General features: G+C 66.5%; 106 protein-coding genes, 2 tRNA genes and 4 pseudogenes (2 of these 112 only partly in view). 51 read left to right on the top strand and 61 right to left on the bottom strand.

From position 1 onward, the window contains the following. Positions 1-672, top strand: partial view of an alpha/beta fold hydrolase gene (locus QO058_RS13110; protein ID WP_284172469.1) — the 3' portion only. The gene continues 384 nt to the left of window position 1, outside the view; only the last 672 of its 1,056 coding nucleotides appear in the window; its start codon lies off the left edge, out of view; its stop codon occupies positions 670-672. Here the strand turns inward: QO058_RS13110 and hisN are convergent. Continuing rightward, positions 577-1,359, bottom strand: coding sequence for a histidinol-phosphatase (hisN, locus tag QO058_RS13105; RefSeq protein WP_284172468.1), 783 nt, complete (start codon positions 1,357-1,359; stop codon positions 577-579). The genes QO058_RS13110 and hisN overlap by 96 nt on opposite strands. Before the next feature lie 353 nt (positions 1,360-1,712). After that, positions 1,713-2,633, bottom strand: a complete 921-nt coding sequence (locus QO058_RS13100) for an N-formylglutamate amidohydrolase (RefSeq protein ID WP_284172467.1) — start codon at positions 2,631-2,633, stop codon at positions 1,713-1,715. 286 nt (positions 2,634-2,919) lie between these two features. Between QO058_RS13100 and cpdR the strand changes: the two genes are divergently transcribed. Together cpdR and QO058_RS13090 are read left to right on the top strand one after the other, a co-directional pair. Beyond that, a complete protein-coding gene (gene cpdR / locus QO058_RS13095; protein WP_038363805.1) occupies positions 2,920-3,279 on the top strand; it encodes a cell cycle two-component system response regulator CpdR in 360 nt (119 codons plus the stop codon). Between the two features lie 136 nt (positions 3,280-3,415). Further along, a tRNA-Val gene (locus QO058_RS13090) sits at positions 3,416-3,490 on the top strand. Between the two features lie 61 nt (positions 3,491-3,551). Here the strand turns inward: QO058_RS13090 and QO058_RS13085 are convergent. Continuing rightward, positions 3,552-4,442: a LysR family transcriptional regulator gene (locus tag QO058_RS13085; RefSeq protein ID WP_284172465.1), complete on the bottom strand. Its 891-nt coding sequence runs from the start codon at positions 4,440-4,442 to the stop codon at positions 3,552-3,554. Between the two features lie 190 nt (positions 4,443-4,632). On the opposite strand from QO058_RS13085, the gene bla reads away from it, so the two are divergent. Both bla and QO058_RS13075 read left to right on the top strand, forming a co-directional pair. Next, on the top strand, positions 4,633-5,502 hold the full coding sequence (gene bla, locus QO058_RS13080; protein WP_284172464.1) for a class A beta-lactamase: 870 nt from the start codon (positions 4,633-4,635) through the stop codon (positions 5,500-5,502). Between the two features lie 113 nt (positions 5,503-5,615). Next, positions 5,616-5,867 (top strand): hypothetical protein, encoded by a 252-nt coding sequence (locus QO058_RS13075; RefSeq protein ID WP_432212061.1) that lies wholly within the window; start codon positions 5,616-5,618, stop codon positions 5,865-5,867. A 6-nt stretch (positions 5,868-5,873) separates the two neighbouring features. Here the strand turns inward: QO058_RS13075 and maiA are convergent. From maiA to QO058_RS13000, 15 genes and pseudogenes are all read right to left on the bottom strand, one after another. Beyond that, positions 5,874-6,507, bottom strand: a pseudogene (maiA, locus tag QO058_RS13070) (maleylacetoacetate isomerase). Positions 6,508-6,606: 99 nt separating this feature from the next. Continuing rightward, positions 6,607-7,212: an acyloxyacyl hydrolase gene (locus tag QO058_RS13065; protein ID WP_284172462.1), complete on the bottom strand. Its 606-nt coding sequence runs from the start codon at positions 7,210-7,212 to the stop codon at positions 6,607-6,609. 101 nt (positions 7,213-7,313) lie between these two features. After that, the gene (locus QO058_RS13060) at positions 7,314-7,502 is read right to left on the bottom strand and encodes a twin transmembrane helix small protein (RefSeq protein ID WP_284172461.1); all 189 of its coding nucleotides are present in this window, start codon (positions 7,500-7,502) and stop codon (positions 7,314-7,316) included. Positions 7,503-7,581: 79 nt separating this feature from the next. Then, complete coding sequence (locus QO058_RS13055; RefSeq protein WP_284172460.1) at positions 7,582-8,451, bottom strand: ABC transporter permease; 870 nt, start codon at positions 8,449-8,451, stop codon at positions 7,582-7,584. Next, positions 8,448-9,506, bottom strand: a complete 1,059-nt coding sequence (locus QO058_RS13050) for an ABC transporter substrate-binding protein (protein WP_284172459.1) — start codon at positions 9,504-9,506, stop codon at positions 8,448-8,450. The genes QO058_RS13055 and QO058_RS13050 overlap by 4 nt, the downstream gene beginning before the upstream one ends. 76 nt (positions 9,507-9,582) lie before the next feature. After that, on the bottom strand, positions 9,583-10,644 hold the full coding sequence (locus QO058_RS13045; RefSeq protein WP_284172458.1) for an ABC transporter ATP-binding protein: 1,062 nt from the start codon (positions 10,642-10,644) through the stop codon (positions 9,583-9,585). Position 10,645: 1 nt separating this feature from the next. Beyond that, on the bottom strand, positions 10,646-11,461 hold the full coding sequence (locus QO058_RS13040) for an ABC transporter permease (RefSeq protein ID WP_284172457.1): 816 nt from the start codon (positions 11,459-11,461) through the stop codon (positions 10,646-10,648). A gap of 33 nt (positions 11,462-11,494) precedes the next feature. Next, on the bottom strand, positions 11,495-12,730 hold the full coding sequence (locus tag QO058_RS13035) for a metal-dependent hydrolase family protein (protein WP_284172456.1): 1,236 nt from the start codon (positions 12,728-12,730) through the stop codon (positions 11,495-11,497). A gap of 200 nt (positions 12,731-12,930) precedes the next feature. Then, positions 12,931-14,211 carry a glycosyltransferase family protein gene (locus tag QO058_RS13030; RefSeq protein WP_284172455.1) on the bottom strand — a complete coding sequence of 427 codons (1,281 nt, stop codon included), beginning with the start codon at positions 14,209-14,211 and terminating at the stop codon, positions 12,931-12,933. 93 nt (positions 14,212-14,304) lie between these two features. Next, the gene (locus tag QO058_RS13025; protein ID WP_284172454.1) at positions 14,305-15,096 is read right to left on the bottom strand and encodes a polysaccharide deacetylase family protein; all 792 of its coding nucleotides are present in this window, start codon (positions 15,094-15,096) and stop codon (positions 14,305-14,307) included. Further along, complete coding sequence (locus QO058_RS13020; RefSeq protein ID WP_284172453.1) at positions 15,093-16,232, bottom strand: glycosyltransferase family 4 protein; 1,140 nt, start codon at positions 16,230-16,232, stop codon at positions 15,093-15,095. Before QO058_RS13020 ends, QO058_RS13025 begins: the two co-directional genes overlap by 4 nt. A gap of 29 nt (positions 16,233-16,261) precedes the next feature. After that, positions 16,262-17,440, bottom strand: a complete 1,179-nt coding sequence (locus tag QO058_RS13015) for an ABC transporter permease (protein WP_284172452.1) — start codon at positions 17,438-17,440, stop codon at positions 16,262-16,264. Further along, complete coding sequence (locus QO058_RS13010; RefSeq protein WP_284172882.1) at positions 17,437-18,435, bottom strand: ABC transporter permease; 999 nt, start codon at positions 18,433-18,435, stop codon at positions 17,437-17,439. The genes QO058_RS13015 and QO058_RS13010 overlap by 4 nt, the downstream gene beginning before the upstream one ends. Positions 18,436-18,440: 5 nt before the next feature. Beyond that, complete coding sequence (locus QO058_RS13005; protein WP_284172451.1) at positions 18,441-20,354, bottom strand: ABC transporter substrate-binding protein; 1,914 nt, start codon at positions 20,352-20,354, stop codon at positions 18,441-18,443. After that, the gene (locus QO058_RS13000; protein WP_284172450.1) at positions 20,354-22,237 is read right to left on the bottom strand and encodes an ABC transporter ATP-binding protein; all 1,884 of its coding nucleotides are present in this window, start codon (positions 22,235-22,237) and stop codon (positions 20,354-20,356) included. The genes QO058_RS13005 and QO058_RS13000 overlap by 1 nt, the downstream gene beginning before the upstream one ends. A 321-nt stretch (positions 22,238-22,558) precedes the next feature. Here QO058_RS13000 and QO058_RS12995 point away from each other — a divergent pair, with 321 nt between their 5' ends. The 11 genes from QO058_RS12995 (at position 22,559) to QO058_RS12945 (ending at position 35,823) form a co-directional block, all read left to right on the top strand. Beyond that, the gene (locus tag QO058_RS12995; protein WP_284172449.1) at positions 22,559-25,297 is read left to right on the top strand and encodes an ABC transporter transmembrane domain-containing protein; all 2,739 of its coding nucleotides are present in this window, start codon (positions 22,559-22,561) and stop codon (positions 25,295-25,297) included. Next, positions 25,294-25,743, top strand: a complete 450-nt coding sequence (locus QO058_RS12990) for a cyclic nucleotide-binding domain-containing protein (protein WP_284172448.1) — start codon at positions 25,294-25,296, stop codon at positions 25,741-25,743. The genes QO058_RS12995 and QO058_RS12990 overlap by 4 nt, the downstream gene beginning before the upstream one ends. An 85-nt stretch (positions 25,744-25,828) precedes the next feature. Further along, the gene (locus QO058_RS12985) at positions 25,829-27,559 is read left to right on the top strand and encodes an adenylate/guanylate cyclase domain-containing protein (RefSeq protein WP_284172447.1); all 1,731 of its coding nucleotides are present in this window, start codon (positions 25,829-25,831) and stop codon (positions 27,557-27,559) included. A 90-nt stretch (positions 27,560-27,649) separates the two neighbouring features. Beyond that, a complete protein-coding gene (locus tag QO058_RS12980) occupies positions 27,650-28,315 on the top strand; it encodes a class I SAM-dependent methyltransferase (protein WP_284172446.1) in 666 nt (221 codons plus the stop codon). Continuing rightward, complete coding sequence (locus QO058_RS12975; protein WP_284172445.1) at positions 28,312-29,583, top strand: glycosyltransferase family 4 protein; 1,272 nt, start codon at positions 28,312-28,314, stop codon at positions 29,581-29,583. The genes QO058_RS12980 and QO058_RS12975 overlap by 4 nt, the downstream gene beginning before the upstream one ends. After that, the gene (locus QO058_RS12970) at positions 29,580-30,719 is read left to right on the top strand and encodes a glycosyltransferase family protein (RefSeq protein WP_284172443.1); all 1,140 of its coding nucleotides are present in this window, start codon (positions 29,580-29,582) and stop codon (positions 30,717-30,719) included. The genes QO058_RS12975 and QO058_RS12970 overlap by 4 nt, the downstream gene beginning before the upstream one ends. Before the next feature lie 157 nt (positions 30,720-30,876). After that, the gene (gene cobS / locus QO058_RS12965; RefSeq protein ID WP_284172442.1) at positions 30,877-31,866 is read left to right on the top strand and encodes a cobaltochelatase subunit CobS; all 990 of its coding nucleotides are present in this window, start codon (positions 30,877-30,879) and stop codon (positions 31,864-31,866) included. Between the two features lie 67 nt (positions 31,867-31,933). After that, entirely contained in the window at positions 31,934-32,284 is a 351-nt protein-coding gene (locus QO058_RS12960) for a GFA family protein (RefSeq protein ID WP_284172441.1), read from the top strand. A gap of 12 nt (positions 32,285-32,296) precedes the next feature. Beyond that, positions 32,297-32,737 carry a GNAT family N-acetyltransferase gene (locus QO058_RS12955; RefSeq protein WP_284172440.1) on the top strand — a complete coding sequence of 147 codons (441 nt, stop codon included), beginning with the start codon at positions 32,297-32,299 and terminating at the stop codon, positions 32,735-32,737. Continuing rightward, positions 32,734-34,632, top strand: a complete 1,899-nt coding sequence (gene cobT, locus QO058_RS12950) for a cobaltochelatase subunit CobT (protein WP_284172439.1) — start codon at positions 32,734-32,736, stop codon at positions 34,630-34,632. The genes QO058_RS12955 and cobT overlap by 4 nt, the downstream gene beginning before the upstream one ends. 171 nt (positions 34,633-34,803) lie before the next feature. Continuing rightward, a complete protein-coding gene (locus tag QO058_RS12945; protein ID WP_284172438.1) occupies positions 34,804-35,823 on the top strand; it encodes an esterase-like activity of phytase family protein in 1,020 nt (339 codons plus the stop codon). A gap of 53 nt (positions 35,824-35,876) precedes the next feature. On the opposite strand, the gene rpmB is transcribed toward QO058_RS12945, so the two are convergent. After that, positions 35,877-36,164: a 50S ribosomal protein L28 gene (gene rpmB, locus QO058_RS12940; protein ID WP_284172437.1), complete on the bottom strand. Its 288-nt coding sequence runs from the start codon at positions 36,162-36,164 to the stop codon at positions 35,877-35,879. Positions 36,165-36,417: 253 nt separating this feature from the next. Between rpmB and QO058_RS12935 the strand changes: the two genes are divergently transcribed. Continuing rightward, positions 36,418-37,248 carry a DUF3108 domain-containing protein gene (locus QO058_RS12935; RefSeq protein WP_284172436.1) on the top strand — a complete coding sequence of 277 codons (831 nt, stop codon included), beginning with the start codon at positions 36,418-36,420 and terminating at the stop codon, positions 37,246-37,248. Positions 37,249-37,250: 2 nt separating this feature from the next. Here QO058_RS12935 and QO058_RS12930 read toward each other — a convergent pair whose 3' ends face one another. After that, complete coding sequence (locus QO058_RS12930) at positions 37,251-37,922, bottom strand: hypothetical protein (RefSeq protein WP_284172435.1); 672 nt, start codon at positions 37,920-37,922, stop codon at positions 37,251-37,253. After that, the gene (locus QO058_RS12925) at positions 37,919-39,103 is read right to left on the bottom strand and encodes a hypothetical protein (RefSeq protein ID WP_284172434.1); all 1,185 of its coding nucleotides are present in this window, start codon (positions 39,101-39,103) and stop codon (positions 37,919-37,921) included. Before QO058_RS12925 ends, QO058_RS12930 begins: the two co-directional genes overlap by 4 nt. A 190-nt stretch (positions 39,104-39,293) precedes the next feature. Between QO058_RS12925 and QO058_RS12920 the strand changes: the two genes are divergently transcribed. The 5 genes from QO058_RS12920 (at position 39,294) to QO058_RS12900 (ending at position 45,651) form a co-directional block, all read left to right on the top strand. After that, the gene (locus QO058_RS12920; RefSeq protein ID WP_284172433.1) at positions 39,294-40,184 is read left to right on the top strand and encodes an alpha/beta fold hydrolase; all 891 of its coding nucleotides are present in this window, start codon (positions 39,294-39,296) and stop codon (positions 40,182-40,184) included. 309 nt (positions 40,185-40,493) lie between these two features. Next, complete coding sequence (locus tag QO058_RS12915) at positions 40,494-43,829, top strand: helicase-related protein (RefSeq protein WP_284172881.1); 3,336 nt, start codon at positions 40,494-40,496, stop codon at positions 43,827-43,829. 23 nt (positions 43,830-43,852) lie between these two features. Then, entirely contained in the window at positions 43,853-44,164 is a 312-nt protein-coding gene (locus QO058_RS12910; protein ID WP_284172432.1) for an RNA-binding S4 domain-containing protein, read from the top strand. Positions 44,165-44,323: 159 nt separating this feature from the next. Further along, on the top strand, positions 44,324-44,659 hold the full coding sequence (gene fdxA / locus QO058_RS12905; protein WP_284172431.1) for a ferredoxin FdxA: 336 nt from the start codon (positions 44,324-44,326) through the stop codon (positions 44,657-44,659). Between the two features lie 395 nt (positions 44,660-45,054). After that, positions 45,055-45,651, top strand: coding sequence for a CarD family transcriptional regulator (locus QO058_RS12900; protein WP_284172430.1), 597 nt, complete (start codon positions 45,055-45,057; stop codon positions 45,649-45,651). A 62-nt stretch (positions 45,652-45,713) separates the two neighbouring features. On the opposite strand, the gene QO058_RS12895 is transcribed toward QO058_RS12900, so the two are convergent. The 3 genes from QO058_RS12895 to QO058_RS12885 all read right to left on the bottom strand — a co-directional run bounded on the left by QO058_RS12895 (position 45,714) and on the right by QO058_RS12885 (position 48,907). After that, positions 45,714-46,583 carry a dienelactone hydrolase family protein gene (locus QO058_RS12895; protein WP_284172429.1) on the bottom strand — a complete coding sequence of 290 codons (870 nt, stop codon included), beginning with the start codon at positions 46,581-46,583 and terminating at the stop codon, positions 45,714-45,716. A gap of 74 nt (positions 46,584-46,657) precedes the next feature. Next, the gene (locus tag QO058_RS12890; RefSeq protein WP_284172428.1) at positions 46,658-48,133 is read right to left on the bottom strand and encodes a M48 family metalloprotease; all 1,476 of its coding nucleotides are present in this window, start codon (positions 48,131-48,133) and stop codon (positions 46,658-46,660) included. Positions 48,134-48,139: 6 nt separating this feature from the next. Continuing rightward, a complete protein-coding gene (locus tag QO058_RS12885) occupies positions 48,140-48,907 on the bottom strand; it encodes a hypothetical protein (protein WP_284172427.1) in 768 nt (255 codons plus the stop codon). A gap of 94 nt (positions 48,908-49,001) precedes the next feature. Here QO058_RS12885 and QO058_RS12880 point away from each other — a divergent pair. Both QO058_RS12880 and QO058_RS12875 read left to right on the top strand, forming a co-directional pair. Beyond that, positions 49,002-49,078: transfer RNA gene (locus QO058_RS12880), tRNA-Arg, on the top strand. Positions 49,079-49,139: 61 nt separating this feature from the next. Next, positions 49,140-49,679: a GNAT family N-acetyltransferase gene (locus QO058_RS12875; RefSeq protein WP_284172426.1), complete on the top strand. Its 540-nt coding sequence runs from the start codon at positions 49,140-49,142 to the stop codon at positions 49,677-49,679. A 20-nt stretch (positions 49,680-49,699) separates the two neighbouring features. Here QO058_RS12875 and QO058_RS12870 read toward each other — a convergent pair whose 3' ends face one another. Further along, the gene (locus QO058_RS12870; protein WP_284172425.1) at positions 49,700-49,888 is read right to left on the bottom strand and encodes a DUF3008 family protein; all 189 of its coding nucleotides are present in this window, start codon (positions 49,886-49,888) and stop codon (positions 49,700-49,702) included. 213 nt (positions 49,889-50,101) lie between these two features. Between QO058_RS12870 and QO058_RS12865 the strand changes: the two genes are divergently transcribed. Then, the gene (locus tag QO058_RS12865; protein ID WP_284172424.1) at positions 50,102-50,845 is read left to right on the top strand and encodes an aspartate/glutamate racemase family protein; all 744 of its coding nucleotides are present in this window, start codon (positions 50,102-50,104) and stop codon (positions 50,843-50,845) included. Between the two features lie 101 nt (positions 50,846-50,946). Here the strand turns inward: QO058_RS12865 and QO058_RS12860 are convergent, their stop codons facing one another. The 4 genes and pseudogenes from QO058_RS12860 to QO058_RS12845 all read right to left on the bottom strand — a co-directional run bounded on the left by QO058_RS12860 (position 50,947) and on the right by QO058_RS12845 (position 54,583). Then, on the bottom strand, positions 50,947-51,672 hold the full coding sequence (locus tag QO058_RS12860; RefSeq protein ID WP_284172423.1) for a polyamine aminopropyltransferase: 726 nt from the start codon (positions 51,670-51,672) through the stop codon (positions 50,947-50,949). 88 nt (positions 51,673-51,760) lie between these two features. After that, positions 51,761-52,564: a hypothetical protein gene (locus QO058_RS12855; RefSeq protein WP_284172422.1), complete on the bottom strand. Its 804-nt coding sequence runs from the start codon at positions 52,562-52,564 to the stop codon at positions 51,761-51,763. A 264-nt stretch (positions 52,565-52,828) separates the two neighbouring features. Next, positions 52,829-54,064: a metal-dependent hydrolase family protein gene (locus tag QO058_RS12850; protein ID WP_284172421.1), complete on the bottom strand. Its 1,236-nt coding sequence runs from the start codon at positions 54,062-54,064 to the stop codon at positions 52,829-52,831. Positions 54,065-54,103: 39 nt separating this feature from the next. Further along, positions 54,104-54,583: pseudogene (locus QO058_RS12845) on the bottom strand (DUF2938 domain-containing protein). Between the two features lie 183 nt (positions 54,584-54,766). Between QO058_RS12845 and QO058_RS12840 the strand changes: the two are divergent. Beyond that, positions 54,767-55,888, top strand: coding sequence for an ROK family protein (locus QO058_RS12840; protein WP_284172420.1), 1,122 nt, complete (start codon positions 54,767-54,769; stop codon positions 55,886-55,888). A 3-nt stretch (positions 55,889-55,891) separates the two neighbouring features. Here QO058_RS12840 and QO058_RS12835 read toward each other — a convergent pair whose 3' ends face one another. The 8 genes and pseudogenes from QO058_RS12835 to QO058_RS12800 form a co-directional block, all read right to left on the bottom strand. Further along, positions 55,892-56,827 carry an alpha/beta hydrolase gene (locus QO058_RS12835; RefSeq protein ID WP_284172419.1) on the bottom strand — a complete coding sequence of 312 codons (936 nt, stop codon included), beginning with the start codon at positions 56,825-56,827 and terminating at the stop codon, positions 55,892-55,894. A 62-nt stretch (positions 56,828-56,889) separates the two neighbouring features. Then, on the bottom strand, positions 56,890-57,285 hold the full coding sequence (gene soxA / locus QO058_RS12830) for a sulfur oxidation c-type cytochrome SoxA (protein WP_284172418.1): 396 nt from the start codon (positions 57,283-57,285) through the stop codon (positions 56,890-56,892). 65 nt (positions 57,286-57,350) lie between these two features. Further along, a pseudogene (locus tag QO058_RS31090) lies at positions 57,351-57,548 on the bottom strand (sulfur oxidation c-type cytochrome SoxA); the annotation flags it as partial. A 98-nt stretch (positions 57,549-57,646) separates the two neighbouring features. After that, complete coding sequence (gene soxZ, locus QO058_RS12820) at positions 57,647-57,973, bottom strand: thiosulfate oxidation carrier complex protein SoxZ (RefSeq protein WP_284172416.1); 327 nt, start codon at positions 57,971-57,973, stop codon at positions 57,647-57,649. Positions 57,974-57,978: 5 nt separating this feature from the next. After that, a complete protein-coding gene (locus QO058_RS12815) occupies positions 57,979-58,473 on the bottom strand; it encodes a thiosulfate oxidation carrier protein SoxY (protein ID WP_284172415.1) in 495 nt (164 codons plus the stop codon). Further along, positions 58,436-58,882, bottom strand: coding sequence for a sulfur oxidation c-type cytochrome SoxX (gene soxX, locus QO058_RS12810; RefSeq protein ID WP_284172414.1), 447 nt, complete (start codon positions 58,880-58,882; stop codon positions 58,436-58,438). Before soxX ends, QO058_RS12815 begins: the two co-directional genes overlap by 38 nt. Beyond that, complete coding sequence (locus tag QO058_RS12805; protein WP_284172413.1) at positions 58,879-61,071, bottom strand: xanthine dehydrogenase family protein molybdopterin-binding subunit; 2,193 nt, start codon at positions 61,069-61,071, stop codon at positions 58,879-58,881. Before QO058_RS12805 ends, soxX begins: the two co-directional genes overlap by 4 nt. A gap of 78 nt (positions 61,072-61,149) precedes the next feature. Continuing rightward, entirely contained in the window at positions 61,150-61,617 is a 468-nt protein-coding gene (locus QO058_RS12800; protein WP_284172412.1) for a (2Fe-2S)-binding protein, read from the bottom strand. A 443-nt stretch (positions 61,618-62,060) separates the two neighbouring features. Here QO058_RS12800 and QO058_RS12795 point away from each other — a divergent pair, with 443 nt between their 5' ends. Continuing rightward, a complete protein-coding gene (locus QO058_RS12795; RefSeq protein WP_284172411.1) occupies positions 62,061-64,649 on the top strand; it encodes a DUF3772 domain-containing protein in 2,589 nt (862 codons plus the stop codon). A 4-nt stretch (positions 64,650-64,653) separates the two neighbouring features. After that, complete coding sequence (locus QO058_RS12790) at positions 64,654-65,184, top strand: CAP domain-containing protein (protein ID WP_284172410.1); 531 nt, start codon at positions 64,654-64,656, stop codon at positions 65,182-65,184. 19 nt (positions 65,185-65,203) lie between these two features. Here QO058_RS12790 and QO058_RS12785 read toward each other — a convergent pair whose 3' ends face one another. Next, complete coding sequence (locus QO058_RS12785; RefSeq protein ID WP_284172409.1) at positions 65,204-65,953, bottom strand: M15 family metallopeptidase; 750 nt, start codon at positions 65,951-65,953, stop codon at positions 65,204-65,206. Positions 65,954-66,042: 89 nt separating this feature from the next. Between QO058_RS12785 and QO058_RS12780 the strand changes: the two genes are divergently transcribed. After that, complete coding sequence (locus QO058_RS12780) at positions 66,043-66,747, top strand: L,D-transpeptidase family protein (RefSeq protein WP_284172408.1); 705 nt, start codon at positions 66,043-66,045, stop codon at positions 66,745-66,747. 2 nt (positions 66,748-66,749) lie between these two features. Further along, positions 66,750-67,259, top strand: coding sequence for a hypothetical protein (locus tag QO058_RS12775; protein ID WP_284172407.1), 510 nt, complete (start codon positions 66,750-66,752; stop codon positions 67,257-67,259). 9 nt (positions 67,260-67,268) lie between these two features. Here the strand turns inward: QO058_RS12775 and QO058_RS12770 are convergent, their stop codons facing one another. Next, positions 67,269-68,093, bottom strand: a complete 825-nt coding sequence (locus QO058_RS12770) for an OmpA/MotB family protein (RefSeq protein WP_284172406.1) — start codon at positions 68,091-68,093, stop codon at positions 67,269-67,271. A gap of 13 nt (positions 68,094-68,106) precedes the next feature. Beyond that, a complete protein-coding gene (locus QO058_RS12765) occupies positions 68,107-68,877 on the bottom strand; it encodes a motility protein A (protein ID WP_284172405.1) in 771 nt (256 codons plus the stop codon). 136 nt (positions 68,878-69,013) lie between these two features. On the opposite strand from QO058_RS12765, the gene QO058_RS12760 reads away from it, so the two are divergent. Together QO058_RS12760 and QO058_RS12755 are read left to right on the top strand one after the other, a co-directional pair. Beyond that, a complete protein-coding gene (locus QO058_RS12760) occupies positions 69,014-70,825 on the top strand; it encodes a glucan ABC transporter ATP-binding protein/ permease (RefSeq protein WP_284172404.1) in 1,812 nt (603 codons plus the stop codon). Positions 70,826-70,927: 102 nt separating this feature from the next. After that, a complete protein-coding gene (locus QO058_RS12755; protein WP_284172403.1) occupies positions 70,928-71,257 on the top strand; it encodes a DUF1330 domain-containing protein in 330 nt (109 codons plus the stop codon). 3 nt (positions 71,258-71,260) lie between these two features. Here QO058_RS12755 and QO058_RS12750 read toward each other — a convergent pair whose 3' ends face one another. Further along, positions 71,261-71,656 (bottom strand): hypothetical protein, encoded by a 396-nt coding sequence (locus QO058_RS12750; protein ID WP_284172402.1) that lies wholly within the window; start codon positions 71,654-71,656, stop codon positions 71,261-71,263. A gap of 147 nt (positions 71,657-71,803) precedes the next feature. Here QO058_RS12750 and QO058_RS12745 point away from each other — a divergent pair, with 147 nt between their 5' ends. Then, positions 71,804-72,976: a calcium:cation antiporter gene (locus QO058_RS12745; protein WP_284172401.1), complete on the top strand. Its 1,173-nt coding sequence runs from the start codon at positions 71,804-71,806 to the stop codon at positions 72,974-72,976. Positions 72,977-73,100: 124 nt separating this feature from the next. Here the strand turns inward: QO058_RS12745 and QO058_RS12740 are convergent, their stop codons facing one another. Genes QO058_RS12740 through QO058_RS12730 form a run of 3 tightly spaced genes read right to left on the bottom strand, consistent with a single transcriptional unit; the run spans position 73,101 to position 76,156 of the window. Continuing rightward, a complete protein-coding gene (locus tag QO058_RS12740) occupies positions 73,101-74,408 on the bottom strand; it encodes an HlyC/CorC family transporter (RefSeq protein ID WP_284172400.1) in 1,308 nt (435 codons plus the stop codon). 12 nt (positions 74,409-74,420) lie between these two features. Then, on the bottom strand, positions 74,421-75,569 hold the full coding sequence (aroB, locus tag QO058_RS12735; RefSeq protein ID WP_284172399.1) for a 3-dehydroquinate synthase: 1,149 nt from the start codon (positions 75,567-75,569) through the stop codon (positions 74,421-74,423). Next, the gene (locus QO058_RS12730) at positions 75,566-76,156 is read right to left on the bottom strand and encodes a shikimate kinase (RefSeq protein ID WP_284172398.1); all 591 of its coding nucleotides are present in this window, start codon (positions 76,154-76,156) and stop codon (positions 75,566-75,568) included. Before QO058_RS12730 ends, aroB begins: the two co-directional genes overlap by 4 nt. A 123-nt stretch (positions 76,157-76,279) precedes the next feature. On the opposite strand from QO058_RS12730, the gene QO058_RS12725 reads away from it, so the two are divergent. The 3 genes from QO058_RS12725 to QO058_RS12715 are packed head-to-tail and all read left to right on the top strand — an operon-like array spanning position 76,280 to position 79,218. Further along, positions 76,280-78,112, top strand: a complete 1,833-nt coding sequence (locus QO058_RS12725; RefSeq protein WP_284172397.1) for an aminodeoxychorismate synthase component I — start codon at positions 76,280-76,282, stop codon at positions 78,110-78,112. Positions 78,113-78,142: 30 nt separating this feature from the next. Further along, positions 78,143-78,286 carry a histidine kinase gene (locus QO058_RS12720; protein ID WP_284172395.1) on the top strand — a complete coding sequence of 48 codons (144 nt, stop codon included), beginning with the start codon at positions 78,143-78,145 and terminating at the stop codon, positions 78,284-78,286. After that, entirely contained in the window at positions 78,283-79,218 is a 936-nt protein-coding gene (locus tag QO058_RS12715; RefSeq protein WP_284172394.1) for a site-specific tyrosine recombinase XerD, read from the top strand. The genes QO058_RS12720 and QO058_RS12715 overlap by 4 nt, the downstream gene beginning before the upstream one ends. 6 nt (positions 79,219-79,224) lie before the next feature. On the opposite strand, the pseudogene QO058_RS12710 reads toward QO058_RS12715, so the two are convergent. The 4 genes and pseudogenes from QO058_RS12710 to QO058_RS12695 all read right to left on the bottom strand — a co-directional run bounded on the left by QO058_RS12710 (position 79,225) and on the right by QO058_RS12695 (position 82,733). After that, positions 79,225-80,990, bottom strand: a pseudogene (locus QO058_RS12710) (cation:proton antiporter domain-containing protein). Positions 80,991-81,113: 123 nt separating this feature from the next. Next, positions 81,114-81,440 (bottom strand): polyhydroxyalkanoic acid system family protein, encoded by a 327-nt coding sequence (locus QO058_RS12705; RefSeq protein ID WP_284172393.1) that lies wholly within the window; start codon positions 81,438-81,440, stop codon positions 81,114-81,116. Between the two features lie 159 nt (positions 81,441-81,599). After that, the gene (locus QO058_RS12700) at positions 81,600-81,809 is read right to left on the bottom strand and encodes a hypothetical protein (RefSeq protein ID WP_284172392.1); all 210 of its coding nucleotides are present in this window, start codon (positions 81,807-81,809) and stop codon (positions 81,600-81,602) included. A 138-nt stretch (positions 81,810-81,947) separates the two neighbouring features. After that, positions 81,948-82,733, bottom strand: a complete 786-nt coding sequence (locus QO058_RS12695) for an IclR family transcriptional regulator (protein ID WP_284172391.1) — start codon at positions 82,731-82,733, stop codon at positions 81,948-81,950. Positions 82,734-82,887: 154 nt separating this feature from the next. Between QO058_RS12695 and QO058_RS12690 the strand changes: the two genes are divergently transcribed. The 6 genes from QO058_RS12690 to QO058_RS12665 all read left to right on the top strand — a co-directional run bounded on the left by QO058_RS12690 (position 82,888) and on the right by QO058_RS12665 (position 87,956). Further along, entirely contained in the window at positions 82,888-83,547 is a 660-nt protein-coding gene (locus QO058_RS12690) for an amino acid ABC transporter permease (protein ID WP_284172390.1), read from the top strand. Then, a complete protein-coding gene (locus QO058_RS12685) occupies positions 83,544-84,194 on the top strand; it encodes an amino acid ABC transporter permease (protein ID WP_432212042.1) in 651 nt (216 codons plus the stop codon). The genes QO058_RS12690 and QO058_RS12685 overlap by 4 nt, the downstream gene beginning before the upstream one ends. Further along, positions 84,181-84,912 (top strand): amino acid ABC transporter ATP-binding protein, encoded by a 732-nt coding sequence (locus QO058_RS12680; RefSeq protein WP_284172389.1) that lies wholly within the window; start codon positions 84,181-84,183, stop codon positions 84,910-84,912. The genes QO058_RS12685 and QO058_RS12680 overlap by 14 nt, the downstream gene beginning before the upstream one ends. 46 nt (positions 84,913-84,958) lie before the next feature. Then, positions 84,959-85,759 carry a transporter substrate-binding domain-containing protein gene (locus tag QO058_RS12675; RefSeq protein ID WP_284172388.1) on the top strand — a complete coding sequence of 267 codons (801 nt, stop codon included), beginning with the start codon at positions 84,959-84,961 and terminating at the stop codon, positions 85,757-85,759. A 221-nt stretch (positions 85,760-85,980) separates the two neighbouring features. Then, a complete protein-coding gene (locus QO058_RS12670; RefSeq protein WP_284172387.1) occupies positions 85,981-87,021 on the top strand; it encodes a succinylglutamate desuccinylase/aspartoacylase family protein in 1,041 nt (346 codons plus the stop codon). Continuing rightward, positions 87,018-87,956, top strand: a complete 939-nt coding sequence (locus QO058_RS12665; RefSeq protein ID WP_284172385.1) for a threonine ammonia-lyase — start codon at positions 87,018-87,020, stop codon at positions 87,954-87,956. The genes QO058_RS12670 and QO058_RS12665 overlap by 4 nt, the downstream gene beginning before the upstream one ends. Positions 87,957-88,078: 122 nt before the next feature. Here the strand turns inward: QO058_RS12665 and QO058_RS12660 are convergent, their stop codons facing one another. Then, positions 88,079-88,825, bottom strand: a complete 747-nt coding sequence (locus tag QO058_RS12660) for a transporter substrate-binding domain-containing protein (protein WP_284172384.1) — start codon at positions 88,823-88,825, stop codon at positions 88,079-88,081. A 176-nt stretch (positions 88,826-89,001) separates the two neighbouring features. On the opposite strand from QO058_RS12660, the gene QO058_RS12655 reads away from it, so the two are divergent. Then, positions 89,002-89,427: a DUF1236 domain-containing protein gene (locus QO058_RS12655; RefSeq protein WP_284172383.1), complete on the top strand. Its 426-nt coding sequence runs from the start codon at positions 89,002-89,004 to the stop codon at positions 89,425-89,427. A gap of 60 nt (positions 89,428-89,487) precedes the next feature. Here the strand turns inward: QO058_RS12655 and QO058_RS12650 are convergent, their stop codons facing one another. The 9 genes from QO058_RS12650 to QO058_RS12610 form a co-directional block, all read right to left on the bottom strand. Next, complete coding sequence (locus QO058_RS12650) at positions 89,488-90,663, bottom strand: Gfo/Idh/MocA family protein (protein WP_284172382.1); 1,176 nt, start codon at positions 90,661-90,663, stop codon at positions 89,488-89,490. Between the two features lie 141 nt (positions 90,664-90,804). Further along, positions 90,805-91,863 (bottom strand): sugar phosphate isomerase/epimerase family protein, encoded by a 1,059-nt coding sequence (locus QO058_RS12645; protein WP_284172381.1) that lies wholly within the window; start codon positions 91,861-91,863, stop codon positions 90,805-90,807. Between the two features lie 200 nt (positions 91,864-92,063). Further along, positions 92,064-93,116: an ABC transporter substrate-binding protein gene (locus QO058_RS12640; RefSeq protein WP_284172380.1), complete on the bottom strand. Its 1,053-nt coding sequence runs from the start codon at positions 93,114-93,116 to the stop codon at positions 92,064-92,066. Next, positions 93,113-94,303 (bottom strand): NAD(P)/FAD-dependent oxidoreductase, encoded by a 1,191-nt coding sequence (locus QO058_RS12635; protein ID WP_284172378.1) that lies wholly within the window; start codon positions 94,301-94,303, stop codon positions 93,113-93,115. The genes QO058_RS12640 and QO058_RS12635 overlap by 4 nt, the downstream gene beginning before the upstream one ends. Further along, complete coding sequence (locus QO058_RS12630) at positions 94,300-95,700, bottom strand: NAD(P)/FAD-dependent oxidoreductase (protein ID WP_284172377.1); 1,401 nt, start codon at positions 95,698-95,700, stop codon at positions 94,300-94,302. The genes QO058_RS12635 and QO058_RS12630 overlap by 4 nt, the downstream gene beginning before the upstream one ends. Continuing rightward, positions 95,697-95,987: a (2Fe-2S)-binding protein gene (locus QO058_RS12625; protein ID WP_284172376.1), complete on the bottom strand. Its 291-nt coding sequence runs from the start codon at positions 95,985-95,987 to the stop codon at positions 95,697-95,699. The genes QO058_RS12630 and QO058_RS12625 overlap by 4 nt, the downstream gene beginning before the upstream one ends. Position 95,988: 1 nt before the next feature. Further along, positions 95,989-96,783: an ABC transporter permease gene (locus tag QO058_RS12620; protein WP_284172375.1), complete on the bottom strand. Its 795-nt coding sequence runs from the start codon at positions 96,781-96,783 to the stop codon at positions 95,989-95,991. A gap of 5 nt (positions 96,784-96,788) precedes the next feature. After that, entirely contained in the window at positions 96,789-97,646 is an 858-nt protein-coding gene (locus QO058_RS12615; protein WP_284172374.1) for an ABC transporter permease, read from the bottom strand. After that, on the bottom strand, positions 97,643-98,698 hold the full coding sequence (locus QO058_RS12610) for an ABC transporter ATP-binding protein (protein WP_284172373.1): 1,056 nt from the start codon (positions 98,696-98,698) through the stop codon (positions 97,643-97,645). The genes QO058_RS12615 and QO058_RS12610 overlap by 4 nt, the downstream gene beginning before the upstream one ends. Positions 98,699-98,876: 178 nt before the next feature. Between QO058_RS12610 and QO058_RS12605 the strand changes: the two genes are divergently transcribed. The 3 genes from QO058_RS12605 (at position 98,877) to pgi (ending at position 102,374) form a co-directional block, all read left to right on the top strand. Beyond that, positions 98,877-99,686: an IclR family transcriptional regulator gene (locus QO058_RS12605; protein ID WP_284172372.1), complete on the top strand. Its 810-nt coding sequence runs from the start codon at positions 98,877-98,879 to the stop codon at positions 99,684-99,686. After that, positions 99,683-100,636: a carbohydrate kinase family protein gene (locus tag QO058_RS12600; RefSeq protein ID WP_284172371.1), complete on the top strand. Its 954-nt coding sequence runs from the start codon at positions 99,683-99,685 to the stop codon at positions 100,634-100,636. The genes QO058_RS12605 and QO058_RS12600 overlap by 4 nt, the downstream gene beginning before the upstream one ends. Positions 100,637-100,745: 109 nt before the next feature. Next, positions 100,746-102,374: a glucose-6-phosphate isomerase gene (pgi, locus tag QO058_RS12595; protein WP_432212041.1), complete on the top strand. Its 1,629-nt coding sequence runs from the start codon at positions 100,746-100,748 to the stop codon at positions 102,372-102,374. A gap of 119 nt (positions 102,375-102,493) precedes the next feature. On the opposite strand, the gene QO058_RS12590 is transcribed toward pgi, so the two are convergent. The 3 genes from QO058_RS12590 to QO058_RS12580 form a co-directional block, all read right to left on the bottom strand. Further along, on the bottom strand, positions 102,494-103,768 hold the full coding sequence (locus QO058_RS12590) for an NAD(P)/FAD-dependent oxidoreductase (RefSeq protein ID WP_284172369.1): 1,275 nt from the start codon (positions 103,766-103,768) through the stop codon (positions 102,494-102,496). 72 nt (positions 103,769-103,840) lie between these two features. After that, a complete protein-coding gene (locus QO058_RS12585) occupies positions 103,841-104,221 on the bottom strand; it encodes a cupin domain-containing protein (RefSeq protein ID WP_284172368.1) in 381 nt (126 codons plus the stop codon). Next, positions 104,218-105,255: a LacI family DNA-binding transcriptional regulator gene (locus tag QO058_RS12580; RefSeq protein WP_284172367.1), complete on the bottom strand. Its 1,038-nt coding sequence runs from the start codon at positions 105,253-105,255 to the stop codon at positions 104,218-104,220. The genes QO058_RS12585 and QO058_RS12580 overlap by 4 nt, the downstream gene beginning before the upstream one ends. Positions 105,256-105,410: 155 nt before the next feature. On the opposite strand from QO058_RS12580, the gene QO058_RS12575 reads away from it, so the two are divergent. The 5 genes in view from QO058_RS12575 to QO058_RS12555 are tightly spaced (at most 19 nt apart) and all read left to right on the top strand, a layout consistent with a single transcriptional unit that may run on beyond the window. Further along, a complete protein-coding gene (locus tag QO058_RS12575) occupies positions 105,411-106,688 on the top strand; it encodes an ABC transporter substrate-binding protein (protein WP_284172366.1) in 1,278 nt (425 codons plus the stop codon). 5 nt (positions 106,689-106,693) lie between these two features. After that, a complete protein-coding gene (locus QO058_RS12570) occupies positions 106,694-107,722 on the top strand; it encodes a carbohydrate ABC transporter permease (protein WP_432212040.1) in 1,029 nt (342 codons plus the stop codon). Then, positions 107,719-108,771, top strand: a complete 1,053-nt coding sequence (locus tag QO058_RS12565) for a carbohydrate ABC transporter permease (RefSeq protein WP_284172365.1) — start codon at positions 107,719-107,721, stop codon at positions 108,769-108,771. Before QO058_RS12570 ends, QO058_RS12565 begins: the two co-directional genes overlap by 4 nt. Further along, the gene (locus tag QO058_RS12560; RefSeq protein ID WP_284172364.1) at positions 108,771-109,838 is read left to right on the top strand and encodes an ABC transporter ATP-binding protein; all 1,068 of its coding nucleotides are present in this window, start codon (positions 108,771-108,773) and stop codon (positions 109,836-109,838) included. The genes QO058_RS12565 and QO058_RS12560 overlap by 1 nt, the downstream gene beginning before the upstream one ends. 19 nt (positions 109,839-109,857) lie before the next feature. Next, positions 109,858-111,054 carry the 5' portion of a TIM-barrel domain-containing protein gene (locus QO058_RS12555; protein ID WP_284172363.1) on the top strand. It continues 1,080 nt past the right edge of the window, so only the first 1,197 of its 2,277 coding nucleotides appear in the window; it begins with the start codon at positions 109,858-109,860; its stop codon lies off the right edge, out of view.

Genomic DNA, 111,054 nt, shown 5'->3' with positions numbered 1-111,054 from the left:
ATGGGGGCGGCGCTTTGTCTCGATGCGGCGCGCCGGGAGGCGCTGCCGGTCTCGCGCCTGGTCGCGATTGCGCCGATGTTCGGGATCAGCATGATCGAGAATCCGCGCGGCGCCCGCTGGCTGGCACGGGTGCTGTACTGGCTCGGCTTCGGGAAGGCCTTCGTGCCGGGCGGCGGCGATACCGCGATCGGCACAAAGCCGTTCGAAGGCAATCGCTTGAGCTCCGATCCGGTCCGCTATGCTCGCAATGCCGCCTTGTCGGCGGCGGCACGCGAACTCGCCGTCGGCGATCCCAGCGTCGGCTGGATCCATGCCGCCTTCCAGCTGATGGACCGCCTGGCGCAGCCGCGCGCGCCGCTCGAGGTCAAAGTGCCGACGCTGATTGTCGCGGCCGGACGCGATCCCGTCGTGTCGACGCCGGCGATCGAGCGCTTCGCGGCAAGGCTCAAAACCGGCTCCGCTCTGGTGCTGCCGACGGCACGCCACGAGATCCTGATGGAGAACGACGCGATCCGGGCGCAGTTCTGGGCCGCCTTCGACGCCTTCGTGCCGGGCGAGGGTGTGCCCGCGCCCGCCTCAGCCGTTGAGGAGGGCGAGCGCGGCCTGGTGCAGCGTCCTGTTGCCGGCGGCGAGGATGGTGCCGCCCTGGGCGGCGCTGCCGCCGTCCCATGAGGTGACGATGCCGCCGGCGCCCTCGATGATTGGGATCAGCGCGACGATGTCGTAGGGCTTCAGCCCGCTCTCGATGACGAGATCGATATGGCCGGCGGCCAGCATGCAATAGGCGTAGCAGTCGCAGCCATAGCGGGCCATGCGCACGGCGCTCTCGACGCGGCCATAGGCGGCCTTCTGCCCATCCACGAAGAGATTCGGGCTCGTGGTCATTAGCGTCGCCTCGGCAAGGTTCGTCACCTGGCGGGTGTGTAGTTCGCGCGGCCCGTTCGGCCCCTCATAGCGCGCCATGCGGCCGTCGCCGGAGAAGCGCTCGCCGGTGAAGGGCTGGTTCATCATGCCGTAGACCGGCACGCCTCCGCGGGTCAGCCCGATCAGCGTGCCCCAGACCGGGATGCCGGAGATGAAGGCGCGCGTGCCGTCGATCGGGTCGAGCACCCAGACATATTCGGCGTCCGCATTCTCGGCTCCGAACTCCTCGCCGAGAATGCCATGGGCCGGGAATGTGCGCCTGATCAGGTCGCGCATCACGTCCTCGCCGGCGCGATCACCCTCGGTGACGGGATCGAAGACGCCGCCGCCGGACTTGTCCTCGGTCGTATGCCTGGCGCGAAAGAAAGGCAGGATCGCCTGGCCGGACAGCGTCGCCAGCCGGGCGACGAACTCAGCGAAATCGACCGCGCTCATCAAGGGTTTCCTTCGGCTCCGTCGGCCGTCGTCTTCATGCTGCGGGACGAGCGGGATGACAAGCGCTGCTGGCTCAATGCCGATGGAGTGTGGACGGTTCAGCCCGATGCTGTTCCGCAAGATCGTTCGGTGTCGAGCAAAAATGCTGCAGCAATATGCGCGCGACGCATGCCATTGCCACTGCCAGCGCTTGCTTTGTTGCGATGCAAAGAGTTATTGTGCAGTGCGAAGGGGAGATCGCTTCAAACCTTCGTTGCCCTCCTTGGGCGTTTCCTCCCTAGACTTTGGGCCGCCACGCAAGTGCGCGGCCCTCTTTCTTTGGGATTGCAAAACGTTGGCGGCTGGCCGGAGGTTCACTCCGCCGCCTGGCGCCAATCGTCGCTCCAACCACTCCAGCGCGCGAAACATTCGGCCATGGCGGTGCTGATCACCTGCTGCAGGGCGGAGAAGCCGCTGCTCGGCTCGAGCGTCGCCTCGTTCATGTAGAGCGCGCGGCTGACCTCGATCTGTAGCGCATGCACGCCGGAGCCGGGCGCGCCGTAATGCTCGGTGATGAAGCCTCCGGCATAGGGGCGGTTGCGCGTCACCTTGAGGCCGGCGCGAGCGAAGGCTTCCTCCGCCGCGTCGACGACGAAGCTGGAAGCGCTGGTGCCGAAACGATCGCCCAGGATGATGTCGGCCTTGGCGATGCCCTCGCGATCGAGCCCGGTCGAGGGCATGGAATGGGCGTCGACCAGGATGCAGCTGCCGAAGCTGCCTTGCGTCCGATTCACCAGATGGCGCAATCCGGCGTGATAGGGCCGATAGAGCTCTTCGATCCGCGCCAGCGCACTCTCGACCGGGATGCGGCCCGGATAAATCTCATAGGCCTCGCCGACGATGCGCGGGATCGTGCCGAGGCCGCCGGCGACGCGCAGCGAACGGGTATTGGCGAAGCCGGGCAGCCGGCCCTCGAACATGCGCGGATCGAGTTCGTAGGGCTCGCGATTGGCGTCGAGAAAAGCGCGCGGGAACTCGGCGACCAGCAGAGGAGCGCCGAGCGCGACGGCTCCTGAGAAGAGCAGATCGACATAAGCGTCCTCGGAGCGGCGCAGGGCCCTGAGCGGCAGGCGCGCGCCCTCGACGAAGGCCCGCGGATAACGCCGCCCGGCATGGGGCACGTCGACGATGACGGGAACGACCTGCAGCGCCGGCTGGTAGAGCGTGAACGGCCGTTCGATCTCGGCGATCACGTCGTCCGGGCGGGGAAAAGAGAATCCGGCTGGCTGGGTCATGTTCCCGAACTCAAGCACAAAGCCGAAGCCGATTGAAGGGGATGCCCTATCGTCATTCCTGCAGACGGCCTTCACTGGTTGTTTACCGTAATGTCGCCAAATAGAACTGGCTGATCCAACTTGATGTGTGCGAGCGGTGAGTTCGCATGCACTGGGCTGGACCGGTGAAGCCTGGAATGGCAGGGACAGCCACCCGGGTACGAGGGACGACGAAGCGAGCGAATCGACTTCCAGCCAGACGGGGCGGGGTGGGCTCGGCGCAACATCACGGATGAAGCAAGGCGCCATGACGAAGATTCTCCTGGCCGAAGACGATAACGATATGCGCCGCTTCCTGGTGAAGGCGCTGCAGAATGCGGGCTATGACGTCGCCTCGTTCGACAATGGGCTATCGGCCTATAACCGGCTGCGCGAGGAGCCGTTCGAGCTGCTCCTGACCGACATCGTCATGCCGGAGATGGACGGCATCGAGCTGGCGCGCCGCGCCACCGAGCTCGATCCCGACATCAAGGTGATGTTCATCACCGGTTTTGCGGCAGTCGCGCTCAATCCGGATTCGCAGACGCCGAAGGACGCCAAGGTGCTGTCGAAGCCCTTCCATCTGCGCGAGCTGGTCAACGAGGTCGAGAAGCTGCTGGCGGCGTGACGGCTGGGTGTGTCGGCTTCCTGCAAAGAAGCCGACGAAGCGCCTTGCAAGGCGCGCACACGTCCGCTATAGCCCCTCCACCTCGCAGCGACGCCGCCTTCTGGCCGGTGTCGTTCCGGATGCCTTCGGGCAAAACGGGCGCGTAGCTCAGCGGGAGAGCACTACGTTGACATCGTAGGGGTCACAGGTTCGATCCCTGTCGCGCCCACCATTTTCTCCTTGGATTTCAAGGACGGACGGCCGCCCACCGGGCGGCCGTTTTGCTTTGGGGCTCAGCTCGTTCGCGACGCGATCTGCAGGCGGCTTTCCTCCTGCAGCCAGTCGCGGAAGGCGAGCATGGCCGGGGTCAGCGAGCGCGACTGCAGCCAGGTCAGCCAGTAGCTGCCGAGCGCGACCTCGATCGGAAAGGGGCGGACCAGCCTGCCGTCATCGAAGTAGCGCGAGAACAGCAGTGCCGGCACGAGGGCTATGCCTTCGCCGGCGGCGGCGACCTCGGCGAGCGCGATCGAAGTGTCGAAGACGGGGCCTCGTGCCTGCAACGGCTCGATCCCCGCCGCCTCGCTCCACAGCTTCCATTCGTCGGCGCGATAGGAGCGCAGCAGGACCTGCTCCGTACAATCGACGGGCTGGCGCAGGGCGGCAGCCAAGGCGGGAGAACAGACGGGCGTCATCGGCGCGTCGAACAGGCGCAGCGCCGCCGTGCCGTGCCAGGCGCCGCCGCCGAAGCGGAGCGCGTAATCGAGACCTTCGGCAGCGAGATCGACGCGGTTGTTGTTGGTGGTGAGGCGCAGATCGATCTGCGGATGAGCCTGACGGAAGCCGGCAAGGCGCGGCAGCAGCCAGCCGAGCGCGAAAGTGCCGACTGCGCCGACGTTCAGAACCTCGACCGGGCGCCCGGTCTCGAAGCGTTCGAGCAGGCCGGCGATGCGGTCGAAGCTGTCGCGCAGGGTGGGCAAAAGGCTGCGACCCTCGTCCGTCAGCGCGAGCCCGCGCGGCAGGCGGCGGAACAGCTCGATGCCGAGACGCTCCTCGAGGCCCTTTACCTGATGGCTGATCGCGGCCTGGGTGACGCAGAGCTCGATCGCTGCCTTGGTGAAGCTGAGATGGCGGGCCGAGGCTTCGAAGGCACGCAACGCGTTCAGTGGCAGGTGCGGGCGGAGCATGGCGAGAGCCTTAGATAATCTAATGGCTCTGTAGAGATATCATCGTTTGCGATTAGGCAAGCTCGCGGCGAGAACGGTGCCAGACAACGCGCCCGGTATGCCTTCCGTCCCGCGCGATGACTTCGCCAGGACCGCTTCCCCTCCCGCGCGAGCATGCCGCTCGTGCGACGGCTTCCGCATGGAGAAAACGATGATCCGACGCCGAGATTTGCTGGTCGCCTCCCTGATGAGCGCGCCGATGCTGGGCGGCCTGCCCGCGCTGGCGCAAGGGCGCGAGGATGAGGTGCGCGAGGCGCTGTTCGCGCTCGACCGCAAGCATGGGGGGCGCCTCGGCGTCGCGATCCTCGACAGTGGCAATGGCCGCGTCATCGCGCATCGCGGCGAGGAGCGTTTCGCCATGTGCAGCACTTTCAAATTCGTCGCCGCGGCCTTCGTGCTGGCGCGGGTCGACCGAGGCGAGGAAGAACTCGATCGGCGCGTCAGCTATACCAAGGCCGATCTCGTCACCTATTCGCCGGTCACCGAGAAACATGTCGAGAAAGGCCTCACGGTCGCCGAGCTTTGCGACGCGGCCGTCACGCTCAGCGACAACGCTGCCGGCAATCTGCTGCTCGATTCGTTCGGCGGGCCAAAAGGCCTGACCTCTTATATGCGCTCGCTGGGCGATGACAGCTCGCGGCTGGATCGACGCGAGCTGGAGCTGAACGAGGCGACACCCGGCGATCCACGCGACACCACCACGCCGGTCGCGATGGCCCAAATCCTGCGCCAGACGGTGCTGGGCGCGGCACTCTCACCGGCCTCGCGTCATCAGCTCACCGCCTGGCTGGTTGCCAACAAGACCGGCGACAAGCGCCTGCGCGCGGGCGTGCCGAAGGGCTGGCGCGTCGGTGACAGGACCGGCACGGGTAGCAACAACGCCACCAACGATATCGGCGTGATCTGGCCGCCGGGCCGGGCGCCGCGGATCATCACCGCCTACTACGCCGAGTCGCGAGGGACTTTTCCGGAACGCGAAGCCGTGCTGGCCGAGGTCGGGCGACTGGCGACTTCGCTTTGAACTGCGGGAAAACGTCTCGAAACCGTTGGGTGATCCGCAGGCAGATTTGAAGGTGACGTCAAAACGCCGCTTTCATGGCATGATCCTTCGAATGTCTGCACGGCCTGGAGGATCTGACGATGCGTGCAAGATGGCTGATCGCATTGGGGCTCGCAGCTGCGCTCGGCGGCTGCGTCACCGCAGCCGAGCAGCGCGCCTTCGATGAGGAACGCTGCCGGTCCTATGGCTTCCGCAAGGGAGCGGAGGGCTTCGCCAACTGCCTGATGGAGGTCGATCTCGACCGTTCGGCCTCGCGGCGGGGGCGACTGGAGACTTCCGGCTTCTATGGCCCGTATTGGGGACCGTGGCCGTATCGACGCTGGTGAGCGGCGCTATTCGGCGTCGGCCTGACGGTCCGGTGCCGCATCGTGGAAGGCGGCGAGTTCAAGCGCTGCCGCCTCTGCCCTGCAGCAGGCGCGGGAACTGGGTGACATCAACCTTGAAGCGCCTGGCGTTGCCGAGCTGCGGCACTAAGCAGATATCGGCGAGACTGGGTGCGGCGCCGAAGCAGAAGGGGCCGGGATTGTTGGCTGCGAGCTGCTCGCAGGCCGACAGCCCGTCGACATTGGTGGCGGCCGCCCAGGCCAGCGCCGTTTCACCGTCGTGGCCGAGTTCGCGCAGCCGGTTCAGCACCTTGAGGTTCTGGACCGGATGGGTGTCGCAGGCGATCGCCTGGGCAAAGGCCCGTACCTTGGCCCGCGCGGTGGGGTCTTTCGGCAGCAGCGACGGCTCAGGACGGGTTTCCTCGAGCCATTCGATGATGGCGAGCGACTGGGTCAGCACCGTGCCGTCATCGAGCTCCAGCGTCGGGACCAGCCCCTGCGGGTTGAGCTTGAGATAGGCGGGGTCGCGCTGCTCGCCATGGCGCAGATGGTGCGAGACGTGCTCGACTTTGAGGCCTTTGAGATTGAGCGCGATGCGCACGCGCCAGGCGGCCGAACTGCGGAAATAGCCGTGCAGCTTCATGGCGCCGCCTCCTTGTGGGGGCCGGCTCGAAGTGGCCGGTAATCTCTTTTTACGCAATTCCGGACGCAGAACCGCTACGCACTTCTGCTGGAATGGCTTTTAGAAGGTATAGCCGAGGCGGGCGCCGAAATTCGAGGGGCCGCGCGGGCTGCCGGCGTTGGCGACCGGATTGTCGGAGCAGCCCGTCGTGCTGAAATGCTCCAGCGTCGCGATCAGGCTCCAGCGGTCGCTGAGGCGGAAGCCGAGGGCGGCGGCGCTGCGCGCGCCGGTGTTGCAGCCGACATTCAGGCGGTTCTCAGGGATGACGAAGCCGGTCTTGCCGTTGTTGACGGCGGCGCCGAGGCTCGCCTCGACGAAGAGCGATTGCGAGAGATCGAAAGTCCAGGTTGCGCCGGCATAGGCGTATTGCGTGCCGTTGGCATTGAGGCTGGAGCCGAGATGGAAGCGCGGCACGAAGGCGTTGGTGAAGCGGTCGTTCAGCGTGGCGACGCGCGGTGTCAGAATCTCGCCGCCAAAGTTGAGCAGGCCGCTCTCGCGTCCGCCGGGGTTGGCTGCGCCGAGGCCGAAACGTGCCTCCCAGGCCGGGGCGGGAGCCTCCGTCGCCGGGGCGTACCCAAGCGCGCGGCTACCGCCGCGGTCGGCCTGCGCCAGCGCTGGCGCGGACAGGACCGAAAGGGCAACGAACAGCGACGCGACGCGAACCATGGCGGGTGATTTGGGCTTTCGGCGGAGCTTTTAAAGATTAGAAAAGCGCAGAGAGTGGTGGCTGCAATGTGACGACGCCGTCCTTGTGCACCGCAAAACGGTCAGCCGGCGCGCCACCAGAGTACGCCGAGGATCACCAAAATCGCGATGAACTGCAGCACCACGCGCAGCCGCATCAGCTTCTGCGAGGTGTTAGAGCTGCCGCCGCGCAGCATGTTGACCAGCCCGAGCAGCAGCACGACGGCGACGGCGCAGACAGCGATCGGGACGATAGCGGAGGAGACGTTCATCGCCGTGCTTTAATCCTCGCGGTGGCGCTTGACTAGCACGGCCGCGGCGGCGAAGCGCCACAGCCGATTTGTGACTGGGTTAGCGATAGCGCCGCTGTACGATCAGGTTGGCGGCGATGGTGAGGAGCAGCGTCGCCGTCATCAGGATGAAGGAGATGGCGCCGCCGAAGGGCCAGTTGTTCTGCTGGGCGAACTGGCCGTAGACCAGCGGACCCATGGTCTGAAATTTCGGACCGCCGAGCAGGACCGGGGTGGCATAGGCGTTCATCGCCAGGATGAAGGTCAGAATCGTGCCGGCGAGGATGCCGGGCATGGCGAGCGGCCAGAGCACGCGGCGGAACATTGCCGCCGGCCCGGCGCCAAGGCTGAAGGCGGCTTCCTCGACATTGCGGTTGATGCCCTCGATCACGCTCTGCAGCGTCAGCACCATGAAGGGCAGGTTGACCGCGATGATGCCGATGATCACGGCGGTCTCGGTGAACATGATCTCGAGCGGCTGGTCGATCAGGCCGAGGCCCATCAGGGAGGCGTTGAGCGCGCCCTTGCTGCCGAAGGCGGTCATCCAGCCGGCGGCGCGCACGGCATTGCCGACGAAGAGCGGCAGCACCACCAGCATGATCAGGAGATTCTTGAAGCGGCTCTGCGTGCGCGCCAGCACATAGGCGAGCGGGAAGCCCATGATCAGGCAGATGATCGTGCAGATCACGGCGACGCGGACCGTGCGCCAGAGCACGTTGAGATAGAAGCCGTCGGTGAAGAACTTGACGTAGTTCTCGATCGTCAGCCCGTCGACCATGAACTGGCCGGGAATGAACTGGTTGAGCGAATAGCGGAACAGGATCGCGACCGGGCCGATCAGCCCGATCGCGACGAAGATCGTCGCCGGGACGACGAGCATCCCGGCAAGGCTGGTGCGGGCACCCGCGACAGGTTCGGGGGCGATGCTCACCCCTTGAACACCTTGTCCCACCACTCCTTCATCGCCGAATCGTTCTTGGCGAGGAAGGCGTAGTCGAGATCCTTGATGCGCTTCTCCTCCTCGGGCGTGAAGCCGATGCGCTTTTGCAGGTCGGGGGCGACAGCGAGGCCGGAGACCGTGCCGTTATAGCCCATGTCGACGGCGAAAGCTTCCTGCGGCTCCTTGGCGAGCATGGCATTCATATAGGCGTAGGCGTTTTCCTTGTTGGGCGCGTTCTTGGCGATGACAAAGCCGGAGACATAGGCCGGGATGCCCTCGACCGGCGAGACCGCCTCGCAGGGGATGCCGGCGTTCTGCCATTGCACCACGCGCGCCTTCCAGATCGCGCTGATGCCGACCTCTTCGTTCTTCATCGCCTGGGCGAAGGCCTCGTTGGTCGGGTAGACGCGCGCGCCGGCCTTCTTGACCGCGAGCAGGACCTCCTTGGCCTTCTCAATGTCGTTCATGCTGGCGCCATTGGTGGCAGCCATCGAGGCGGCGATCATGATCGCCTGGTACTGGATGTCGATGAAGCCGATCTTGTTGCCCCATTTCGGATCGAGCCAGTCCTTGAAGCCCGTCGGGGCCGGGCTGATCAGCTTGGGATTATAGATGACGACGTTGCCGGAATAGATGTGCCCGATGCCGTACGGGTACTTCATCGTCGGCAGGAGGTTCTTGGCGTTCGGGATCTTGGCGTAGTCGAGCTGCTCCGTCGCGCCGGCCTCGTTCATCTCGAACATGTTGGCGGCCGAGAAGCCCTGGATGTCGACCGTGCCGCGCGGCAGGCGGCGCTCGGCCACCATCTTGGCCCGGCGCGGCGCGTCGCCGGCCTGGTCCTGCACCACTTCCAGGCCCTTGGGCTTGAGCAGCGGATCCTCGATGTTCTTGGTCAGCAGGCGGGCATAGTCGCCGCCCCAAGTGCCGACCACGACCTTGCCGGCCGATTGCGCCTGCGCCCGCCCGCCGAGCGCCGGCATTGCAACCGCGGCGCCGGCGCCAGCAGCCAGGCCTTTCAGGACATCGCGTCTGTCGATCTTTTTCATATTCGTTCCCCTGTTGGACGCCCGTCGAGATTTTGGGGCATGACGTGGTCCGAAAACCGGAATCCACTTTTCGGCGTCATGCCTTGGCCTCACGCGGATAGACGAGCCCGGCGTCTTCGGCCCAGCCTATCGTGATCATGTCGCCTGGCTTCGGCTCAGCCGCGTCCGGACGGTTGGGCACCTGCAGCAGGATGCGGTCCTGCTCGGTCAGCCGGACGTCGATATCGAGCAGCGCTCCGAGATAGGAGACATGCTCGACCCGGGCGGGGAAGCGATTGGCGCAAGCTTCAGCATCCGCGCCGATGGCAAGGCGTTCGGGCCGGAGCGCCAGCGTGGCCGGGCCGGCTGCTGTCGCTTTGCAACTGATGTCGAGGCCGCCGCCGCTGCGGAAGCGCCCGGCCTGCGCCATCGTGCCATCGAGGAAGGCGCTGCGGCCGATGAAGCCGGCGACGAAGCGGTCGGCTGGCTTCTCGTAGAGCTCGCGCTGCGTGCCGATCTGGCGGACCTTGCCCTTCTCCATTACCACCAGCCGGTCGGCCATGGTGAGGGCTTCCTCCTGGTCATGCGTGACCATGATGGTGGTCAGGCCGAGTTTGCGCTGCAGGTCGCGGATCTCGACGCGGACCTCCTGGCGCAATTTGGCGTCTAGATTGGAGAGCGGTTCGTCGAGCAGGAGAACGTCAGGCTCGACGGCGAGCGCGCGGGCGAGCGCGACGCGCTGCTGCTGGCCGCCGGAGAGCTGGCGCGGGTAGCGCTCGTCGAGGCCGGTCAGGCGGACGAGTCGCAACGCTTCGGTCACGCGCGGGCCGCGGTCGGCCGGCGCGATCTTGCGCATCTCCAGCCCGAAGGCGACGTTCTCGGCGACGGTCATATGCGGGAAGAGCGCATAGGACTGGAAGACCAGGCCGCAATTGCGCTTCCAGGGCGGCAGGTTGGTGACGTCACGCTCGCCGATGGTGATCTTGCCCGCCGTCGGCTGGATGAAGCCGGCGACCATGCGCAAGGTCGTGGTCTTGCCGCAGCCGGAGGGGCCGAGCAGGACGAGGAACTCGCCGTCGGTGATGTCGATGCTGCAATCGTCGACGGCGGTGAAGTCGCCATAGACCTTGCGCAGATGCTCGATTGAAAGCTTCGCCATGTCAGACCACCCGGCTCAGCTTGACGTAACGGTCGGTGATGATCATCGCCGCTCCGATCAGGACGATCTGGATGACCGAGGCGGCTGCGACCGTCGGATCGATCTTCCATTCGAGGTATTGCAGGATCGCGATCGGCAAGGTCGTGCGCCCCGGTCCGACCAGGAACAGGCTCATCTCGAGATTGCCGAAGGAGGTGACGAAGCCGAACAGCGAGCCGGCGACGAGGCCGGGCCTGATGCTCGGCAAGGTGACGCGGCGAAAGGTCGTCCAGGGGCCGGCACCGAGGTTCTGCGCCGCTTCCTCGATGGTGCGGTCGAAGCCGGCCAGGCTCGCAGTGACGAGCTTCACCACCCAGGGAATGACCACAAGGCTGTGGGCCGCGACGAGGCCGCCAGCTGAGCCCATCACCGGCAGGCCGGTCGCGATCTCTGTCTCGATCTGGAAGACATAGAGCGAGGTGCCGAGCACGATGCCCGGCATCACCAGCGGCAGCAGCAGCAGCGTGTTGATGGCGGGGCCGAGCGCGATGCGGTGGCGCATCAGGGCAAGGCTCGCGGGCACGCCGAGCACGAGCCCGATCAGGGTCGCCGACACGCCGACCTGCAGGCTGAGCAGGAAGCCGTCGACGAAGGGCTTGTTGTTCGCCGCCGCCTGGAACCACTTGAGTGAATAGCCTTCCGGCGGGAAGGAGGGGATTTCCTGGCGGAAGAAGGCGAGCCAGAAGACGAAGAACAGCGGCAGCAGGATGAAGCCGAGCGAGAGCGTGGCGGCGCCGTTCAGCGCGATGCGTCCCAGGCTCAGTCGCGCGGCGCTCAAATTGCTGCCCTCTTCATCGGCTCGTGCCCGCTCTCAATGCAGCGTATTCTTGTGGAACGCGCCACCCTTCATGATCAGCGGCAGCTTCGCGCCCTGATCCTGGAACAGCTCCAGGCTCTTGAGCGGATCGCCGTCGACCAGGATGATATCCGCATAAGCCCCTGCACGCAGCGTGCCGAGCTTGCCTTCCATGCGCAGCAGCTGGGCGCCGACCGTAGTCGCCGAGCGGATGATCTCGATCGGCGAGAGCACCTCGCGGCGCAGCAGGAACTCGCGCGACTGGTCGACCTGAAGCTGGCCGAGCAGGTCGGAGCCATAGGCGACCGGCACGCCGGCACGCTTGCAGATTTCCAGCGACTTCAGGCCACCATCGATGACGAGATCGTTCTTGGCGAGCATGTCGGCATTCATGCCGAACTCGGCGGCGCGCTCCTTCATCGCGTAGTAAGCGACGAGGTTGGCGGTCAGGAACATGTTGTTCTCGGCCATCAGCTTGGCCGAGGCGTCGTCGATCAGGTTGCCGTGCTCGATGGCGCGCACGCCGCATTGCGCGGCGCGGGTGATCGCTTCCGGCGTATAGGCGTGGGCGCAGACATAGCGGCCGAAGGCCTTGGCCTCGGTGACGGCCGCAGTGACCTCCTCGACCGTGAATTGCATCGAGTCGAGCGGGTCGTAAGGCGAGGCGACACCGCCGGACATCATGATCTTGATGTGGTCGGCGCCGAGCCGCATCTGCTCGCGGGTCGACTTGATGACGGAGGAGACGCCGTCGGAGATGTTCATCGTAAAGGCCATGGCGTTGCAGCAATGGCAGCGTGCGCCGAAATCGGTGCGCCGGCGCGGGTCGCTATGGCCGCCGGTCGGGCCGATCGCGGCGCCAGCGATGAACAGGCGCGGGCCGGCGATGTCGCCCTTCTCGACCGCTTCCTTGATGCCCCAGTCGGCGCCGCCGGTATCGCGCACCGAGGTGAAGCCGCGGTCGATCATGCCCCTCATCAGGCGGGCGGCACGCGCGGTGGCGAGTGTCAGCGGCACGCTTTCCAGCAGGCGGATATAGACCTCGGACAGCATGACGTGGACATGGCTGTCGATCAGCCCGGGCATCAGCGTGCGCCCACCGCAGTCGATCACCGTAGCCTTGTCGCCCTTGATCGGCTTGTCGGAGACTTCGCGAATCAGCTCGCCTTCGACCAGCAATTCGTGGCCCTTGCGCAGCTCGCCATGGCCTGGCTCCAGCATCGCGAAATTGCGGAACAGGACCTGCGTCATGGCGGCGTCTCCCAACGGTACTCCTGATATATTATGAGCTTCGCGAGCCCTGTCCATCGCGTCCTGCGCGTAACCGCGGGATGGGATCGCCTTTCGCGATTGAAGCCTGGCCGCGCTTCTTCGAAACGCGGCCAGGCTTCAACTCCTTATTCATCGCATTTTCTTCACGCGAACCGGTGCCCACTTCGCTCGAAAATGCTCTAGCCGGCCGCCACGTTCTGCGCGAGAGCCCGGCCACGGACGGGCAAAGAGAGGTCGTCGGCGAGCATGCGGTTGATCGCCGGGAGGCCGTCGAGCAGATCAGGCAGGAAAGCCTGCGACGGCGGCAGGCGCTTGGGCAGCGCATGCAGCGCCTTCGCCATCTGCCACGGGTCACGTGTGCTCGCCCCGGTCTGGGTCGGGTCGAGCAGCACGTCGATCAGGCGCAGATTGTCGGCCCGCTCGGCCCGGATCGCCTGCTCCAGGCGCGGCTGGACGCGCGGCACGATCAGCGCAGGTTTGTCGAAGGAGAGGATCTCGCAGAACGTGTTGTAGCCACCCATGGCGACGACGCAGTGGGCCCGGTTCATCAGGAGTTCGAGGCGCGGCTCGAAGCCGATGCTTTCCAGCTTGGGCAGCTTCGCGATGCGCTCGGTGAATTCCTTGCGTTTTTCCCGTGAGAGGAACGGGCCGAAGACGATCAGCGACGGCAATTCGATCGTCGGATCGGTCTCATAGGCGGAGATCACCCAGTCGATCACGCCGGCGCCGTCGCCGCCACCACCTGGTGTCACCAGGATGAACGGGCCCTTGGTGATGCGCGGGTGCCGGTTCGGCGGCATCGGCGAGGGCACGGCGCGCTTGAGATAGCCGGTATAGCGGACCTTGTCGGCGAAGAGCGCCTGGTTCGGCAGGCCGTCGAGCGGCCGGTAAATGCTCTCCAGCCCATAGACCCAGATGTCGTCGTAGACGTTGGCGAGCACGTCGAGCGCGCCGCTCTGGCGCCATTCCTCATGCAGCTTGGCCGGCTCGTCGAGCACGTCGCGCAGGCCGAGCACGATACGGGCGCCGCGGCGGCGCAGGATCTCGAGCGACGGGATGAGCTCACCGCGTAGGCCGATCGGCTCCTTGTCGACGATGACGATGTCCGGGTCGAAGGAGAGCACCGTCTGCTTGATCAGATCGGTGCGCAGGCGGATCGTGTCGGCGAGTTCGAGGTTGAGATGGTGCGGCAGATAGCGGCCGTCGCTCTGCTTCTCGATGCCGGGAATGCGGACATAGTCGACACCGTCGCCAAACTGGAAGCTCGAGATCATCGACGAGCCGGAGACGATGATCACTGATATATGAGGGTAACTCGCGACCAGCGAATTGGCGATCGCCCGGCAGCGGCGGATATGGCCGAGACCGAACGTGTCGTGGCTATAGATCAGGACGCGCGGTGCATGCGGGCTGCATGGCGGGCGCCGCGCCCCGCTATCGTCGATCAGACTGAGGCCCATGCGAGCGTCGCGTCCTCTGCTTGAAGGTCAGATGGCCTTCGGGGGACGCAAGAACGCACCCGAACTAGCCGAAACCATAGCGCTGCCGGCGCGTCAATCCAAGTCCGTTGCCAGGTAGGTTGCCGCGCCGAAGAGAGCATCGGGACCGGAGAATGCGACGGCCGCATGACCGGACAACCGAGTCAGCAGATTCGTGAGGACATCCCACGCCGCATTGCCATGATCGTGATGGTGCAGCAGCAGGCCGAAGGGCTGGTTCGGTTCCGGGCTCATGCGGCGAATGGCGAGCGTTTGGACCATCTCGGCCAGGAGCTCGCCGGGCTGCCGGCCGACGCGACCGCCATGCCAGTCGATCAGGTCGAGATCGGTGTTGACGAGACGGGGCCCGCCGGCTGGTCCCAGCGCGAAATTGCGGAAGCAGGACAGGCCGGCGAAGCCGAGTTGAGGCAGTTCTGCCGCGACGTCCGGATGGATGCGGTTCCATGGCGGCACGAAGACCGATAGGAAGGCGTCACCGAACAACTCCCGCAGACGCTGCCGCCCGCCAATGACCTCGGCAAGAATCTCGGGAAGCGGCCGGTGCAGGCCGAACTCGCTCTTTTTCTCGCCGGCGGGTGCGTGGTTGCGATGCCAGGTCCCGTGCTGGCAGGGGCGCAGCAGCGGCGCGGTCTCCAGCCGCCTTGCCAGGCTCTCCTGTGCCAGCAGCGGGATCGAGGCCAGCAGCACCGGAATCGCGAAGCGCTCGGCGAGAGCCGCGAGCCGGTCGAGCTGCGTGCTAGGCACGGTCGCGTCGTCGTCGCGCAGCCAGAAATCAAGGCGCTTGCCGGCGGCGGCCCAACTGTCGAGCTCGGCGAAGAGGGCAGACCAGGCTGCATCCTCGGTCACAGCACGGTCTCCAGGACCCTGCGGCCGTGCCGTGCGATGGCAGCATCCAGCGCGCCGGCGAGAATGATGCGTGCGCCGTCGCCATTGCGTTCCTGGCGGGCGAACACTTGTGCTGCCGCAGCCATGCGGGCGCGCAAGCCGGGATCGCTGATCAGCCGCGCGATCATGCTGGCCAGCCCGGCCTCGTCACCATGCGGTGCGAGCAGGGCGGTCCGCTCACGCGCGACCACGGCGGGTACGCCGCCGCTGTCGAGCGCAGCGACGGGAAGCCCTGCAGCCTGCGCTTCAAGATAGACCACGCCATAGGCCTCATTCAGGCCGGGCCAGACGAAGAGGTCGTGCGTCGCGAGCTCGGCGAGGATATCGATCCGCTCGCGCCGCCCGAGGAAGCGGATGCGACCGGGCGGAAAGCCGGCAAAGGCGGCCTCGATGGCGGGGCGCTCGGGGCCGTCGCCGATCAGCGTCAGTGTCCAGCGCAGGTCGACGATGCGGGCAAGCGTGCGGGCGAGGAAGAGGTAGCAGGCGGCCTTGTTGCCCTGGCGCATCATCGCGACAGCGATCAAGCGAATTGGCTCGCCGGCGGCACGCGGTGTTGCGACATGCTCCGGAATCTCCTCGACCTCGAGCAAGAAGGGCGGCAGGTCGATCAGGCGCTCCGGCTCAGGGATGAGTCGGCTCAGGCCCTCCCGGTCGCGAGCCGTCATGCAGAGGTGCAGATCGGCGCGCAGGATCGCCTCGCGGGCAAGCGCTGCCGCCTCCGCCCAGGGCCCATCGAAGCGCTTCTGCGCATCACTTGCCTCGGCGACGAGGCAGGGCAGGGCGAAGTGCTCGACCAAGGCTGGGCCAATCAGATCCGGGGCGCGGTAATGGCAGTGATAGGTGAAGAACAGGCCGGGCCGAGCGTCAGGCGCCTGCCACCGCTCCATCAGCGTTGCGATCACACCTTGCGCCGCGTCCTTGTGGGCGACGAGCAGCGCCGGGTCGGGCTCGCGCAAGAAGCTGCGCTCGGCCGGAATGATCTCGACGGCATGGCCAAGCTCTTCCAGCAACGTCACGAGCTGGCGCGCCATCAGCCGGTCGCCCGAGGGGGCGCCGTCGCAATAGCGGTTCAGCGGCGTGTGGAATGCGATCTTCACGACGGGTCTTGCGATAGCGCGAGCAGGCTTCAGCGATACGGGTCGGCCGCATCACGCAGGCCGTCGCCGAGGAAGTTGAAGGCGAGGATGATGACGATCACCGGGACGCAAGGGTAGAGCAGCCAGGGATAGAGCGCGACGACGTTGATGTTCTGCGCTTCGTTCAGCATCACGCCCCAGCTGGTGATCGGGGGCCTGAGGCCGAGGCCGAGGAAGGAGAGCGCGGTCTCGCCCAGGATGGTCTTGGGGATGGTGATCGTCGCGGCGGCGATGAGATGGCTCATGAAGCCGGGCACGAGATGGAGGCCGATGATGCGGGCGGGCTTGGCGCCCATCAGCTGGGCGGCGACGACATAGTCTTCCTCGCGCAGGGCGAGCAGCTTCGAGCGGACCGCGCGAGCGAGCCCGGTCCAGTCCATCAGCCCGAGGATCACGGTGATGCCGAAATAGACCAGCAGCGGGCTCCACGACGGCGGCATGATCGCGCCGAGCGCCAGCCAGAGCGGGATATGTGGCAGCGACTGCACGATCTCGATGATGCGCTGCACGATCAGGTCGACCTTGCCGCCGTAATAGCCGGCGATGCCGCCAATGATGATGCCGAGTACGAAGGAGACACTGACGCCGAGCAGGCCGATGGTCAGCGAGATCCGCCCGCCATAGAGGATGCGCGAGAACATGTCCCGCCCGAGCCGGTCGGTGCCGAGCAGATAGAGCGTGCCGCCCTCGGGCGGGCAGATCAGGTGGAGATTGCCGGGAATGAGGCCCCAGAACTCATAGGAGTCGGCGCGGCAGAAGAAGCGGAGCTTCTGCGGCCTGGTTTCGTCGACGTCGTATTCGCGCTTCAGGTTCTCCATGTTGAGGCGCTGGACATAGGGATAGACGAAGGGGCCGATGAGGCTGCCTTCGTGGAAGAGACGCAGCTCCTGCCGCGGGGCGCGGATGAAGTCGGTGTTGCGCGTCGTGTAGTGATAGGGCGCGAGGAACTCGCAGATCGCGACCGACAGGTACATCAGCAGGATGACGATGCCGGAGATCACCGCGAGCCTGTGCTCGCGGAACTTCCACCACATCAGCTTCCATTGCGGAGCGAGATAGACGCGCTCCTGTTCGGGCGACATCTTCTCGACCGCGTAGGGTTCGAACGGCGCGGTCGACCAGCGATGTGGCAGCGGTTCGGAGACCGGGGAGGGCGAAGGCGTCGTCACTTGGTCGCCGTCCCCTGCAGCCGGATGCGCGGATCGAGGATGGCGAGCGCGATGTCGGAGATCAACACGCCGATCACGGTCAGGAATGACAGGAACATCAGGAACGAGCCGGCGAGATACATATCCTGGCTCTGGAGCGCCCGGATCAGCAACGGGCCGGTGGTCTGGAGCGAGAGCACTATCGCGACGATCTCTGCGCCGGAGACGACGGAGGGCAGGATGTCACCGATATCGGAGATGAAGAAGTTGAGCGCCATACGCAGCGGATATTTGCGCAGTGCCTTGCCGGGCGGCAGGCCCTTGGCTCTGGCGGTGACGTAGTACTGCTTCTGGAGTTCGTCGAGCAGGTTGGCGCGCAGCTTGCGGATCATGCCGGCAGTGCCACCGGCGCCGATGATGATCACTGGAATCCAGAGGTGCTCAAGCACCGATTTGAACTTGGCCCAGCTCATCGGCTGGTTGAGATATTGTGGGTCGACCAGGCCGCCAATCGAGGTGCCGAACCAGATGTTGGCGAAATAGAGGAAGATCAGCGCCAGCAGGAAATGCGGTATGGCGAGGCCGAGCATGCCGATGAAGGTGAGGCCGTAATCACCCCAGCTGTACTGGTGTGTCGCCGAGTAGATGCCGATCGGAAAGGCGACGATCCAGGTGAAGATGATGGTGAAGAAGGAGACGATCATCGTCAGCAGCAGGCGGTCACCGACGATGTCACGGACCGGCAACTGGTACTCGAAGGAATAGCCCATGTCGCCGCGCAGGAGGCCGGTGACCCACCAGAAATAGCGCTCGGCCGGCGGCTTGTCGAAACCGTACTCCTTCTTCAGGAACTCGACGCGGCTCATATCCGCCTTCTCGCCCTGCGCCTGCATCTCGGCGACCATGGTCTCGAAATAGTCGCCCTCGGGGAGGTTGATCACGGTGAAGATCAGGACGCTGGTGACGAACAGCGTCGGGATCATCACCAGGATGCGCTTGAAGATGTACTTCAGCAGCACGGCTACTTCCCCTCGAACCAGAACGTGTCCGGCATGTAGCGGCCGAAGAAGGCGCCCGGCTCAAAGCTGTAGAGGCCATTGTCCGGCACGTTGCGCAGTGCCTTCGCGATCACGACCGGCTGCAGCGTGGCATTGACCACGCCGATCGTGAACAGCTGCTCGGCGTTGATCTTCAGCATCGTCTGCCAGATTTCCCGGCGCTCCTCGTGCGTCGTCGAATGCCGCCAGCCCCGGTAGAGCTCGACCAGCTCCTTCGCCTCCTGAATGGTAGGCGCCTCGCCTTCGCGGCCACCGCTCTCGAAATACTGGCCCCAGCGCGGCCAGTTGAACTGGGCGGGCGAGGTCGGCGCCAGCGCGTCGGGCTCCATCTCGGCCGCGACCAGCGCATTGTCCATGCCGGTCCAGCCGGACATGATCGTCTGGCCAGCGAGGATGCGGCGGCGGAAGACGTCGAGCTGGCTCGAGCGTGGGTGGATCTTGATGCCGATCGCGATGAAGTCCTGCTTGATCAGGTCGAGGATGTCGGTCTCCTCGGTCGAGGCGCCGGCGGTCTCGATGGTGAACTCCAGGCGTCGCCCATCCGGGAACAGGCGGATTTTCTCGCCGTCGCGCTTGGAAAGGCCGATCTCGTCGAGCAGGCGGTTGGCCTCGGCGAGGTCCGGCGTCATGGTGAGCTGCGCCAACGCCGCATCATAGAGCGGGCTCTCGGGCAAAGCGGTGTTGCCACTCTCCTTGGCGAGCCCGAAGTAGATGACGCGGTTGATGTCGCGGCGATTGATCGCGAGCGAGAGCGCGCGGCGATAGCGCACATCGCGGTTGAGGTCGCGCCAGATCGGATCGATCGCATTCAAATTGGGCATCAGCGCGAATGAGGCGCCCTCGGCCCGCTTCCACAGTTTGACCTCGAAATTCATCCGCTTCGAAGCGCCCTTGAGAAAGGTATAGTCCTCGAAGCGCAGATAGCGGGCCTGCAGGTCGGCGTCGCCGGCGGCTGTCTTGGCGGGGATCAGCGCTGAGCTGCCGATCGTCAGCGTGACCTCGTCGACATAGGGGAGCTGCCGACCATTCTCGTCGATCCGGTGAAAATAAGGGTTGCGAACGAAGGTGAACCGCTCGGCCGGAATCGACGTGGTGTTACGCCAGGGGTCGAGTGTCGGCAGGTCGGGATTCTCCGGCCGATACTGGCGTGAGAAGCGCTCGTGCAGCGAGCCCCAGTCCTTGACGCGGGCGGTCTTGATCTTCTGCTCCAGCTCTTCCTTGCTGGCATAGCGTGGGTGGAACTGCTTCAGATAATGCGCCGGCATGGCGATGTAGAGCGGCTGGGCGCCGGCGACCGCCGGCAGGAAGACCGGGTTCGGCTCCGCCCAGGTATAGCGCAGCGTAACCTCGTCGAGGACCTCGAAGCGGCAAGGCTGGCCGGAGATCAGCATCGCCTGCGGCGGCCCTCCAGGCGAGAGGCGCTTGTTGTTGGCGACGTCCTCCCACCAGTAGCGGAAGTCCTCGGCGGTGAGGGGATGCCCATCCGACCAGCGATGGCCGGCACGCAGCCGCAAGGTGAAGACGCGGCCGCGCTCGACCTCGAAACTCTCCAGCACATCCGGCGCGAGCTCAAGCTTGTCGTCGTAGACGACGAGGCGCGTGTAGCCGTAGATCGTCATCATGCGGATGTCGCGCTGGTCGCCCATCAGCATCCGCATGGTGCCGCCATGTCGGCCGGGCGCGCGACCCATGGCTGCCACCTCGATTAATCGCGGCGATTTCGGCAGGCGCTCGGCGAGCGGCGGCAGCTCGCCGGCGGTGACCTTGGCGGCGAGCGCGGGACTGTCGATCAGGGTCCCGACGCCGGCGAAGCCCAGCCGCGGTGCGACCAGGGCGGCACCCGTTCCGATCAGAAAGCTCCTGCGCGCGATCCGCATCAGGCGAGCTCCCTGACATCGGCACCGGGCTTGGCGAGGACGAGATGGCCGGCGCCGAGATCGAGATGGGCGAGCGGCTTGCCATCGGGATCGGGCTTGAAGCCGGCCGGCCAGTGGCGCGTGTCGGAGGCGCCGCCGGGGGCCGCGAGCTTGAAGTCGAGCTTGCGGTCGAGATCGGCGAAAGGCACCGATTTCAGCAGCGCCTTGGTGTAGGGGTGGACCGGCGCGGTGAAGAGGGTGTGGCGCGGCGCGAGCTCGACGATGCGGCCGTTCGCCATCACCGCGATGCGGTCGGCCATGTAGTTCACCACAGCGAGATTGTGCGAGATGAACAGGAAAGTCAGGCCGCGCTCGGCTTGCAAATCCTTGAGCAAATTGAGGATCTGCGCCTGCACTGAGACGTCGAGCGCCGAGACTGGCTCATCGCAGATGATCAGCTCCGGATCGAGCGCGAGCGCCCGCGCGATGCCGATGCGCTGGCGCTGACCGCCGGAGAAGGAGTGCGGGTAGCGCGAGAGGAAGCGCTGATCGAGCCCGACATCGTCCATCAGCGCCTTGACCCGCGCCTTCTGCTCGGCGCCGTCACCGCGCTCGTGGATGACGAGCGGCTCGCGCAGGAGGTTCATCACGGTCATGCGCGGCGACAGCGACGAGACCGGGTCCTGGAAGATCATCTGCAGCTTCGGCCGGAAGCTGCGCAGCGCCTCTCCATCCAGCGAGAGCAGATCGACGCAATCCTTGCCGTCGTCGAAGCGGATCTCGCCTGAATCCGGCGTCAACGCCCGCATGATCAGCTTGCTGAGCGTGGTCTTGCCGCAGCCGCTCTCGCCGACCAGCCCGAGGCATTCGCCACGCTCGATATCGAAGCTGACATCGTCGACGGCGACGACGCTCGAGGTCGTACCCTTGCCGAAGAAGCGGCTGGAATGGGTCGTATAGGTCTTGCGCAGATGGCGCACCGCGAGCAGGGGCGCCCGCTGCTCAACCGCCTGCTGCGCCGGGGCGGGCTTCGGGGTTGCCGGCGGACGCGGGCGAGCCTCGCGCAAGGCGACCAGGCGTTCGCCCTCCTGCATATCGAAATGCGGCGAGGCCTTGAGCAGAGCCTTGAGATAGGGGTGCTGCGGGCGGCGGAAGATGTCCTCGGCCGGACCGCTTTCCATGATCTCGCCGTGGTAGATCACCACGACCTCGTCGGCCATGTTGGCGACGACGCCGAGATCGTGGGTGATCAGCAGGATCGCCATGCCCATCTCGGCCTGGAGATCGCGCATCAGGTCGAGCACCTGAGCCTGGATGGTGACGTCGAGCGCCGTCGTCGGCTCGTCGGCGATCAAGAGCGCGGGCTGGCAGATCAGAGCCATGGCGAGCATGGCGCGCTGGCGCAGGCCGCCGGAGAGCTCGAAGGAATAGAAGCCGTAGGCGCGGACGGGATCCTTGAAGCCGACGCGCTTCAGCATCGTCTCGATCAGGGCACGCGCTTCCGGCTTCGGCATCGGGCGGTGCAGTTGCAGCGCTTCCTCGATCTGGTTGCCGATGGTGTGCACCGGCGAGAGCGAGGACATCGGCTCCTGGAAGATCATGCCGATCCGCCCGCCGCGCAGGTCGCGGATCTCCTTGCCCTCGGCGGGAAGGGTGGCGATGTCGGTGACGCCATCGGGTGTCTGTGGATCGCGAAACAGGATGCTCCCGCCGGTGATGGCGCCGGCACGCGGCAGCAAGCCCATGATCGCCTGCGAGATCACCGATTTTCCCGAGCCGGACTCGCCGACGAGCGCGACCGTCTTGCCGGCGGGAATGCGGAAGCCGACGCCCTTCACGACATCGCGAGCGAAGCCGTGAACGGTGAAGCCCAATCTCAGGTCGTTGATCTCGAGAATGTTCATCTGCGGCTGACGCCGTCGTCCCCTGATGTTCGTCGTGCCGGATGCACGATCTGCACCGTCATCCGGATCGATTTGCCGCCGAAACTTCCCCTTCCGCTGCGGAGCAGCCTTTTTCCCTCCCGACCGTGCCGTCCTTGTCCTGACTTGATGACGATCTCGTAACGTGGCGGCGTTCCCGGCCGGTTCCGCCTGCTTCGACCGAACTTGAAATCGCCGGACTTGTCGAGTCCCGCGGCATGTTGCGCCGCGTCGTGAACTGCCCACATATGGGGGCAAGCCGGCGGAGTTTCCGCTCTCCCGGATGCGGGATGGGAAAGCCCCTTGGAGAGAAGCCTCTTCCGTTACGTCTGGCAGAAGAGCCGCCGGGAGCAGATCATCGTTCTGCTCGTGATCCTCGTCTCGATTCCGTTCAACTGGGCGTCGTTCGACGTCCCCAAGCGCATCGTCAACGACGCGATCCAGGGCGGCGCCTTCAAGGATGGCAAGACGACGGCGACGGTGTTCGACTGGGCGCTGCATCTGCCGGAATTCCTCGGCGGTGGCGGCTTCCAGATCTCCGAAGGCTTCAAGGTCGGCCAGCTCGGCCTGCTGCTGACGCTGAGCTTCTATTTTCTCGTGCTCGTCCTGATCAACGGCGGCTTCAAATACATCGTCAACCTGCAAAAGGGCGTGCTCGGCGAGCGCATGCTCAGGCGCATGCGCTATGACCTGTTCAGCCAGTTGATGCGCTTCCGCCCGGAGGATATCCGCTCGGTCAAGCCGGCCGAAGCCGCAAGCATGATCAAGGACGAGGTCGAGCCGATCGGCAGCTTCGTCGGCGACGCCTTCATCCAACCGGCCTTCCTGCTCAGCCAGGCGCTGACCGCGCTCGCCTTCATCATGATGCAGAGCGTCTGGCTCGGCTCGATCGCGCTGGTCATCGTGCTGATGCAGGCGGTGATCATCCCGATCCTGCGCAAGGAACAGCTCCGCCTCGGCCGCGAGCGCCAGATCGTCTCGCGCCAGCTCGCGGGGCGGATCGGCGAGATCGTCGATGCCGGACCGACCATTCAGGGAAATGGCGCAACCTCCTATATCCAGTCGGATATCGCCGGGCGGCTCGGCACGCTGTTCGACATCCGCTATGCGCTCTACAAGCGCAAATTCGCCGTCAAGTTCCTGAACAATCTGCTGGCGCAGGTCACGCCCTTCTTTTTCTATGCGATCGGCGGCTTCTTCGCCCTGCAGGGTCGGCTCGACATCGGCCAGCTGGTCGCGGTGATCGCGGCCTATCGCGACCTGCCTCCGCCGATCAAGGAGCTGATCGACTGGGAGCAGCAGCGCAACGACGTCACCATCAAATACGAGCAGGTGATCGCGCAGTTCAGCCCGACCGAGGTGGTGACGCTTGAGGAGAAGGGCGAGATCGCACCGCTACCGCCGCGTGGCGAGATCCGGCTCGACAAGGTCGAGATGTCAGACAATCGCGGCCAGCCGCTGCTCGCGCCGCTGAGCCTGACTCTGCGCCGACCGGGACAGGTTGCACTGATCGGGGGCGCCGGTGGTGGCCGCGACACGCTCGGTCGCATCCTCGGCCGGCAGACCATGAGCTATGCCGGCCGCGTCATGATCGACAAGGAGCCGCTCTCTGCGATCAGCGTCGAGCGCGCGAGCCACTTCATCGGCTATGCCGGCCCCGAGGTCGAGATCATCAACGGCTCCCTGCGCGACAACATCCTGCTGCCGCTGAAGCGTAGGCGCCCGGTGGTGAAGCCGGACGAGGTCGTCGATCAGGAGGAGCATCGCCGCTTCATCGAGGCATTGCGCGCGGGGAACACGCCGCTATCCTTCGCCGCGGACTGGAACGACTATGACGGCGCCGGCCTCGACGGAGAGGAGGCGCTCGAGCAGCGTCTCCTGTCGATACTCGACACGCTCGGCTGCGCCGACGAGATCTACGAGCTCGGTCTCGATGCGAAGGTGATCGCCCCGCTGCCGGAGGGCGCGGCTGAACGCATCATCGAGGCGCGCGAGGTGGTGGCGGCCGAACTGACCAAGACCAAACTCAGCGGCCTGATCGAGACCTTCGATCTCGAGCGCTACAACGCCAATGCGACGATCGCGGAGAATCTCGTTTTCGGCGCCATGCGCAATGGCCGCCAGCCGGCCGATTTCCTGCTCGATGACCCATACGCCCGCTCGGTACTGCAAGCCGAGGCGCTCGATGAGCCGCTGGCCGAGATCGGCGGGCGCATCGCCTCGACACTGGTCGAGATCTTCGCCGGCCTGCCGCAGGGCCATGTCCTGTTCGAGCGCTATGCCTTCGGCGGCGAGGTCGATCTGGAGAAGCTCGGCGAACTGGCCGAGGCCTTGCGTCGGCACGACAGGCGCAGCCCGCTCGACCCGACGGTGCAGCGCGAGCTGGTCGCGCTCGCGCTCGGCTATGTCGAGCCAAAGCACCGGCTCAACCTGCTCGACATCGCCCTGCGGCGGCGCGTGCTGCGCGCCCGGCACAGCTTCAAGACCTATCTGCCTGGCGAGAAGGCCGACGAGATCGAATTCTACGATCCGGCGGATGTCATCCATGGCGCCAGCGTGCGCGACAATCTGCTGTTCGGGCGCATCGGCTTCGGCGTTCCCAACGCCGGCCGCAAGGTGGCGGAGATCGCCCGGGCGGCACTGTCGCGCGCCGGGCTCGACTCGGCGGCCTATCGTCTGGGGCTCAATACCGATGTCGGCCTGCGCGGCCGGCTGCTGCCGCTGCGTTTGCGCTTGATGGTGCCGCTGGCCCAGGCGCTGATCAAACAGCCGGACATCCTGGTGCTCGATCTCGATGCCTTCGCCATCACCTGCGCTGATCCTCGCGGCCTGATCCGCCGGATCGGCAGCTATTGCGAAGATAAGACAGTGTTCCTGCTCTTGACCGACCAGGGGTTGGCTGCCGATATCCCTGAGAAGATCGTATTTAACGGAGCTGTGGCCCGGGTGAGTAATAAGGGCGGAGCCGTCGACGAGGCGGACGAACTGCAGGACGAGATGCTGCCCCCCAATAGGGCGGTTCCGATCGAGGCAAGGACATGACACTCGAGAGCGATATCGGCTGCCTGAAATCGATCCCCCTGTTCCGCGGGTTGCCGGGGCCGCGGCTGAAGCTGCTCGCCCTGATGGGCGAACGGCTCTATTTTCCGGCTGGAACGGTGATCACCGAGGAAGGCGCAAAGCCCGAGGAGGTCTACTGCATCCTGGAAGGGGAGGTCGAACTCTCGCACGACTTCTCCGACGGACGGCAGAAGAGCTTTCGGCTCGCGACCGGCAGCATCATCGGCGACGTGCCGCTGCTCTGCAATCAGACCAATGCCGCCCGCGCCGCCGCCAAGACCGACGTGGTCGCGCTGCGGCTGCCGCGGGCGCTGTTCTTCGAGCTGCTCGACAACATTCCGGAATTCTCCGTGGCTCTGTCGCGCGATCTTGCCGGGCGGCTCTATCGCCTGGCGGATTCCGTCCTGCACGGCGAGAAGACACATTGAAGCGCCGGGTGCGCCGATGACAGCGGTTCCGAGCACACCAGCGGGGGGCAGGCCCGTCAGTTCCGGTTTCGACCAGATGTCGTCCTTGAGCCGCGACGTCCGCTTCGCCTCCGGCTGCATTCTGATGGTCTTCGCGACCACGCATTTCCTCAATCACGCGCTCGGCATCTTCGGCGTCGTGACGATGGAGGCGGTGCAGGACTGGCGCTACTGGTTCTGGCACAGCTGGATCGGCACGGTTCTGCTTTACGGAGCGCTCGTCGTCCATCCCGTCTTCGCCCTGCTGCGGGTGGCACAGCGGCGCACCTTTCGCATGCCGGCGCGCGAGGTGATCCAGATCGTGCTCGGCGTCGCGATCCCGATCTTCCTGATCGACCATATCGTCGGCACCCGGGTGCAGGGCTCATTGTTCGGCCAGGACGAGAGCTACCATGCCGTCCTGCGCCGACTCTGGCCTGGTCTTGCTCTGTCACAGAGCCTGCTGCTGCTGCTGGTCTGGACGCATGGCGTGATCGGCCTGCATTTCACCTTCCGGGCGCGTGATGCCTATGTGCGCTGGCGCGATCCATTCCTGCTAGTGGCGATTCTGGTGCCGCTGCTGGCCATCATCGGCTTCTCGGTGGCCGGGCGGGAGGCGCAGATGATGGCGCTGCCGCCGGAACTCTACACAGCCCGTCAGGTCGACGCCTTCAACCTGCATGTGACCTGGGCCAAGCGCGGCTTCTTCGGCCTGATCGGGGCGTTCGCGGGCTTCGTCGTGCTGCGCGAGCTTCGGGCGCGGGCGCTCGGCGCCATCGCGGTACGGTTCGTCGGGCATGGCGTGCGCCGCGTCATTCCCGGCCCGACGCTGCTCGAGATCTTCCGCCGCTTCGGCATTCCGCATGCCGCGCTCTGCGGCGGGCGGGCGCGCTGCGCCACCTGCCGCGTGCTGGTGCTCGACGGTGCCGATGATCTGCCGCCGCCCGGCCCGAACGAGGCGCGGCTCCTGCGCCGGATTTCGGCCGGCGATCATGTCCGACTGGCCTGCCAGATCCGCCCGAAGCGCGACCTCCAGGTCCAGATCCTGCTCGCCGCCAAGCAGCGCGGCGCTGGCCCGTCAGGCACCATCGACCCGGATGACCGCATCGGCAAGAAGGGGCTGACGGTGATGGTCGCCGATCTCAGAGCCTTCACTGCGCTCTCCGAGCGGCAGTTGCCGCATGAGCTGATGAGCCTGCTCAACCGCTTCTATGACGAGATGTCCCAGGCGATCGCGGCGCATGGCGGGCGGATCGAGGCGATCTATGGCGATGGGCTGATGGCCGTGTTCGGGCTGGAGGCAACGCCGGCGCGCGCGGGAGCGGCTGCGATCGCGGCTGCGGGCGACATGGTGCGGGCGGTCGAAGCCCTCAACCGGGAGTACTCGAATTCACTGCCACTGCCCCTGCGCATCGGCATCGGCATCCATGGCGGCCAGGCGATCGTCGGCGCGGTCGAGAACGAGAGCATGGGGCGGCGCGAGATCACGGTTGGCGAGACGGTGATGATCGCCAGCCAGCTCGAGGCGGCGACGCGGCGCCTTTTGTCCGACATCGTCGTCTCTGCCGAAACGGTGAGCGCGACGGGCCGCAGCTATCGCGACACCGTCCCGCACAAGATCGCGGTCAAGGGGCGCGACAAGCCGATGCAGGTCTACGGCTTCGGCAGCACGCCGCCGGGCGAGGCCAGGTCGAACGAGGAGTTGAGCGCCCAACCTAAGCCGGAGAAGGCTGAGGGTGGCACGCCAGCGGCGAAGGGCAAGGCTCCGACCGCCGCCGATGGTGACGGCACCAGCTAGTCGAGGCGCCGGGAGTCGGTGCTGGCAATTGCCGGTGCGCCTGCCTATGGTCCGGCCGCTTCAAATCCGCCGCTACGATCCAGAGCTTCGATGACCGACGAGATTTCCCGCGAGGCGCTGCACGACATCCTGCGCGGGGTCGCGGCGCTGACCGGCGATGCGATCGTCGCCGATCTCGCCCGGCTGGTCGGCAAGGGCGTGCGCGCCGACATCTCGATCGCCTTCAACCCGAAGCAGATCGCCTCGAAGCGTTGGCTGGTCGAGACGTTGGCGCAGGTCATACCGAAGCCAAGCGGGCCGGTTTGGGTGCTTGGCGCCTGGCATGGTGTGCTCGGCGCCATGCTGCTGGCCGATGACCGGCTGACTGTTCCACAGCTGGTCAGCCTCGACATCGATCCCGAGTGCGCGTCGATCGCCGAGATGTTGAACCATCGCCATGTCGCAACCGGCCGCTTTCGGGCTGCGACGGCCGACATGATGAGCCTCGACTTCGATCGGATCGAAGGTGGACGACCGGGGCTGGTGATCAACACCAGCTGCGAGCATCTGCCTGATGTGCCGGGCTGGATCGCCAGCCTTCCCGCGGGGTTGCCGCTGCTGCTGCAATCGAACGACTATTTTCGCGAGCCCGACCACCGCAGCTGCGTGCCCTCGCTCGACGCCTTCAAGGCGCAGGCCGGACTGTCGGAGCTGTGGTTCGCCGGCACGCTGCCGACCAAGAACTACACCCGCTTCATGCTGATCGGCCGCAGATGAGCAGCAAGGAGCCCGCCGGCCCGGCGGTCGCGATCGCGATGAAGGGCTATCCGCGCCTGTCGGAGACCTTCATCGCGCAGGAACTGCTCGGCCTCCAGCAGCTCGGCCTCTCTTTCGCGATCTGGTCGCTGCGCCATCCGACTGATGGCGCGCGGCATCTGATGCATCGCGAGATCACGGCCCCGCTGCACTATCTGCCGGAGTATCTGCACGATGACTGGCCGCGCGTCCTGCGCGGTATCGCACGCGCCTTCGGGCGCCCGAGCATCCTCCGCCTGCTCGGCATCTTCCTGCACGACCTCGCCCGCGACCGCACGCGCAACCGGCTGCGCCGCTTCGGTCAGGCCTGCGTGATGGCTCGTGAGCTGCCGGCGGGAACCCGCCATCTCCATGTCCATTACCTGCACACGCCGGCTTCGGTGATCCGCTATGCGGCGCTGAGCCGGGGCCTGACTTGGTCGTTCTCCGCCCATGCCAAGGACATCTGGACGACACCCGATTGGGAGAAGCGCGAGAAGATCGCGGATGCGCGCTGGGGCGTGACCTGCACCCGCGATGGCCATGCTGAGCTCGAACGCCTCGCCGAGCGATCGGACAAGGTCGCGCTGCTCTATCACGGGCTCGATCTCTCGCGCTTCCCGCCGCCGTCCGAAGCCCGCCCATCGCGCGATGGTTCCGATCCGGTCGATCCGGTGCGGTTCATCACGATCGGGCGGGCGGTGGCGAAGAAGGGATTTGACGACCTGCTCGCGGCGCTTGCGACCTTGCCGGGGAATCTGAACTGGCGACTCGTCCATATCGGCGGCGGCGAGATGCTTGCCGCGTTGAAGGCGCAGGCCGAGAGGCTGGGCCTTGCCGCGCGGATCGAATGGCGTGGTGCGCAGGCTCAGGATGCAGTGATCGCGGCGCTGCGCGAGGCCGATCTCTTCGTGCTGCCGTCGAAGCAGGCGGAGAACGGCGACCGCGACGGCCTGCCCAATGTGGTGATGGAGGCGGCGAGCCAGGCCCTGCCCATCGTCGCGACCGATTTCGCCGGCATCCCGGAGTTCGTGCAGCATGGGCGCGAGGGACTGCTGCTGCGGCCCGGCGATGTCTCGGCCTTGGCCAAGGCGCTGGAGGGGCTAAGCCGCGATCCGCAATGGCGGGCGCAGCTGGGCGTAGCCGCCTTCACGCGACTCAGCGCCGAATTTTCGGCGCAGGCCGGCTTAGAGCGGGTCTATCGCGCGCTGGCGGGTGCAGTCGCAGGCAAGGACGGTGGCGCGCCATGAGCGCGCGCATCCTGATCGCGGTCACGCATCTGCTCGGCATCGGCCATCTGGTGCGAGCACGACAGCTGGCGCGGGCGCTGGCCGGGGCGGGATATGAGGTCACGCTCGCCAGCGGCGGCATGCCGGACGGCAAGGCTGCGGCGGGCTATCGCTTCGTGCAGCTGCCGCCGGTGCGTACCGAAGGAACGGATTTCCGCAACCTGCTCGACGAGCACGGCCACACTGCGACGCCGGAGCGGCTTGCTGCGCGCCGCGAGAAACTTGCAGCTCTGGCGCAGGAGTTATCGCCCGATATCGTCATCACCGAGCACTTTCCCTTCGGCCGACGCCAGCTCGCGGGCGAGTTCCTAGGACTGATCGAGGCGGCGAGGGGGGCCAATCCACGCGCGCTCATCCTGTCGTCGATTCGTGACGTGCTGGTCGCACCGCAACGGCCGGAGCGGCTCGCCGAGGCAGCCGAGCGGGTCTCTACGCTATTCGATGCGGTGCTGGTGCATGGCGACCCGCGCGTTCTGCCGCTAGAGGCGTCGTGGCCGGTGACCTCGGAGATCGCCGGCAAGCTGGTTTATACGGGCTATCTGGCGGAGCCGCCCGCCTTGCCGGTTGGGGCAGCGGGTTCGCCGGGTACGATCCTCGTCTCCGGCGGGGGCTCGGCGGCGGCCTTGCCGCTGTTCGAGATGGCGCTGGCGGCGGCGCAACTCCTGCTGCAGCATCCCTTCCACCTCCTGATTGGTCAGGGCGTCGCCGAGGGCGATTTCGACGGGCTGCGACAATTGGCTCCGTCCAATGCCGCAGTCGAGCGGGCGCGGCCGGATTTTGCGGCACTGCTCGCCACTTGCGCACTTTCCATCAGCCAGGCCGGCTACAACACGGCGCTCGATCTGCTGCAGACCGGGCGTCCGGCGCTGCTCGTCCCTTTCGATGCCGGCAACGAGACTGAGCAGGGACTGCGTGCCACGGCACTGGAGCGCGCCGGCTTGGCGCGTATCGTACGCCTTGCGGAGGGGCCACAGGCCTTGGCCACAGCAATCGAGGCGATGCTGGTGCAGGATTCCCCACCGGCTGCCAGGGTCGATCTCGACGGCGCGGCGGGCACCGTCGCAGCGATCGCAAGACTGCTCGCAAGCCGCCCCTAAGCCGTGCGCGAATGCATGCCGGCGAAGGGTCGGCATGCCTCTTGCGAATTGCCGCTCCGCCGCTTTCGATCTAAGGAAGTTCCACACGCCTCCCTTTCGGTCGGCTCCAGGACACCGGATCTTCTGCCGGCCCCTGTCCTGCGCCCGGAGAAGAACGATGACAACGACGACTGCCTCCGCCCCCGGAATGCCGGACATGAAGTTGTCCGTGCGTCAGGTCTTCGGGATCGACAGCGATCTGGAGGTGCCGGCCTATTCCAAGCCCGAGGCGCACGTACCCGACTTCGATTCGGATTACCGTTTCGATCGCGACACCACGATCGCGATCCTCGCCGGCTTCGCCCATAACCGCCGCGTGATGATCTCGGGCTATCACGGCACCGGCAAGTCGACCCATATCGAGCAGGTCGCGGCCCGGCTGAACTGGCCTTGCGTCCGCGTCAACCTCGACAGCCATGTCTCGCGCCTCGACCTCGTCGGCAAGGACGCGATCGTGCTGAAGGAAGGCAAGCAGATCACCGAGTTCCAGGACGGCATTCTGCCCTGGGCGCTGCAGAACAACATCGCGCTCGTCTTCGACGAGTACGATGCCGGCCGCCCGGACGTGATGTTCGTGATCCAGCGCGTGCTGGAGCAGTCCGGCAAGCTGACGCTGCTCGACCAGAAGCGCGTCATCCGCCCCCACCCCGCCTTCCGGCTCTTCGCCACCGCCAACACGGTCGGCCTCGGCGACACCTCTGGCCTCTATCACGGCACCCAGCAGATCAACCAGGGCCAGATGGACCGCTGGTCGATCGTCACCACGCTGAACTACCTGCCGCATGACAACGAGGTCGCGATCGTGCTCGCCAAGTCGAAGCACTATCAGACCTCGCCGGAAGGCAAGGACATCGTCAACAAGATGGTCCGCGTCGCCGACCTGACCCGCAACGCCTTCATGAACGGCGATCTCTCGACCGTGATGAGCCCGCGGACGGTGATTACATGGGCGGAGAACGCGGCGATCTTCGGCGATATCGGCTTCGCCTTCCGCGTCACCTTCCTCAACAAGTGCGACGAGATGGAGCGCGCGCTGGTGGCGGAGTTCTTCCAGCGCTCCTTCGGCAAGGAGCTGCCGGAGAGCGCGGTCAACGTCGTTCTGAGCTGAAGCACGTTCCGCAAGAGTGGGAACCACTTTTGCGATTGGAACGCGCTCAACGAGCAGGAGGCCGAGCATGGCCCGGTACGAAGGAAGCTGTCACTGCGGGCGGGTCGCCTATGAGGTCGAGGCGGACCTTGCCAAGACGATCACCTGCAACTGCTCCTATTGCCAGCGCCGTGGCTCGGTGCTGGCCTTCGCCCCAGCGACGAACTTCACGCTGACCAAGGGCGAGGATGCGCTGACCGAGTACCGCTTCAACTCCCAGAAGATCCAGCATCTGTTCTGTGAGACCTGCGGCATCGAATCCTTCGCGCGCGCCAATGCGCCGGACGGCACGCCGACCATCGCGATCAACGTGCGTTGCCTTGCCGGCGTCGAGCCGACCGAGCTGGCGTCGATCCAGTATGACGGACGGGCGCGCTGAAGGAGCACGCCGGTGAGCAGCGCCGCCGATAGCAAGCAGGCCACGATCCAGCGTGAGGCGGATTTTGCCGCGGCGCGAGAAATCGTTGTGCGCGGCCTCTCCGCCCATAACGAGGCCAGGGTCGGGCCGCGCAATGCGCAGCCGCTGGCACTCAGCCTGCGCGATGAGGCCGGCACCATGGTTGGCGGCCTCGTCGGCGAGCTCAAATGGCAGTGGCTCTATGTCGATCTGTTCTGGATCGACGAGGGCCATCGCGGCGCCGGCCATGGCGAGGCGCTGCTCGCCATGGCCGAGCAGGCGGCGCGCGACTACGGCGCACGCGGCGTCTATCTCGGCACGATGAGCATTCAGGCGCCGGACTTCTATCCCCGCATGGGCTATCGCGAATGCGGCCGCATGGACGATTATCCGGTCGCCGGCCAGACCTTCCATCACTTCATGAAGGCGCTATGAGCATCTCCAACCGCAAGCCCGGGACCCCGAAGGAAGCGCCGGCCGAGCCGCTGAAGCGCGCGGTTTCCGGCGCGATGAAGGCGATCGCGCGCAAGCCGGAGATGGAGATCGTCTTCGCGGCCGACAAACCTTCGCTGGTCGGCGAGCGCGCCCGCCTGCCGGAGCCGCCGCGCAAGCTCACCGTGAACGATGTCGCGATCCTGCGCGGCCACGCCGATTCGATGGCGCTGCGCCTCGCCTGTCACGATTCCGCGGTCCATCGCCGCGCCGCGCCCGAGGGTGATGCGGCCCGCGCCGTCTTCGACGCGGTCGAGCAGGCCAGGGTCGAGAGCGTCGGCTCGCGCCGGATGAGCGGTGTTTCCAGCAATATCTCGGCGATGCTGGAGGACCGCTATCATCGCGGCGGCCGCTATGAGGAGATCACCGATCGCGCCGATGCGCCGCTCGAGGACGCGCTGGCGTTGATGGTGCGCGAGCGCCTGACCGGCTTGAAGCCGCCCAAGGCTGCCGAGAAGCTCGTCGAGCTCTGGCGCGAGCAGATCGAGGCCAAGGCCGGCGGCGATCTCGACCGGCTGGCCAAGACGATCGAGGACCAGCGCGGTTTCGCCCGCACCGTGCGCGACATGCTGGCCTCGCTCGACATGGCCGAGCAATCGAGCCAAGGCGACGAGTCCGACGAGGACGAAGACGATCAGGACCAGTCCTCCGAGGAACAGCAGCAGGAAGAGGGCGAGGCCGAGCAGCAGAGCCAGGGCGAACGCTCCGAGACCGAGACCAGCGAGGACGCTGCCGAGGAATTGCAGGAGGGCGCTTCCGAGGCTGCCGACGCGCCGGCCGGCGACTGGGACGAGGAAGACGAGAACTCCGAGGCCGAGGAGGCCGGCGAGGCGCCGCGTCCACGCGACGGCAGGGCCAACGACCGGCCTCAGACCGACTACAAGGCCTATACCCAGAAATTCGACGAGATCGTCACGGCCGAGGAGCTCTGCGACGCCGAGGAGCTGACGCGCCTGCGCGCCTATCTCGACAAGCAGCTGGCGCATCTGCAGGGCGTCGTCGCGCGGCTGGCGAACCGGCTGCAGCGCCGCCTGATGGCGCAGCAGAACCGCTCCTGGCAGTTCGACCTGGAGGAGGGCGCGCTCGACCCCTCGCGGCTGCCGCGCATCATCATTGACCCGTTCCAGCCGCTCTCCTTCCGGCAGGAATCGGACACGAATTTCCGCGACACCGTGGTGACGCTGCTGATCGACAATTCCGGCTCGATGCGCGGCCGGCCGATCACGGTGGCGGCAACCTGCGCCGACATCCTGGCGCGCACGCTGGAGCGCTGCGGCGTCAAGGTCGAGCTGCTCGGCTTCACGACGCGCGCCTGGAAGGGCGGGCTGTCGCGCGAGAGTTGGCTGCAATCGGGCAAGCCGGCCAATCCGGGTCGCCTCAACGATCTCCGGCACATCATCTACAAGGCGGCCGATGCCCCGTGGCGTCGGGCGCGCAAGAATCTCGGGCTGATGATGCGCGAGGGGCTGCTCAAGGAGAACATCGACGGCGAAGCGCTCGACTGGGCGCATAAGCGCCTGCTCGGCCGGCCGGAGCAGCGCAAGATCCTGATGGTGATCTCGGATGGCGCGCCGGTCGACGATTCGACGCTCTCGGTCAATGCCGGCAGCTATCTCGAGCGGCATCTGCGCCACATCATCGCCGAGATCGAGACGCGCTCGCCGGTCGAATTGATCGCGATCGGCATCGGCCACGACGTCACCCGCTATTATCGACGGGCGGTCACCATCGTTGACGCCGAAGAGCTCGGTGGCGTGATGACCGAGAAGCTGGCGGAATTGTTCGAGGAGGATGCCGCCGCCGGATCGGGCTCGCGAGGCTCGCGCCGCCTGCAATGAACCTTTTCCAGTGAGCGAGGGAGCCGCGACAGGCTCTCTCCCCCGGAACGGGGGAGAGATGGAGAGGGGGCCGGTTCGCTCGGCCTTTGATCGTTTTCGTTCCGGTCGCCCCCTCCCAACCCTCCCCCGTCCCGGGAGAGGGCTCCCGCGCTTTTCCGACCAAGCCTACGCATGACCCCTCCCCTTGCTACGCGCCGCAGCGTCATCGCCGGCCTCGGCGCGGCGGCTCTCAGCTTGCCTGCGCTGGCGCAGAGCCTTGAGCCGGCGCGCGTCCCGGTCAGCGTCTCCGCACGGCCGATCGCGAGCTTCGAGCCCGGCAATGCCGCGAAGACCCGCTTCGGCCAGCTGATCTTCCGCGGCGGACTGCAGCTTTCGGGCAGTCATCCCCGCTTCGGCGGCTTCTCGGGGCTGTGGCGTTCGCCCGATGGAGCGCGGCTCGTCGCCATCACCGATAACGGCTTCTGGCTGACGGCCAGGCTCGCACGCAGCGCTGGCAAGCTTAGCGGGCTGGAGGAGGCCGAGCTCGCGCCGATCCTCGGCGCGTCCGGCAAGCCACTGCACCGCTCGCGCTATTACGACACCGAATCGCTCGCCGTCCAGGGCGGGACCGCCTTCATCGGCGTCGAGCGCGCCCATGACATCCTGCGCTTCGACTTCGCCCGCCATGGCGTCGAGGCGCGGGCACAGCTCGTGCCGACGCCGCTGACGCTGAAGCGCCTGCCGGGCAATCGCGGGCTGGAGGCGCTCGGCGTGTTGCCGGCCGGCCATGCGCTGGCCGGGGCGCTGATCGCGATCTCGGAGCGCTCCGGCCGCGAGGACGAGCCGACGGCGGGCTTCATCATCGGCGGCCGCCAGCCGGGGACGCTACAGGTGATCCGCCACGACGGCTATGACATCACCGATCTCGCCTTCCTGCCGGGCGGCGACATGCTGCTGCTGGAGCGCTGGTACAAGCCGCTGCGCGGCGTCGGCATGCGCATTCGCCGCATTACTGGCGACGCGATCCGGCCCGGAGCAAGGCTGGATGGGCCGATCGTGATCGAGGCCGATCTCGGCCAGGAGATCGACAATATGGAGGGGATGGCGGTCCATCAGGAAAATGGGCGGACGATCGTCACCCTGATCTCGGACAATAATTTCTCGACCTTCCTGCAGCGCACGGTGCTGCTGGAGTTCGAGCTGGCGCAATAAACGAAAAAAGCGGCCTTGCGGCCGCTTCGTTCAATCCCGAGGGGAAAGCCCGCTCAGTTGGCGGCGAGCTTCTTCTCGATGTCACGCTTCAGGATCAGTGCGCCCGGCGAGAGCTCACCGGCCGGAGCCTTGACGAGGAAGGCGTCGAGGCCGCCGCGGTGATCGACGGTACGCAGCGCGTTCGCCGAGACGCGCAGGCGCACGGAGCGGCCGAGCGCATCCGACTGCAGCGTGACGTTGACCAGGTTCGGCCGGAAGACCGTCTTGGTCTTGCGGTTCGAGTGGCTGACGAGGTGGCCGGTCTGGGTGGCTTTCCCGGTCAGTTCGCAACGGCGGGCCATGATCGTGTTCCCAAAATCTCCGAATGCTCAACGCGAAATGCCGACACGCGACGTGCCGGCAGGCAAGCACCGGAAGTCAAATTGAAGTGGCGGGTCTATAGCCGCCGGCTAGCGGCCCGTCAAGGCGAGAGCGCAGATTGCCGCCGGAAACATCTCGGTAACCATTATCCCGCCAAGCTGGCGCAAAGCCAGTCACGATTCGGACCGAATCCCAGTGCATGCGACGAGCATCAGTCGCGCCCGGAGCCTCCCGATGAAGCTCTCTCCGCCGTTCGCCAGCAGCGCCTGCCTCGCAGCGCTGATGCTCGCCTTGTCGGTGCCGGCTGCGCGGGCAGCCTCGCTCGACGCGATCTATGACGTCACGCTGCTCGGCCTGTCGCTCGGCAAGGCCAATCTGTCCGGTGGTATCGACGGCGCCAGCTATAAGCTCGACGTCAATGCCAAGCTGACCGGGCTCGTCGGCAGCTTCACGGGCGGGCGCGGCTCGGGCGCCGCGACCGGCAATCTCAACGGCAGCAGGCTCTCGCCGGCGACCTTCGCCGTCTCCTCGGCCAATTCCAGCGAAAGCCGCACCGTGCGCATGGCGCTCGACCGCAACGCCGTGCAGGCGCTGGCGATCGAGCCGCCGATCGACGCCAAGCCCGATCGCGTCCCGCTCAAGGACGAGCACCAGCGCAACATCATGGACCCGCTCAGCGCCTTCCTGATGCCGGTCGAGGTCTCGGGCCGTGGCAGTGGCGCGGCCGCCTGCAACCGCACGCTGGCGATCTTCGACGGCGCGGCGCGTTACGACATCAAGCTGAGCTACTCCGGCACCCGTGAGATCAAGATCGATGGCTATAGCGGCCCGGTCTCGGTCTGCCAGGCGCGCTATGTGCCGATTGCCGGCCACCGCTCCTTGCGGCCCTCGACCAAGTTCATGGCCGAGAACAAGGAAATCTCGACCTGGCTCGCGCCCGTCGCCGGCACCAACATGATGCTGCCGGTACGCATCTCGGTGAAGACGATGATCGGCACTGCGGTGATCGAGGCCTCGAGCTTCAAGGTCGATCCGGGCGTCACGGCGACGGCGACGCGGAACTGAGGTCAGGCGCCGGCAGCGAGTTCGAGCGGGAAGGGCGTGGGTTCGTAGATCGCTTCCAGGCCGAAGCGGCGGACGCGATCCTCTTCCCAGCGATGAAGAAGGCGGATGACAGCCTCGCGGTCATCCGCCCGCATCAACGGCACGAGTTCGTCCGCGACATGCTCGAATTGGGGCCGGCGCCACGACATGCGGGACCGATCCCAGTGCTTGATATGCTCGAAACGACGCAAGGCGCGATCGAATCGGCCATAGGCTGCCGCGAAGTGGATCCTATGGATGACCCACTCCATGGCCGCGTTGAACTCGCTCGAACCTTGTCTGAACCGAAGCATGTCCTCGATCGTGTTGACGCTGCGCAGCTTCGGCAGGATTTGCGTCTCGCAGGCCTCGAAAAAGGCAGCGGGCATGCCGGGCTCGGACCACCGGTGCGGCGCGCCGCGCGGCAGGAAGATACGATCGAGAGTGATACCCTGACGATGCGCCGTAGGGCTGAAGAAATGACCTATCGAGCATAGGAATTGTGGGCTGTCGGCCTCGATGCCGCGGTCGATCGAGATCGACCGCAGCACATGCCGGAGCGGCTTGATGACGACGAAGCGTTCGGATTGGGCAAGGTCCGGATTGCGCGCTGCCAATTCGCCCAGCAGCCGATTGATCTGCTTCTTTGTCGTCATCTGCGGGGCCTGACTTCGAGCAGGATGACGCGGCGGACCTTGCTCATGCCGAGATAGGCCGCGGTCGCGAGGATATCGGAGCGGGGGACAGAAAGCCCTCGCCGGCCGGCTTTGAGATCATACACGCAAAGCGTTCCGTCTTCGGGGCGGTACTCGTAGGCATCGGTGCGTACAGAGCGAGGGTAGCCAGCAGCGCGTTCCTCGCTGCTGGTTGGCTCGGCGGCTTCCTTTAAAAACGATCGCTCAGCTCGAAAGTTTATGTCGTTGAGATCGTTAACGAAATTCTTGAAGCGAACGTGAACGTCGGTGCCATAGGTCGCCATGGATGAAAACTGCCTCGGATCACCAGCTGCATCGGCGGCGCGATCCGTTAGTTCCTGGACCTTGCCGAGCATATGGCAAGCATTCTTTGCTTCCTCTGTCGTCAAATTCCCAACGAAGGCGAGGTCCATCTGCCCAGGCTTGCTCGACTGATAGTCGCGCGGCACGAAGCCCATGACGGTTCGCGGGCCGTCGATGTCGTCGCCGGGTGAAAGCCAGCCGAATAGGACGGCACCCGCGACGGCCACACCTGCTGGATTGGGTGGCGCAAACGCCTGCTGAACCGTCGCCTCCCGCTCTGGCCCGCGCTCGGTCCAGGTCGAGCGCGACAGGACTTCGCCATCGGGGCCACCATCGCGGATCGTCTGGGTGCGTTCGGAAGTCTCGAAGGTGGTCTTGCCGCCCTCGGGCAGGGTTATGGTGTGGCGCTCCTCCCAGTTGCTCTGGCGCCCAGGCTCGGCGAACTCGGACTGGATGGTCGAGCCGTCGCGATTGACCACGGCGCGCTCGGCCAGCGAGCCATCGGGGCGGGTGGCGTCCTGATAGAAGGCCCAGCTCTCATCGCCGCTGGTATCGGCGACGACGTCACTGAAACTCAGCGCGGTCGACAGGGCGCTGCCGAGATCGCCCAGCCAGTCGGTTCCCGTCAGCGTCGGATTGCCGCCGCCTCCGCCGCTGGTCCATTGCCCACCACCGGCATCGCCGGCCGGCACGCGCGGCTGGTCAGGATTGTACTTGCGGGCGAGTTCGTGCCGGAGCAGCCGCGTCTGTGCCTTCAGCGAGACGAGCCTGCGGCGCAGAAGTACGATCTCGCGCCAGCGCGCGCTGTCACTGGCTGAATGATGCGGATGGTCCGGCATGACGTGCTCCCTGGTTTGGAGCGCGCTATTCTGAGGCCGCCGGAACCGCCGGGGATAAGATCGCCCGCTATCCCCGATCGCGCTTCAGCCGCCATCCGACCTGCACTGCATGGGGCCTCCGCCATCCGACGAATTGCGGGAGGTCTGGGTGAGGGGATAGCCTTTCCGGCGATTCGCCTCCGGAGCCGCCATGTCCAGCGATTTCGCCTTGCCGCCCGGCCTCAGGCATCGCCAGGTCGTCGTGCGCGACACCGTCTTGCATGTCGCCGAGGTCGGCGACGGGCCGGCGGTGCTGCTGCTGCATGGCTGGCCGGAATTCTGGATGAGCTGGCTGCCGCTGATGAACCGGCTGCATGGCGAATTCCGATTGATCGCGCCTGATCTGCGCGGCTTCGGCGACAGCGGGAAATCACCCACGCCGCGCAGCGATGTCGGCGCCAACGCCCATGCCGACGACATGGCGGCGTTGCTGGAAGCGATCGGTGCCGGCCCGGTCGGCGTCGTCGGCCACGATGTCGGCGCCTATGTCGCGCAAGGGCTGGCGCGGCGCCATCCGCAGCGGGTCGAGAAGCTGCTGTTCTTCAACTGCCCGACGCCGAGCGTCGGCTCGGCCTGGGTCCGCGACGGCCATGTCAACGAGATCTGGTACCAGTCCTTCCAGCAATTGCCGCTGGCGGAGCAGCTGATCGGTTCGAGCCGCGAGGCCTGCGCCCTCTATCTCGGGCATTTCCTGACGCATTGGTGCCATCGCAAGGATGCTTTCGCGCCGGTCTTCGACCTTTGGGTCGAGAACTTCATGAAACCCGGCAATCTGCGTGGGGGATTCGACTGGTACCGCAGCCAGAACGCGGCGCGGATCGCCGCGATCGACGGTCATCCGGCGCCGTCCGTGCCGATCCATCAGCGCACCCGGGTGCATTGGGGCCGGCACGATCCGATCCTGAAATCGGAGTGGACGACCTTCCTGTCGCACTATTTCGACGATGTGGAGGTGACCTTCTGCGAGGACGCTGGCCATTTCGTCCATGTCGAGGCGCCGGACGAGGCAGCGCAGGTCCTGAGCGAGGTCTTCGGGGACTGACCGGACGCCTGCCTGCGGCAATCGTCGTCTTGCCCCTCGTTCTGTCGCCAGAACGCCCTACATGAGCGAAAGCGGCCCTCGCGCGCGCAAGTCGGCGAAGGATGGACAATGAAGGCGATTCAAAATCTTGTGGTTTTTGAATCGCTTGCCGCAATATCTCGCCGTGAACGAAACCTGATTCTGTGGGAGTCAGCGATTCGCCCCCGCTTCGTTCCGGACTCGTTCTGTTCACGGAGCGGGTCGCTTTCAGGCCACCCGACTCGATAGGGCTCGCGGCCGCCCAGACTGCAGGAAAGCTCCAGCGTCTTGATCCAACCTCGTTCCCTTCCGCCTTCGCTCCGCGCCCGCGGTGTCACGGCGGTGCTCGGCCCGACCAATACTGGCAAGACCCATCTCGCCATCGAGCGGATGGTGGCGCATCCGACCGGCATGATTGGCCTGCCCCTGCGCCTGCTGGCGCGCGAGGTCTATCAGCGCGTCGTCGACAAGGTCGGCCCGGAGGCAGTCGCGCTGATCACGGGCGAGGAGAAGATCAAGCCGGAGCGGCCGAGGTTCTGGGTCTGCACGGTCGAGGCGATGCCGCGTGACCTCGCCGTCGATTTCGTCGCGATCGACGAGATCCAGCTCGCAGCCGATCTCGACCGCGGCCACGTCTTCGCCGATCGCCTGCTCAATCATCGCGGCCGCGAGGAGACGATGCTGATCGGGGCCGGCACGATGAGGCCGCTGGTCGAGCAGCTCATCCCCGGCGTCAATGTCGTCTCGCGTCCGCGCTTGTCGAACCTCTCCTTCGCCGGCGACCGCAAGATCACCCGCCTGCCGCGGCGCTCGGCGATCGTCGCCTTCTCGGCCGAGGAGGTGTATGCGATCGCGGAACTGATCCGCCGGCAGAAAGGTGGGGCGGCGGTGGTGCTCGGCGCGCTCTCGCCGCGCACGCGAAATGCCCAGGTCGAGATCTACCAGTCGGGCGATGTCGACTATCTCGTCGCCACCGACGCGATCGGCATGGGGCTCAATCTCGATGTCGACCACATTGCCTTCGCCGGGGACAGCAAGTTCGACGGCCATCACTATCGCAAGCTCAACCCGGCCGAGTTCGGGCAGATCGCCGGCCGCGCCGGACGGCATCTGCGTGACGGCACCTTCGGCACGACCGGGCGCTCGCCCCCCTTCGAGCAGGAGCTGGTCCAGGCGATCGAGGACCACCGCTTCGAATCGGTCCGGCAGATGCAATGGCGCAATTCCGATCTCGATCTGCGTTCGATCGCCGGCCTCATCGACAGCCTCAACATCCAGCCGCAGGAGCCGGGGCTGACTCGCGCCCTGATCGCCGAGGATATGACGACGCTGGAAATCCTGGCACGCGATCAGGACATCGCGCGATTGGCGCAGGGCAAACCGGCCGTGACGCGGCTCTGGGAGGTCTGTGGCCTGCCCGATTACCGTAAGATCGCACCGATGCAGCATGCCGAGCTGGCGACGACATTGTATCTGCGCCTGATGCGCCATGGCCGGCTCGATCCGGACTGGTATGCCGGCCAATTGGCCGCCCTCGACCGCGTCGATGGCGAGATCGACACCCTCTCGGCCCGCATCTCCCAGGTCCGGACCTGGACCTATGTTGCCAACCGGCCGGACTGGTTGCTCTATCCAGAGCATTGGCAGGGGGTGGCGCGTCTTGTAGAGGACAGGCTGTCGGACGCTTTGCACGAACGGCTTGCCAGCCGATTCGTTGATCGGCGTACGAGCGTGTTGATGCGTCGCCTGCGGGAGAATGCAATGTTGGAGGCTGAAGTCACCGCGACTGGCGATGTCCTGGTCGAGGGTCAGCATGTCGGATTGCTGCAGGGCTTCCGTTTCACGGCCGACCCGAAGGCGGGTGGGCCGGAAGCGAAGGCTCTGAATGCTGCGGCGCTGAAAGCGCTGGCTGGCGAGCTGGAGGCACGCGCCTCGCGCGTCGTGTTGGCCGGCGACGATGCTTTCGTGCTCTCGCATGATGGGCTGGTGCGCTGGATCGGCGAGCCCGTGGCGCGCCTGACTGCCGGCGAGAAGGTACTGGAGCCGCGCCTGCGCCTGATGGTCGACGATCACCTGCCGGCACAGGCCCGCGAGCAGATCGAGACCCGGCTGGCCGCCTGGCTGAAGCACCACATCACCAAGCTGCTCGGCCCGCTCCAGATCCTGGAGAATGCCGAGAGCGCCGCCGGCATTGCCCGCGGCATCGCCTATCAGACGGCCGAGGCGCTCGGCGTGCTCGAGCGCGCCAAGGTTGCCGAGGAGATGAAGACGCTCGACCAGGAAGGTCGTGCGGCGCTGCGCCAGCTCGGCATCCGCTTCGGCGCCTTCCATCTTTATGTCCCGGCGTTGCTGAAGCCGGCGCCGCGGGCGCTTGCGGCCCAGCTCTGGGCCCTGAAACATGGTAACCCCGAGGCGGCCGGGCTCGACGACATCTCCCATCTCGCCTCGTCGGGACGGACTTCGTTCCCCGCCAACAAGGACGTGCCCAAGGGGCTCTACCGTGCTGCCGGCTACCGCGTCTGCGGCGAGCGGGCGGTGCGCGTCGATATCCTGGAGCGGCTGGCGGACCTGATCCGGCCCGCGATCGCCTATCGTCCGGGCCTGACGCTTGGCCAGCCCCCGGCGGGCGCTGCCGATCAGGACGGGTTTGTCGCCACCGGGGCGATGACGTCGCTCGTCGGCTGCGCCGGCGAGGATTTCGCCTCGATCCTGCGCTCGCTCGGCTACGTCTCGCAGAAGCGGCCCGGCCCTGCGATCACCGCGGCGCTCGCCGTCGCGCCGCAGCCTGTTGCCGCTGCTGCGCCGGAAGCTGAGGCGCCCGCTGCCGACACCGCCTCGGCGATCGAGCAGGTCGAAGCGTTAAACGAAGCTACCTCGTCCGATAGCGAGGTCGCGACCGAAAGCGCCCACAGTGCGGCGCCGGCGAGCGAAACGCCTGATGTTCCGGTTCCGACCGACGCGGAAGTCGCTGCCGTCCCCGTAATCGAGGAAGAGCCGATCAGCCAGGCTGAGCCGGTGCCTGCCGATGCGATGTCGACGCTGGTGCTGCCGAGCGACGAGCCGGCGACGGAGGCCACGTCGCAAGCCGAAGCCGAGGCAGCGACGGCCGAACCTGCTGCACCTGTCGAAGCGGCTGTACCCGCCGAGCCGGAACTGATCGAGATCTGGCGACCGCATCGCCACCAGGGCGGTCGGCGTCCCGAGCAAGGCCAGCGCGGCCGGCGGCCGGATCGACGTGCCGGCGCCGAGGCTGCTCCTGCCGAAGGCGGCGAGGGTAAGCCGGGTGGTCAGCGCCCGAACCGCAATCGCTGGCGCGAGGGCGGCTGGAACGGGCCGCGCCCGGCTGGCGGTGGCGAAGTCAAGCCCGCAGCGCAGGAGGCAGCCGGTCGCAACGCTTCACAGGGCCGCGACGGACGTCCAGAGCGCGGTCCGCGGCCGGAGTTCAAGCGCGATGGCGGTCGCCCTGGCGGTGGTCCGCGTCGCGACGAGCGCGGCGGCAAAGACCAGCGCTTCCAGCAGCCGGCCCGGCCGCGCCCGGCCGAGCGTCAGCCGGACCCGGACTCGCCCTTCGCCAAGCTCCTGGCCTTGAAGGCCCAGCTCGAGGGCAATGACGGGCGCAAGAGCTGATATCTTAGAGGTACGGGATCTGCTTGCGGGACGATCGGCAACGCCTCGACAAATGGCTCTGGTTCGCGCGCTTCGCGCGGACGCGGCCCTCCGCCGTGCGGCTGGTGGAGGACGGGCATGTGCGGGTTGCAAGTAAGCGGGTCGACAATCCGGCGCTCGGCCTCAAGCTCGGCGACGTGCTGACACTCGCTTTGCCGCATGCGACGCTGGTGGTGCGTGTGATCGCATTTGCTGCCCGGCGTGGCTCCTATGAGCAGGCGCAGACGCTGTACGAGGTGCTGAGCGGCCCCGAGCGCGGCGATGCGCCGCTTGCGCCCGACGAGCCTGCGGGATAGAGCGCGTGACAGATGTGGCGAGCGCTGGCACGCCCGCGAAAAATCTTCTTGAAACGCTGGTTTCGATAGAAGTTCGATCTCGTTTCCGGTCGTGACAGGGCCTTGAAACATTCTCTCGACCGGCTCTAAAAAGCGCCGGCCGATCGGAAGGACAGCGTCATGACCTATGTGGTCACCGAGAACTGCATCAAGTGCAAGTACATGGACTGCGTCGAGGTCTGTCCGGTCGACTGCTTCTATGAAGGCGAGAACTTCCTCGTCATCCATCCGGACGAGTGCATCGACTGCGGCGTCTGCGAGCCGGAATGCCCGGCCGAGGCGATCAAGCCCGACACCGAGCCCGGTCTCGACAGCTGGCTGCAGCTTAATGCGAAGTTTGCGGCGAGCTGGCCCAATATCACGCAGAAAAAGGATTCGCCCGCCGACGCCAAGGAGTTCGACGGCGTACCGGGCAAGCTCGAGCTTTTGTCGCCGGAACCCGGCGAGGGCGACTGAAGCTTACCCTTCGTCACAGGGCGATCGTAGTTAACCATGGCCGGCCGCAACGCGGCCCGGCGGTGTTTGCATTCCGTTTACCTTTGATTCGGCGCGATTTTTGTGGTATCCACACGTCACAGTCGAGTTCGTTCCGCCTGCCCCTGCGAGGTCACACAAACGGGGCACCCCCTGAGACGGCAGCAACGCACCACCGGTCAGAATGCCCGGCGTGTCGCTGTCTTCGTGTCTGGTGGTTCGCAAGAAACAATCGACTGAGGGAGCGTGTTGCGCCGGGGAAAGAAGACCAGAAGGTCGTTCCCGACGTGTCAGGCAGAGAGCCGCCGGCCATCCCGGTCAGCGGCTGAAAGTCGCGTCTCCGCGTCCCGCGGAGAGTTATCAGGAGTCGAAACGGCATGTCCACTGCGAAGAAGGCTGTTGTGCGCCATGGCTTCAAGACGGGCGAGTTCGTCGTCTACCCGTCCCATGGCGTCGGTCAGATCACGGCGATCGATGAGCAGGAAGTCGCGGGCTTCAAGCTCGAGCTTTTCGTCGTCAGCTTCGCCAAGGACAAGATGACTCTTCGCGTGCCCACCGCCAAGGCGGCGAGCGTTGGCCTGCGCAAGCTCGCCGATGCCGAGATCGTCGGCAAGGCGCTGGCGACGCTGACCGGCCGCGCCCGGGTCAAGCGCACCATGTGGTCGCGCCGGGCCCAGGAGTATGAGGCCAAGATCAATTCGGGCGATCTCGTCGCCATCGCCGAGGTCGTGCGCGATCTCTATCGTTCCGAGGCTCAGCCGGAGCAGTCCTATTCCGAGCGCCAACTCTACGAGGCGGCGATCGACCGGATGACCCGTGAGATCGCGGTGGTCGAGGAGATCACCGAGACCGAAGCGCTGAAGAAGATCGAGGGCCAGCTCGCCAAGTCGCCGCGCCGCGCCGGCAAGGGTGAGGCCGCCGAGGCTGCCGAAGCCGAAGAGGGCGAGGAAGATATTCAGGAGGAGGCTGCCTGAGGGCGCCTTTTCCAGAACCAGCTACACAAGCCCGGCGGATCGCTCCGCCGGGCTTTTTTGTTTCAGGCTGCGCCGGTTTCAGCCGCCAGGAAGGCTACCGTCCGCTCCCAGGCGAGCTTGGCCGCAGCGGCGTTGTAGCGCTCGGCGCTGGTGTCGTTCAGGAAGGCATGGTCGACATCCGGGTAGACGATCGCCTGGTAATTGACGCCGGCCGCTTTCAGCGCCGCCTCATAGGCGGGGAGCCCTTCGACCAGGCGGGTGTCGCGCCCGGCGTGCTGGATCAGCAGTCGCGCCTTGATCTGCGGTACTTTGGCGAGGTCGGGAGAGCGGCCGTAGAAGACGACGCCGGCATTGAGCTCCGGCGCGTTGACGGCGAGGTCGTTGACCGTGCCACCACCCCAGCAGAAGCCGACGGCGCCGACCTTGCCGGTCGCGTCCGACCGCGCCTTGAGAAATGCGAGAGCGGCACGGCCCTGTGCGACGACGTCCTCCGATTTGAGTTGCGGGAACAGCGCACGTGCCGCGTCGGCATCGGCCGGCGTACCGCCGAGCGGGGTGAGGAAATCGATCCCGAGCGCGCTGAAGCCGGCCAGCGCCGCGCGGCGAGTGACGTCCTCGGTATGTGGGTTCAGGCCGCGGTTCTCGTGGATGACCAGGACACCGCCGCGCCTACCTTGGGTCTTCGGCGTGACGAGATAGCCCTTGAGCCTCACGCCGCCGATGGTCTCGTCGATGCGCCTGCCCTCGATGCGGGCATCGTCCGCCGTGACCTGCTGGGCCTGGGCATAGTTCGGCTCCAGGAGCGAGAGCGCGGCCTCGGCCGCCGCCGCGGAGCCGGCAATGGCAATCAGCCGGTTCATGAAGCTGCGCCGGTCGAGCGGCTTGTGGGTGTACTCGTCGTAGAGTTCGACGATGCGGCGATCGAGCGCCATGGCTGCCTCCCTATCCTGACGAATGTCGGCAGGCTAGCACAGGGCGGGAGGGCCGGTCAGAGGCGCGAGGCGTGCTATTCGCTCACGATCTTGTAACGCTGGCCAGGCGTCAGCTTGCCGCTGCGCTCCAGCCCGTTCAGGGTCAAGAACTGCTCGAGCGGCCGGTCGGTCGAGGCCATGCGCTCAGCGAGGCTGACGGGGGTGTCGCCGGCGCTGGCGGTGACGAGCCTGATTCGCAGCGGGCTGACCGATTGCGCGTCGCTGGCGCTCAGATTGCGGAAGCTGTCGAGCAAAGCACGCATGGCGCGCTCAGGGTCGTTCTGGCCCTTGGCGGCGAGGATGAAGCGATAGACGCGCTGCCCAGCCTGAACTGCGGCGAGACGGAAAGTCCAGTCGGCGCCCTTGCCCGAGGTCACCGCTGCCGGCAGCTCGCCGACCGTGAGCGACTGGACTTCGGCGGTGGCGACGCCGTCAATCCAGCCGGAAGCGACATAGGATTCGAGGGTCTGTCCGGCCTTGAGGGCGACCGAATCGAAGCGCAGCGCCTGCGTGCCGTCATTGCTGACGCCGACCACCATTTCGCGGGCGGCCTCGAGCTCGAAGCCATCAGGCGCGGTAAAGGCGATGCGCAGCGCGCTGTTGAGATAGCGACGGCCGCGGACCACGCCGTCGGCCGGATCGTCGCCGAAGGCGATGCCGTCGATTGCGGCGAGCCAACGTGAGGCCTCGCGCTCGCCGATGCCGGGCGCGCCGATCTGGCGGGCGCCGTTGGTGACGGCGGCGACGCGTTCCGGTGTCGAGGGATGGCTCGACAGGATATCAAGCTTCTTGTCGCCACCGCCCTGGCGGCCGGCGCGGAAGCTCGTATTGCGGCCGAGCGAAACCAGGAAGCGGCCGGCGCCATAGGGGTCGTAACCGGCACGGGCGATGTTGCGCACACTGATCTGGTCGGCGGTCAGCTCCTGCTGCCGCGAGAAGCGGGCGAGCGAGAGCTTCGAGCTCTGCTGCACTGCCGCCCCGGTCGTCGGGTCGTTCAGCACCTGCGCTACGACCTGGCTGACCAGCGCCGATTCCGCCTCCATCTCGGCGCGCTCGACGGCGTGGCGTGCGGTGACATGGGCGATCTCATGCGCCATCACCGAGGCGATCTCGGACGAGTCGTTCGCCAGGGCGAGCAGGCCGCGTGTGACGTAGAGCCGTCCGGTCGGCAAGGCGAAGGCGTTGACGATCGGCGAGTTCAGGATCGTCACCTCATAGGTGCCGATCTGGCCCTCGCCGGCCTTGGCGAGACGGACAATGATCTCTTCCAGTACGGCCTTGACCTGTGGTGCGCGGTATTCGCCGCCGAAGGCCGAGAGCAGGCGCTGGTGCTCGCGGTCGGTGCCGCGCTGCAGGCTGGCAACTCTCGGCGCCGGCTCGCCGCCGGGCTGGTTGAGCGGCGCCAGGACGGAATTCTGGTCGCCAAAGCAGGCCGCCAGCAACAGGGCCGGCAGCACCGCGGCGGCCAGACGCCCCCGAAACGGCTGACGATGGCGCTGAAGTCTCCGCATCTGCCCCTAGTCGATCAATTCCAGTGCGCTGCGCGTCTCGGCTTCGATCAGGAGGCCGTCGCGCCCCTCGACCACACCGCGTATGCGCACGCGTTTACCCGTCAGCGTCGCGGCGGTCCAGCCGCTGCGCTGCAATTCACGCCACAGCACGCGCGACAGGACAATGCTGCCGCCCGCGCCGCGGCGCCGCTCGAAATTGAGATAGGTTCGCTGCGCCCGCTCTCCCACGGCAGCGATACGCCCCTCGACCACGACGATCCGGCCCGCCTGCGCTTTCATCGCGGCAGCATCATGACCGTCGACGACGGGCAGCGCCAGTGCGGCGAAATCGCCCTGCGCGGCCGCCAGCGGCGGGCTGCCCGGCTTAACCGCCACCCGCTGCTGCGGCTCGGCCTTGCGCCAGATCTCATTGCAGGCTGCGAGGCCCGGTTCGGGCAGGCGCAAGGCGATGCGTTCGGTGAGGAGGGCGGCGGTCAGGTCGGGCTGGCCGCCGAGCGTATCGGCGGCACCGTCGGCTGCGAGCAGGCGGGCCGGAAGGCGGCCCCAGCGATCCGCACCGCCGAGCGGCGCCAATCGGAAGGGCTGTCCGTGCCAGCGCGTCAGCTGCGCGGCGAAGCGCTCGCGCTCGGCATCGCCCTGCCGTGGCGCAAGCCCGGCGAGCCTGACGGTCCGGCCGTCCGCGAGCAACAGGTCGCCATGCCGATCGAGACCGGCCAGGCGGACCAACTCGGCACTGTCCGGTATCACGCAAGCGTCACCAACTGCCTGGGCCATGACGGCTGGCGCCGCCATGATGGCAAGGGCTGGTACGATCACTGCAAAGGAAGGCTTCACCCGCATCGGCTTTATGCTAAACGCAAGACCGTGCGTCCCGGTAGCTCAGCAGGATAGAGCAACGGTTTCCTAAACCGTAGGTCAGGGGTTCGAATCCCTTCCGGGACGCCAGTTTTCCTCATTCTGCCACAGGCGCCGGTAACCCGACTGACCGATGGGACCGACCCCGCCGATGTCGAGATCGATCTTGCCCACGCCTGTACCCCCAACGATTCGGACCGAACGCCTGATCCTGCGGGCGCCGGTCATGGCCGATTTTTCAGATTATGCCGATTTCCTGGGCTCGTCGCGGGCACAGTATATGGGCGGCCCCTATGATCAGCGCGGCGCCTGGGGGGTGTTCTGCCATGACGTGGCGGTGTGGGCATTGTTCGGCCACGGCGCCCTGATGATCGATCTGCCCGGCGGGGTCTGCATCGGGCAGGTCGGCATCAATCACGGACCGCTCTTTCCCGAGAAGGAGCTGGGCTGGCTGATCTATGCCGGGTATGAGAGGCAGGGCTATGCGAGCGAAGCGGCTGCTGCCCTGCGCGACTGGGCATTCGATCAGCTCGGTCTCGAGACGCTGGTCAGCTATGTCGATCCGCGCAACAAGCGCTCGATCGCTGTGGCGGAGCGGCTCGGTGCTCAACGCGACGCCGGCGCCGCGAGGACAGATCCCGAGGATCTGGTCTACCGGTATCGTGGTGCCGGAACCGGGCGCGCCTCATAGAGAGGCGCCGGCACCTTCGCTCAACGCTTCGCCACGTGTTCCGGCTTGCCCTTGCGCTTGGTCGAGGCCAGCTCGTCGAGTTCCTTCTCGGTCATCGACTTGGCCATGGATTTCGAGGCGCCCTTGAGCTCGCTCTTGGGGATGTCCCCGCGCTTGGCGGCGAGTGCGGCTCCGGCCGCCTTCTGTTGTGCCTTCGATTTGGCTGGCATCGTCCATCTCCCGATGTGAGATCCGGTTGAGTGTGCAACCCCGGCGCATTGCGGTGGTTCCCGACAGGCAGCCGCCTGTCTTCGCGTGGCGATGATGCGAAAGATGTGGGGCGCTCGCCCTTGCCGCGGAGGGGCCGGCACGGCAAAGCTCGCAGGCGCGGCCCGGAGACGGAAACTCTCAGGGCCGGTCAATTCTCGCCTGTCGGATTCATCTTGCGCATCCTCGTCCTCAATCCGAATACCAGCCCCGAGATGACCGAGCTGGTCCTGCGCGTGCTGGCGCCATCGGTCCCCGCCGGCGTGATGCTGAAGCCGGCGACCGGCCGCTTCGGGGCGCGCTACATCTCGAGCCGTAGCGCCGGTGCCATTGCCGGCCATGCAGCGCTCGACGCGTTTGCCGAGCACGGCGCCGATTGCGACGCGGTCTACCTCGCCTGCTTCGGCGACCCTGGACTGATGGCGCTAAAGGAGATCGCCGGCGTGCCGGTTGTCGGTATGGCGGAGGCTGCCTGCCGACAGGCGGCTTTGCAGGGCGGGCGCTTTTCCATCGTCACTGGCGGCGAGCGCTGGGGCGCGATCCTGACCGAATTTGTCGCTGCGCTCGGGCTGGAGGGCAGGCTGGCCGCCGTCGAAACGGTGGCGCCGACCGGCGGCGACATCGCCGCTGATCCCGATGGCTCGATAGCGCTGCTGGCCGAGGCCTGCCGGCGGACGGTCGAGCGCGATGGGGCGAAGGCCGTGATCCTGGGTGGGGCCGGCCTTGCCGGGCTCGCGGCGCGGGTCCAGCCTCGGGTCGGCGTTCCCGTGATCTGCGCGACGCAAGCCGGCTTCGCCGCCGTGCTGGAAGCGGCACGCAATCCGCTGCCGAAGCCGGTCCACGGTGATCTCGCTCTGCCGGCGGCGGTGCCGAATGTCGGGCTCTCGGCTGGCTTGGCGCGCCTGCTGGGCGAGCGCTAGAGTATTTTCGAGCGAATGTGGGTACCGGTTCGCGTGAAGAAAAATGCCATAAAACAGGAGCCTGAAGCATTTCTGCGACTACGTAGAAACGCGGAAATGCTCTAGCGGCGCCGCTTCGACGATTGCTGCGCAGGTCGCGTAGTCGAAGCAGCACCTGCCGCGTCGGCCAGCCAGATCACATGCTTGGCGCCGCCGCTTCCGGCACGGGCGCGCACCGTCTTCTCCTCGACCGCGAAGCCGGCCTGACGCAGGCGCTGGGTGAAGCTGCGGTCAGGCCCCGCCGACCAGACAGCGAGCACGCCGCCGGATCTTAAGGACGCTTTCGCATAGGCCAGCCCGGCCGAGTCATAGAGCCGGTCATTGGCCTCGACCATCAGCCCATCCGGCCCGTTGTCGACGTCCAGCAAGATCGCGTCGTAGCTTCCTGGTGTCTCGCGGATGGCAGTGGCGACGTCGGCTTCCTGCACGCTGACGCGGGGGTCGTCGAGGCAGCCGGCGAAGATCGGGGCGAGGGGCCCGCGCGCCCAGGCGATGACGGCCGGGATCAACTCGGCGACGACGATCTCGGCATCCGCGGGCAGGGCGGCGAGTGCGGCCCGGAGCGTGAAGCCCATGCCGAGCCCGCCGATCAGCAGGCGAGGCTTTGGACGTTTGCCTATCCTGTCGATGGCGAGCGTCGCCAGCGCCTCCTCCGAGCCCTTGAGGCGCGAGTTCATCAGCTCGTTATGCCCGAGCGTGATCGAGAACTCGTCCTCGCCGCGGCGCATGAGCTTGAGCGTGCCGCCGCCGGGGATAGAGGCAATGTCCAATTGTGCCCAGGGTTTCATCGGTCGGCGTTCGGGATGAGTATTTCAAGGAAGGAGAGAGAGATTCTTCGTGAATCAGTCAGGTGAAGACGTCGCCTTCGACCGGCGGTCAACCACGTAAGGGGGCCGCGGCCACCTGCTGATCGAAGTGGATATCGGCTCGGCTCAAGCCGCCGAGACGCAGGGTCCGCATGAAGTTCTCCGAGAGTGCGCGCAGGTTGGCGTTGGTCTCCGGAAAGAACTCGAGCATCAGGAACGGCGGCGGCCGTTTGCCGGCGGTCGCTTCGTCCAATGAGATGTCGGCGACGAGCCCGACCAGGCCATCAAGCAGCATGGAGCGGTCACCGTTCGACATCTCGACGAAGCCGTGTTCGCCCATGGCCTGATTGCTGATGCCGATCTCGCGTACCTGGGCTTCGGGGTAGAAACGCTTGATCGTGCGGGCCACGAAGATCATCGTCTGAGTACAGTTGAGTACGTCGTCCTTGGCGATCTGTTCAGGAGCGGTCGATTCGCTCGGGCCGTAGCTGCCGAGCCGCGAACTCAACAATGTGACGAAGACCGCGAACCTCTCGGCCTCGGAGAACGTCAGGCGGAAGCGATCGAAGAACGAGGCCAGTGGCACCGAGCAGCTCAAGTAGCCGTCGTGGATCGCTTCATAGCGCGCCTTCACGCCGGCGACCTGCTTGGCGACGCACTGCTCGATCTGTGTCAAAGCGGTTGCGTCCCGGCCACTGCGGAACATCAGCGGGGAGGTCGTTTGCACATTCTCCAGCCCATTGATGCGCTGGGCATTGCCGTAGGCAGCAATCTGGATACCCTTCAATTGAGCACGAAGCGGATGAATCCAGTAGCGTTCGAGGATGACGGCACTGCCGCCGACGAGCAGGAGGGTCCAACAGATGACGCCCATTATGACGTGTCTGGACTGGAGCGAAGCTCGGGCCGTGGCTGGTGCGCCGCCCGAAGTTTCGGTGCGGCGCATCGGAGCGAGGAATGCTCTCAGTCTCATCCGCGGCGGCCCCCGATCAGATCTCGTGACATACTGTTCGCCTCAAGGACAAAAAGAGCCATAGCCTTGGCAATCCGGTCTTTCGAGCCGCTTTAATGAGCATTACCGTTTTTTAATGTTCTGTTGCCGCAGGAACACCATTGGTTGAGTAAATTTTGTCGCGCGTCAGTCCAGCCGGACGCGCTTGATGAAGGCGCCGCCCTTCATGATGACAGGCATGTGCCGGCCCTGGCGGGTCAGAAGCGCCAGATCCTTGAGCGGATCGCCATCGACGACGATCAGGTCGGCATGGGCGCCGGGCACGACCGCACCGATCTTGCCGTCGAGCTTCAGCAGCTTGGCCGCGACATGGGTGGCAGCGCCGATCACCTCATGCGCAGGCAGGGCCCGGCCACGGATGACGAATTCCTCGGACTGGTGGCGATGCATCTCGCCGAGCAGGTCGCTGCCATAGGCCATGGCGAGCCCGGCCTTCTTCATGATCGCGAGCGATTCCATACCGGCGGCGCGGACATATTCGACCTTGGCGACGGAATCGGGCGGGAAGCCGAGCTTGCCACCTTCGCTGGCGAGCTTGTCATAGGTGACGAGGGTCGGCACGGCGACGGCGCCGTTCTTGGCCGCGAGCTTGGCGGTCTCGGCCTGGATCAGGTTGCAATGCTCCAGCGAATGGACGCCAGCTTCGACGCAGCGGCGGATCGCCTCGTCAGTGTAGACATGGGCGGAGACGTAGGTTCCGGCCATGCGGGCCTCCTCGACCACCGCCTCGAGCTCGCCGACGGAGAAGCCGAGGAAATGGATCGGGTCGGTCGGCGAGGCGCAGCCGCCATTGGCCATGATCTTGATGAAGTCGGCGCCGCCCTTGAGCTCCTCGCGGGCGGCACGGCGAACCTCGGCCTCGCCATCGCAGATGCGGCCGAGCGCGCCGAGGCGATGGCGCGTCGTCGGCGCCAGCCTGTCCTCATAGCGTCCGCGGAAATCGGCATGGCCGCCGGTCTGGCTGAGCGCCTTGCCCGAGATGACGAGGCGCGGCGTCGGAAAATCGTTCTCCTCAGTCGCCTGCTTCAGGCCGAAATCTGCGCCGCCGACATCGCGCACCGTGGTGAAGCCGCGCAGCAGCATCTCGCGCATGATCACCAGCGAGCGCACGGTGACCAGCGAATCGGGCAGGGCGGCATTGCGGCCGAGATCGGCCAGGCCGGCGATGACGTGGACATGCGCGTCGATCAGCCCGGGCATCAGCGTGCGGCCCTTGAGGTCGATCGCCCTGGCCTTGTCGGAGCGAACGGTCTTGCCGACCTCGCGGATCAGCCCGCCTTCGACCAGGACGGAGACCGGCGCTGCGCGCTCGGGCGCAGTGCCGTCGACGATGCGGGCATTGTGAAACAGGGTCGCGGCCATCGGTCAGATCCTTGCGTATGAAATTTTCATCATTGGGGTTCAGCGGGTCAGGAACGCCGTGAGCCAGAGCCCGAAGCCGAAAACGATGTGGTTGATCAGGCCGATCAGCCTGACCTGGCTGGCATTGGGCCGCTTGCTGGCGGCGAGGCCGAAGCCCATTCCGGGCTGCAGGATGAACCAGCCGCAGCCGACGGTGACGACACCGACGATCAGGGCCGGAAGCAGCGTCGGGTAGCGAGCCCAGTCCAGGCCCCAGAGCAGCAGCACGATCGCAGCGAAGAGGACACCGATGAGGTAGTGCATGATCCAGCCGATGGCGAGCTAGCCCTGCACCGGCGGTGTCTCGGCGATGGTATCGTGCGCGAAGCGGCCGCGCGGCAGATAGGCGAACCAGCGCCCGACCGCAGCCCAGTTCGCCAGCGGCATGCCGAGGGCGCGATTGAGGAACAGCGCCCAGAGGTCGAGCAGCGCAGTTGCGCCGATGCCGATCACGAGCGAGCGGCTGATCACTTCCAGCATATCTGTCCCCCCGGCCGCGAACCGACCTTGGAGCTATGGAGGCGAAACGGCTAGGCGCGGTCAATCGCCAGCAGGTTGAATTTGCCTGCCCGTAGCGCAAGCGGGCCATGCGGCGGTGCGGCGCAGGAACCGCCAGGGGGCCTTGCTCGTTCTCCACGGGTGCTTTCAAGGCGGGGTGGTGCGATGGCAGTGGCGACGGCGAGCAAGACGAGCGCGAACGGACCGCATGGGGCGGAGGAGCTGCCCTCGGCGGTCGTGACGAGCTACAATCTCGAGATCCGCGATGGCGACGGCTTCCTTGGCGACAAGGCGAGCCGCGGCGCCTTCATGGACCATCTCGCCGAACTGCGCGGCCATCTTGCCGAGGCGGGAGAGGATCCGCTGGCAGAGGCCGGCAAGACACCGAGCAAGTCGGAGCTCGACAAGCTCATTATTGAGGGAACGGCCCGTGAGGCGGCGCTGGTGCTCTCGGCGGTCGAGCGCTTCGCCCAGTCGCTCGCTTTCGTGATCCGCCGTTTCCTGCGCCAGAAGGCCTGGAGCCCGGTCGAGCGTATCGTCGTCGGCGGCGGCTTCCGGCAGAGCCGGATCGGCGAACTGGCGATCGCGCGAGCCGGCATCATCCTGCAGACCGAAGGTTTCACGATCGAGCTGGTCCCGGTGCGCCATCACTCGGACGAGGCCGGGCTCGTCGGCAGTGCCCATCTCGCGCCGAAATGGATCTTCGAAGCCTATGACAGCCTGGTCGCGGTCGATATCGGCGGCTCCAACATCCGTGCCGGTATCGTCGAGCTGCGCCAGGACAAGGCGCCCGATCTGAGCAAGGCCCGCGTCTGGGAAACCGAGCTCTGGCGTCATGCCGATGAGGAGACGAGCCGCGAGGAGGCCGTGAAGCGGCTCGGCAAGATGCTGCGCGAGCAGATCGGGCACGCCGAAAAGGAGGGCCTGCGGGTCGCGCCTTTCATCGGTGTCGGCTGCCCTGGCCTGATCGAGCCGGACGGTGCGATCGATCGTGGCGCGCAGAACCTGCCCGGCAACTGGTCGAGCAGCCGGTTCAACCTGGTCGAGAGCATTCGAGAGATGGCGCCGGAGATCGGCGAGCACGAGACCGTCGTCACCATGCACAATGATGCCGTCGTCCAGGGCCTGAGCGAACTGCCTTTCATGCAGGATGTCGAGCACTGGGCGGTGCTGACGATCGGCACCGGCCTGGGAAATGCGAGTTTCCACAACCGCGCCAAGCCGAAAGGCCGGGACAAAGAAAAAGACAAAGACAAGCCGAAGGACGGCAACGACAAGAAGGACTGAGGCTCAGTCCCGCTTGGCTGGGAGCGCCCAGAGCAGGCCGCGCGTCACGATCGCCGGGAAGACGGTGAGGTGATCCTCGCCGGGAATGATCTTGGTCGAGAGCTTCAGGCCGGGATAACTGCGTGAGCGCAGCGCCTGCTCGAACTCGCGGAGATCGGCGATCATGTCGGTTTTGCCGTTGTAGCGCGGATCGCCCGAGGCCTTGTCGATCGTCTCATAGGAGGCGATCGCCATCAGCACGTTGGCCTTCAATTCCTTGTTGGCTTGCGCATAGTCGCGCTCGCGCTGGAGCAGCACCTTCTGGTCGAACCAGAGCGATGGGCTGCCGATGATGTAGTGCTGGAACAGCTTCGGTTCGGTCAGCAGGACGTAAAGGCCGAACAGACCGCCATAGGAATGGCCGGCATAGATGCTGCGGGTCGTGTCGGTGCGATAGGTCGCGGCGACGAAGGGCATCAATTCCTCAGAGAGGAAGCGGCGATAGCCCTCCGCCTCGCCGAAGACCGGCGGTTTGCCGGATGGGTCGCGCGTCTTCTCGCCGTTCGGTGTCGGCGTATAGTCGCGCCGGCGGCTATATTCGGGCGTGTCGCCGACCGAATAGGACAGGCCGACCAGAATGAACTCCTCCAGTCCTTTGGCCCGGTTGCCGACGCGGCGGGCGATGCTGCGCACCAGCGGGAAGGCATAGTCGGCATCGGTGACGAATAGCACCGGGAAGCGCCGCCGCGGCTGCGACTGATAGGATTCCGGCAGGCTGACGAAGATCTCGTAGTCGCGCTGCAATGCCTTGGCCCGGATCGTCCTGACCTCGGTGCCCTTGAGCACGAAGGGCGGCGGCGCGGTCACGCTGGCAGCGGAGGCCGGCGGCTCGGCATCGGGCTGGGCGATGGCGGCGGTGGCGATCAGCATGAAGGGGACGAGGGCAGGCAGGCGAAGCATCCAGGACGTCTCCGACAGGACTGTGCCGGGATCGTGACGGCTCGCGCAACTGTCGCCAAGGCCTATCGCCGCAGACCCGGTGCCTCCAGTGCGAGCCCCTTGGCCCGCACGGCGAGATAGAGTTCGAGCGCAAGATACTCATCGGAGCCGTAGTCGAACTGCGTCGCCCTGACGCCGAGCGAACAGGCGCGCAGCCGCCGGTGCAGCGAGCCAAGCCCGTTCCATTCCAGCCGGTAGGCCGGATAGCCGGTGCCGATGCCATAGCTGATCGTGTCGCCACGCAGCTTCTGGCCGACCAGGCCGTCATGGCACTGCGTGCAGGCGAGATTGAGCTGGCCCTGCCGGCGCTCGTAGAAGGCCTTGCCGGTTTCATAAAAGGGCTTCGCCGGACCATCGGCTGAGACCGACAGCGGCACGCCTTTCGAAAGCGAGGCGACATAGGCGGTGAGGCCGAGCAAGTCCTGGCTCTCATAGCCGAAGGGGGCTGCTTCTGCCGGTCGACCCGGCATTGCTCGATACGGCCCTCGAGATTGATCAGCTTGCCGCTGGCGGCGTCGACCTGCGGATAGCGGGTGGCGGCACCGCGCAGGCTCTGTTTGGGATCGGCATGGCAGGAGAGGCAGGTTGGCGTCGTACCGTCGCGGCGGCCGAACAGTTCTGCGCCCTGCTCGACCCAGAGAGAGCTGGGATTGCGGGCGTCATCCCTCTGCCGTTGCTGCATCTGCGGTGAGAGGAAGGCGCTGCCCGGCTTGATCTCCTGCGCCGCAGCGGCGCCCGTCAGCGCGACCAGCGCTATCGTGAGGACGCGGCCGGCGGTGGTCATGTCACGACGAGACGGGCGGTGCGGGTGAAGATCGCCCCGCCATCCTCGCGCCATTCGAAAGTCAACTCACCGGTCTCGACGGCGCGGGTGGTGAAGCTGACGAAGGGGTTGGCGGAGACGCCGGTGTGCATGTCGTAGCGGAACACCGGCTCGCCGGCATAGGTCACCGTCAGCCGGTTGAGGATCTTGCGCGGCACGACGCGCCCTTCAGAATCGACCTGGCCGCCGCGATCCATCGGATGGCGGACGAGGACGCGGATCTCGACGATCTCGCCCGTTTTGGCTTCGGCCGGCATGGTGATGCGGGCGTTGAACGATGCCATCAGCTTTAGCCTCCGTCGATGCAGGCGCTCAGCGTCACGACGATGTCGATATCGGCGATGACGTAGCCGCCGCCACTCAGCGCCGCGATCGCCACGACCTTCTGCGAGGTGGCCAAGCGCAAGGTGGCGCGGATGTCGGCCCGGCCACTGCGCGGGCCAAGGTGAAAACGCGCCACGTCGGGAAATGGATTCTTCTCGGCGATGACATGGATCCAGCGGACATGGTCGGCCTCGGTCATCGGGCTCTCGACCTGGATCGCGACATCGACCGAATTGCCGTTCTCGACCAACTGGGGAATGTCGAAGCTGATCCGGCCGCGCTCCGGCACTGCGCCTTCGGTGATGCGCGCGATCAGCTCGGCGAGCGCTGGCGGTGCGGCGGCAAGAGCGGGTGTGGGCAAGGTGACAAGCGCAAGGCCGGCTGCACCGGCCACCATCACGTCGCGGCGCGAGAGCGCCGGTTCAGGGCGTGCGCAGGCTGGCGAGATAGGTGACGACATCCTCGATCTCCTGGGCAGTCAGCGCCGGCCGATCGCGAAAGGCCGGAGCAACGTCTCGCAATCCTTCGATGCGAAAATAAGGCGGCATCACCGTCTGCGGATTGAGCAGGCCGGCATCGACGAGGCGTAGGCGCAGCTGCCCGGCATCGAGCCGAGCGCCGACACCGGCGAGGTCCGGGCCGATCGTGCCCTGGAAAGGCTCGTTCGGCTCCGGCACATGGTGGCAGATCAGGCAATTGCCCTGGATCCGGTCGAGCACGAGCGCGCGCCCGCGTTTGAGATCGCCGATCTTGCCGCCGAGCGGCGCGGGAATCGCATCGCCGACGACGGTGTAGGCTTCGAGCCCGCTCGCCGGCGCGCTCGCGAGGGCCAGCGTGATCAGCGCGGTCCGGATCGCGGCAGGCCTCACGCCTTGCGCAGGTCCGTGTTCTTGAGCGGCAGGTTGCGCACGCGCTTGCCGGTGGCGGCGAATATCGCGTTCAGCACTGCCGGCGCCGCGACCGCGATGGTCGGCTCGCCGACGCCGCCCCAGAAGCCGCCCGAGGGCACGATGATCGTCTCGACCGCAGGCATGTCCTCCATACGCACCACCGGATAGGTGTCGAAATTCTCCTCGACCATGCGCCCGTCCTTGACCGTGCACTCGCCATAGAGCGCGGCGGAGAGCCCGTAGACGAAGGAGCCCTCGACCTGGCGCTCGATCTGGGCCGGGTTGACGGCGTGGCCGGGATCGGTCGCGGCGGTGATCTTGTGGATCTTGAGCTTGCCCTCGGCGTCGACCGAGACCTCGGCGACAGCCGCGACATAGGAGCCAAAGCCCATGGTCTGGCAGATGCCGCGATAGACCCCTTCCGGCGCCTTGGTGCCCCAGCCGGCCTTCTCGGCGACGGCATTCAGCACGGCGAGGTGCTTGGGATGGTCCTTCATCAGCGCCCGGCGGAATTCGAGCGGATCCTTGCCCGCCGCATGGGCGAGTTCGTCCATGAAGCATTCGAGATAGATGGTGTTCTGGTTGAGGTTGACCCCGCGCCAGAAGCCGGGCGGCACATGCGGGTTGCGCATGGCGTGGTCGATCAGGAGGTTCGGCACGGTGTAGCCGATCGAGGCCTCCGGCCCCGGCGGGTTGAGGCCCTGGAACACGGCGGGGTCGCGGCCGTTCTGGATGTTCTGCGGGAAGATGCCGGCGACGATCGACTGGCCGGAGATGCGCAGGTGCAAACCGGTCAGGTTGCCGTCCTTGTCGAGTGCGCCGGTGAGCTTGCACTGCGTCACCGGGTGGAAGCGCCCGTGCAGCATGTCCTCCTCGCGCGACCAGATCAGCTTGACCGGCGTGCCGGGGATCTGCTTGGCGATGGCGACGACCTGGCGGACCCAGTCATGGACGGCGCCGCGCCGGCCGAATCCGCCGCCCAGGTCGATCTTGTAGGCCTCGCATTTCGCCAGCGGCAGGCCGGAGGCCTCGGCGGTGGCAGCCAGCGCGGCTTCGCCGTTCTGCGTCGGCGTCCAGACCTCGCAGCGCTCGGGGGTGTAGAGCGCGGTCGCGTTCATCACCTCCATGCAGGCATGATTCTGGAACGGGTAGGAATAGACCTGCTCGATGACGCGGGCGGCGTTGGCGATGGCGCCTTTGACGTCGCCGTTCTGGTTGCCGACGGCGGCTTGCGGTGCATCGAGCCCTTCCTTCAGCCAGGCGGCGATGCTCTCGCTCGAGACCTTGGCGTGCTCGCCCTCGTCCCAGGTGATCGGCAGCGCGTCGAGCGCGGTCTTGGCCCGCCACCAGCTGTCGGCGACGACGGCCACGGCGCTGTCGCCGACCGGCAGGACGTGCTTGACGCCCGGCATGTCCTTGATCTTGGCGGCGTCGAAGCTCTTCACCTTGCCGCCGAAGACCGGGCAGTCCTTGATCGCCGCGTTCAGCATCCCCGGCAGCGTGAAGTCCATGCCGTAGACCTTCTTGCCGGTGGTCTTGTCGGCGGTGTCGAGTCGCTTCAGCGGCTTGCCGGCGATGATCCAGTCCTTCGGGTCCTTGAGCGGCACATTGGCCGGTGCTGGAGCCTGAAGCTTGGACGCTGCGGCCGCGACCTCGCCGTAACGGATCGAGCGGCTGGAGACCTTGTGGGTGATCACGCCCTTGGCGGCGCTGCATTCGGCAGCCGGAACCTTCCAGCCATCGGCGGCCGCCTGAACCAGCATCATGCGCGCCGCGGCGCCGCCTTTACGGACATATTCATGGGATTCGCGGATGCCGCGGCTGCCGCCGGTCGAGAAATTGCCCCAGACGCGGTTGCGGGCGAGGTTTTGGCCGGGCGTGGGGTATTCGGTGGTGACCTTGGCCCAGTCGCAGTCGAGCTCCTCGGCAACGAGCTGGGCGAGACCGGTCAGCGTGCCCTGGCCCATTTCCGAGCGGGCGATCCGGATCACCACCTTGTCGTCGGGCTGGACCACGACCCAGGCGTTGATCTCGGGCACGGCGCCTTGCGCCTGCGCCTCATCGAAGGGGATGGCGAAGCCGAAGCTGAAGGCGCCGGCCGCTGCGGCCGAGCCCTTCAGGATGCTGCGGCGGGAGAGCTTCGTATCGGTCACAGAGGCTAGACTCATGGCGTCCTCCTGATGGGGATGGCGCTGCGGCGAGGCTGTGGCGCTCGAGCCGTGCGCAAGGATTAAGGGAAAATCAGATCAACCGCGGCCGAGCTGGCCGCCGGCGGCGACGTCCTTGATCGCGGCCTTGACGCGGTTATAGGTGCCGCACCGGCAGATATTGGTCATCTCGGCGGCAATGTCGGCGTCGCTCGGCTTCGGGTTGGCCTGGAGCAGGGCGGCTGCGGCCATGATCATGCCGCTCTGGCAGAAGCCGCATTGCGGCACGTCGTGCTCGATCCAGGCCTTCTGGATCGGATGGTTGCCGTCGGGCGAGAGCCCTTCGATGGTGACGATCTTCTGCTCGGCGGTAATGGCGCTCACCGGCATGGTGCAGGAGCGGGTGGCGACGCCGTCGATATGGACCGTGCAGGCGCCGCATTGGGCGACGCCGCAACCGTATTTCGTGCCCGTCAGCCCGATCTGCTCGCGGATCACCCAGAGCAGCGGCGTGTCGTCCTCGACCGCAACGTCGATCGTCTTGCCATTGATGGTCAGCTTAGCCACCGCAACCTCCCGGTTTCGATTCCAAGGTCAGCGAGAGAGCCAGCGCGCCTCGCCGTTCGATCAGGCCGGCCAGTCCGCGGCCAGAGATGTTCCTTGGAGGAATTCAAACCCAGAAGCGCGGCTACCGCCAGAGGTTGTATGATCACCGGTGATCACGGTCGCGTTGGGGGCTCCCTCCGATAATCGGGGCCGTCAGGGCAGTGCGAGGCCGGTTTCGGCATCGCTGCCATCATGCTGACCGGTTTCCTGTCGAAGAACGCAGCGTCAGGCGCGTGGGCCACGGCGCGCTTTCACAGGAATGTGATGCTCTTGCACGATCTTCGTCCGCCGGCGCGGTCCTGCCGTGAATCCGGCAGTATCGCCGTCTCGTCAGACATGCTTGCTTTCGCCCCGCTGCAATGGCGAGGCTGCGCGACGATGCGAATCAGCCCGGCAGGACAGTGATGCCGATGATCCCCGGCCTTTTACGAGCTTTCCGCCAGTCTGGCGCCGCCTTGCTGCTTGCGCTGGCGCTGCTGCTCGTGCCTCTGGCGACGTTGGCGCAGCCGGCCGATCCCGCGAGTGGGCGCGCTCGCCTTGACTCGATCCGGGGCGAACTCACCCAGATCGAAGCGTCGCTTACCAATCCGAATGTTTCCGACAACGAGCTGCAGCGCCAGCGCCTGCGGCTGCAGCCCTTGCTCGACCAGCTGCGTGTCCTCACCGAGGAGCAGGGACCGCGCACCGAGCAGGCCAAGCTCAGGCTCGATCAGCTCGGGCCCAAACCCGACGCCAATGCACCGCCCGAAACACCGGACGTCGCACGTGAGCGCGAGGCCCGTACCAAGACCTTCACGGAGGCGGATGAAGCACTCAAGATCGGGCGCGCGACGCTGCTGCAAGGCGAGCAGCTGCAAACCTCGATCGGCGATCTCAGGCGCGACCGGTTCGCCAAGGCGCTGTTCGCAGCTGGCCCGTCGATCCTCAATCCCGAAGTGTGGTCGACGACGCTGACGGCCTTCCCGTCCGATCTGCGCGCCTCGCAACTGATCTTCGGCGATTGGCTCTCGGTCTTCACCACAGCATTGTTCAGCGCGCGCGGCGTTCTCGTCGCGCTCGCCTTCCTCGGTGCGATCGCGCTCTACGTCGCGCGCGCCCGCTACATGCCGCGGCTGACCGCTCGATTGGCGGCAAATGTGGAAGCCAGCGATCGCCATATCCTCTATGCGGCGCTGGTGCGCATCGTCGCGCGGACGGCGCCACCGGCGCTGGCGAGCTGGCTGATCTATGCTGGTCTGAACACCGCTGGCCTGCTGCCGCCACGGATCCAGCCCGTCGTTCTCGCCGCGGTCTTCGGGCTCGCCCTGTTCGCCTTCGTCCAGGCACTGGCCGATGCGTTGTTCGCTCCCGGCGAGCCGCAGCGGCGCCTCGCCAGCGTGATGGAATCGACTGCCCGGACGGTGGCATGGCTCGCCGGCTCGCTCGCCATCGTGATGGCGGTGGGCAAGGTGCTGGAGGCCTGGCTGCAGGCGATCGCCGCCGGTCTCACTTTGTCGATCATCGTGCGCGGCGTCGTCGCCACCGTCTTCGCGATCATCCTGATCGCTGGTCTCTATCGCCTGCGCGACAACCAGGAGATCGAGGAGGAGGCCTGCCTCGGCCCCTATGTGCCGGTCGATGGTGCGAGTCTGGGACCGGTGCGGATTCTCGGCTGGATCGTCGGTATCGTCGTCATCCTCTCGGTCTTGCTCGGTTATGTCGTGCTGGCGACCTTCCTGACCGAGCAGGTGATCTGGCTCGGCATCCTCGCCGCCGCTTTCGTGCTGCTGATGCAGTTGATCGAACTCGGCATCACCAGCCAGCTCACCGGCGAGGGGCGCTTTGCGCTGACGCTGCGCGCCGGGATCGGCCTGCGTGCGGCGACGCTGCAGAAGATCGCCGTCGTGCTATCCGGCGCGCTCAAGATCGTGCTGATTGTCGTCACGATCATGCTGGCGCTGGCGCCCTGGGGACTGGAATCGACCGATTTCCTGACCTCGCTGCGCGCCGCCTTTTTCGGCTTCCAAGTCGGCGGAGTCACGGTCTCGCTGTCCTCGATCGTCGTCGCGATCCTGATCTTCGCGCTCGGGCTTGCGGCGACGCGCTCGCTGCAGGGTTGGCTCGAAGGCAAGTTTCTGCCGACGACCGCGCTCGATACCGGCCTGCGCAATTCGATCACCACGGCGGCGGGCTATGTCGGCTATGTCGCCGCGGTGGCGATCGCCTTCTCGTCGCTGGGCTTCAGCCTCGAGCGCCTCACCCTCGTCGCTTCGGCGCTCTCGGTCGGTATCGGTTTCGGCCTGCAGTCGGTGGTGTCGAATTTCGTCTCGGGCCTGATCCTGCTCTGGGAGCGCCCGATCCGGGTCGGCGACCAGGTGGTGGTCGGCGACGCCGAGGGCATCGTCAAGCGCATCAATGTCCGCTCGACCGAGATCGAGACCTTCGACCGCTCCTCGGTGATCGTGCCGAACTCGAACCTGGTCTCTGGCGTGGTGCGCAATCGCGTCCGTTCCGATCGGACCGGGCGAGTGCTGATCTCGATCAGCGTGCCGCGCCGGCTCAATCCGACGGACGTCCGGGCCATGCTGCTCGAGGCCGGCGAGGCGCATGGCGACGTGCTGAAGAAGCCGCCGCCAGCCGTGATGTTCAAGAAGCTCGGTACGACGACGATGGATTTCGACCTGATCTGCGTCGTCGGCGAGGTCGACATCGTCGGGCGCGTCACCAGCGATCTCAATTACGTCATTCACAAACGCCTGGCCGAGCTGGAGACCCCGGTCGCGACCGAGCTCACGGTCAAGGGCCTGGAGGGCGTCGAGCATTCGCTCGGCGAGATCGCCGCCGCCGTCTCGCGAGAGGTCGGTCGCCGCGCCAAGCCGACGAGTGGACGCGTTACCGTGAAGCGCTCGGGCCCTCCACCCGAGACCGAGGAAGAACCGGAGGAGGCCCCGGCCTCGCCGCCCGCCAAGCCTGAACCAGCCGCGACGGGCGGCAAGGACGAGACCAAGGATTGATGCGATGCGCCTTTTCCCCGCGTTTTCCACGCGCCCGCAGCGGCTGCGCGCGATGAGCTGTCCCGCCGCTCTCGCTGCCGCGCTCTCGCTGCTCAATCTCGCCGGTTGCACCGAGCCCGCGCGGACGCAACCTGCCTTCTATCGTGATCTCGGCTCGCCCTCTGCCAGGGTCGATGCGGAGGCGGCGCGGGCGACCATCTCGGCCTATCGGATCAATGCCGGCTTGAGCGCACTGAAGCTCGACCCCGAGCTGATGCAGGCGGCCGAGCAGGAGGCCGCTGCCATGGCCGCTGCCGACAAGCCCGCCCAGGCCGAGGCGGTGAAGGCCAGGCTCGCGCGCGCCGGCCAGCCCGGCGCCGAAGCTAACCTCTCGGCCGGCTATCGGCGCCTGGCCGAGGCCTTCTCCGGCTGGCGCGACTCGCCGCAGCACGACCGGGTGATGAAGGCGCCGAACGCGACGCGCATGGGCATCGCCTCGGCCTATGCGGCCGGCTCGAAATATCAGGTCTATTGGGCGCTGGTGGTCGCGCCCTGAGAGCGCGCGGCTGTCGAGGTCAGTCGACCACGAAATCGAAGGGCGTCTTGGGGAATGGTTCCTTCGCGAGCGTGAAGTGCCACCATTCCTTGCTGTAGCCACGGAAGCCCTCAGCGCTCATTGCGGCGGCGAGGGTGGCCCGGTTGCGGCGAGCCTCGGCCGTGATCCCGGAATGGCCGAGTGCGCTTTTCTCCGAGAAGCAGTCGAAGCTCGTGCCGAGATCGACGCTGGATTCGCGTGGGCGCGTTGAAAACGGGCCGTCGCAGGGGCCGGCATCCACGGGAGTTGGTGAGGCGGCTCCGCCGGCGTGGACGAGGCCGACATCGACGGTGGAGCCTCGCGAATGGCTCGAATTGCCGACGATGTAGCCCTTGGCAACGAGATCGCCCCTGGCGATGCCGGGATGGAAGATGCGGCCGAGGTCTTGTCCGCCGGGCTGCTTCACCCAGTCGGTGAAGGCAGCGACAGCGCGTGCCGGACGGTAGCAGTCGAACAGCTTCAGCCCGTAACCCTGCCCAGTGAGCCGCTTTTCAGCGCGGATCAGGGCGTCGGCAGCCGCGCGCGTCAGCACGCATTCGCTTCGGCCATAGCCAGGCACGGCCGCGCCGGTGAAATTGAACGGCGTCGCATAGCGCATGTCCTGCGCGATCGCCGGCGCGAGCTCGCGTAGCCGCACGAAGCCTGCGGGCAGCGCGTCCGCGGCGCAAGCCTCCCAGGCGAGCAGTCCGGTCGAGGCGAGCGCGACGACGATCCTGTGACGGCCATCCATGATGAGCGTATGCTCGCGCAGGCATCCGGTCGAAACAACTGCAGAGGGTCGCAGATTCGAAAACAACCAGCGCGAGAGGAGGCCCCAAGATGGCACCGCCGAGATTCGTCGTGGCGACGTTCGATGCAGTGGGCGGTCCTGCTGCCCTGGCCAAGGCCGATGACGGCTATTACGCCGGTCCGACCGATGCAGGCACCTATCGACTGCTGCGCTGCGGCAAGCATTCGAGCCCGTCCTATCCGGTCTGGTCGAAAATCCGCTGGGGCTCCGCGATCAAGGAGGAGGGCGGCGTGATCAAGGTCATGCATGACGGGAAATGGCAGCTGCTCAGCAAACTCGTGCCGGCCATGACCAAGAAGATGCTGATCGATCGGAATTTCGAGCTCTATGGCAAGAACACGCTGCCGACCGAGTGGCGCTTCAACGATTTCGGCCACATGACCTGCTATTTCTACAAGGATAAGAACAACAACAGAAAGTTCGACAAGGGCGAGACGAAGAGCAAGGAGTACTTCCATACGACTCCCGACGACGAGGCCAGCGCCGCGCAGGGCAAGCCGGTCGTGCTGACCGAGTCGCATGGCTGCATCCATCTGAAGCCCAACGACATCGACGACATGATCAACAAGAAATACCTGGTGCAGGGCAACAAGGTCGTCGTGCACAAATATGACGAGACGATCCCGAAGGACTGGTCGGACGACGCCAAGGCGACGGCGCCGTTCGAGGTGCACTTCTTCCCCGGCGTGAAGAAGGTGCTGGTCACCGGCGCCAAGCCCAAGCCAGGAAAATAGCGATGACACGGCATCGCGCGAAAACGAGCCGTCGCCTGGTTGCCGGGCTCGGAGCCGTGATGCTCGCCCTTGCCTTGTCGGTGCCGGCTGCGCTGGCTCAACAGTCCGATGGGCTTGGCGCGATGGCTCTCGCGCTCGTGGAGGCGTTCGTCGCGGGCCGGCTGTCGCCCGAAAGCGCCCGGTCCGGCGCCATGCCGCCGACTGCCGCGCAATTGTCGGGGGATTACTGGCTCATCACCTTCGGCGGCCAGGTGCTGACATTGACGCTGCCGGCCGCCGAGCAAGGCTTTTCACGGCAAGCGGACATCACCCTGGCGCCGCAAGCCGGCCTGACCTTGCGGATGCTGGAAACGCGCTTCGGTGCCGGATCGCCGCAACGCCGCGAGAAGAACGCGGTGGTGCTGTTCCGGCAACAGTCAGCCACGGGCGAGGTTCTTATCTTCGCCCGCCTGCACACGCCGAAGCCGGAGCCGGCCTCGCCCGTGCTCGCTATCCGGCTGCGCCGCGAATAGCGTTTCGACTCAGGGCTTGGCGCCGACGGGCAGGGGCGGCGCATCCGCCTTCAGGACGATCCCGACGCGGCGGTTGAAGGCGAGATAGGGGTTGTCCTTGACCAAGGGGTCGGTGTCGGCCCTGCCGGTGACGGAGCTGAAGCGCTCATCGGGGACGCCGGCATTGCCGAGGATCTCGCGCACCGCCGAGGCGCGACCGACCGAAAGCGCCCAGGGATTGCCAGGAGCGACGGTGCCCGGGCGCTGAGCTGCAGTGTGGCCGGTAATGGCGATTCTGTTGGGCATGCGCCGCAGCGTCGGTGCGATCGCAGCGAGTAGCTTGCGCATGCGCTCGTTCGGCTGGGTCGAGCCTTCGGCGAACATGGCCCGGCCGTCCTGGTCGACGAGCTGGATGTCGATGCCCTGCTCGGAGACCTCGATCAGGATGTTGCGCGAGAGCTCGCCAATCTCCGGCATCTCGCGCAGCGCCTGGCGCAGCGAGGCGGCGGCGAGCGCAAAGCCGCGATCATGGGTGGCCGAGACCAGCCCGTCTTCCTTCTGCTGGTTGTGATTCGGCGCGGTGTTGTCGGAAGCGTCCTCGAGCGGGCGGACATAGGCGTTCTTGATGTGCGTCTTGGTCGGAATGCCGTCGACCTCGACGATGCCGGCGAGCTTGAAGTCGCGCTGCGTGCCGAAGGCCTCGCGCATCGAGCCGGCGACGATCTGGAGCTTCTGCTTGTCCTGGCTCGAATAGGCGGCGACCATGACGAAGAACGCCATGAGCAGGGCCATGAGATCGGCGAAGGTCACGAACCAGCCGTGACCGCCATGCCCGCCTCTCTTCTTCTTGGCCATTTGCTAGGTCCGCTCAGGTGGCTTCGGCCATCTCGGCCCTGTGATGGTCCGGCAGATAGGCGAGGAGCATTTCGCGCACCAGTGTCGGGCTCTTGGCGTCGCGCATCTGCAGCACGCCGTCGATGATCAGCGTGCGGGAGATCTCCTCCTCCTCAAGCTTGATGTGGAGCTTGTCGGCGATCGGGAGGGTCAGCATGTTGGCGACCATGGCGCCGTAGAGCGTCGCCAGCAGCGCCGTTGCCATGGCCGGGCCGAGCTTGGACGGGTCGGACATGTTGGCGAACATCGTCACCATGCCGAGAATTGTGCCGATCATGCCCCAGGCAGGAGCGCAGTCGCCGATGGCGCGATACACCTTCGAGCCCTCGTCGAGCCGCTGCAGGAAGTTGTCGCGGTCGCGCTCCATCGTGTCGCGGATGAAGTCCTTGTCATAGCCGTCGGCGATGTAGCGCAGGCCTTGCGCCAGGAACGGGTCGGAGACCTCGACGTTCTCGAGCGCGACCGGGCCGCTCTTGCGGTTGATCTCGGCGACGCGGGTGATCTCGTCGATCAGCTCGCGCGGGTGGATCGAGCGCATGGTGAAGGCGAAGCGGAGACCCATCGGGAGCCCGTGCGCGATCACAGAGAAGGGAAAGCGCAGCATGGTTGCGGCCGAGGCGCCGCCGAAGATGATGATGGCGGCGTGCTTGTCCCAGTAAGCGGCGAAGTTGCCACCATCGATCATGATCAGCGCGACGATCGTCGCGATGCCACCGATAATGCCTGCGCCGGTCGCGATATCCATGAGCCACCTCAAACCGGCCTACGCAGCCGCAACGCCAACGCCACGCTTTCGCGGTAACCATAAGGAGCGGCGGTTGAAGGAAGCGTTAAGGTTGAGGACTTGCTCACGCCGCAGCGTCGTCTAAAGCTGCTGCGCGATGTCTTTGCTTGCGATCTACGCCCGCGTCCTCGGCGAGCTCGGCCCGGAACGGCGCCTCGGGCTCATCCTCGCACTCGCCAATATCGCGCTGGCGGCCGCTGCCTTCGCCGAGCCGATGCTGTTCGGCGCGCTGATCGACAAGCTGACCAGCCTGCAGATCAGCGGTACCCGCCCGAGCTGGGCCGATATCAACGTCTTGCTGGCCGCCTGGGTGGGCTTCGGCCTGTTCAACATCGCCGCCGGCGTCTTTGTCGCGCTGTTCGCCGACCGTCTGGCGCATCGCCGCCGGCTGGCGGTGATGGCGAATTATTTCGAGCACGCGCTGACGCTGCCGCTCGCCTACCACACGCAGACCCATTCCGGCCGGGTGCTCAAGGTGATGCTGGAGGGCACCAGCGGCATGTGGGCGCTCTGGCTCTCTTTCTTCCGCGAGCATTGCGCCAGCTTCGTCGCGCTCTTCATCTTGCTGCCGTTCACGCTGTGGAAGAACTGGCAGCTCGGCCTGGTGCTGATCTTCCTCGTCGTGCTGTTCGGCACGCTCACCGCCTTCGTGCTGCGAAAGACCGACAAGCTGCAGAGCAATGTCGAGGCCTATCATTCGAGCCTCGCAGAGCGGGCCTCGGATGCGCTCGGCAACGTGCCGGTGATCCAGAGCTTCACCCGGATCGAGGCCGAAGTCCGTGGCCTGCGCAACACCATCACCAGCCTGCTCGAAGCGCAGATCCCGGTCCTGACCTGGTGGGCGGTCGCCACCGTCGCGACCCGCGCCTCGGCGACACTGACCGTGCTCTCGATCTTCGTCGTCGGTACATGGCTGCTGATGCAGGGGCAGACCACGGTCGGCGAGATCGTCACCTTCATGGGCTTTGCCACCATGCTGGTCGGCCGGCTCGAGCAGATCGTCTCCTTCGTCAACTTCATCTTCATGCAGGCGCCGAAGATGCGCGAATTCTTCGAGGTGCTCGACACGCTGCCGGCGGTGCGCGACCAGCCCGGCGCGCCCGATGCCGGCCGGCTTGTGGGCGCTATCGCCTTCGACAACGTCTCGTTCTCCTATGATGGCAAGCGCGCCGCCGTCGCCGACGTTTCTTTCGAGGTGAAGCCCGGCGAGACCATCGCCATCGTCGGCTCGACGGGCTCGGGCAAATCGACCACTCTCGGCCTGCTGCATCGTGCCTTCGACCCGCAATCGGGCCGTATCCTGGCCGACGGGCGCGACATCCGCGAGATCTCACTGCTCTCGCTGCGCCGGAACATCGGCGTCGTCTTCCAGGAGCCGATGCTGTTCGCGCGCTCGATCCGCGAGAACCTGACCGTCGGCAAGCCGGACGCGACCGATGCCGAGATGGTGGAAGCACTCGACCGGGCTCAAGCGACCGAAGTGATGGCCCGCCAGAGCGACGGGCTCGACACCATCGTCGGAGAGCGTGGCCGCACGCTCTCCGGCGGCGAGCGCCAGCGCCTGTCGATCGCGCGGGCGCTGCTGAAGAACCCGCCGATCCTGATCCTCGACGAGGCGACCTCGGCGCTCGATGCAGCCACTGAAGTGAAACTGCAGAAAGCGCTCGATGAGGTGATGAAGGGCCGCACCACCTTCGTCATCGCCCACCGGCTCGCCACCATCCGCAATGCCGACCGCATCCTGGTCTTCGAACAGGGGCAGGTGATCGAGATGGGCTCCTTCGAGGAACTCGTCGCCAAGGGCGGGCGCTTCGCAGCGCTGGCGCGGGCGCAGTATCTGGTCACTGACAAGCCGGTGGTGGCTACGGAGCCCTCTTCCCTCGCCGCCAAGGGCATCGTCGAGGGCTGAGCGCCGCTTCCTTGCTACCTCGGAGGTAATCGACCGGCCGCCGCTCAGGTCGCATGGTCCCCGGCATCGCGGGTGTAGTCCCGCTCCAAAGGGGATACGCCCATGACCGCTTACGCCATCGCCCACCTTCGCGACGTCGCCCTCAACGCCGAGATCGCCGACTACATCCGACTGATCGACGAGACTCTCAGGCCCTTCGGCGGCCGCTTCCTGATCCATGGCGTGACGCCGGAGGTGATGGAGGGTCCTTGGGAAGGAGATCTTGTCGTCATCGCCTTCCCGGACCTCGCCGCCGCCCATGGCTGGTACGCTTCGCCGGCCTATCAGACGATCCTGCCGCTGAGAACGCGCAATTCGCGCAGTGCCGCGATCATCGTCGAGGGCGTGCCGGAGAGCTACAGGGCGACCGATTTCCTCGCGAAGCTGGGTTGACCGTCAGCGGGCCGGCTCACCTGGCAGGAAATGCAGGCAGGGGTCGAGCTTGACATGGTCGGTGCCGACCTGTTCCCAACTGCCGCTGACAACGACACGCTCGCCGGCCTTTCGGCCATTGCTGTCATAGGTGACGCAAAGCACCTGCGGATCGGGCGCCTGGCACAAACCGAGATAGGTCAGCCCGGCGCCTGCCTTGACCATGCCCAGCGGGCCTTCGACCTCGATCGTGATGAGCTCGCCTTCCTTTCCGGCCAATGATTTCAGCGCCGCGCGCAGCTCACCGCAGGTCGCGCGGAAGGTCGGCTCAGGCTGAGCCCGCGTCGTGCCTGTGGTCGGCAGGAGAAACGTGCCTGCGAGGGCAGCGAGAGAAGTAAAGCGAAGGGCAAGTGCGATCATCGCGCTGGTCTCGCCTTGCTTTGTGGCGCCTTTGCGAAAACCCATCAGCAGCCGGGCAACAATCGCGTGTCACACCCGCGCCATTGTGGAATGATCGGACAGGTATGCGCCTCCGCATCGCTTCCAACCACGGATTGCCACGACGACATGATGATTGCCCGCCTCGCCTGCGCCTGGGCTTCGGTCTTAGCCTTTCAGTTCTTCGGCAGTGCGCTGCTGGGGCAGCTCGGAGCTCCCGTTCCGTCCCTGCTCATCTTCGCCTGGCTGCTCGGCGTGATCGTCTGGGCGGCCTTCGGCGTGGTGCACGAGGCCGAGGAGCTGGCGCACCGGCTCGGCGAGCCCTATGGCACGCTGATCCTGACGCTTTCGATCGTCATCATCGAGGTGGCGCTGATCTCGGCGGTGATGCTGGGCGCCAAGGGCGCGCCGACGCTCGGGCGCGACACGATGTTCGCGGTCCTGATGATCGTGCTCAACGGCGTGGTCGGCATCGGCCTGCTGCTCGGCGGTCTCAGGCATTTCTCGCAGGGCTACAATCTCAAGGGCGCTTCGGCCTATCTCGCGGTGATCATCCCGCTCACCCTGATCCCGCTGGTGCTGCCGAACTTCACGACCTCGACGGCTGATGGCACGCTGACAACCTTCCAGTCGATCGCGTTCTCGCTCTTCACGCTGCTGCTCTATGGCGCCTTCCTGATCCTGCAGACCGGCCGGCACAGCGTCTTCTTCCAGGAGCCGGCGGGCGAATCCAACATGCCCTACGGAGCCGCCTATATCCGGGGTAAGATGCAATCGGAGTCCGGGCTGGCATCGGAGCCTGCGGCCGACCCTGGTTCGGCCGAGGAGACGCCACATGTGACGTCGGGCGGCTCGACCCGGTCCCATGTCGTGCTGCTGCTCGCCAACATCTTGCCGATCGTGATCCTGGCGAAGAGTCTTGCGACCGTGCTGGATTTCGGGATCGCGAGCCTCGGAGCCCCCGTCGCACTCGGCGGCATCCTGATCGCCATGGTGGTGTTCACGCCGGAATGCATCGCGGCGCTGCGCGCGATCACCACCAACCAACTGCAACGGGCGATCAATCTTTGCCTCGGCGCCGCCGCCTCGACGCTCGGGCTGACGGTCCCGGCGGTCCTCGTGATCGGCTTGGTCACCGGCCAGCCGGTGGTGCTCGGCCTGTCCGGAACCAACATGGTCATCCTGGCGATGACGCTCCTGCTCTCGACGCTGACCTTCACCGGCACGCGCACGACCATGCTGGAGGGCGCGGTGCACCTTTCGGTGTTCTTCGTCTTCCTGGTGCTGGTCTTCAGCCCCTGAGCGTCGCCGGCAAGAGCCGGATCTGATCGGATTGAATCAATCTGATCAGTGAATCCGTCTCTCACTTTGAATCTAGAGACCGTTTTACCGATCAGCTTGCGGTGCAAGCTGATCGGAACGGGCTCTAGGCCGCTTCCGGGCCGGCGGGTACGCCGTTGCCGGCCGGGGCGATCCTGAGCGCGGTGAGCCGGTTCCTGCTCTTGCGCATCACCTCGAAGCGGAAGCCGTGGAAGGTGAAGGCCTGACCGGCATCGGGGATGGCGCGGGCTTCGTGGATGACGAGGCCGGCGATGGTCGTCGCCTCTGCATCCGGCAATTGCCAGTCCATCGCCCGGTTGAGGTCGCGGATCGGCACGCCGCCGTCGACGATGACCGCGCCGTCGTGCTGCTGGCGCAGGCCCGGCACGGCGACGTCGTGCTCGTCGCGGATGTCGCCGACGATCTCCTCGAGGATGTCCTCGAGCGTCACCAGCCCCATCACCTCGCCGTATTCGTCGACCGCGAGGGCGAAATGCGTCTTGCGGGCAAGGAAGCCTTTGAGCTGCTCGGGCAAGGGCGTGTTGACCGGTACGAACCAGGGCGCGAAGGCGATTCCCGCGACATCGAGCTTGCCGGCGTCGCCGCCGGCGGCGTCGAGCGCGCGCAGCAGGTCCTTGGCGTGCAGGATGCCGACGATGTTCTCCGGCTTCTCGCGCCAGAGCGGCATGCGGGTGTAGGGCGAGGCCAGGACCTCGCGGACGATCGCCTCCGGGCCGAGATCGAGATTGATCGTGCGCATCTTGGTGCGGTGGATCATCACGTCGTCGACTGCGAGCTGCTTCAGGTCGAGCAGCCCGCTGACCATGTCGCCATCGGCCTTCTCGACCATGCCGCCCTGGCGCATCAGCTCGACCTGGTCGCGCAGGATTTCGTCGATCGCCAGCACGGGACGCTGCGAGTCGATCCGCAGGCCGAACAGGCCGAGCGCGCGGCGGGCAAACCATTGCATCAGCCGCACCGGCGGGCCGAACAGAGCGAGCAGCCGGGCCACCGGCCGCACCAGCTTGAGCGCCACGCGTTCGGGATCAGCGACGGCCGCCATGCGCGGCGCCAGTTCCCCGAGCACGACGATGATCAGCGCGACCGCGATCGCGAGGCCGGCCGCACCGCTGGCGCCGAAGGAGGCCAAAGCTGCATAGGCGGCAAAGCTCGCCGTCGCGGTCTTTACCAAGGTGCGCGCCAGCAGAAAAACGCCACTCAGACGCTCGCGATCGTCGAGGACGTGCAGCGCAATCGCGGCGCGGCGGCTGCCCGCCTTCTCCTGAGCAGCGAGCCTGGCACGGGAGATCGCGTGGAGCGCGGCATCGGCCGCGGCCAGGAAGCCGGTCAGCAGCACGCCGAGCGCGACGACGGCGAGGGCGAGCCAGGGATCGAGATGAGGAATGGCGACCATGGAAGGAAGCGCTCAGGTCCCCACGAGTTCGCTCTCGATGAAGTCCCCCACCGTCTCGGCGGTAACCCCGGGTGCGATGAAGCTGCGGCCGATGCCATGCGCCAGGATGAAGGTCAGCGCGCCGCGCTTGACCTTCTTGTCCTGCGTCATCGCATCGACGATCTCAGCGGCGGTGCCAGTGCCGCCGGGCACGTCCTGCAACCTGGTCGGCAGGCCGACGGTGGTGAGGTGAGCGGCGACGCGGCCCGCGTCCTGCCCGGGGCAGAGACCGAGCCGCTGCGAGAAGCGGAAGGCGAGGCAGAGCCCGATCGCGACGGCTTCGCCATGGACGAGCCGGGTGGAATCGTAACGGGTCAGGCGCTCCAGCGCGTGGGCGAAGGTGTGGCCGAGATTGAGCAAGGCGCGGTCGCCATCCTCGCGCTCGTCACGCGCCACGACTGCGGCCTTGGCCCGGCAGGCGGTCGCAACCGCATGGTCGCGCTCGGGCCCACCCGCCATGACGCGGCGCCAGTTGACCTCGCACCAGTCGAAGAATCCGGCATCGTCGATCAGTCCGTATTTCACGACCTCGGCATAGCCGGCCCTGAACTCGCGCTCGCTCAGCGTGTCGAGCAGAGCGGTGTCGCAGATCACCAGCGCCGGCTGGTGGAAGGCGCCGATCAGGTTCTTGCCGTGGCTGGAATTGATGCCGGTCTTGCCGCCGACGGAGGAATCGACCTGGGCAAGCAGGCTGGTCGGGATCTGCACCAGGCGCACGCCGCGGCGCAGCACCGAGGCGGCAAAGCCGGAGAGATCGCCGACGACGCCGCCGCCGAGCGCGATGACGAGATCGTTGCGCTCGATCTTGGCGGCAAGCAGCCCGTCGCAGAGCTCGATGAAGCGCGCATAGGACTTGGAAGCCTCGCCCGGTGGGATGACCAGGCGCGTCGTCGTGACGCCGGCCTGGTGCAGGCAGGTTTCGAGCGCCGGCGCATGCAGGGCAGCGATGTTCTCGTCGGTGACGATCGCGGCGCGGGCCCCAGGGCTCAGCGCGGCAATGGTCTCCGCAGCTTCGCAGAGCTGATGGCGGCCGATCAGGATGTCATAGGAGCGCTCAGCCAGCGCGACCGGCACGACGATACGCGCCGCAACAGCGGCCTCGGAGGCCGTCACCGCGCTCATCGCATGCCCTCCTCGCGCAGCCGCCGGTCGAGCGCTGCCATCGCATCCTCGACGACGACTTCGTGCGGGTCGTCACGGGAGATCAGCGTGATGTCGGCAAGCGCATAGACCGGTTCGCGCTCGGCCAGCATCCGGTGCATCGTCGCCTCCGGATCGGTGGTCTGGAGCAAGGGGCGGTTGCTGCGCTTGCGAACGCGGCGCATCAGCACGTCGAACTCGGCCTTCAACCAGATCGAGACGCCGAGCTCGGCGATTCGGGCGCGGGTGTCGGCGTTCATGAACGCACCGCCACCCGTCGCCAATACGAGCGGGGCGCGGGTCGCCAGGATGCGGGAGATGACCCGGCGCTCGCCGTCACGGAACTCGCTCTCGCCGCGCTGGGCGAAGATCTCCGGGATCGTCATGCCGGCGGCGGTCTCGATCTCGGTGTCGGCATCGACGAAGGGCAGGCCGAGGCGAGCGCCCAGGCGTTTGCCGACCGAGCTCTTGCCCGAGCCCATCATCCCCACCAGCACCACCGCCCGCGCTCCAAGCGCGGCACGCAGGGCGATCCGGTCCACCTGTTCGATCGTTTCCGCCATCGTCATCGAAAGAATTCCTCTCGCCCGCTCTAGCATGAGGATCGCAGCGCCGCCACGTCCCGCGCGCTGCGGTTGACCAGGGCTCTCAAGCCGGGCTTGTAGCGCCGCGACGGGGTGGTGAGGCGCATGATGCCGAGGGCAGGAGAGGATAGCGGGATCGCTGCGCTGCGGCCGCCCTTCGTGCTGCTGGAGGATCGCAGCGGGGCAGGGCAGGCGCTGCTCTTCGCCAATCCCGTGGAGATCGTGGAAGCCACCGAGCCTTCTGAACTTGCCGATGCTTTCGCTCGTATCGAGGCGGGGTCGGCGCGCGGTCTCTATGCGGCCGGCTTTTTCTCATACGAGCTGGGCTATGCCTTCGAGCCGCGTCTCATCGCGCCATTGCCGGCGGAACGGAAGCTGCCCTTGCTCTGGTTCGGGCTGTTCGAGGCGCCGCGCAGCATCGCGCCGGTCACGCTCGATCAGGGTTTCGCAGGGCTGTGTCCGCCGCCGTTGGACGCGCTGACATTCGGCCTGGACGAAGCCGGCCACGCGGCAGCCGTCGAGCGCGTGCTCGACTATCTCCATGCTGGCGATGCTTATCAGGTCAACCTGACCTTCCCGATCCGCTTCCATTATCGCGGCGATCCGCTCGCGCTCTATGGGGCGCTGCGGGCGAGCCAGCCGGTCGCGCATGGCGGCATGGTCGCGACCGGTGAAGCGAGCATCCTGTCGGTCTCGCCCGAGCTGTTCATCGAGACATCGGGCGGGTGCGCCATCACCCGGCCGATGAAGGGAACGGCGGCGCGCGGGGCCGATGCCGAGGCCGACGAGGCGGCGAAGGCAGGTTTACGTGCCGATCCGAAGCAGCAGGCCGAGAACCTGATGATCGTCGACCTCTTGCGCAACGATCTGAGCCGGGTCAGCGAAATCGGCTCCGTCGCGGTGCCGGCCTTGTTCAGCGTCGAGACCTATCCTGGCTTCCACACCCTGACCTCGACGGTGACGAGCACGCTGCGGCCGGGCCTGTCGCTGCTTGAGCAGATGCAGGCGCTGTTCCCCTGCGGCTCGGTCACCGGTGCGCCGAAGCTGCGGGCGATGGAGATCATCCACGAGCTCGAAGCCGCGCCGCGCGAGGTCTATACCGGCTCGATCGGCATGATCGCGCCGAACGGGGATCTCAGCTTCAATGTCGCGATCCGGACTGCGACGCTGCTGCCCGGCGGCGAAGGCGTCTACGGTGTCGGCGGAGGCGTCGTCGTCGATTCCACGCCTGCCGAGGAATATGCCGAGTGCCGGCTGAAGGCGCGGGTGCTGACCGATCTCGCTGGCGATTACGGGCTGATCGAGACGCTGCGCTGGTCGAGCGGCTATGTCCGGCTGCATTTGCATATTGATCGCCTTGCAACTTCGGCAGCAGCGCTGGGCTTCCGGTTCGATCGGGGGCAGGCACTCCGGCAGCTGAGTGAGATCGAAGCGTCGTTCCCGGCCGGGGAAGACCGGCGGGTGCGCTGCGAACTGCGCCGCGACGGCACGTTCCAGATTACGACGGCAGCGATGCCGCCTGCGGCCGATGGTGCGCTCCGCATTGCCGTTGCCAGCCAGCGGGTCGATGCCGGCGACCCGTTTCTTCGCCACAAGACCACGCGCCGGTCAGTCTATGAGCGGGCTTTCGCGGAAGCATCGGCGCAGGGATGCGACGATGCGCTCCTGCTCAACCGGCAGGGCTTCGTCACCGAGACCAGCCGCAGCACCATCTTCGTCGAGCGTGACGGCCTGTTGCTGACGCCGCCGCTGGAGCATGGCCTTTTGCCTGGCGTGCTGCGGCGCGAACTCATCGAAACCGGCATGGCGCGCGAGGCGCCCTTGCGCCTCGACGATCTCTGGCAAGCGGAGCGCTGGTTCGTCGGCAACAGCCTGCGCGGCTTGCAGATTGCGCGGCTCGCGGGTTCTTCGCTTGCGTCCCGCCCCACCGATCATGAATAACCGGGTGGGGTGCAGGGGGAATCGCCGGCCGTGCCGACGCTGTTCAAGTTCCTGACGTTTCTCGCTGTCATCGCGGGGTTGATCTATGGCGGCATGATTGCGCTGGTCACCTTCGTGCAGCCTGAGCCGCGCGAGATTGTCGAGGTCGTGCCGCCCTCGAAGCTGCAGAAATGAGCAAGCAAGCGCGCTCCTGGCTGAACGGCTTCCTCGACATGCTGGCGGCCGAGCGCGGCGCGGCCAAAAACACGCTCGACGCCTATGAGCGCGATCTCGACGACTATCTCGGCTTCGCTGCAAGCCAGGGCGGGCCGGCCGCGATCACGGCGGACGATGTCCGCGCCTATCTCGTCGACCTGTCGGAGCGTGGGCTGAAAGCCTCCTCGGCGGCGCGCCGTCTCTCGGCCGTCCGCCAGTTCCACCGCTTCCTCTATACCGAGGGGCTGGCGGGAGGCGATCCGACCGCTGCGATCGAGGGGCCTAGGCTCGGCCGGCCGCTGCCGAAGGTGCTCAGCGTCGCCGAGGTCGATCGGCTGATCGGCACGGCGCAGCAGATGGCTGAGCAGGCGGAGCAATCGCCGGCGGCACGGGCGCGCAGCGTCAGGATGCGCTGCCTGATCGAGATGCTTTACGCCACCGGCCTACGCGTTTCGGAGCTGATCGCGCTGCCGCTCTCGGCCGCGACCACGCGCGAACGCTTCCTTGTCGTGCGCGGCAAGGGCGACAAGGACCGGCTGGTGCCGCTGAACGACGCGGCGCGCGTGGCGGCCTCGGTGCATCTCGCCCTGTTGCGCGAGCAGGGCGCGGCCGAGGGGCGCTGGCTCTTTCCCTCCGATGGCGAGAGCGGGCACCTGACCCGCCAGGCCTTCGGGCGCGACCTCAAATCGCTCGCAGCGGCGGTAGGCCTCTCGCCGGCGAAAGTCTCGCCGCATGTGCTGCGCCACGCCTTCGCCAGTCATCTCCTGCAGAATGGCGCCGACCTGCGCGTCGTGCAGGAGCTGCTGGGGCATGCCGACATCGCGACGACACAGATCTACACCCACATCCTCGACGAGCGGCTTAAGAGCATGGTGCGCGACCTGCATCCGTTGATGGACGAGGAAAGCTAGCCGGACTCAGGCCGCGTCCGGCGCCGGTTCCTCGCCCTTCCTGCCGCAAAGCGCCAGCATGGCGCGGGCGATTTCGGCCTCGCCCATGATGGTGCGGCTGGCGCCGCATTCCCTGAGGTGCTCGACCTCGGCGACGGAATGGGCCCGGGCGATGATTGGCAGCCCCGGATTCTGACTGCGGGCCTGCTCGCAGACCTGGCCGGCCTCGAAGCTGCCGGGGATGGCGACGAAGAGGCGTTTTGCCCGCGCCAGCCCGGCGGCGGCGAGCACCTCCGGATCGGCGGCATTGCCGACTAGCACCTCGGCGCCGTCGCGGCGGGCCGCGGCAATGCCATCGTCCTGATCCTCGATCACCAGCAGCTTCTCGCCCATCGCCGAAAGGCCGGCGCCGAGCAACGAGCCGACGCGGCCATAGCCGACGACGACGATATGGTCGGTGAGCGCGGTTGGCGCGATGTCGCGTTCGGGGGCAGGAGCGGGCTCGGGCTCCGACGCAGCTGCTTGAGCCTCCGGTGTCGGCACAGGTACTGCCTCGGCTGGCTTCGGCTTGGCTGGCGCCGGCTCGGGCGGGGCGAAGTGGTCGACCAGCTTGAACAGCAGCGGGTTGAGCACGATCGAGAAGATCGCGCCGGCCAGGATCAGGTCCCGACCCTGCTCGGGCAGCAGCTTGAGCGAGACGCCGAGCCCGGCGAGGATGAAGGAGAATTCGCCGATCTGCGCCAGGCTCGCCGAAATCGTCAGCGCGACCGAATCCGGCTTGCCGAAAGCGCGCACGATCAGCCAGGCCGCCAGGGTCTTGCCGAACAGGATGATGGCGATGGTGGCGATCAGCGGGAACGGCGAGCGCAGCAGGATGCCGGGATCGAAGAGCATGCCGACCGAGACGAAGAACAATACGGCGAAGGCATCGCGCAGCGGCAGCGATTCCTCGGCGGCGCGGTGGCTGAGCGGCGATTCGCTCAGGATCATGCCGGCGAAGAAGGCGCCGAGCGCGAAGGAGACGCCGAACAGACTGGCAGCGAGATAGGCGACGCCGAGCGCGATCGCGAGCACGGCGAGGCGGAAGAGTTCGCGCGAGCCGGTGTGAGCGACCCAATGCAGGATCCACGGGATCACCCTGCGCCCGATGATCAGCATGAAGGCAACGAAGGCGGCGACCTTGGTGAGCGTCAGGCCGAGCACGCCCCAGAGGCCGAGATCGAAGCGCGTCGCCAGCGGCCCGCTTCCAGGAGCTGTGCCGGTGCCACCATTCAGTGCATCGGCGACAGCCGGGATCATCACGAGTGCCAGGACCATGGCGAGGTCCTCGACGATCAGCCAGCCGACGGCGATCTTGCCCTTCTCGGTCTGGACGATGCGGCGCTCCTGCAAGGTGCGCAGCAGCACGACGGTACTGGCGACCGAGAGCGCCAGGCCGAAGACCAGGCCGGCGATCACCGTCCAGCCGAGCAGCAGCGCGAGGCCCAGGCCGAGCAGTGTGGCTGCTGCGATCTGCACCAATGCACCCGGCACGGCGATGGCGCGGACCGAGAGCAGGTCCTTCAGCGAGAAATGCAGGCCGACGCCGAACATCAGCAGGATAACGCCGATTTCGGCGAGGTCGTTGGCGAGGCCCTGGTCGGCGACGAAACCGGGGGTGAAGGGGCCGACCGCGACGCCGGCGAGGAGGTAGCCGACGAGGGGGAAACCCTCAATTTCTGCGCCAGCGCCCCGAAGACGAAGGCGAGGCCGAGGCCCATGACGATGATGGCGATCAGTGGGCCGTGATGCATGGGTCTCCGGAGGGCAGGCGGGAAGGGATGTTGCGACTTTGCGGATCGCCGCGGACGAATTCAACCTTCGATGGCAGACAAAAGTCGCAAGCGAGCTGCGACATGGCGCGCAAGCCGCGAGGATCAGGCCTTGGTGGGCTTGTGCTCGAGCAGGATCTGGGCCTGCTTCTCGACGCCGAGCTTGAGCTTCTCGGCGAAGATCGCGAGCATCAGCGGCAACATCACCTCGACGCGCACCAGCGCATCCTCGACCTCGATCTTGCCGCTGATGGTTTGGCCGAGTGCCGCGACGCCGAACTGCAGCGTGTCGCCCTGCCAGCTCTCCTCGACGAGCTGCATGCCGAAGCCGCCGAGCTTGTCGCGGACCTTGCCGACGCCGCCCTGCAGCCGCCGGCGAGCCACGTCGCGGCCGAGCGAATGCGAGATGGTGATGGTGACGGGGCGTTTCATGCGTCAGGTTCCGGAAGCGTGGGCGAACTGGCGTGCCGTTGAGATGGGCTCCGCCGCGGGCGCTTGCAACCGCCTACGGACACGACCTTGAACGAAGTCGTCCCGGGCCACCGTGGGGGACCCGGGACGACGTGTATGAAGTGAAACTGGATTTGAGGATCAGCTGCTGCGGGCTTCGAGCGCCTGCTGGCCCTGGGTTGTGACCTTCCAGACCTCGTCGCCGGGCTCGGCCAGACCACGGCCCTGAAGCAGGCGCAGCATCGTTTCACCGAAGATGAAGCGGCGCGTCTCTTCGTTGATGCTCTCGAGCGCGATCCACTCCGGATCGGTCATCACGATGGTCTGCGGGTTCGTCGCGGTCTCGGCCATATCGTCCTCCTCCGTGGCGGTTGCGGCGGTTAGACGCAAATTCGCGAGCAATCTTGGAGAGTATATGGCCGGCTTCGGGTGGCGCTGCGGCAATTGCGCGGGTTTTCCGGGTTAGACGGCGGTTTTTCCGGATGAGCCCTAGCCGTAGGGCAGGCGCAGGCCCGCCTCGGCGGCGCAGGCCTTGAGTGCGAGCAGGATCGCATTCTCATCGGTCTCGACACCATGGCGCTGTAGGCAAGGCACCAGGATCGCCGCCTCGGCATGGCCGGTCGGGCCGATCACCGGGCAGGCGATGTCGGTCACGGCGAGGATGTCGCGGCTCGCCGCGATGCGGTGGCCGAGCGTGCGGATTTCGGCGAGCGCTACCTGGGTTTCCGGCTCGTCGAGGTGCTGCCTGATCTCAAGCGGGGCCTCGCGCATAAGCCCGCGCCGGCGCGCCTCCGACTGGAAAGCGAGGATCAGCAGGCCGGAATTGGCGTCGAGTGCCGGGCGGCCATAGCCGGGGCGGACGATGACGCTGGCGTCGAGATGGCCGGCGGTGGTCGCCAGCACCACCGTCTGGGCCCGGCTGAGCACGACGAGATGGGCGGCCTGGCCGCTCTCCTCGCTGAAACGCTCCATCAGCGGCAGCACGACCGAGGTCAGCTGCTTGCCGCCTGGCGTCCTGATGCCGAGGTCGAACAGGCGCCGCGACAGGCCGAGGCGGTCTGTCCCGGCCTCGCGCTCGAGATAGCCGCGCTGCTGCAGCACGAAGACCATGCGGAAGATCTCGCTCTTCGAGCGCTGCAGCCGCTCGGCGATGACGCGGGTCGAGAGCGGCTCGCCTGTGTCGGCGAGCAGTTCGAGGATGTCGAGGCCCTTCTCCAGGGCCGGCGCGGCATAGGCCGCCTTCTCGTCATTCTCGGCTTCAGGGAAAACGCTCATGCTGCGCCTGTTTCATATGTGAAGCTTGACATCAAATAAGAAGCCAAACTAGCCTCCGGGTAAAGAGGGGGAGAGATGACCGCATCGCCGCAACATCCGTCCATCCTATCCGGATGGCGGGCCCATGGCCCGCAGGGCTTGCAGGGCTGACGCGATGAAGTACGGGCTCCAGTTTCGCGACGTCTTTGCCGCCTGGGAGTCCATTCTCGACGGCGTCTGGATCACGCTTCTGCTGTCGCTGGTGGCGATGGTTGGCGGGCTCATCATCGGTGTCCTCTGCGCGGCTGGACGGACCTACGGCCCGACTTGGCTGCAGCGCATCATCGGCGCCTATGTCGAGATCATCCGCAACACGCCGTTGCTGGTGCAGCTCTTCCTGATCTTCTTTGGCTTGCCAAGCTTCGGCCTGCGGCTCGACGGACTGACGGCGGCGATGATCGCGCTGGTCATCAATCTCGGCGCCTACACCACCGAGATCGTTCGCGCCGGGCTGGAAGCGGTGCCGAAGGCGCAGGTCGAGGCCGGCCATTCGCTCGGCCTCTCCGGCCTGCAGGTCTTCCGCTACATCGTCGTCTTCCCGGCGCTGAAGGCGATGTTCCCGGCGCTCACCAGCCAGTTCGTGCTTCTGATGCTGGCGACCAGCGTCGCCTCGCAGATCTCGGTGCAGGACCTGTTCCACGCCGCCTCGATCGTGCAGTCGCGCACCTTCCGGGATTTCGAGGTCTATACGGTGATCGGCGTGCTCTATCTCGCGCTCGCCATCGGCTTCCGCGGCCTCTTCGCCCTGATCTACCGCCTGGTGTTCGTCCGATGATTCGGGAATTTGGCCTCATCGATGTGATGTACCTGATCGCGGCGGCGCGATGGACGATCGCGCTGACTGTGGTCGCCTTCGCCGGTTCGGCCGTGCTCGGGCTCGGGCTCGCGATCCTGCGCGTCCTGCCGATCGCGCCGCTGCGCTGGTTCTCGGCGACCTATATCCAGCTCGTCCAGGGCACGCCGCTCCTGGTCTGGCTGTTCCTGATCTTCTTCGGCCTGCCGCTCGCTGGCATCTCGGTCAATCCCTGGATCGCCGCGGCCGTCGCCTTCTCGGTCTATGGCTCGGCCTTCCTCGGCGAGATCTGGCGCGGCGCGTTGACCTCGATCGCCAGGACGCAATGGGAGGCGGGGGCCTCGCTCGGGCTCTCGCTCGGCGAGCAGCTCCGCTACGTGATCATCCCGCAATCGATCCGCATCGCGATCCCGCCGACGGTCGGCTTCCTCGTGCAATTGATCAAGAACACCTCGCTTGCGGCGGTGATCGGCTTCGTCGAGCTCACCCGCGAGGGTCAGCTCACCGCGGCGGGCACCTACAAGCCCTTCGCCGTCTACATCACCGTCGCCTGCATCTATTTCGCGATGTGCTTCCCCCTTACGCAATGGAGCCGCTCGCTTGAGCGGAAGCTCGATGTCGCTCGTTGAAATCCAGGACGTCAGCAAGAGCTATGGCACGAACCAGGTGCTGAAGGGCGTCTCGCTCGACATCGAGAAGGGCGAGGTCGTCGCCGTGATCGGCCGCTCGGGCTCAGGGAAAAGCACGCTGCTGCGTTGCGTCAACGGGCTGGAGCCGGTGCAGGCCGGCACGATCAGCGTCGACGGCGTCAAGGTCAACGACCCGGCGACCGATTTGCGCAAGCTCCGGCAGGAGGTCGGGATCGTCTTCCAGAGCTTCAACCTGTTCCCGCATCTCTCGGTCGCCGACAACATCACGCTAGCCCCGCGCGTCGTGAAGAAGCAGCGGCCGGACGAGGCGCGCGCGGTTGCCCGCGAGGTGCTGGCCCGCGTCGGGCTGGAGGACAAGCTCGACGCCTATCCATCGCAGCTCTCGGGCGGCCAGCAGCAGCGCGTCGCGATCGCCCGTTCGCTGGCCATGCGGCCGAAGCTGATGCTGTTCGACGAGGTCACCTCGGCGCTCGACCCGGAGCTTACCGGCGAGGTGCTGAAAGTGCTCGAATCCGTGGCGCAGGAGGGCATGACCATGATCCTCGTCACTCACGAAATGGGCTTTGCCCGCCGCTTCGGCTCCCGCGTTGTCTTCATGCACGAGGGCCGCATCCACGAAGAAGGCCAGGCCGCGGCGGTGCTCGCCGAGCCGAAGACGCCCGAGCTCAAGACCTTCCTCAGCGCGGTCCTGCACTGAGGCAGGGAAGATCAGTTCCGGTACCGGTCAACGAGGGGAGAGAAAGATGCGTAAACTGTTTGCAGCCCGTTCATTTCTAGCAGGCTTGGCGGCGATGGTGATCGCCGCTTTCGGAGCGGTCGAGGCCAAGGCCGACAAGCTCCAGGACATCCTGTCCAAGGGTGTGGTGCGGATCGGCGTGCCGCTCGATGCGCCGCCGTTCGGCTCGCAGGACGCCAACCGCAAGGCTGTTGGATTCGACATCGAACTCGCCGAGATGGTCGCCAAGGGGCTCGGCGTGAAGCTGGAGATGCAGCAGATCACCGGCGCCAACCGCATCCCCTTCCTGCTCACCGACAAGGTCGACATCGTCATCTCGGTGATGGGCCTGTCGCCCGAGCGCGCCCGGCAGATCATGTTCACGGCGCCCTATGCCAACACCTTCCTGGCCGTCTACGGGGCGAAGTCAGCCACCGTCAGCAGCCCGGAGACGCTGGGCTCGACCCGGATCGCGGCCGCCAAGGGCACGACGCAGGAACTCGCCATCACCGAAGCCGCGCCGAAGGCCAATGTGATGCGCACCGAGGACGACGCCACCGCGGCCGCGGCCTACATCACCGGCCAGGCCGATTTGCTCGCGACCAACTCGATTGTCGCCCAGGCGCTCGCCAAGCAGAACCCGAGCAAGGAGTTCGAGCGCAAGTTCGTCATCCGGCGCAGCCCCGCGCATATGGGCGTCCAGATGGACCAGCATAATCTGGTGCGCTGGCTCGACGGCTTCATCTTCTACGCTTCGATGAACGGCGAGCTCGACCGGCTGCACAAGAAGTATCTGGACATGCCGATGGACCCGCTGCCGACGCTGTAATCCGCAATCGGCAACCGAAGCTGGCGCGGGGAACCCTCTCCCGGAGGGAGAGGGTAGGGTGAGGGGTAGGTCGTTCGCCCAGTTCCGCGAGCGCCGACCGCGCGGTTGGGCTCAAGCCAACGTTTCCAGTCCGAACACCTCACCCCTGCCCCTCTCCTTCCAGGAGAGGGGTTCCCCGCGGCTTGTCCTGAAACCAGCACCTAAACTGCCCGAGCCCCACCATGACCAGCCCCCGCCAAAAGCCCACCCCGCGCCCATCCAGCGCCTTCCTCACGGTCGATCCGGAGAAGGACGGCAAGCAGGTCGGCTTCCTGATGATTCCGCATTCGCCGCATGACGACGCCTGGGGCGCGACGCGGATCCCGGTCGCGATCATCAAGAACGGCTCGGGCCCGACCGCCATCCTCGAAGGCGGCAATCATGGCGACGAATACGAGGGGCCGATCGCGATCTGCGACCTGATCCGCGATCTCGATCCTGGCCAAGTGCAGGGCCGGCTCATTCTGATGCCGGCCAACAATGTCCACGCGGTCATCGCCGGCCAGCGCACCTCCACGGTCGACGGGCTCAATTTCAACCGGACCTTCCCAGGCGATCCGCGCGGCACCATCACCCAGCAGATCTCGGCCTTCGTCAGCGACCACATCATGCCGCTGGGCGACGCCTTCCTTGACCTGCATTCCGGCGGCTCCTCGCTCGACATCATCCCGAGCGCCATCGTCGAGCCGAGTGACGATCCGGCGCTGCACAAGCGCAATGTCGCGGCCGTGCAGGCCTTCGACGCGCCAATGACAGTGGTCATCGGCAATCTCGGCGAGCCTCGCACCGCGACAGCGACTGCCTGCCGCCAGGGCCTCGTCACTGTCGGCACCGAGATGGCAGGCGCCGGCACGGTCTCGCTGGACGCGCTCAAGATCTGTCGGCGCGGCGTCGCCAATGTGCTCGATCATCTCGGCATCGTCAGGCGCGACAAGCCGGAGCCACGCAGCGGCGGCGGGCAGGTGCTCGAACTGCCGGGAACGGCGGCTTACGTCTATGCCACGGCCGACGGCGTCTTCGAGCCCTTCCACGCCAATGGCGAAAAGGTCAGCGCCGGCCAGCCGGCAGGGCGCATCCATTGCACCTGGGACCCGACCCGCCCGCCCGAGACGCTGAATTACGCTGCCGACGGCATCCTCTATGGCCGGCGCCAGCCGGGCCGCGTCAGGCCGGGCAATTGCTGCCTGATCGTGGCGGCGCCCTATCGCGGGGTACTGTCGTGATCGGCCTCGATGACATCCGAGCCGCGCGCTGGCGGATTGCGCCGCATATCCGCAAGACGCCGATCCTGCCCTATGACCAGCTCAGCTCGCGCGATGAGTTCGGCGGTACGGTGACGCTGAAGCTCGAATTGCTGCAGGCGGCCGGCTCGTTCAAGGCGCGCGGCGCGATGAACCGCCTGCTGACGCTCTCGGCCGAGGAGTTAGCTCGCGGTGTCGTCACGGCGTCGGGCGGCAATCACGGGCTCGCCATCGCCCGCTCGGCCCATGTCCTCGGCGTCAGCGCCAAGATCTTCCTGCCGTCCAACGTCGTCGCCGACAAGGTCGCCAAGCTGAAGCGCTGGGGCGCCGATGTCGAGATCGTCGGCGCGATCTGGGACGATGCCAATGCCGCGGCGCTGGCCTATGCCAGGGAGACCGGCGCGACCTATGCGCACCCGTTCAGCGATCCCGTGGTGGTTGCCGGCCAGGGCACGCTCGGCCTCGACATCCTCGACGAGCTTCCCGAAGTTGACGTCATCCTCGTCGCGATCGGTGGTGGCGGCCTGATCACCGGCCTCTCCACCGCGGTGAAGGCACTACGGCCGCAGACACGCATCATCGGCATCGAGCCCTATGGCTCGCCGACGCTGCACGCCTGCCTCGAAGCCGGCAAGCTGGTCACGCTCGACAAGCTCGAGACGCGGGTCGCGACCATGTCGTGCCGGCGCACCGACCAGGCGATCTATGAGGCCGTCGCGCGCAATGTCGACGAGATCGTGCTGGTCAGCGACGCGGAGATGGAACAGGCGGCTCAATCGCTCTGGTTCGAGTTCGGCATCGCCGCCGACCTCTCGGGTGCAGCGGCGGTTGCGGCCTTGCAGGCCAAGCGCTTCGTGCCGGCGCCGGGCAGCAAGGTCTGCGCGCTGGTCTGCGGGGCGGGGACGGACGGGACCTGACTCTGGCCGTCATGCTCGGGCTTGACCCGAGCATCTCAGGCCCAATGAGGCTCCGTTCGGCGCCTGCTGCCCTGAGATTCTCGGGTCTACGCTTCGCTTCGCCCGAGAATGACGCCTCGGGATTATCGCGCGACGCTCAGCCCCTGCACGCCGTGCTTTGCGATCAGCGCCGCGACGAAACCCGATTCCTTCGCCGCGGCAACGAACTTTGCCAGATAATCCGCCGCCTCGGCCTTGGCTTTGGGCACGCCGATCGCCTGCTGCACGGTCATGAAATACCCGTCGAGGATGCGCGTGCCGGGGATCGCCACGATATCCTTCAGCAGGCGCGGCCGCAGGCCCGCCAGCGCATCGAGCTCCCCGTCGACGAAATCACTGGCGGAATCGTCGAGCGTGCCGGAGCGGACGAGTTCGGCCTTGCGGATGTTGCGATCGAGCCAGAGGCCATAGGCGGCGCGGCCGCTGACGGCGATGCGCACGCCTGGCGCATCGACATCGGTGATCTCGCGCAGTGGCGATGCCTCGCGGACCAGATAGGTCGCCTCGATCTCGGCATAGGCCGGGGTGAAGCTGATTGCCTCGGCCCGCTGCGGCTCGGCGCCGATCAACCCGACATCCCATTCGTCGCAAGGCGCGGCATCGGCGAGCAGGCCGGGATTCTCATAGGGCACATGGCGCAGGCTGGTGCCGAGATGGTCGGCGAGGGCGCGGGCTATGTCGGGTGAGACGCCTTGCGGCTCGCCCTGCGGGCCACGGCTGGAGACCAGCAGGAAGTTCGAGAGGTTGATGCCGACGCGCAGCAGGTTGGCCGGCGCCAGGTGCTCGCGCACGGTCGGCGAGAGCTGGCCGATATCGGGGCGAAATTCCATGCAGTCTCCCTGCCGTTCGAGCGTGCGTTCTTATGCGCCGCATGGCGGCAAGGAGACAAGCTGAAGGCGACTTGCCGGCGGAATCGCGGCATCCTCACGACATCGCATTATCTGGGGAACTATGCGGCGCGAGAACGGTTGGCCGGGAAGTTCTGTCATCGGAAGGAGGAATTCAGATGATGAAGAAACTGGTTCTCGCGACGGCCATCGTCGCACTTTCGACTGCTGCCATGGCGCAGCAGAATCCTTCGGGCGCCCAGGGTGGTGCGGCCGGCGGCGCTGCGGCCGGTGCAGTCGGCGGCGCGATCGTCGGCGGGCCACCCGGTGCAGTGGTCGGCGGCGTCGGCGGCGCGGTTGCCGGCGCGATCATCGGTGATACGACCCAGCCGCGTTTCCGCCAGTATGTAGTCCAGCACCGCGTGCCGTCCTACACCTATGAGGAACCGCTCGAGGTCGGCGCGGTGCTGCCGACGCGCGGCGTCACCTATCGCGAGGTGCCACGCGAATACGGGGCGCGCGCAGGCTATCGCTACACGATGGTGAACGACCGCACGGTGATCGTCGAACCGAAGACACGCAGGATCGTGCAGATCATCGAATAACCCGGTTCGACGCAAATTCTGGAAGCGCGGCCCTCGGGCCGCGCTTTCGTTTGGTCGCTATCAGAGCTCCAGCCAGCGCGCGCCCTTGGCCGAGGAGCGCACCGCCGCCTCGATGAAGCGGACGCCGCGCACGCCATCAGCGACGGTTGGCACCAGCATCGAGAAGGAGGCGGGCTCGCGCCCCTCGATCCGGGCCGCGATCTGCTCGGCGATGTCGGTATAGAGTTGGGCGAAGCCTTCGAGATAGCCCTCGGGATGGCCAGCGGGCACGCGCGAGGCGGCGTTGGCGACCGGATAGGCGCCGGCGCCGTTGCGGCGGATCAGGCGCGGCGGCTCGCCGAGCGGCGAGTGGATCAGCAGGTTTGGATTCTCCTGCTGCCATTCGAGTCCGCCCTTTTCGCCATAGAGACGGATGCGCAGCCCGTTCTCCTGGCCGGCGGCGACCTGGCTGCACCAGAGCATACCGCGCGCGCCGCCTTTGAAGCGCAGTAGCATATGGGCGTTGTCGTCGAGCCGGCGGCCCTCGACGAAGACATGCGCGTCGGCCGCAAGTGCCTCGACCTCGTCGCCGGCGACGAATTCGGCGAGGTTGAAGGCATGGCTGCCGATGTCGCCGATCGCGCCGGCCGGCCCCGATTTGGCGGGATCGGTGCGCCATGCCGCCTGCTTCTGGCCGCTGTCCTCGAGCCGTGTCGCGAGCCAGTCCTGCGCGTACTCGACCTGGACGACGCGGAGCTTGCCGATCACCCCTTCGGCGACCATGGCGCGGGCCTGCCGGACCAGCGGGTAGCCGGTATAGTTGTGGGTGACGGCGAAGATCAGGCCGCTATCCTGCGCCAGCTTGGCGAGTGCTTCCGCTTCGCGCAGGCTGGTGGTCAGCGGCTTGTCGCAGATCACATGGATGCCGGCCTTGAGGAAAGCTTTTGCCGCCGGCGCATGCGCATGGTTCGGCGTGACGATCGCGACCGCATCGATGCCGTCCTTGCGGCGCTTCTCGCGCTTGGCCATCTCGTTGGCATCGGCATAGAGGCGGGCGGGATCGAGCAGCAGGTCCTCGCCCGAGAGCCGCCCGCGCTCCGGATCTGAGGAGAGCGAGCCAGCGGTCAATTGCCAGCGGTCGTCGAGCCGGGCGGCGATGCGATGGACCGCACCGATGAAGGCGCCGCGCCCACCGCCGACCATGCCGAGGCGCAGCCGGCGGTTGAGCTTGGTGCCGGTGGAGGCTTCGATCGGCATAGACGGCTCCTCAAAATCTAACCACTCTACAATCCTGGTCGTCCCGGGCGGAGCGAAGCGGAGACCCGGGACCCATTCCGGAACGCTTCAGGAATGGACCCCGGATCGGCGCCGCTTCGCGGCTTGTCCGGGATGACCAAGTCAGGTGGTAAGTCCCAGCATACGCCGGTTGGCTGCCTCGTCGGTGCCGCCGGCGGCAAAATCGTCGAAGGCCTTTTCGGTGACGCGGATGATGTGGGCGGCGATGAATTCGGCCCCCTCGCGCGCGCCGTCCTCGGGATGTTTCAGGGCACATTCCCATTCGAGCACGGCCCAGGAATCGTAATCGTACTGCGCCAGCTTGGAGAAGATGCTGCCGAAATCGACCTGGCCGTCGCCGAGCGAGCGGAAGCGGCCGGCGCGGTCGATCCAGGGCTCGTAGCCACCATAGACGCCGACACGGCCGTTCGGATTGAACTCGGCATCCTTCACATGGAAGGCCTTGATGCGCTCGTGGTAGATATCGATGAAGGCGAGGTAGTCGAGCTGCTGCAACAGAAAATGGCTGGGATCGTAATTGATGCAGGCTCTGGGGTGGCCGCCGACCGCATCGACGAAGCGCTCGAAGGTCGCCCCGTCATGGACGTCCTCGCCCGGGTGAATCTCGTAGCAGAGGTCGACGCCGGCCTCGTCGTAGGCGTCGAGGATCGGGCGCCAGCGCTTGCCGAGTTCGGTGAAGGCGGTCTCGACCAGTCCGGCCGGGCGCTGTGGCCAAGGGTAGACGAAGGGCCAGGCGAGCGCGCCGGTGAAGCTGACATTGGCGGAGAGGCCGAGCCGGCGCGAGGCTTTCGCCCCGAGCTTCATCTGCTCGACCGCCCATTCCTGCCGGGCCTTGGGATTGCCGCGCACGGCAGGGATCGCAAAGCCGTCGAAGGCCTCGTCAAAGGCGGGGTGGACGGCGACGAGCTGGCCCTGGAGATGGGTCGAGAGCTCGGTGATCGACAGGCCGTACTGGGCGAGCGTGCCCTTGACCTCGTCGCAATAGATGTCGGATTCCGCGGCCTTTTTTAGATCGAACAGCCGGGCATCCCAGCTCGGGATCTGCACGCCCTTGTAGCCGAGGGAGGCGGCCCAGCGGCCGATCGCATCGAGCGAATTGAACGGCGCCGCGTCGCCGGCGAACTGGGCGAGAAAGAGTCCCGGGCCCTTCATCGTCTTCATGGCGACCCTCCCGACAGGATGGCTCCTTGCCGGAGCTCGCTAACAACCAACCGATTGGTGATGTAATCGATTGCAAGAATGGAGCGAGGCAACGTCTCCTGTCAAACCGGCCCACTCAGTTTCAGTTGAGAGGCGCTCGTCGCGATCAAACGAAAACACCGCCGCGCTGAGGCGCGGCGGTGACTGGCTACGGTGCCGCCTCAGCGCTCGATCATCTTGTTCCAGCGGCTGTTCCATTCCGGCCGCTTGGCGTTGATCTGGTCCCAGTCCATGACCACAGCCGTCTTCAAGTAAGTCTGAACAGTGTCGAGTCTCGCCTGCACAGCTGGCGTCGATGCCTTGGCATTGGGGTTCGAGGGCAGGCTGTTGCCGATTTCCATCGCCTTTTGCTGGGCTTCCGCAGATAGCAGATAGGCGGCGAGCTTCTGCGCCAGCTCCTGCTCGGAATTGTTGGCGATGACGCATTGCGCAACCGACAATACGACCGAGCCCTCTTTCGGCTGGGCATATTCGACCGGGATTCCCTTTTCTTTCAGCGTTGCGACCTGCGTCGGTGTCAGCGGGAAGATCGCGGCCTCGCCAGTCTGGACCATCTCGGCGACCTTGGCCGAGTTCGGGATGAATTCGAGCACATTCTTGCCGATCGTGTCGCGGAACTTGGTGAAGCCTGGCTCGACATTAGCCTCGGTGCCGCCCTGGATGCGGTTGAACATCAGGAAGGCGTGCAGGCCGAAGGAGGAGGCCGAGGCCGACTGGAAGACGACCTTGCCCTTGTATTTGGGGTCGGCGAGATCCATCCAGGATGTCGGTGCCGGCCAGCCCTTCTCGTCGAACATCTTCTTGTTATAGGCAAGGCCGGTCATCCCCATATCGATGCCGGCGGCCATACCGTCCTTCAGGCGCGAGTTGGCAGGAATCTGGCCCAGTTCTGGGCTAGAATTGAGCTTCTCGCAGAGGCCGGCGCCGATCGCCCGGAACATCACGCCGTCGTCGAGGAACATCACGTGCATCTGCGGCTTGTCCTTGGCCGCGGTCGCCTTGGCGAGGATGTCGGAGGAGGTGCCGGGCACGACAACGACCTTGACGTCGTTGGCCTTCTCGAAAGCCGGGAAAACGCCTTGGGTATAGGTCCTCTCGAAGTTGCCGCCGTTCATGCCGACATAGAGCGTTTTCGACTGGGCGAAGGCGCTGCCCGCGGCGGCGAGCGCGATAGCGGCAACGCTGGCCGACAGGATGCTGCGATAGCGGGTCATGGTCTGATCTCCCCTGGTTGGTGCGGCTCTTGGTTTTGCCCCGCACCCGAGCCAGCGTCGGTGCGGGCGGAAATCTCTTTGAAGCGGCCGATCGAGAAGGCCTCGATCGGGGTCTCCGTTTCACCATCCCGGACGAGCTCGGCGAGCACCTCGCCGACCCCCGGCGCGATCTGGAAGCCGGCGCCGGTGAAACCGAAGGCATGGAGCAATCCGGGCGTGGTTCGACTCGGGCCGATCACCGGGTTCTCGTCCGGCATCGCGCCCTCGGTGCCGCTCCAGAAGCGGATCGCCTGGGCATGGCGCAGGCCGGGAAACAGCGCGGCGGCGCGGTTCATGATCGAGAGCGCACCCTCGCCGCGCGGTCGCGACAGGTCGACATCGCCCAGCGGCAAGGCGCGCTCGCCGCCGACGACGACATTGCCGCGCTCGACCTGGCGGGCATAGATGCCGCGACCTGTCATGCCGATATTGACCGACATCACCGGCGCCATCGGCTCGGTCACGACCATCGACGGGTAGATGCGCGAGAGCGGCACCGGCTCGCCGAAGCTCTCGGCAAAAGGACCGGCCCAGGCGCCGGCGCTGTTGATGACGAAGCGGGACCGCAGCGTGAGGTTGCCGGCCGCGTCCAGGGCGAAGCGGTCGCCGTCGCGGGTCACGCCTTCGACGGGGGTGTTCTCCAGCACCTCGACGCCGGCCCGGCGCGCCGCGGCGGCAAAGCCGGTCGAGACCAGGCGCGGATTGGCATGGCCATCGCCGGGGCAGAAGGAGGCGCCGACGACGCCATCGCCGATCCAGCCGAAGCGCTCGCGCAGGCCATTATGGCCGATCAGCTCAAGGTCGAGGCCCTGCTCGGCGATAGTTGCAGCATAGGTTTCGAGCGCGGCCATGTCGGCCTCGTTGCGGGCGAGCTTGAGATGGCCCGAGCGCAGGAACTCGCCGTCGATGCCGATCAGCGCCTTGAGGCGGGGCCAGACCGCATGCGCCCGCTGCGACAGCGGCAATTGCTCGATCGGCCGGCCCTGGCGGCGGACGCCGCCATAGTTCACGCCCGAGGCCTGGGCACCGCAAAAGCCCTTGTCGAGCAAGGCGACGGAAAAGCCCATGCCGCGCAGCGCCAGCGCAGCCGAGGAGCCGACGAGGCCACCGCCGATGATCGCGACGTCGACTTCGAGCCGCCGGCTCATTCCGCCGCCTCCGGCTGCGCCGCGAGCGCAAGCGTCAGCGGCACCGGCTTGATCGGCGCCTGGCTGCGCAAGCGGCCGACGGCTTCGATGTTGCGGTTCGTCTCATGCGCGAGCAGTTCGGCCGCGCCGGCACCGCAGATGCGGCCCTGGCAGCGGCCCATGCCGATGCGGCTCACCGCCTTCAGCCGGTTGAGCTCGTGCACGCCGAACTGGCCGATGGCGGCGCGGACCTCGCCGGCCTTGATCTCCTCGCAGCGGCAGAGCGTCGTCGTGTCGGCGATGTCACGCACCCAGTGCGCCGGAAAGGGGAAGGCCGCCTCGAGGACGTCGCGGAAGCGGCCGATGCGGGCGAGGTCAGCTTCGAGGGTGGCGGCGCGGCTAGCGTCATGCGGTAGGCCGCGATCCTGCAGCAGAGCGAGAGCGGAGCGCTCGCCGGCGCGCTCGGCCGCATCCGCTCCGGTGATGCCGGCGCCATCGCCGGCGAGATAGACGCCCGCCACGCTGGTGCGGCCGGCCGCGTCGCGCTCGGGCAGGAGGGCACGGTCGCGTTGGTTGAAGGCGAAGCTGCAGCCGGCGAGGTCGGCGAGTTGGGTTTCAGAGCGCAACGCAAGGCCGTAGCCGACGCCGTCGCAGGCGAGGCGATGCTCCAGCCCGTCCTGGCGCCAGGCGATCGCACCGACCTTTTCGGTACCTTCGATGCGGACATCGCCGACGCCGTAATGCAGTGCGACGCCACCCAGCTTCAACTCCGCGGTCATCCGCATGCCGCGCAGCACGATGCTCGGGAAGAGCGGCAGGCCACGCAGCAGGTTGAATTTCGCCGAGAAGGGCGCGGTGTCGAGCACCGCCGCGACCTTGGCGCCGGCCTTCATGTATTGCCAGGCGACAAGGTAGAGCAGCGGGCCGGAGCCAAGGAATACGATCCTTGAACCGATGGCGCAGCCCTGGCTCTTCAACGCGATCTGGGCCCCGCCGAGGGTGAAGACGCCGGGCAGCGTCCAGCCGGGGATCGGCAGGATGCGGTCGGTCGCTCCGGTGGCGAGCACGAGCCCGTCATAGGCGACCTGCCGGCTCGTGCCCTCGACCATGATGTCGGCCCGGCCGTCGCGCAGATTCCAGAGCAGTGCCTGCGGCCAGTAGTCGAGCCTGCCGTCGAGCGCGGCGAAATCGCGATGCAGCGCTTCGGCCTTCTGCGCTTCCGAGCCGTAAAGGTCGCGGCTGGAGCGCCCATCCGGCACAAGGCGCTGGCGATAGATCTGGCCGCCGCAGGCCGGGGACTCGTCGACGACGAGCGGTCGCAGGCCGGCTTTCACCAGCGCCTGCGCGGCGCGGATGCCGGCAGGGCCGGCGCCGACGATCAGCGGTTGCTGGCGCTCACTGGTCGATTGCCCGTTCATGCCGTCCTCGTGCGGCGGGTGATGATGCGCATACCAGCGGTCAAAGCTGCCGAGCAGGCGCGCAGGCGCTCGCCGTTTTCGAGTACGACCCAGCAATCCTGGCAGGCGCCCATCTGGCAGAAGCCGGCGCGCGGCGAGGCCGAGAACTCGCTGAGGCGCAAGCGCTCGGTGTGGGTGAGGATCGCGGTCAGCACGGTGTCGCCGACGCGGCCCTCACAAGCGACGCCGTCCAGCGTGAACGGGATGGTCGGGTGGTCTGTGCGGGCGAGGCGATGCAGGAGCGGCATGTCACTTCTGCCCGACCAGGATCTTGTCGAGGCCGAAGGCGCGGTCGAGCACCAGCATGGCGGCTGCTGTCAGCGCGATCATCAGCGCCGAGACCGCGGCCATCATCGGGTCGATGGATTCGGTTGCGTACATGTACATGCGCACCGGCAGGGTCACGGTCTGCGGTGACGTCACGAAGATCGACATGGTCAGCTCGTCGAAGCTGTTGATGAAGGCGAGCAGCCAGCCGCCGGTGATGCCGGGCAGGATCATCGGCGCGGTGACGCGGCGGAACACCGTCCAGTGCGAGGCGCCGAGCGTCATCGCTGCCTGCTCGGCTGAGCGATCGAGCCCGGTGAAGGCCGCCATCACCAGCCGCAGCACATAGGGCGTGATCACCACGACATGGCACGCAACGAGCCATGCGAAGCTGCCGGTCGCGCCGATCAGTGCGAAGAGCCTGAGGAAAGCGACACCTAGCACGAGGTGCGGGATGATCAGCGGCGAAAGAAAGAGCGCGTTGAGCGCATTGCGACCGGGGAAATCATAGCGGTCGATGGCGAGCGCGGCCGGCACCGAGATCGCGACCGCGAGCGTCGCCGCGAGCGTCGCCAGCCAGAGGCTGTTGACGAAAGAGGCAACGAAGTCGGGATGCTCGAAGATTGCCTTGAACCAGCGCAGCGAGAAGCTGGTGGTCGGGATCGAGAGCGTGTTCTCCGGCGTGAAGGCGACAAGACAGATCACGACGAGCGGCGCCAGCACGAAGGCGACGACCAGTGTATGGAAGAGGAGGGCGACGGGGCCGTTCTTCTGCATGGCGCTCACCCCAAAGCCTTGCGGGCGCGCGTCTCGATGACGCGGTTATAGGCCAGCATGATCACGAGATTGGCGACGAGGACGATGATCGCGATCGTCGCGCCGAGCGGCCAGTTCAGCTCGTGCATGTATTCGTCGTAGACCAGCGTCGCCGCCATCTTGAGCCGGCGCCCGCCGAGCAGGCCGGGAATGGCGAAGGCCGAAGCCGAGAGGCCGAAGACGATCAGGCTGCCGGAGAGCATGCCGAGCGAGACCTGCGGCAGCACGACTCGGCGCAAGGCGGTGAGATGCGAGGCGCCAAGGCCCCAGGCGGCGGCCTCGACCATCGGATCGAGCTTCTGTAGCGCGGTCCAGACCGGGATCACCATGAAGGGCAGCATGACGTGGACGAGCGCGATCACGATCGCGGTCTCGGTATAGAGCAGCCGCACACTATCGAAGCCGAGGCCTTGCAGCGCCTGGTTCACCAGCCCGGTCGAGCCGAGCAGCATGCTCCAGCCGAAAGCACGGACCACGACCGAGACCAGCAGCGGCCCGATGATCACCAGCAGGAAGACCGAGCGCCAGGGATCGCGCATCCGCGACAGGATATAGGCTTCGGGCGCGCCGATGACGACGCAGATCAGCGTGGTCAGGCCTGCGAGCCGCAGCGTGCGCCAGAAGATGCCGAGATAGTACTCGTCCGAAAACACGGCAGCGTAATGGTTGAGGGTGAACTCGTTCTTGATGCCGGTCGTGTGGTCGTAGGCGTGGAAGGAGAGGATCAGGGTCAGCGCGAGCGGCAGGATGATCAGTCCGAGAAAGAGCAGCGCGCCTGGCCCGGCGAGCCAGAACGGTGTTGCCGCGGAGCGCCCGACGCTCATGCCGCCGCTCCCTGCGCCAGCGGTTCGATGCGCAGGCTGGCCGGGGCCCAGTCGAGCGAGACCTTTGCGCCCTCGCGAGCCGGCTCCTCGCCATCGTTCGGCAGCGAGACAAGGATCGGCCCAGCCGCGGTCTCGACCGTGAACAGCCAGGAGCTTCCGAGAAAGAAGCGGTTGGCGATGGTGCCGTCGATGCGGCCTTGGCCAGGCGGCTTGAGCGCGATCTTCTCGGGGCGGATCGACACTGCGATGGCTGCACCCTCGGCGAGCCCACTGGCTTCGGCCGGCAGGGCGATCCCGGCGACCTCGGCCGCGCCCTTGCGCCAGGTGCCCTCCAGCCGGTTCATCTTGCCGACGAAGGTGGAGATGAATGGCGTCGCCGGATTCTCGTAGAGCTTGTAGGGCGCGTCGACCTGCGTCATCCGCCCCTGTTCCATCACCACGACGCGGTCGCTGATCGAGAGCGCCTCGGACTGGTCGTGCGTGACCATGATCGTGGTGGTGCCGACGCGCTGCTGGATGCGGCGCAGTTCGAACTGCATCTCCTCCCGCAATTTGGCGTCGAGATTGGAGAGCGGTTCGTCGAGCAGCAGCACCGGCGGCTGGATGACGAGGGCGCGGGCGATGGCGACGCGCTGGCGCTGGCCGCCGGAGAGCTGGCGCGGATAGCGTTCGGCCAACGGATTCAGATGCACGAGGGCGAGCATGGCCTTGACCCGTTCGTCGCGCCCGGCCTTTGCGATCTTGCGCATCTCCAGGCCGAAGGCGACGTTCTCAGCCACCGTCATGTGCGGAAAGAGCGCGTAGCTCTGGAAGACGATGCCGAGGCCGCGCTTGTTCGGCTTCTCGCGGGTGATGTCGCGGCCGTCGAGCATGATCGTCCCGGTGGTCGGCTCGACCAGCCCGGCGATCATCTGCAGCGTCGTGGTCTTGCCGCAGCCGGAGGGGCCGAGCAGCGAGACGAACTCGCCCTTGGCGACGCTGAGGTCGATGTCGCGCGCGGCGGCAAAGTCGCCATAGACCTTGCTCAGCTTCTCCAGCGTCAGAAAGCCCATGACTTCTCCCGCTTGACCTGCCCCGCCCGCTCATCGGGGTCTCTTGCCTTATGCTGGGAGGAAGCGGCAGGAGTGGAACTTCGTCAACGAAGAATTCCGTATGAGAGAATTTTAATCCATATAATTCCGTTATATGAAATTTATTGCGACTACTTGTCTAAGCGATTAACGTAGATGGATGTCTGATTCTGCCGAGCCTCTCTCCAGCCTGCGCCGTGCGCTCGGCCTGCTGCGCCTTGTCGGGGCGGCCGACGCCGGGGGTATCCGCCTCAAGGACCTCGCCGAGCAGGCCGGCTGCAGCCAGCCGACGGCGCATCGCGCGCTGCAGGACTTTGCCGCCGAGGGCTTCGTCGAGCAGACCGGCAAGCGCTACCGGCTGGCGCTCGACTTCTTCGTGCTGGCGGCGCGCGCCGGCCATGCCGACGGCCTGCGCGACCTCGCCAAGCCGGTGCTGCTGCGCCTCTCGGCGACGCTGACCGACACGATCTTCCTGCTCGTCCGCAACGGCTACGACGCTGTCTGCCTCGACCGGATCGAGGGGCCGTTCCCGATCCGCTCCTTCACCGGCGATATCGGCGGCAAGGTGCCGCTCGGACTGGGGCAGGGGAGTCTCGCCATCCTCGCCCATCTGCCCGAGGCTGAGCGCGAGGCGGTGATCCGCTTCAACGTGCCGCGCCTGCTCGATCGCGGCTTTCTCGACGAGGCGGCGCTGCGCGTCGAACTGGGCAAGGCGCGCGAGCAGGGCTGGGTCAATCTCAATACCGGGCTGATCCCGGGCATGGCGGGCCTGGGCGTACCGGTCTTCGATGCGCAGGGGCGCGCCGTTGCGGCGCTCAGCGTCGGCACGCTGGCGGATCGCTTACGTCCCGAGCGCCTGCCAGGCGTCGTCGCCATTCTCAAGACGGAAGCGGCGACATTGGGCGCCATGCTCAATCCGTTCGATCCGGCCTTGCGCCATCCCTCACGTAGCCTGAGCACGGTGTCATGATCCTGGTCTGTGGCGAGGCGCTCGTCGACCTCTTCCTTGATGCCCCTGAGGGGGCCGAGATGGCCGGGCGCGCCGTTGCCGGCGGCTCGCCGTTCAATGTCGCGATCGGCCTGGCGCGGCTCGGCGTGCCGGTCGGCTTCCTCGGGGCGATCGCGCGCGATGGCATCGGCACGATGCTGGCAGAGCGGCTGAGGCAGGAAGGTGTCGATGGCCGCTTCATCGTCCGCAGCGACCGGCTCTCGACCATCTCGGCCGTCGCCACAGGAGGGGGCGGACAGCCGAGCTACGGTTTCCATGGCGAAGGCGCTGCCGACCGCTTCCTGATGCCGGCCGAGCTGCCGGCCGAGCTGGCATCCGAGGTGCAGGCGCTCAGCTTCGGCTCCTACAGCATGGCGGTCGAGCCGACAGGCGCGACGCTCGCGCTTCTGGCCGAGCGCGAGCATGGCCGCCGGGTGATCAGCGTCGATCCCAACCTGCGACCGGGTGTCGTGCCGGACATGGCGCTGTGGGCTGATGCCGCCGAGCGGTTCTATCGCGTCGCGACCATCATCAAGGCGAGTGACGAGGACATCCGCATCGCCTGGGGCGGGCGCCTGTCGCTGCAGGAGGCGGCCGCCTACTGGCTGGGGCTTGGCGCGAAGCTGGTGGTGATCACGCGCGGCGCGGACGGTGCGATCGGCTTTTGCGCCGCCGAGCAGGTTGAACTGCCGGCCAGGGCGGTCAGCGTCCGTGACACGGTGGGCGCCGGCGACAGCTTCCATGCCGCATTGCTGGCGTGGCTGTCGCAGAGGGATCGGTTGAGCATAGAAGGCGTCGCTGGGCTCGATCGAGCGGCATTGGGCGAGTTGCTGACCTATGCCGCAATCGCTGCTTCCATCACGGTCGGACGTCGCGGGGCCGATCTGCCGAAAGCGGTAGAAGTGCAGACGGAGCTGGCCCGTTTGGGCTGATGGTCCTCCTTCTGCATGGCCGTCCTGCCCAGCTGCTGCCGTGACCTCGGCGCTATCGCTATGCTACCTCGGCTTGCCGGATCGCGGCCGTTCGCAAGCATCGAGGAGAATGATCGTGCTGGAGAAGGCCTGGGCGGATATCGCCGCGCATCGTACCCGAACCGTATCTCACCACCTGCGCGAACTCTTCGCCGCCGACCCGCAGCGCTTTTCCACGTTTTCGGTCCGGCTCGACGATCTCGTGCTCGACTATTCCAAGGCGGCGGTGACAGCTGAGACCATGGCGCTGCTGCAGGCGCTCGCCGAGGCGGCGGATGTTCAGGGCAAGCGCGACGCCATGTTCGCCGGCGAGCCGATCAACACGACCGAGGGCCGCGCCGTGCTGCATACGGCGCTGCGCAACCAGTCCGGCCGGCCCGTCATGGTCGACGGCGTCGACGTCATGCCGGATGTGAACGCGGTTCTGGAGCGGATGGCCGCCTTCGCCGAAGGCATCCGCAGCGGCAGGATCGCGGCGGCCGATGGCGGGCGCTTCAGCGATGTCGTCAATATCGGCATCGGCGGCTCCGATCTCGGCCCGGTGATGGCGACGCTGGCGCTTGCGCCCTATCATGACGGGCCGCGCCTGCATTACGTCTCCAACATCGACGGCGCTCATATCGCAGACACCCTGGCGAAGCTCGATCCGGCTCGCACGCTGGTGATCGTCGCGTCCAAGACCTTCACCACGATCGAGACCATGACCAATGCCGCGACGGCGCGGCGCTGGATCGCCAGCGCGCTTGGGGAAGAGGCGGTGGCCAAGCACTTCGCCGCGGTCTCGACCGCGCTCGACAAGGTCGCCACCTTCGGCATCGCGCCCGACCGCATCTTCGGCTTCTGGGACTGGGTTGGCGGGCGCTATTCGGTCTGGTCGGCGATCGGCCTGCCGGTGATGATCGCAATCGGGCCGGAGAATTTCCGCGCCTTCCTCGCCGGCGCGCATGCGATGGACGAGCATTTTCGCACCGCGCCGCTCAATGAGAACCTGCCGGTGCTGTTCGCGCTGATCGGGCTCTGGCATCGCGAGAGCTGCGGCTACCCGGCCCGCGCCGTCCTGCCTTACGACCAGCGCCTTGCACGACTGCCGGCCTATCTGCAGCAGCTCGACATGGAGTCGAACGGCAAGCGCGTGCACAAGGCGGGCGGCGCGGTGACACGGCCGACCGGCCCGCTGGTCTGGGGCGAGCCCGGAACCAATGGCCAGCACGCTTTCTTCCAGCTGCTGCACCAGGGCACCGACATCATCCCCTGCGAATTCCTGGTCGCGGCCGAAGGGCACGAGCCTGAGCTCGCCCATCAGCATCGCCTGCTGCTCGCCAATTGCCTCGCCCAGAGCGAGGCGATGATGAAGGGGCGCACGCTCGAGGAGGCGAAGGCGCAGCTCGCCAAGCAGGGCCTTTCGCCGGACGCGATCGAGCACCTTGCGCCGCACAAGGTCTTCCCCGGCAACCGGCCGAGCGTGACCATCGCTTACCGCAAGCTCGACCCGTTCACGCTCGGGCGGCTGATCGCGCTCTACGAGCACCGTGTCTTCGTCGAGGCGGCGGTGTTCGACATCAACGCCTTCGACCAATGGGGCGTCGAACTCGGCAAGGAGCTGGCGACGGCGCTGCTGCCGGTGATCGAGGGCAAGGCGCCGGCTGAGGCGCATGACTCCTCGACGGCGGGGCTGGCGCGCTATCTGACCGGGCAGTAGGCGCTGACGTCATTCTCGGGCGGAGCGAAGCGCAGACCCGAGAATCTCGTGACGAGAAGGCAACGACCGGAGACTCATCCGGCCTGAGATGCTCGGGTCAAGTCCGAGCATGACGCCTGTCAGTTCCCGCCGCTCGGCTGCTTCACGTCGCGCTGGGTGATCAGCCGCGCGCTGCGCTGGTCACGTGCGTGGATCCAGAGCCAGCTCAGCGCGACGCTGACGCGGTTGCGCACTCCGATCAGGAAGTAGATGTGCGCCAGGCCCCAGAGCCACCAGGCGAGCCAGCCCTTCAGCTTCACCCGGCCGAAATCGATGATCGCGGCGCGCTTGCCGATCGTGGCCAGGCTGCCGGCATGGCTGTAGGCGAAGGGGCGGGGCGCCTTGTCTCCGGCGAGCCGGCGCTTGATCGTCGCCGCGACATGGCGGCCCTGCTGCTTGGCTGCGGGCGCGATGCCGGGAACCGGCTTGCCGTCCTGGTCCATCACGCTCGCGGTGTCGCCGATGACGAAGACGTCCGGCCGACCGGGCACGGTGAGCTCGGCTTCGACCTGGACGCGGCCGGCGCGGTCCATGGGGGCATCGAGCCAGGTGCCTGCCGGCGAGGCGCGCACGCCGGCCGCCCAGATCACCGTCGCGGCCGGGAGTTTCTCCGGTCCGATCGAGACACCCGCGCTATCGCAAGCGGTGACGGGCGCGCCGGTGCGAATCTCGACGCCGATGCGCTGCAGCGCCTCATGGGCGTAGCGCGACAGATCCTCGGCGAAGCCGGGCAGGATGCGCTCGCCGGCTTCGACCAGCACGACGCGGGTCTCGCGCGTGTCGATCCGGCGGAAATCCTCGGGCAGGGTAGCGCGCGCCAGCTCGGCGATCGTGCCGGCGAGTTCGACGCCGGTCGGGCCGGCGCCGATGACGACGAAGGTCAGCAACGCCGCACGGCGCGCGGCGTCGATCTCCGCTTCGGCCTGCTCGAAGGCAAGCAGGATGCGGCGGCGGACCGTGGTCGCGTCTTCGAGGGTCTTCAGGCCCGGCGCATAGGGCTCCCAGTCGTCATGGCCGAAATAGGCGTGGGTCGCGCCGGTGGCGACGACGAGCGTGTCGTAGGCCAGCGTCTCGCCGGTCGAGAGCGCGACCTCGCGTCGGGCCGTGTCGATCCCGGTCACCTCGGCCAGTAGGGTCGTCACCTCGCTGCGCCGCCGGAACAGATGCCGGATCGGCCAGGCGATCTCGGAGGTCGCGAGCGAGGCGGTGGCGACCTGGTAGAGCAACGGCTGGAAGAGATGATGGTTGCGGCGGTCGACGATGGTGATCCGCACGTTCGCACCCGCCAGCCGGTGCACGGTTTCGAGCCCGGCGAAGCCGCCACCAATCACGACGACATGATGCGGCTCGCTCATCGACAACCCCTCGTCTCGGTTGAACGAGAGCCTGTGTAGCATGACTGCAGGGCTGGGGCTGTAGCTGGCGCTTCAGGGCACCCAGCGCCGCGACTGCTCGGCGCGGTCGTCATAGCTCGCCTCGAAAATCGGCGCGGCGAGCGTGGCGCGGACCTTGAGGATGCCGCTCCCAATATTGCGGAAGCCGTGCCGGGCGCCCGCTGGAATCAGCACCGATTGATTGGCGCGCAGGATCAGGCTCTCGCCGCGCAAGGTGACCTCGGCCTCGCCTTCCATCACCTCCAGCACTTCTTCAACTGCGTGGAGATGGATGGGGGCGCCAAGGCCGGGATCGCAGAACTGCTCGAAGATGCAGAGCTGGGCTGAGCGCACCAGTGCCGAGACCCGCATCAGCGTCATCACACCCTCGCGCCACTGCTCGAGCGGCTGGGTCTCGTGATCGAGCAGGTTCATGCACTTACCTTCTGTGCGAGCCCAGTCAGTGGCAGCTCATGCGGGATACGGACCTCCGATGTCGGCGCGCCGCTCCAGAGCGATTCCAGTTGGCCGACGACATGGCCGCCGAAGCTCTCATAGGGGATGCGGATCGAGGTCAGCCAGGGCGCGATCCAGTGGTTGATGGCATTGCCGTCGACCCCGACCAGCGTGCAGCGCTGCGGGATCGGCACGTCGTTCTCGATCGCCAGCCGATAGGCGCCATAGGCGATCATGTCGCTGACGCAGAGCGCGCCTTCAGGCCAGCCACCCTCCTGCACCAGCGCGCGGGCAGCAGCGTAGCCGATCTCGATATGCGAGAGACCAGGTCCGCTGGCGCGGCGGATCGCGTCTTCCGGCACGCCGTGCGCGACGAGGCGGTCGATGAAGCCCGACGCCCGTTCCTGTGTGCTCGAAATATTCTGTGCGGCCATCAGCACTGCGGGCCGTTTAATCCCCTGCGCCAGCATGAAATCGGCTGCGTCGGCCCCGGCGGCGCGGTTGTCGATGCCGACATAGGCGCCGCCGCCGAGCGGGTTGTGACGCGCGACGAAGACCATGGGGTCGCCGCGCTTGAGCGTCTCCTCGAGACCGCGGCTGCGCACGGCGCTGACCATGACATAGCCGGCTACGAACTGCTCGCGCATCGCCTGGAGATAGTCGTCCTGCAATTCGGCGCGATCATGCGTGTCACACAGGATCATCACATAGCCGGCGGCGCGCAGCGCCGCCTCGGTCGAAACCGCGATCGCCGCCATGGCGGGGTTGTCGAGATTGGGCGAGAGCATCGCGACGACGCGGCTGGCGCGTTGGCGCAATGCCCGGCCGACCGGATTCGGCCGGTAGCCCAGCCGCGCGATCGCCTCCTCGACGCGCGCCACGGTCTCGGGCGAGGCCCGTCCGCTCGCGCCGTTGACGATGCGCGAGACGGTCGAGATCGAGACGCCGGTGTCGTGCGCGACGGTGGTGAGCGAGACCGAACCCTGATGTGCCCTTGCGGCCCTGGTCTTCATCGCGCTCCATCCCTGCTTCTCGCTTGGCGGCGCCCGGCGAGTCAGCTTGCCAGAGATGCCGGCTGACTTCGGGATTGACAAGCTAGGCAAACGTTTGCCTAAATGAAAGTCAAGACGTCCCGGGAGGCGTCGTTTCAAGCGGGGATGGAACGCTCATGCAAAGCAAGCATTGGATTTCGGCGCTCGCCTTGACGGCCGGCCTCGTCATGGGCGGCATCGCGCAAGCCCAGACCACGGTCCGCATCGCCTGGTATTCCGACGGCAACGAGGGCGAGGTCATCACCGACCTGCTCAAGCGCTTCGAGAGCCAGAACAAGGACATCAAGGTCGTGCTCGACCAGGTGCCCTACAAGGCCATCACCGAGAACCTGCCCGTCCAGCTCGCCTCCGGCCAGGGGCCTGACATTGCCCGCGTCGTCGATCTCGGCGGCATCGCCCGCTATGCGCTCGACCTGCGGCCGCATCTCAAGGACGCGGCCTATTGGGAAAAGAATTTCGGCCCGTTCCTGCCCTGGATGCGCCCGGAGGGCGATACCAAGGCAATCACCGGCTTCATGACGCAGCTCACCGTCACCGGCCCCTTCGTCAACAAGACGCTGTTCGAGCAGGCCGGCATCGCCATGCCCGGCGCCAAGGCGACCTGGGAGGATTGGGGCAAGGCGGCCAAGGACGTCGCGGCCAAGGTCCAGGCGCCGTTCCCGCTGGCGATGGACCGCTCCGGCCATCGCTTCTTCTCGGTCGCGATTTCCGAGGGCGCCAAGGTCTTCGACGCCAAGGGCGAGCCGGCGGTGATCGACGACGGTTTCAAGCGCGGCGCCAAGCTGGTCTATGACTGGCATCAGAGCGGCGTGATGAAGAAGGAGCTCTGGGGCTCGGTTTCCGGCACCGCCTATCGCGGCGCCAATGATGAGTTCAAGAACGCCCAGGTCGTGATGTACCAGTCGGGCTCCTGGCAGATCGCCCAGTTCGACAAGACCGTTGGCGACGCCTTCGACTGGATCGCGGTTCCCTCGCCCTGCGGTGCCGGCAATTGCTCGGGCATGCCGGGCGGGGCCGGTCTCGTCGCGATCAAGACGACGAAGAGCCCGGAAGCCGTCGCCAAGGTGATGGACTATCTGGCGAGCGAGCCGGTGCTGAGCGAGTTCTACGCCCGCTCGCTGTTCGTGCCCGGCCATCTCGGCATCGCCGCCAAGGGCCTCGACTATCAGGGCGCGAGTGCGCCGGCCAAGGCCGCACTCAAGGTCTTCTCCGACCAGGTCGCGCAGCTCTCGGCGGTCGCCTATCAATTGCAGGGCTATACGAGCAACCGCGTCATCTTCAACGCGGTGATCAGCCGGCTCGGCCAGGCGATCTCGGGCGAGGGCAGCCTCGACGAAGCCTATAAGCGGATGGAATCCGACATCGCCCAGCAGATCGCCGAGCGCAAGAAGTAAGGCGGATGGCCTCCGACGCTCCGATCCCCGCGGCGCCATCGGAACGCGTCGGCGCAGCGAGTTTCTTCGCCGCGCCGCTCGCGGTCCTGATGCGGCTGATCGACTGGCCGATGCAGGTTCTGCAGCGGCTGATCGGCGAGCGCCGAATGGCCTATGTCTTCCTGCTGCCCAATCTGATTTTCTTCTCGCTCTTCGTCTTCCTGCCGCTCATCATCAACTTCATCTTCTCGGTGACGGGCGGGGCAGGCCTCTTCCCCTCCGAGCGGCCTTATGTCGGGGCGCAGCAATACGCCTATCTCTTCGATTGCGGCTCCTTCCTCGACCCGTCCTCCTGCCGCGAGGACCATTTCTGGCGCGGCGTTTCCAATACCGCGCGCTTTACCGTCTTCCAGGTCACGGCGATGGTGCTGTTCTCGCTGCTGACGGCAGTGGTGCTGAACATGAAGATCCGGGCGCGCGGCTTCTTCCGCGCGGTCTATTTCTTCCCGGTACTGCTCTCGCCGGTGGTGGTGGCGCTGACCTGGAAGTGGATCCTGCAGCGCGACGGCCTGCTCAACGCCGCGATCACCTCGCTCGGCGGCGAGCGCATCCTGTTCCTGGTCGATCCGAGCTGGGCGATGTTCTGGATCGTCTTCGTCTCGATCTGGGCCCATATGGGCTTCTACACGCTGATCCTGCTCGCCGGCCTGCAGGCGATCCCTGCCGATCTCTACGAGGCCGCCGAGATGGATGCGACGCCGCGCTGGCGCGTGTTCTGGCGCATCACCCTGCCGCTGCTCTGGCCCAACATGATCGTGGTGATCGTGCTGGCACTGATCCGCGGCGTGCAGACCTTCGACGAAGTCTTCGTCCTGACCGGCGGCGGCCCGGGCACCGCGACGCTGATGGTGGTGCACTACATCTACGAGACCGCCTTCGCCAATCAGGTCCAGAATTTCGGTCTGGCGGCCGCGGCCTCCGTCGTGCTCGGCGTTGTGCTGTTCGCGCTGACGCTGGCCCAGCTCGCGGCCAGCCGCCGCAAGGGGGCGGCATGAGCAGGATCGCGCGCATGGCGGTGGCCCGCCGCAATCCGGGCCGCTGGCACTGGACCGACATCGCCGCCTACGCCTATCTCGCGCTCGGCGTCGTCCTGATGTTCGGGCCGGTCCTCTGGCTCGGCATCTCCTCCTTCAAGACGCAGGCCGGACTGCTCGAATTCCCGCCCTCGCTGCTGCCGATGTCGCAGAAGGAGGTCCGGGTCGAAGGCCATGCCCAGCCGCTGCCGCTGTTCGAAGTGACGATGGAGGACGGCTCGAAGCGGGTTCTGGCGCAGATCCGCCGCATCGGCATCCAGGCGCAGATGGTCGATCCGGCCAATCCCGGCCAGAGCATTCGCGTGCCGATCGACAAGCGCACTCCCGTGCGCGAGTTCAAGCTCGCGACCGAGAACTACACCGAGCCGCTGGAGCGCTTCGCCTTCATGCGCTTCCTGTGGAACTCGGTCTTCGTCACCGTGGTCGCGACGCTGATCACCCTGGTGATCAACTCGATGGCCGCCTATGCGCTCTCGATCTACGAGTTCCGCGGCAAGACGGCGGTGATGCTGATGGTGATCGGCACACTGATGATCCCGATCACCATCATCCTCGTGCCGGTCTATCTCGTCATCACCGAGCTCGGGCTGGTCAACTCGCTCTGGGCGGTGATCCTGCCCGGCGCGGCGACGCCGACCGGCGTCTTCCTGCTGCGCCAGTACATGCTGACCCTGCCGCGCGACCTGATCGAGGCGGCGCGCATGGACAAGGCCTCGGAGTGGCAGATCTACTGGCGCATCGTCATGCCGCTCGCCATGCCGGCGCTCGCCGTGCTCGCGATCTTCTCGATCATGTGGCGCTGGAACGAGTTCCTCTGGCCGCTAGCGGTGCTGACCAAGACCGAGGCCTACACGCTGCAGATCGGCCTCAACGCCTTCCAGGGCGAATTGCAGACGCAGTGGCATTACCTGCTCGCGATGACGGTGGTGACGCTGCTTCCGGTCGCGCTGGTCTTCGTCTTCCTGCAGCGCTTCATCACCACCGGCATCGCCAATACGGGAATGAAATAATGGCGGGACTGAGCCTATCGGGCGTCCGCAAGGCCTATGGCGCGACCACGGTGCTGCATGGCATCGACCTCGATGTCGCCGACGGCGAATTCGTCGTCTTCGTCGGCCCGTCCGGCTGCGGAAAGTCGACGCTGCTGCGTTCGATCGCCGGACTTGAAACCATCACCGGCGGCGCGATCGCGATCGACGGCGCGGATGTCACCGGGTTGCCGGCCTCCGAGCGCGGGCTCGCCATGGTCTTCCAGTCCTATGCGCTCTACCCGCATATGAGCGTCTACGCGAACATGGCCTTCGCGCTGGAGAACATGGGCTTCAAGCGCGACGAGATCGACCGCCGTGTCAGGCGTGCCGCCACGATGCTGCGCCTGACCGACTATCTCGAACGCAAGCCCAAGGCGCTCTCCGGCGGCCAGCGCCAGCGTGTCGCCATCGGCCGGGCCATCGTGCGCGATCCAAAAATCTTCCTGTTCGACGAGCCGCTCTCCAACCTCGACGCCGAACTGCGTGTCGCGACCCGCAAGGAGCTCGCCGCGCTGCATGCCGAGATCGGCGGCACGATGATCTACGTCACCCATGACCAGGTCGAGGCGATGACGCTGGCGCATCGCATCGTCGTGCTCCATGGCGGCAAGATCGAGCAGGTCGGCACGCCGCTCGAACTCTACAACCGGCCCGACAACCTGTTCGTCGCCGGCTTCATCGGTTCGCCGCGCATGAACCTGCTGCCGGGCAAGGTGGTGAGGCCTGGCGCGGTCGCGATCGGCGAGGCCGGTCACGAAGTCGCCTGCCAGACCGGAAGCCTCGGCGCGGGCGCATCGGTCACGCTCGGCATCCGGCCCGAGCATCTCTCGCTGGCTGCGCCGGGCGGCGGCGTGCCGCTCGCCATCGAACTGGTCGAGCGCCTCGGCGGCGAGAGCTATCTCTACGGCGCCTCGCCGGGGTTGCCGCAGATCACGCTCCGGCTCGACGGCCAGAGCGAGCACCAGCGCGGCGCCGCCGTCGCGCTCGCCTTCCCGCAGCAGCACCTGCACCTGTTCGACGAGAACGGCCGGGCTATCCGGTCCTGAAACTGCCGAGAGAGATTCGATGAAAGCCCTGACGCAAGGCCGTTATCTCGGCCGCGACGGCGAAGCCGCCTTGTTCGATGTCGGCCTTGGTGCGACGATCGCTGTTCGTATCCTCGAAGGCGATATCGGCCGTGTCACGCTGAAGCCGCAGGACGGCTATCGGCTCGACCGCGGCTGGTCGATCGCGCCGGGCGGGCTCGAGCCCGCTTATGAAGGACGCTCGCGCGACGACCATTCCGGTTTTGCCTGCCCGCAGGCGAGCGTGAGCGAAGGCGAGGGCAAGGTCACGCTGTCGGCTGACGGCCTGACGGCCGAGGTCACGCTCTCGCCCTTCGGCATCGCCTGGCGGCGCGAAGGCGAGGCGGAAGCCTTCCTGCAGGACCGCACCACGCAGGCCTATCTGATCTCGCCGCGCACTGGGGCGGTGTCGCACTTCATGGCCCGCGACTATGCCGAGCGGCATTACGGGCTCGGCGACAAGGCCGGCCCGCTCGACCGGACCGGGCGGCGCTTCGCCATCGACGCCGTCGACCCGTGCGGCTTCGACGCCGAATTGTCCGACCCGCTCTACAAGATGCTGCCCTTCTTCATCGTCGACGGGAAGGCGGGCGCCCATGGCATCTTCTACGACAACCTCTCAACCGGCAGCGTCGATCTCGGCTGCACGCTCGACAACTATCACGGCCTGTTCCGCTCCTGGAAAGGCGATGACGGCGATCTCGACTATTACGTGATGGCCGGCCCGACCGTGCCGGATGTGGTCAAGCGCTTCTCCTGGCTGACCGGCGGTCAGGCCTTCGCGCCGCGCTGGTCCTTCGGCTTCGGCGTGACCTCGATGGCGATCGCCGATGCGCCCGATGCCGATGCCCGCATCAGCGACTTCATCGCCAAATGCCGCAAGCACGCCATACCCTGCGACAGCTTCCATTTCGGCTCGGGCTACACCCAGATCGGCCAGCGCCGCTACGCCTTCAACTGGAATCGCGAAAAGTTCCCGGAGCCGCTGGTGACGATGAAGCGGCTGAACAAGGCCGGCATGCACACCGTCGCCAACCTGAAGCCTTGCCTGCTCGACGACCATCCGCGCCTCAAGGAAGCGCTCGACCAGGGCTTCCTGGTCAAGGATTCCAAGTCCGGCGAGCCGGCCGTGGCGCAGTTCTGGGACGGGCTCGGCTTCCATATCGACTTCACCAACCCGAAGGGCCGGGCCTGGTGG

Source organism: Bosea vestrisii, assembly GCF_030144325.1.
GTDB lineage: Bacteria > Pseudomonadota > Alphaproteobacteria > Rhizobiales > Beijerinckiaceae > Allobosea > Allobosea vestrisii_A.
The sequence above is the reverse complement of the archived record's forward strand: the minus strand, read 5'-3'. Positions and strand labels throughout refer to the sequence as shown.

Bases quoted from the DNA above. Each gene is read 5' to 3' on its own strand.
- QO058_RS12570 (WP_432212040.1), top strand. From the start codon at position 106,694: ATGGCCTCCGACGCTCCGATCCCCGCGGCGCCATCGGAACGCGTCGGC.
- QO058_RS12715 (WP_284172394.1), top strand. From the start codon at position 78,283: ATGAGCAAGCAAGCGCGCTCCTGGCTGAACGGCTTCCTCGACATGCTG.
- QO058_RS12675 (WP_284172388.1), top strand. From the start codon at position 84,959: ATGCGTAAACTGTTTGCAGCCCGTTCATTTCTAGCAGGCTTGGCGGCG.
- QO058_RS12900 (WP_284172430.1), top strand. From the start codon at position 45,055: ATGTCCACTGCGAAGAAGGCTGTTGTGCGCCATGGCTTCAAGACGGGC.
- QO058_RS12895 (WP_284172429.1), bottom strand. From the start codon at position 46,583: ATGGCGCTCGATCGCCGCATCGTCGAACTCTACGACGAGTACACCCAC.
- QO058_RS12815 (WP_284172415.1), bottom strand. From the start codon at position 58,473: ATGTCGTCACCTATCTCGCCAGCCTGCGCACGCCCTGAACCGGCGCTC.
- QO058_RS12775 (WP_284172407.1), top strand. From the start codon at position 66,750: ATGACACGGCATCGCGCGAAAACGAGCCGTCGCCTGGTTGCCGGGCTC.
- QO058_RS12600 (WP_284172371.1), top strand. From the start codon at position 99,683: ATGATCCTGGTCTGTGGCGAGGCGCTCGTCGACCTCTTCCTTGATGCC.
- aroB (WP_284172399.1), bottom strand. From the start codon at position 75,569: ATGAGCGCGGTGACGGCCTCCGAGGCCGCTGTTGCGGCGCGTATCGTC.
- QO058_RS12655 (WP_284172383.1), top strand. From the start codon at position 89,002: ATGATGAAGAAACTGGTTCTCGCGACGGCCATCGTCGCACTTTCGACT.
- QO058_RS12645 (WP_284172381.1), bottom strand. From the start codon at position 91,863: ATGAAGACGATGAAGGGCCCGGGACTCTTTCTCGCCCAGTTCGCCGGC.
- fdxA (WP_284172431.1), top strand. From the start codon at position 44,324: ATGACCTATGTGGTCACCGAGAACTGCATCAAGTGCAAGTACATGGAC.
- rpmB (WP_284172437.1), bottom strand. From the start codon at position 36,164: ATGGCCCGCCGTTGCGAACTGACCGGGAAAGCCACCCAGACCGGCCAC.
- QO058_RS12650 (WP_284172382.1), bottom strand. From the start codon at position 90,663: ATGCCGATCGAAGCCTCCACCGGCACCAAGCTCAACCGCCGGCTGCGC.
- QO058_RS12930 (WP_284172435.1), bottom strand. From the start codon at position 37,922: ATGACGACAAAGAAGCAGATCAATCGGCTGCTGGGCGAATTGGCAGCG.
- QO058_RS12850 (WP_284172421.1), bottom strand. From the start codon at position 54,064: ATGGCCGCGACCCTGTTTCACAATGCCCGCATCGTCGACGGCACTGCG.
- QO058_RS12730 (WP_284172398.1), bottom strand. From the start codon at position 76,156: ATGACGATGGCGGAAACGATCGAACAGGTGGACCGGATCGCCCTGCGT.
- QO058_RS12780 (WP_284172408.1), top strand. From the start codon at position 66,043: ATGGCACCGCCGAGATTCGTCGTGGCGACGTTCGATGCAGTGGGCGGT.
- QO058_RS12575 (WP_284172366.1), top strand. From the start codon at position 105,411: ATGCAAAGCAAGCATTGGATTTCGGCGCTCGCCTTGACGGCCGGCCTC.
- QO058_RS12640 (WP_284172380.1), bottom strand. From the start codon at position 93,116: ATGACCCGCTATCGCAGCATCCTGTCGGCCAGCGTTGCCGCTATCGCG.
- QO058_RS12725 (WP_284172397.1), top strand. From the start codon at position 76,280: ATGCCGAGGGCAGGAGAGGATAGCGGGATCGCTGCGCTGCGGCCGCCC.
- QO058_RS13100 (WP_284172467.1), bottom strand. From the start codon at position 2,633: ATGACCCAGCCAGCCGGATTCTCTTTTCCCCGCCCGGACGACGTGATC.
- QO058_RS12610 (WP_284172373.1), bottom strand. From the start codon at position 98,698: ATGGGCTTTCTGACGCTGGAGAAGCTGAGCAAGGTCTATGGCGACTTT.
- QO058_RS12590 (WP_284172369.1), bottom strand. From the start codon at position 103,768: ATGAGCGAGCCGCATCATGTCGTCGTGATTGGTGGCGGCTTCGCCGGG.
- QO058_RS12745 (WP_284172401.1), top strand. From the start codon at position 71,804: ATGATGATTGCCCGCCTCGCCTGCGCCTGGGCTTCGGTCTTAGCCTTT.
- QO058_RS12765 (WP_284172405.1), bottom strand. From the start codon at position 68,877: ATGGATATCGCGACCGGCGCAGGCATTATCGGTGGCATCGCGACGATC.
- QO058_RS12580 (WP_284172367.1), bottom strand. From the start codon at position 105,255: ATGAAGACCAGGGCCGCAAGGGCACATCAGGGTTCGGTCTCGCTCACC.
- QO058_RS12935 (WP_284172436.1), top strand. From the start codon at position 36,418: ATGAAGCTCTCTCCGCCGTTCGCCAGCAGCGCCTGCCTCGCAGCGCTG.
- QO058_RS13085 (WP_284172465.1), bottom strand. From the start codon at position 4,442: ATGCTCCGCCCGCACCTGCCACTGAACGCGTTGCGTGCCTTCGAAGCC.
- QO058_RS13060 (WP_284172461.1), bottom strand. From the start codon at position 7,502: ATGAACGTCTCCTCCGCTATCGTCCCGATCGCTGTCTGCGCCGTCGCC.
- QO058_RS12630 (WP_284172377.1), bottom strand. From the start codon at position 95,700: ATGAACGGGCAATCGACCAGTGAGCGCCAGCAACCGCTGATCGTCGGC.
- QO058_RS12695 (WP_284172391.1), bottom strand. From the start codon at position 82,733: ATGAGCGTTTTCCCTGAAGCCGAGAATGACGAGAAGGCGGCCTATGCC.
- QO058_RS12750 (WP_284172402.1), bottom strand. From the start codon at position 71,656: ATGATCGCACTTGCCCTTCGCTTTACTTCTCTCGCTGCCCTCGCAGGC.
- QO058_RS12565 (WP_284172365.1), top strand. From the start codon at position 107,719: ATGAGCAGGATCGCGCGCATGGCGGTGGCCCGCCGCAATCCGGGCCGC.
- hisN (WP_284172468.1), bottom strand. From the start codon at position 1,359: ATGAGCGCGGTCGATTTCGCTGAGTTCGTCGCCCGGCTGGCGACGCTG.
- QO058_RS12705 (WP_284172393.1), bottom strand. From the start codon at position 81,440: ATGAAACGCCCCGTCACCATCACCATCTCGCATTCGCTCGGCCGCGAC.
- QO058_RS12605 (WP_284172372.1), top strand. From the start codon at position 98,877: ATGTCTGATTCTGCCGAGCCTCTCTCCAGCCTGCGCCGTGCGCTCGGC.
- cobT (WP_284172439.1), top strand. From the start codon at position 32,734: ATGAGCATCTCCAACCGCAAGCCCGGGACCCCGAAGGAAGCGCCGGCC.
- QO058_RS13050 (WP_284172459.1), bottom strand. From the start codon at position 9,506: ATGAAAAAGATCGACAGACGCGATGTCCTGAAAGGCCTGGCTGCTGGC.
- QO058_RS12670 (WP_284172387.1), top strand. From the start codon at position 85,981: ATGACCAGCCCCCGCCAAAAGCCCACCCCGCGCCCATCCAGCGCCTTC.
- QO058_RS12970 (WP_284172443.1), top strand. From the start codon at position 29,580: ATGAGCGCGCGCATCCTGATCGCGGTCACGCATCTGCTCGGCATCGGC.
- QO058_RS12785 (WP_284172409.1), bottom strand. From the start codon at position 65,953: ATGGATGGCCGTCACAGGATCGTCGTCGCGCTCGCCTCGACCGGACTG.
- QO058_RS12840 (WP_284172420.1), top strand. From the start codon at position 54,767: ATGGCAGTGGCGACGGCGAGCAAGACGAGCGCGAACGGACCGCATGGG.
- QO058_RS12615 (WP_284172374.1), bottom strand. From the start codon at position 97,646: ATGAGCGTCGGGCGCTCCGCGGCAACACCGTTCTGGCTCGCCGGGCCA.
- bla (WP_284172464.1), top strand. From the start codon at position 4,633: ATGATCCGACGCCGAGATTTGCTGGTCGCCTCCCTGATGAGCGCGCCG.
- pgi (WP_432212041.1), top strand. From the start codon at position 100,746: ATGATCGTGCTGGAGAAGGCCTGGGCGGATATCGCCGCGCATCGTACC.
- QO058_RS12885 (WP_284172427.1), bottom strand. From the start codon at position 48,907: ATGGCCCAGGCAGTTGGTGACGCTTGCGTGATACCGGACAGTGCCGAG.
- QO058_RS13035 (WP_284172456.1), bottom strand. From the start codon at position 12,730: ATGACGCAGGTCCTGTTCCGCAATTTCGCGATGCTGGAGCCAGGCCAT.
- QO058_RS12790 (WP_284172410.1), top strand. From the start codon at position 64,654: ATGCGCCTTTTCCCCGCGTTTTCCACGCGCCCGCAGCGGCTGCGCGCG.
- QO058_RS12585 (WP_284172368.1), bottom strand. From the start codon at position 104,221: ATGAACCTGCTCGATCACGAGACCCAGCCGCTCGAGCAGTGGCGCGAG.
- QO058_RS12875 (WP_284172426.1), top strand. From the start codon at position 49,140: ATGTCGAGATCGATCTTGCCCACGCCTGTACCCCCAACGATTCGGACC.
- cpdR (WP_038363805.1), top strand. From the start codon at position 2,920: ATGACGAAGATTCTCCTGGCCGAAGACGATAACGATATGCGCCGCTTC.
- QO058_RS13005 (WP_284172451.1), bottom strand. From the start codon at position 20,354: ATGCGGATCGCGCGCAGGAGCTTTCTGATCGGAACGGGTGCCGCCCTG.
- QO058_RS12805 (WP_284172413.1), bottom strand. From the start codon at position 61,071: ATGAGTCTAGCCTCTGTGACCGATACGAAGCTCTCCCGCCGCAGCATC.
- QO058_RS12925 (WP_284172434.1), bottom strand. From the start codon at position 39,103: ATGCCGGACCATCCGCATCATTCAGCCAGTGACAGCGCGCGCTGGCGC.
- QO058_RS12860 (WP_284172423.1), bottom strand. From the start codon at position 51,672: ATGAAACCCTGGGCACAATTGGACATTGCCTCTATCCCCGGCGGCGGC.
- QO058_RS12635 (WP_284172378.1), bottom strand. From the start codon at position 94,303: ATGAGCCGGCGGCTCGAAGTCGACGTCGCGATCATCGGCGGTGGCCTC.
- QO058_RS12890 (WP_284172428.1), bottom strand. From the start codon at position 48,133: ATGCGGAGACTTCAGCGCCATCGTCAGCCGTTTCGGGGGCGTCTGGCC.
- QO058_RS12990 (WP_284172448.1), top strand. From the start codon at position 25,294: ATGACACTCGAGAGCGATATCGGCTGCCTGAAATCGATCCCCCTGTTC.
- QO058_RS12680 (WP_284172389.1), top strand. From the start codon at position 84,181: ATGTCGCTCGTTGAAATCCAGGACGTCAGCAAGAGCTATGGCACGAAC.
- cobS (WP_284172442.1), top strand. From the start codon at position 30,877: ATGACAACGACGACTGCCTCCGCCCCCGGAATGCCGGACATGAAGTTG.
- QO058_RS12855 (WP_284172422.1), bottom strand. From the start codon at position 52,564: ATGGGCGTCATCTGTTGGACCCTCCTGCTCGTCGGCGGCAGTGCCGTC.
- QO058_RS12795 (WP_284172411.1), top strand. From the start codon at position 62,061: ATGCCGATGATCCCCGGCCTTTTACGAGCTTTCCGCCAGTCTGGCGCC.
- QO058_RS12960 (WP_284172441.1), top strand. From the start codon at position 31,934: ATGGCCCGGTACGAAGGAAGCTGTCACTGCGGGCGGGTCGCCTATGAG.
- QO058_RS12980 (WP_284172446.1), top strand. From the start codon at position 27,650: ATGACCGACGAGATTTCCCGCGAGGCGCTGCACGACATCCTGCGCGGG.
- soxZ (WP_284172416.1), bottom strand. From the start codon at position 57,973: ATGGCATCGTTCAACGCCCGCATCACCATGCCGGCCGAAGCCAAAACG.
- QO058_RS12755 (WP_284172403.1), top strand. From the start codon at position 70,928: ATGACCGCTTACGCCATCGCCCACCTTCGCGACGTCGCCCTCAACGCC.
- QO058_RS12740 (WP_284172400.1), bottom strand. From the start codon at position 74,408: ATGGTCGCCATTCCTCATCTCGATCCCTGGCTCGCCCTCGCCGTCGTC.
- QO058_RS12760 (WP_284172404.1), top strand. From the start codon at position 69,014: ATGTCTTTGCTTGCGATCTACGCCCGCGTCCTCGGCGAGCTCGGCCCG.
- QO058_RS13065 (WP_284172462.1), bottom strand. From the start codon at position 7,212: ATGGTTCGCGTCGCGTCGCTGTTCGTTGCCCTTTCGGTCCTGTCCGCG.
- QO058_RS12660 (WP_284172384.1), bottom strand. From the start codon at position 88,825: ATGGAATTTCGCCCCGATATCGGCCAGCTCTCGCCGACCGTGCGCGAG.
- QO058_RS13045 (WP_284172458.1), bottom strand. From the start codon at position 10,644: ATGGCGAAGCTTTCAATCGAGCATCTGCGCAAGGTCTATGGCGACTTC.
- QO058_RS12560 (WP_284172364.1), top strand. From the start codon at position 108,771: ATGGCGGGACTGAGCCTATCGGGCGTCCGCAAGGCCTATGGCGCGACC.
- QO058_RS12620 (WP_284172375.1), bottom strand. From the start codon at position 96,783: ATGCAGAAGAACGGCCCCGTCGCCCTCCTCTTCCATACACTGGTCGTC.
- QO058_RS12700 (WP_284172392.1), bottom strand. From the start codon at position 81,809: ATGGCCGAGACCGCGACGAACCCGCAGACCATCGTGATGACCGATCCG.
- QO058_RS12975 (WP_284172445.1), top strand. From the start codon at position 28,312: ATGAGCAGCAAGGAGCCCGCCGGCCCGGCGGTCGCGATCGCGATGAAG.
- QO058_RS12770 (WP_284172406.1), bottom strand. From the start codon at position 68,093: ATGGCCAAGAAGAAGAGAGGCGGGCATGGCGGTCACGGCTGGTTCGTG.
- QO058_RS12835 (WP_284172419.1), bottom strand. From the start codon at position 56,827: ATGCTTCGCCTGCCTGCCCTCGTCCCCTTCATGCTGATCGCCACCGCC.
- QO058_RS12685 (WP_432212042.1), top strand. From the start codon at position 83,544: ATGATTCGGGAATTTGGCCTCATCGATGTGATGTACCTGATCGCGGCG.
- QO058_RS13030 (WP_284172455.1), bottom strand. From the start codon at position 14,211: ATGGGCCTCAGTCTGATCGACGATAGCGGGGCGCGGCGCCCGCCATGC.
- QO058_RS13000 (WP_284172450.1), bottom strand. From the start codon at position 22,237: ATGAACATTCTCGAGATCAACGACCTGAGATTGGGCTTCACCGTTCAC.
- QO058_RS12920 (WP_284172433.1), top strand. From the start codon at position 39,294: ATGTCCAGCGATTTCGCCTTGCCGCCCGGCCTCAGGCATCGCCAGGTC.
- QO058_RS12870 (WP_284172425.1), bottom strand. From the start codon at position 49,888: ATGCCAGCCAAATCGAAGGCACAACAGAAGGCGGCCGGAGCCGCACTC.
- QO058_RS12945 (WP_284172438.1), top strand. From the start codon at position 34,804: ATGACCCCTCCCCTTGCTACGCGCCGCAGCGTCATCGCCGGCCTCGGC.
- QO058_RS12625 (WP_284172376.1), bottom strand. From the start codon at position 95,987: ATGCCGCTCCTGCATCGCCTCGCCCGCACAGACCACCCGACCATCCCG.
- QO058_RS12690 (WP_284172390.1), top strand. From the start codon at position 82,888: ATGAAGTACGGGCTCCAGTTTCGCGACGTCTTTGCCGCCTGGGAGTCC.